Source organism: Paraburkholderia sp. BL27I4N3, from assembly GCF_003386115.1.
In the GTDB taxonomy this organism is placed as follows: domain Bacteria; phylum Pseudomonadota; class Gammaproteobacteria; order Burkholderiales; family Burkholderiaceae; genus Paraburkholderia.
This window is the reverse complement of record NZ_QREJ01000002.1, coordinates 170028-285370: the sequence shown is the minus strand read 5'-3', so window position 1 is coordinate 285370 and position 115343 is coordinate 170028. Positions and strand designations below refer to the sequence as shown.

The window sequence follows — 115343 nt, the reverse complement described above, 5'->3', positions numbered from 1 at the left end:
GCGGGCGTCAACGCGCCCGCCGGCCCACGGTCTCGTGCGTGAACAGCAGCGAGATCACCGTGATCATGCCCATCGCGGTCAGCAACAACGCCACCGGCCAGGCCGCGTGATAATGCGCGAGCAGCGCGGTCGCAAGCAGCGGCGACAGACCGCCCGCGAATACCGACGCAATTTCGTGTCCCAACGCCATGCCCGAATAACGGACTTCCGTACTGAACAGTTCGCCCATCAGGCTCGGCTGCGTGCCGATCATCGCGCCATGGCAAACCGCGTTACCCAGCAGGAACGCGAGCCAGATCAGCGCCGGCACCTTGCTGCCGATCAGCCAGAAGAACGGAAACGCGATCACCACGAAACCCACCGCGCCGATCATGTACACGGGCTTGCGGCCGATGCGGTCGGACAACCGCCCCCACAGCAGCATCGTGCCGAGTTCGAGGGTCATCGACACGATCACGCCAGCCAGCATGATCTGATTGGGCACGCCGATGAACTTGCCGTACACCAGCGAAAAGGCGAGCACGATGTATGAGCCGCCGTTCTCCGCAACGCGCAGGCCCATCGCCATCAGGATCTCCTTCGGGTGCTTGCGGATCACTTCGAGCACCGGCATGCGCGCTTTCTTGCCGGCCGCTTCGGCCTTCGCGAACTCGGCGCTCTCCGGCAGCTTCGAACGGACATACACGCCGACACCGAAAATGACGATCGACAACAGGAACGGGATGCGCCATCCCCAGATCATGAAAGCGTCCTTTGGCAGCATCTGCACGAGAAAGAACACCGCCGCCGACAACACGAAGCCGCCGCCCACGCCGATCTGGCTCCACGCCGCGTAATAGCCACGCTTCTCGGGCGGCGCCGACTCGCTGATCATCAGCACGCCTCCGCCCCATTCGCCGCCGGCGGCGACGCCTTGCAGCAGACGCAGAACCAGCAGCAACGCCGGCGCCCACAGGCCGACTTGCGCGTAGGTCGGCAGGAAGCCAATCAGGAACGTTGCGGCCCCCATGATCGACAGCGTCCATACCAGTGCGCCCTTGCGGCCGTAACGATCGCCGATATGGCCGAACAACACGCCGCCGAACGGCCGCGCCGCGAAGCCGACGGCGAAGCCAGCGAACGCGGCAAGGGTGCCGACGAGCGGATCCGTGCCCTTCGGGAAAAACAGTGCGCCGAACACGAGGGCTGCCGCCGTGCTGTAGAGAAAAAAGTCATACCACTCGAGCGCATTGCCCACGACCGATGCGAAGACAATGCGCCGCAGCGACTTGGGGTCGACCGAGCCGGCTGGCGCGGCCGCCGCGTCATCGTGGCGGGTGCTTGCGGCAGAAAACGTTCGCGTGCTTGCCATCTGTGCCTCCAGCTGTGCATCTGTCGACGCACTCGATGTTGTGGATGCTTCTGCCGTGCCGTACTCGCGCCGGGCGCGACCAGTAAGCGACGGGGTGTTTGATGTCGTCAGCGCCTGAGCCGGTATCCCGACGCATCGAGATCCCAGGTCGTCGCCGTGACACCGGTCTCGCGCAACTTGAATTTCTGGATCTTGCCGTTCTCGGTCTTCGGCAGGTCTCGCGCGAAGTCGAGATAACGCGGCACGGCGAAATACGGCAGGCGCGGTTCGCAGTAGCGAATCAGGTCGAGCGGTTCGAGCGTCTCGCCGTCACGCAGCACGACTGCGGCCATGACTTCATCTTCAGCGAGCGCCGACTTCACCGCGAAGACGGCCGCCGTCTCGACTGACGGATGGCTCAGCAGCACTTGCTCGACTTCAAAGGAGGAAACGTTCTCGCCGCGGCGGCGGATCGTGTCTTTCAGACGGTCGACGAAACGGTAATAACCATCGGCGTCGCGCACCACGCGATCGCCCGTATGAAACCAGAGGTTGCGCCATGCCTCCACCGTTTTCTCCGGCATTCCCAGATAGCCGCTCGCGAACGCAAACGGCGTGTCGGCGCGCAGGATCAGTTCGCCCGCTTCGCCATCCGGAAGCGGCCGGTCGTGTTCGTCGACGACGCGGGCATCGAAACCTGCCATGAGCTTGCCCATGTAGCCCGGACGCTGCGCGCCGCTCGCGCCGCTGATCACGCAATTGGTCTCCGTCGAGCCGTAGCCGTCGACCAGCGCAATGCCGCAGCGCGTCGTAAATTCGTGCTGGAAATGGCCCGGTACGCCCGGCGCCAGCGCCACGCGCACCCGATGCTCGCGCTCGCTCGCCGCGACCGGCCGGCTGAGCAGGATCGGCACCATCGCACCGAGCACGTAGGTCACCGTGGCGCGCGTTTCAACCAACGCATCGAAAAATCCGCTAGCAGAAAAACGCCGGTCGACGACGAGTTCGGCATCGTGAATCAACGCCTGAAAAAAGCTGTTGAGCGCATTCGTGTGAAACAGCGGCAGGCACGTGTAGAGCACATCTCCTGCCGCGACGCCGAGGTCACGCGCGGTGTAATGCCCCCACCAATAGAACTGCGCGTGCGGGCAGATCGCTCCCTTCGACAGCCCCGAAGTCCCGGATGTGTACAGCACCGCGAACGGATCGCCATCGGTGAGCGCGGCGGGTGCAATGGGCTCGTCTGCCGGCGGCATCGCGATCGTGGTGTACGTAGAGCTCGGTGCATCCACCGCAGGTTCGTCGATGAGCCAGATCGTTTCCAGCGGCAGATTCTGCGCGTCGAGTGCGTGAACGACGTCGACGAGATGCGCTTCCGCCACGAGCAACCGTGCGCCGCAGTTACGCAGAATATGTTCCAGCTGCAGCCCGCGCGATGCGGTATTGATCGGCACGACCACCGCGCCGAGCCAGCCGCAGCCGAGCACGATCTCCATGAATTCGACGCGGTTCCCGCACAGCAGCGCGACGCGGTCACCGCGCCCGACGCCTTGCGCGGCGAGTGCGCCGGCGCGGCGCGCAGCGCTTGCAAGAGCCTCGGAAGCCGTCCACGTAGTCGCACGATCCGAGAACAGCGGCGCAGTGCCGTTGCGAGCAGCGCGCGCCGCCAGCAGCGCCGGCAAGGTGCGCTGTGCAGCACGCCCTTGGTCCGGACTAGTACGCGGTTCGACGAGGGTTTCGATAAGTCCCATGTGCTCGTGCCTCTCCTATGTATGAGGCCGAGTCTAGGTTCGGGTAGTATATCCGTCAAATTAATCAATTATGGGTGGCCCATAAACATGACTGATTTTAATAAGGTCGACCTGAACCTGCTGCGCGTGTTCCAGGTGATCCTCGAGGAACGCAGCCTCACGCGTGCCGGGCAACAGCTCGGGCTGTCCCAGCCAGCGGTCAGTTATGCGTTGGGGCGCTTGCGTGCATTGTTCGACGATCCACTATTTGCACGAACACCGGAAGGCATGCTGCCGACGCCGAGGGCCGAACAACTGGCTGCGCCGCTCAGTCGCGCGATTGCATCGATCCGCGAGACATTGCGTCATGGGGAACGTTTCGATCCCGCGACGAGCTCACGGGAATTTCGTCTATCGATGTCCGATATCGGGGAGCAGGTATTTCTGCCACCCATCTGCGAGAAGTTGCAACGCGTGGCGCCGCTGGTGCGGATAGCGGCTGAGCAGGTGTCGTTTGCGGATATCGAGGAGAAGCTGCGCCTGGGACAACTGGATTTTGCGATAGGGAATCTATCTGCGCTCCAACCGGTGACAAAGTCGGCCCTTCTGTTTCATGAGCAGTATGCGTGCATGACGCGCAAGCGGCCCGGATTGCCTGCCCGTCAATTGTCGCGGCAGAAGTTTCTGGAGTTGGCACACGTGGCCGTCGCGTCGAGCGACAGCAGCCACCTGGAAATCGACGAGGCGCTGCGGGCACGCGGCCTGCATCGCCACATTGCGCTGCGCGTGCCGCATTTCACAGTCATTCCGCAGATCCTTCAACGCACTGACTGGATGGTTACGTTGCCTCGCGGCGTCGCACGCGTGTTCAATGAAACAGGTAAGTTCTCGATCTATCCGTTGCCGGTAGAATTTCCTGCTATCGAGTCCTCAGTGCTCTGGCATGCGACTTTCGACAACGACGAGGGGAACCGTTGGCTCCGCGAGCTGATCGTTGAGACACTGCGCAGATCTAGTGCTGCGACGCCCCTTCCAGAAGGCTCTTAAGTCGCGAAACCGCCGTGTCGGATTCCGCACGGGAACCTCGCGACACCTCTGCCTGAACACGATGCCCCACCTGCCAGTACTACAGCGTCAGTTCCGCGTTGATCGCGACGGCGGCCCGCTCGCGCGCCGAATCGATCAGTCGTCGGACTTCATCAAACAAGGCAGCAGGCGTCAGGTCGTTCATATCTCTGGTTCAGATGCGTGTAGCGGGTAAGACTGTCTGGTAGGCCGGCGCCTGCCGTCTTCAGGACCATCAGTCCCGGACAAGCGGCCGTTCCCCGTCATTGTCTCCGCAGTGCGGAGACAATGACGGATGCCCAGCCGACTGCTCGATGCCGCCATTTGCGGCCTTGCGTCGATCAGGGGTGTCGCACTCTCCGCGTTGCCATATAGACGCCAAACAGGCCTTCATGCAGCCGGCTGAGTTCCTGGCGCAGGCCCACCAGTTCATGCTGGTCGCCTTCGTGCTCCCGGCGCAAGGCCGTCGCACGTGAGAACATCACGTCACGCTGCACGCGCGCCTCGCCCAGTCTGCCTACCAGCGCCGGCTTGACCACCAGCAACCAGGCCGGGAACCACGCGTAGTCTTCCATCGCGCCCGTGCCGGGGAATTCTCCGTCAAAACGCCGCCGTAGCGCGTCAAGCGACGCGTCGCCCAATTCGGGCAGCAAGGCGGCGAACCGGCCAGGTGCCAGCCACGCCAGCTCGGTCAGCAATGGCCACGCGTCATCCAGTCCGCTTGTCCGGTAGCGCGCCTCCGTCATCCATGCGAGCGGGGCCGGAATGCGCCTCCACGACTCAATGCCGTCGACAGCTTTGCGTGCAGCCGCCCACTCGCCTGCCCGCAACCACAACGGTGCGGCGTGATTCCCGGCATCGGCGCCGCAAAACGCCAGGGCTGCGGCCCGCTGCGCCAGCGCCGACCAGCACGGCGTCAGCCATGCGCAAACGGTCTGCGCGGGTATCACCCGCCGCACGGCGGGCACCACTTCATTCTCGAGGTGACGGCGGGCAACGGCTAGTGCCGCGTGATCCGCAAACGGCGCCACCGGTGTACGCTCCAGTTCGCGGGCCAGCACGCTCATCGCGGGAAACGCGCCGTCGTCCGGATATTCAGCGGCCAGCCGGTCCAGAGACTCTCGCGCGGCCGCCCCATCACGCCTTAGCAACTGCCCGAGCACGTCGTTGCGCAACATCACGTCGCGGCTGTCAGCCAAGATATCGAGTTGCTGCATGATCGGCTGCATCGTCATCGCGCTCAGAAGAGTTGATCGTGAAGAGCACTCAGGCTAATCCATTTCACCGTGCTGCGGAAGGCACGGCCATCGTCGTTGACCGACTCGATGATCACTCGCTGGCCGCTCGCTTCGGCAATCACGCGCACGATCCGCTCGCCATAGCGCATCAGCGCGCCGATTGGCGGGCAGGCGGGCGCCTTGCCCCCGGCTCGCCCGGACCGCACTTTGCGCACGCCAGGTTTTTGTTTCATTGCGCCTACCCCCGTTTCTTCGGGCGCGCCGCGGTCTTGCCGGATGGCACGGAAGCTGGCGGGACCTCGCGTGCAGGGCCTGGTGTTCGTGCCGGGCGGGCCACGGACTGGCGGGCGGGCGCGCTTTTCGCGCGGGCTGCGGGGGTGTGCAGTCCGCCTCGCGTCGTGCCGCCGGCTGTACTTGCAGCGTCTCATTTGTAGCCTGCACCGCATCGAGTCGCCCCTGCAGCACGCCCGCATGGTGGCGTGCGTCGCCGAGCTGCGTCTGCTTCGCCTCGACCGCACGGCGTTGGTCAGCCTCGCGCCGGTCGGCTCGCCATGTCGCTTCATCGAGTTCCTTCCGTAGCTTCGCGATCGCGCCGCGATCCCTATCGATTTCGAGCAGCGCGCGCTTTTCCGTAGCGCGCAGGCGCTCGTCGGCGCGTTCCGCGGTCTCGCGCAGTTTTTTCGAGATCCCGTGAGAAGTTTTCGCGCACCTTGTCCAGTTCGCGGTCGCGCGCCGCCGCTTCGGCTTTTAACCGGCTCACTTACACCTCGAGCCACTGGCGCGACGCGTGGCCCTCGGCCTGCGCCTTTTCCAGTTCGCGGACTTCAACCTGCGCCGCCAGTAGCGCAGCGGTGCGCTGCTCGAGTGCAGTCTCGACGCGACCCAGTTCGCCGCGGGAAGCGATGACTAACTGCTGCGATTTGGCCCGCTGCGCCTCGACCTCGGCGCGCAGCGCATCCAGCGCCATTGCGGCTGACGCCGTAGCGCGCGTCCAGAGGGTCGCGACCAGTTCGCCGGCGGCGGCCCCGAGATCGGCGGGCAGGTCGGGATACTCGATACGCACGCGGCTCTTCTCGCGCAGTTCCGTCCAGAACTCGCCGAGCACGGCGGTCGGCGTGCTCATGCTGCCCCGCTTCACGAGCTGGTACAGCCGGTTCGCGGTCGGCGTGATGCCATGGCGGACGAACAGTAGTGCGCAAACCTCGCGGTACAGCTCGCGGGTCTTGGGGAATTCAGCCTTCAGGCGCTCGATATCGGCAGCCAGCGCCGCATCGGCTGATAGGGCGTCACTTATGAGGGTTCAGAATGAAAAATGTTGAACAATATTACTACGTACACCGCACTGTTTCCGACCATTCAACAATCACTTTTTGACATTACGGCTAATTTGTTGAAAATTACCACGCAAGTTCGTCTGCTATTGCGCCTCGACGCGCTTCCCGGAAAAGCTCACCCTCATGTCGAATTCGGCCGCCCGCAGCGGCGTCGCGCTGCAACCCGCTCCGCTCGAAACGCTCTCTATCCCTGCGGCGCTCGACGGTCGCACGGGATCGAACCGCGCGATCGGCGGCCACGCGCAGATTGCGGCGGCAAATGACCTGGAGGCAATACAGGCATGGCTCGCGCGCTTTGCCGACAAGCCGACGACCTTCGACAGCTACCGCAAGGAAGCCGAGCGGCTGCTGCTCCGGTCGCTCGTGCAGCCAGGCAAACCGCTGTCGTCACTCACCCACGAGGACTTTGTCCGCTATCAGCGTTTTCTCGCAGACCCGCGGCCCGCCGCAACATGGGTCTCGGGCAGGGGTCGCAAGCATCCGCGCGGCGACGCGCGCTGGAGACCTTTCTACGGCCCACTGTCCCCTGCCAGCGCCCGGCAGGCGATGGTCATCCTGAACGTGCTGTTTTCGTGGCTGGTGCAGGCCGGGTATCTGGCCGGTAACCCCCTGTCGCTGTCGCGCGAGCGCGCCCGCCGCTCGAAGCCTCGCATCACCGCTACCTCGACCGCGAGTTGTGGCACGACGTGAAGGCCTATATCGAGAGTCTGCCGAAGGACACGCCCGCGAGCGCGAGCGCTATCTGCGCGCGCGTTGGCTGTTCACACTGTTCTATCTCGGCGGCCTGCGGATCTCGGAGGTTGGCAGCAACACGATGGGCTGTTTCTTCTGCCGGCGTGATGCGGACGGTCACGACCGCTGGTGGCTCGAAGTCCTCGGCAAGGGCGACAAGGAGGGGCTGGTGCCGGCCTCTGCCGAAATGATGGTGGAACTCGGGCGCTACCGGCGCAAGCGAGGTCTGTCCACCCTGCCCTCACGGCACGAAGACACACCGCTCGTCCTGCCCCTGGGCAAATCCATGAAGCCGCTCACGCGCGCCGCGCTGCACACCATCGTCAAGGATATTTTTGCAGGTGCGGCCGGACGACCCCGGCTGCGTGGCGACAGTGACGCGACACAGGCGGATCTGCTCGAGCAGGCCTCCGGCTCACTAGCTACGACACACGGCCGGCTCACACATGGCAGACGGCGGCAATGATCTGCGGACCGTTCGCGACAACCTCCGCCATGCATCGTTGACGAGCACGACCCCCTACCTGCATACCCCCGACGACGAGCGTCATCGCGAAACGGAAGAAAAGCACCGGATCGACTGGTAAGCACCTACGGACAGCGCATGGAGAGTCGCGAAGGCTTCGTCAGCGTCGAACTGCTGTTCCTGCCGATGGTGTACGCGCCCTGCTCGACCTGCCACGGCACGCGCTACAGCGCGGAGACGCTCGAAATCGAATGGGGCGGCAGGAATATCGCGCAAGTGCTCAGCATGGCGGTCGATACCGCCTATGATTTCTTCGCCGCCGAACCGCAGATGATGCGCGCGCTCAAGGTACTGCAGGACATTGAGCTCGGTTATCTGCGGCTCGGCCAGCCCGCGACGGAACTGTCCGGCGGCGAAGCGCAGCGCATCAAGCTCGCAACCGAGTTCCAGCGCGCGCAACGGGGCGACTCGCTCTATCTCTATATCCTCGACGAGCCGACCACCGGCCTGCATCCCGCCGACGTCGACCGGCTGATGACGCAACTGCAGGGACTGGTCGATGCGGGCAACACGGTGATCGTGGTGGAACACGACATGCGCGTCGCGGCGACAACAGCGACTGGGTGCTCGAGATCGGCCCCGGCGCCGGCGACGAAGGCGACACGATGGTGGCCTGCGGCACGCCGCGCGAAGTCGCCAACGTCGCAGCGAGCCACACGGCGAAGTATTTGAAAGAGCGCCTGTAAACGCAAAAACAGCGGCCGAAGCCGCTGTTTTCGCTCAACCCGCTTATTCCGCCGTTTCTAGCATCGGATAGTCGGTATAGCCTTCCGGGCCCGGCGCGTCGAGCGCCGCGTCCACTTCGAAGCGGCGCACGAGATCCGGATTCGCGATGAACGGCTGGCCGCCGCCCCTTGTAATCGCCGATGTCCGGCACAGTAAACTCAGTCAAATGCACTTTTATTTCCCTCCCCGCTTCACTTTATAAGTTTCCCGCGTCATACGGCAGGTAGCGCATCTTTTCCAGGTCAAATCAGGTACCAGTGCAATTTCGAATTATTCGTCGCAGCAACGATACTCCTCATCGTCTCCGCGCTGTCGCGGTCAACACTATCCACAGACAACTTGAGTAACACAGCAAAAGTCGAGTTTTTAGGCCGGTGCCAAAGACGTATCTTCCTAATTTGTTCCTGATTCAATCCGGAAAAAGCATTCTCTCTTTTCGTTTTATAAAAGACGAGAGTTCCGGCGAATATGACCGCGGTACTGAAATTGCCGCGTCCGCTGACCGATTCGCAAACCGCGCGCGAACTACAGATCAGAACCGGAGATATATTGCCAACTTCTTTCAGTTATATCTTGATTGGCTTGATTGGTCCTACTATGAGCAAATAACTGAGCGCGCCTAACACTGCGTGAGCAGCGACGAAGTACATAGCCACGGTAAAAGAGTGGGTCTCCTGCAAGGTGTAGCCGATTACAATGGGAGTGACGATTCCAGCGAGGTTTCCAAAGATATTGAAAATTGCTCCAGCGATGCCAGATATTTCCTTCGGTGCAGTATCGGCGACCAGGGCCCAGCCGATCGCCCCAAAACCTTTTCCAAAAATTGCTATCGACATCAGCAAAGCGATGGCGACGATTGATGTTGTAAAGTTGCAGAGCACTAAAGTAGTGCCAAGCAACATTCCGAATATAAACGGTGTTTTACGAGCGGTCGTCAGCGAGAATCCGCGTCGCACGAGCGTGTCGGAAGTCAGTCCGCCGAGGATGCCGCCAGCGAGCCCGCATAGCCCGGGCAACACCGCGATAAAGCCGACCTCCATAATATTCACGCCCCTGCCCTTGACCAGATAAATTGGAAACCAGCTTATGAAAAAATATTGCAACGCTGCAATACAATATTGACCAAGATAGATACCCACCAACATCCGGTTCGCGAGCAACTTTCCGATGTGATGAAGCCCTCCACTCCCTTTTTTACTGCGGGAATCGTCAATGGAAGTCAGCGCACCGCCGTGTTCGATAAAGTCAATCTCCTCACGGTTTATCCAAGGATGATCTCGCGGCTCTCGCATAACGCAGAACCAGATCACACTCGTTATCATGCCTAGCGCACCCATAAACCAGAATACGTACTGCCATCCTGCCAAGTGGGTCAACGTTCCCATCAAAGGGGTGAAGAGAATAACCGCGAGGTATTGAGACGAGTTGTAAATAGAACTGGCGAGACCACGTTCATGCACAGGAAACCAGGCAGAGACGATTCGACTATTCGCAGGATAAACCGGTGCTTCGACGAGTCCCAGTAAGAACCGGAGCAAGGTCAAGCTAACAATGCCATACGCGGGTCCGGCAAAGCTGATAAATCCTTGTAAAAATGTGACAAGCGACCAGACGAAAAGACTAGTACCGTAGACCCGCAGAGACCCGAATCGGTCCAGCAACCAACCTCCGGGGAGCTGCCCTATGACATAGGACCACGCGAACGCCGAAAAGACGTAGCCGAGTTGAACTGGTCCGATACCTAGGTCCGAAGCGATAGCCGAGCCCGTGATCGAGAGACTTGCCCGATCACCCAGGTTAATTGCGGTGGCGAAGAAAATCATTCCAAGCGTGAAGTACCGTACCTTACTTCGTTTGGTTACCCCAATAGCTGCTTGCTCGACGTGCATGTCTCCTCATCTCCTGATTGCCTTATCCCGGACAATAAGTCCTATGCCGCATCCGTATTGCCGCGCGACACAGGCAAGTTCTCGCGCCGCTTAACGTTGCCAGGGTGCGCGGTCCGAAGGTTTGGCGATTCCATACCGGGCACGGGCCTGCTCGATTACGGATCTGTCAATTTCACCGTCGTCCACAAGAGCCCCGAGCGCAGCAATCACTATCGAGTTCCGATCTATTTCGAAGAACTCCCGCAACGCCTGTCGGGTGTCGCTACGGCCGAAGCCATCCGTGCCAAGCGTCACATAACGACGCGGCACATAGGCGCGAATCAACTCAGGCACTGCGCGCACATAGTCGGTCGCGGCTACCACGGGACCTTCCGATGCGTGCAATACCTTCGTGAGATAAGCTGCCTCCCTTGCCTCGCCAAGCCGCGTGAGCCGTTCCGCCGCCATGCCATCGCGTTGCAATTCGGTGAAGCTTGTCACGCTCCACACAGAGGCGTTGACTTGCCAGTCGTCCCTCAGAATATGTTGAGCCGCAATTACTTCGCTAAGAATCGCTCCAGAACCTAGCAGTTGTACCGACGCCTGGGTTGAGCCTAGCGAATGTGGTACGGCCAGCGGGTATATGCCTTTAAGAATTCCCTCACGCAGTACATTGAGATTCGCGTCCGGTACCGACGGCTGGGCATAATTTTCGTTCATCACGGTGACGTAGTAGAACACGTCGTTCTGAAGCTCGACCATCTCGCGCATTCCTTCGTCGACGATTGCGGCGACTTCGTAGGCAAATGCAGGATCATATGCGCGACAATTCGGAATGGTGGATGCAGCGAGGTGACTGGTGCCGTCCTGGTGCTGCAAGCCTTCTCCTCCGAGCGTCGTCTTGCCTGACGTCGCACCGATCAGGAAACCGCGCGCCCGTTGATCGGCAGCCGCCCAAATCAGATCACCAATTCGCTGAAAGCCAAACATCGAGTAATAGATGTAGAAGGGCAGCATCGGCAGATTGTGGACACTGTAGGAGGTTGCCGCCGCGACCCACGACGATACTGCGCCAGCCTCCGAAATACCTTCCTCGAGGATCTGTCCGTTCTTTTCCTCGCGGTAGTACAACATCGAGCCGAGATCTTCAGGCACGTAAAGCTGCCCGACCGGAGAATAGATTCCGACCTGACGGAACATGTTCGCCATACCAAACGTGCGTGCTTCGTCAGCGACGATAGGCACAACACGCTGACCGACCTCCGCGTCTTTCAGCAACGCGGTCAACATCCGTACAAGAGCCATTGTGGTGGACATTTCGCGGCCGCTCGCCTCGAGTGCGAACTGCGCCCACGAGGCAATCTCGGGCACCTTGACTGCTTTTGATGCCAATCGTCGACGCCTGGGCAGATATCCGCCCAGGTCTGCGCGCCGTGCGCGCAAGTATTTCATTTCCGCGCTATCTTCCGCAGGCTTGTAGAATCTGACGCCTTCGACGTCTGCGTCAGACAGGGGGAGACGGAAGCGGTCGCGGAACGCCTTCAGATCATCGAACTCCAGCTTCTTCTGTTGATGCGTCGTCATGCGCCCCTGGCCCGACGTCCCCATACCAAAACCCTTCATGGTCTTTGCGAGAATAACTGTCGGTTGTCCGTTCTGAGAAAGCGCTTTCGCATATGCGGCGTGGAGTTTGCGCACGTCGTGGCCGCCTCGTCTGAGGCGATCGATTTCCTCATCGCTCAACTGCGCGGCCAGCGCGGCGAGCTCCGCATTCTGTCCAAAGAAGTGCTCACGGTTATACGCTCCGTCGTTAGCAGAAAACGTCTGGAACTGCCCGTCGACAGTATGCGCAAAGGCGCGCAACAGTGCACCGGTCCTGTCACGCGCGAAGAGCCCGTCCCAGTCGGATCCCCAGACAACCTTAATGACATTCCAACCCGCTCCAATGAAGTGGGACTCCAGTTCGTCAATAATCCGTCCATTGCTTCGAACAGGACCATCGAGGCGCTGCAAATTGCAGTTAATCACGAACACCAGATTGTCCAGCCGCTCTCGTGCAGCGAGAGACAGGGCACCCAGTGATTCCGGCTCGTCCATCTCGCCGTCGCCGAAAAAGCCCCATACCATTCGGCCATCGGTCTTGGCGAGGCCACGGTCTTGCAGATACCGCATGAAGCGGGCCTGATAGATCGAGTTGATCGGTCCGATGCCCATTGACCCTGTTGGAAATTGCCAGAAATCCGGCATCAGCCATGGATGAGGATAAGAGCATAAGCCGGGGCCTGCAATCTCCCGGCGATAATGACAAAGATGCTCCTCACTCAAAAAGCCCTCGAGGTACGCGCGTGCGTAAACCCCGGGAGACGAATGCGGCTGAAAATAGACCAGATCTCCGCCCTCGCCCTCATCAGCATCCGGCGCTGTTGCCCTGAAAAAGTGGTTGAATCCCACTTCGAACAGATCTGCTGCTGACGCGTAGCTGGCGATATGCCCGCCAAGCTCACCGTACGCCCTGTTCGCCCGGACAACCATAGCGAGCGCGTTCCATCGAAGCGCCGCAGCCAGTCGTTCCTCAAGTTCGAGGTTGCCGGGATAGCGAGGCTGCTGCTCGTATGCAATCGTATTTCGGTAGGGCGTGACACGTTCTCGCGATGATTCGATGCCAAGCGATACGGCATATTCCGCCAGCCGGTCGAACAGAAATTGTGCGCGATCCTGTCCAACGTTGCGGATCACTCCATCAAGCGCCTCCAGCCATTCGGTAGTTTCTTGCGGGTCGGTATCTTGACAGGATGTGCCGCCCGATATCATTTGCTGCTTCCCGTTGGAAAGGTCAGTCATCGCATGGCTCCGCAAAGGATTCAGAAACAGGACAGCGGTCAACCTTCAATGCACTAGTAAGAATATCTATGGTCATCTGCATCATGGTGAGAACGTGGAAGCAAATTGCTTTTCAGCACTAAGACGATGTTTCAAAAAGAGCTACGACTACTGTTAAGGAAGGTCTGCACAACCCGCTTTTTGAAGCGTTATCTTTCACATCCTGCGCGGCCTCGGCGTTCAGATTTTTGTCGGTGAGTTGATTGCCGGAGTTTTTTCCGCGCACCGGAGCGCTCCAACCAGATATATGGCCTTCATCGGCCCGGTGTTTCAAGCTTTGCGCAAAGCTCTACGTGCCATCCATAGATTGCCCAAAGCAAACAGCGTGGTGATCTGGGCGGTGTTCTTCATCAAACCACGATAGCGGGTCTTCATGTAACCGAACTGCCGTTTGAGGATGCGAAACGGGTGTTCGACCTTGGCCCGGATACCCGCCTTCAGGCGTTCGATCTGATCGTATATCGCGTCCAGCGAATCACTCAGATCCAGTTTCCTTCGCTTTGCCGGTCGCATTGCAACATGCCAACGAACCGCGTCAGCCTCACATCGCTTTTCGATACCCAGATATCCGGCGTCCGCGTACACATCCGTTTCTTCACCATGCAGCAACGCCTGGGCTACCGTGATGTCGTGAACATTGGCCGCCGTTCCAATGACCGTATGGACCAGGCCCGAGTCGGCGTCCACGCCGATATGCATTTTCATCCCGAAGTACCAGTTACCACCTTTCTGCGTCGATTGCATTTCAGGATCGCGCGTGCCGGAGCCATTCTTTGTCGAACTGGGCGCGGCAATCAGGGTGGCGTCGACTGCCGAACCAGCCTTGGGCATCAGGCCTTTCTCCGTCAGGATTTCATTGACCAGCGCCAGCATTTGCACCGCCAGTCCGTGCGTTTCCAGCAGATGGCGGAACCGAAGAATCGTGCTTTCATCCGGCAAGCGAACCATCCCGCCGTCGAGACCCGCGAACTCGCGATACAGCGGCACGTCATAGAGTGCCTCTTCCATAGCAGGGTCTGACAAACCGAACCATTGCTGCATGAAATGAATCTGCAGCATCGTCGCAATCGGGAACGGCGGCCGACCGGTTTTGCCCGTGGGATAGTGCGGCTCGATCAGCGCAATCAGCTTCAACCAAGGCACAACGCGTCGCATCTCATCGAGAAATTCCCGCTTGCGCGTGCGCTTCGTTGACAGATCCAGACCAAGACCAAGTTGCGTCATCACACTGCTCCTCACCCAATTAGCTCTGTTTCCAGGATAGCTCAGCAGCAACACAATGCCAGGACTTCTGCAGACCTTCCTTAACTCAAACGCAAAGCTGTTAACCTCGAGCGTTGTGACGAGCGGAGCGAGGAGATGGTCAGGCAAATCATCGACGACGAATTGTGGGCATTGATCGAACCACTTCTACCGCCAGCAAGGCCGAGACGCTTCCGGTATCCAGGGCGCAAGCCCGTGGCCAATCGGGCCGCGCTGACCGGGATACTGTTCGTGCTCAAAAGCGGCATTCGCTGGAGCGATCTGCCCGCCGAAATGGGCTGCGGATCGGGTATCAGTTGCTGGCGGCGCTTGCGCGACTGGCAACAGGCCGGCGTCTGGGATCGGCTCCACGAGATCCTGCTCGCAAAGTTGCGTGCCGCCGACCGGATCGACTTTTCTCGCGTCGTCATCGATTCCACTTCTGTTCGAGCGGTTGGGGCGGGCGAAAAACTGGACCGAACCCCACCGATCGCGCGCGACCCGGTTCCAAACATCACGTCGCCACCGACGCCAACGGTACGCCGCTCGCGGTCATCCTGACTGGCGCGAATCGCAACGACATCACGCAACTGCTTCCACTGGTCGATGCGATCCCGCCGGTTCGTGGCTTGCGCGGTCGACCACTTTGCAAGCCGGGCCGAATCTATGCGGATCGCGCTTACGACCACGACAAGTATCGACGGCCCTTGCACGCTGCGGGCATCCCCACATCGATCGCCCGGCGTGGCGAACCTCATGGCAGCGGTCTGGGTAAAGTCCGTTGGGTCGTCGAGCGAACCAACGCGTGGCTGCATGGATTTCGCCGCCTTCGCACTCGATATGAGCGTCGTGCCGACATCCATGAAGGGCTCCTTAAACTCGCGTGCTGCCTGATCTGCTGGCGAACGCTTCAGCGCTCGGACGACTCTTTTTGAAACATTCTCTAAGAAGCGACCGTGCTGACCGAAGTCGAAGAAACGACGCGCAGACGTTTAGAAGTGGGTACAGCAAGCATCAGCACGCCCCCTATCGCAAGTGCAACCGCAATCGCAGTAATGCCTGACGCAGTGCTATGGGTCAGGTCGCGCGTGTATCCAATAAAGAATGGTCCAAAAAACCCGCCTAAATTGCCTAAGGCATTGATCATTGCTATTCCAGCTGCGGCAGCACGCCCGCGCAGGAATCCCGCAGGTACGCTCCAGAACGGGGGCATAGCAGACAAAATCCCCGTTGTGGCGACAGTGAGGCCGCCAAGCGCAATCAAGGTATTGTGGTCATATGCGACACTCACGCCAAGGCCGCCTGCACCGATGATCATCGGTAGCGCAACGTGCCAGCGCCGCTCCCCAGTACGGTCAGAATGTCGGCTCACGAGAATCATGGCCATTGTTGCGACCAGATACGGCACCGCGCTCAACAGCCCGACGTGAAAAACGTCGGAAACACCCGTGGCCTGAATGAGGGTGGGCAGCCACATCGCCACGCCGATCATGCTCACGCAGATCATAAAAAAGACCGTTGTCAACAGCCACATCAGTGGCGTTCCGAACACGCGCCACGCCCCCGCATCCGCGTCCTGCTCAGTTGAATCCAATTGGCTCGTTACAAACGCCCGCTGTGCCGGAGTAAGCCACGCAGCTCTATCAGGGTTGTCGTCGAGATAGCGGTAGACAGCGGCCGCCAACAGCACCGCCGGTACGCCCTCAAGGATGAAGAGCCATTGCCAACCTGCAAGTCCGTGGAACCCTGCGAAATGCGCCATGATCCACCCTGCCGCCGGTCCACCGACAATTCCGGACGCCGCCACAGCCGTGTAGAAGACCGCCACCATACGCGCGCGACGCGCTGAAGGAAACCAGTAGGTGAGGTAAAGAATCACACCAGGCACGAGACCCGCTTCGGCGATGCCCAGGAGGAAACGCAAAAGGTAGAAGGACGCGGGGCCACGCGTGAGAAACATTAGTACCGATACGACGCCCCAGGTGACCATAATCCGGGTAATCCATACGCGGGCGCCAAGCCGATGCAGCAGCAGATTGCTGGGGACTTCAAGAACGAAATAGCCGATGAAGAAGATTCCAGCTCCGATGCCGTACACGGAATTGCTAAATCCCAGATCGTTCTGCATCTGCAACTTCGCAAATCCAATGTTTGATCGGTCTATCGACGAGATCACAAAACCAAGAAACAGAATTGGCATGATGCGCCAGGCGATCTTCCGATATAGCAAACGAATCGACTCCTGACCTGCGGCATTCGCATCTGGTCGGGATAACACGCTGTCGTTATGCATTCAAGCCTCCGTAGCAGTTGCCATCAGTACGTCTTAGGATCCCGCTCAGAATTTACTACGCAAGCCTAGACGCAATGCCGCCTGCCGGCCATTGTCAGATGCGGACAAACCATTAATCGCAGCCACAGCAGAGTGGTTCGTCGAATCCGTACCAAGAGCACGCTGGTAGACCCCGATCAGATACAAATCCGTGCGTTTCGAAAGGAAATAATCGATGCCCAGTGCCCCTTGGTGATACGTGGCCGCTTCCTTTGAACCACCCACGAAATCTGCGCTGCCCCCGTGGGTATAGTTGTACGCCGCGCCCACAAGCAACGCCGGTGTAATCTGATACCTTAAGCTCACCTCGGCGCTATTGAAAACGGCGTTGCCGCGATAGCCCGTCGTGTTCGGTCCTGACGATGCGTCGCCCAGGCCGGAGAATCGGACGTTCGCGTAAGTGCCGCCGATGGTCGCCGCGCCAAACTGATAGGCAATTGCGGCCGCAATATTCTGGTATGTGTGCGCAGATGCAAAGCCGCTGTAGACGGGTGTACCCGCGGATACGTTTGAGGTCGCTGCGGTGAGCGTAGTCTGACTATTGGCGCCGAAATAGCCGACATTCGGGTTACGCACGTTGACGTACGCGACTCCGGTTGTCAGAGGCCCGTTCAGGTAACTCGCACCAGCAGAAAAATTCTGGTTCCGCGTGTAGTCACCAGCAACGCCACCAGGCGCATAGGTCGCCTCAACCCTGAAGCCCGCCCAACTCGGGCTGGTGTACTTGATGTCGTTGTTAGTGCGATATGAGTTGTTGAAGTTGTCGAGGTCGCCCGGGTGCGCGCCGATATAGCCGGCCCATTGGGAGCCCGCTGCGAGATAACCGACCATATCCGGCGACGCATCGTATTGGCGGCCCAGCGTGACCGACCCGAAAGTCTGCGAAGACAGGCCGACATATGCCTGGCGTCCAAACATTAAACCTCCCTGATTGAGCTTCCCGGTACTCGGATCGTATCCGTTCTCGATCACGAAAATCGCCTGAAGCTTGCCTCCGAGGTCTTCGGCCCCACGCAAGCCCCAGCGGCTGCCGGAAAGGACGCCGCTCGACAGTCCGATGATGCGGCCACTGTGGGTAGCGCCGTTGGATGTCACTCGCGCGTTGCTCACGTACATCAGGCCTTCGTCGATGATGCCGTACAGAGTTACGCTGCTTTGTGCGTAAGCCGGCGCCGCGACGCAAAGCGCCGCCAGCATGGGAAAGCTGGACTTTCTCACTGGATGATCTCCTGAATATCGGTTTGTAGTTATGAGCGACGACGCGAAAGCGTCGCCGCAGAGCCGCCGCCGGCTCGGGTTGGATAATGCGGACTAGCTGACGATGTCTTCGAGTTGCTTTCGAGCGGTTTCCGGCCCAAGGAAAATGACGGGTAACATCAACACACCGATCGACGTGGATAGCAAAAGCGCGGTCGTGATTGACGAATACTGGGCGACCCAACCAAGCACGGCGGGCACGAACAGCGCCGTCACCTTGCCTACTGCGACGGAGAAACCCAGCCCGTGTGTCCGTAGACGTGCCGGGAAGATCTCGCTTGTGTAAGCGATATAGATCCCCGAAACGCCGAGACTGGTCCCAATCAACGCGCCGGGCACAATCAGTTGCGAGAAGCTCACAACCGGTTGCTGATGAAGATAGTTGAGGTACGCGACCGCCGCCACACCGATTGCCGTGTAAATAGTCAGCGTGGGCTTGCGGCCGATCCGATCAGCGAGCGGTCCAGACAGAAGATAACCGAACGTGCCCACGCCCCACGACAACATGACGAATTGCGCTGTCTGCAACTTCGGGAAATGGAAGTCAATGGCGATCGCACTCGGCACCCAGACAACGAGGCCGTATGAGAAGATTGCGCCGAACACATGCAATCCGATTGAGATAACTGTGAGCCGGCGGTAGCGCGGCAAGAACAGATCTCGAAACTTCACCGCCTGAGTTGCGGGCCGTTCCGTTGTCGCCACGCCGGCCGCACGACGCGCGAGCCATGCAGGGCTTTCCTTGAGCCACATCACAATTGGGAGGCACATCACAGCCGGCAGCAGCAAGACGAGATAGCAGGCGCGCCATCCCCACCCAAGCCACGAGAACATGGCATAAATGCCGGCCGCGATGAAGAAGCCGATAGGATAGCCCGCCTGCATGAATCCCATCGCCGCACCGCGCCGCTTCGCCGGCACCATCTCGGAGAGGTACGCCGCACCAATCGGCCATTCAGCGCCGGTGCCGCAGCCAGTCAAGAAGCGGCCGATCGTCAGCACCCACGCGTGCTGCGCGATGCCTACGAGACCCGTGAACAACGAGAACAGGCTCACGCATACGACCATGCCGATGCGACGCCCTTTTTTCTCGGCAATGATCGGCAACAGCGCCGCGCCCAGTACCGTTCCCCCAAGAAAAACCGATGCGATCACACCCATTGTCGCGAGCGAAAGGCCAAACTCTTCCCGGATTTGCGGAATCGTGAGTGAATAGATAGTACTGTCAGCCGCATCGACAACCCACGCGAGAAAAACGAAAATCAGAACGTTGCGCGCATCACGTGACAGCCGTTCTGAACCACTCGCACCTACGACTTCTGGGTCAGTTGTGGGATTGTGAGCGGCCGCTGGCTTCGCGCCGCGTATGCTTGGGGCGACATTGGCAGTGGGTACGCTTTTTGAATCAGACATGTCTCCTCCGTTTCGCGACAAATGGGTTTTTATGGGTCGCGTATTTCAGATGCGGTTTATTCGCTCCGTTCTTGCGGCGTACCGCGCTCAATCGCGCGAATGAGTCCGGAATGATCCCAGGCTTCGCCACCGAGCCCCTTACACAGGTTGAACAACTGTTGCGTGCTTGCCGTGTTCGGTAACGCAAGCCCCAACTTGCGCGCTCCGTCGAGCGCAAGATTCAGATCTTTCTGGTGCAGAGCGATTCGAAACCCAGGGTCAAAATTTCGCTTCGTCATACGCTCGCCGTGGACTTCGAGCACCCGCGACGAAGCAAAACCTCCCATCAGGGCCTTCCGCACGCGCTCAGGATCAACCCCTGACGATGAGGCAAACACCAAAGCTTCAGCAACCGCCTCGATGTTCAACGCCACGATGATCTGGTTAGCGACCTTGCAGGTCTGTCCTGCGCCAACAGCGCCAATCAATGAGATATTCTTGCCCAACAACTCGAAAAGCGGTGCGGCACGCGCAAAAGCAGCGTCAGGGCCGCCGACCATGATGGTTAGCGTCGCTTCACGGGCGCCGACTTCGCCACCCGACACCGGGGCGTCAAGGTAGTCGCATCCGAGATCGGTGATCTGCTTGGCGAATAGACGCGTCTCGATGGGAGAGATCGAACTCATGTCGATCACCAGCTTTCCCGCCGAGAGGCCAGCCGCGACGCCCTGTGGCGCAAAGAGTGCCTTTTCTACGTCGGGGGTGTCTGGCACCATCAGAATCACGACTTCCGCAGCGCTCGCGACCTCGGTCGCGTTCGGCATCACGCGAGCGGCCTCACGTAAATCGCCTGGCACTGGCCATGCGCCATCGAGAAATAGCGAATGCCCTCCTTTGATGAGGTTGCGGGCCATGTGCGAGCCCATGATGCCCAATCCGATAAAACCAATGTTTGCCATCGTGGTTGCCTCTTGATATCGCCTGTCAGACGTTCGTTAATCACGTCTCGGCGGCCAGGTAGTTGATGTAGATTCCGGATCAGAACTCAGCGCGACGGTTTGAACATCGCTACCAGATCGTCGCAGCCGCGCGCAAGCAGCCCCTGATCGGTGCCAACTCCCACCATCGAGAAGCCGTTTTCGATGTATCGACGCGCGTCCACATGAGCCGACGCGAGGATCGCAGCGGCTTTGCCGACGCTCCGGGCCGCCCGCTGTACTTCCGAAATCGCAGCTTGCACTGCCTGGTCCGATGGATTGCCAAGACAGTCCATCGTCGCGGCCAGATCAGACGGACCAACGAAAAGCGCGTCAACTCCGTCTACGGATGCGATTTCGGCCGCCGCTTTCACGCCAGCCGGCGACTCAATCTGCATCACCAGCGCAATGTCCTCTGAGGCGTTGCGATGATAGCTGGGCACGCGTCCATAGCGGTTGGCTCGCTGCAGGCCTGCCACCCCCCGCTTACCCTTCATCGGATACCGGGTTTGTTCAACAATCGAGGCAGCTTCCGCCGCGCTCTCTATGCACGGGAAGATCAGCGAACGCGCGCCAGTATCCAGGAGTTGTCTGGTCAGGTAGGGATCAGAACTCGGCAGTCGCACCAATGCTTCGAGCGGATAGGCGGCCATAACCTGGAGCTGGATCAGTACGCTGGGCAGATCGTTTGGAGAGTGCTCCATATCGATGGCCAGCCAGTCGAACCCGGAGGCTGCGATGAGATCCGACGTTACGTTGCCAGCAAGAGAGCACCACAACCCGATCTGCAACTGGTCGCCATACAAAGCACGTTTGAATGTATTTGGTTTGAGCATTTTCCAACTCCCACGCTATAGAATCAGATTTCAGGCGGTCGCGGCCGTTTTCAGGGTTTCGGGGTTCGCAACGAAGCGTGGCGCCTCACCGGCCAGAATCGAAAGCATGTCGTCCGTCATCGATTTGAAGATCCGGGTCATCGCACCAAGCGTCGTTGCCATCGAGTGTGGTGACGTGATGCAATTCGCCATTTTAAAAAGGGGATGCTCAATGTCGGGCGGTGCCGGATCAAACACGTCCAGAGCAACGCCGGCGAGTTGACCGGAAGCGAGACCCTGATGCAGGACGTCCAGACTTTCGATTACCCCGCCCCGGGCAAGATTGATCAGGAACGCTCCACGGCGCATTTGCGCGATACGCGCGCCATTGATCAACCCGCGCGTTTCTGGCGTCTGAGGACAATGCAAAGACACAAAGTCCGAACGTTCAAGCAGTTCGTCGAGGTTCACGAGTTCGATGTCGTCTTGCGTGGCTTGTGCTGCGTCGGCGAACGGATCGTATGCGATCACCTTCATCTCGAACGGCTTTGTCATTTGCGCCAGCGCCTGTCCTATGCGCCCAAAGCCGACGATACCAAGGGTTTTGCCGTCCAGATCGCCGCCCTGCATCTGGTACCGGCTGTCCCAGTTGCCGCGCTTCAACTGGGCATCCCATTCGAGCGTTCGTTTGCACAGCGCGAGCATGAAAGTCATCCCTGCTTCGGCTACCGCGCGGGCGCCGACGCCTGGTGTGTAGACCAGCGGAATGCCGCGAGCGGTCGCAGCGTCCACGTCAATCGTGTCGTAACCGACGCCAGTCCGGCCCATCACGCGTAGGTTCGGTGCCGCATCCAGCACACGTGCAGTAATCGGTGCAGCGCCTCGCACAACCATCGCTGTGGCGTCTCCAATCTGCTCGATCAAGGCATCCTCGCTCGCATCCGAGGCCACGATGACTTCGCCCAATTTACTGAAGGCAGACTGCGCGTAATCGTTCAGCGGAGCGGTCGCAAGTGTGCGGATGCGGCTCCCAGCCGGAATTTTCGTAGTCTTCATTTTCAGTCCTTTATCATATTTAGGATACCAAATCACATGGCAATTAATTCCGTCCGCTTTGCGATCCGGCATCTCCCGTTCCGGAGCACCTTTGAAAGGTCGCAACTGTGCAGCGTAGTGGAGATTTCTACATTAAGTTCACTTCACACCGTCGCGACCGCGGTGACTGGCGACCCGATTGCCCCCGGCATTCTCAACGGCGGTGCAGTCAGTAGAAATCTGTTGCGTGCGTGCTTGCGCAGCCAGTCGGCCAGTGGCGAGAGCCACCATAGTTCGGCGAGATGGATGCCGTTCTTGAAGATGCAGTGCTCATGCAGCGGAATGCGTGAACTGCGCGAAGCCAGCGCGTCCTTATACTCGAACTCAACTGCGTTGTTATCGGAGATCAGGACCGCAAGTCCGGACTCGGTGATCCAGTTCAACAAACGCTCGTCGCGGCCGTCGAGCCCAACGCACGAGTGATGCAACAAGTCCGCGTCGGGTTGCTTGTCCATGCCGAGAATGACGTCATCGAAACCCGTGCGCAGACAGACCATGTCGCCGCGCCCGATCTTGACCCCGTCGATTTCGATGATCCGCTGCAGTTCGTCGAAACCCAATGGGCGGTATGCACGACCGACGTGAGCAAACAGATCGATCATGACCGCACGCCCCTGCACGCCATGTGCCGCCATATGCTCGATGCCGAGCGCGCGGGCGATAGGTACACCATGCTTATCTTCGCCGTCTGGAGCATGCGTTTTCGCGCCTGGCCCGACGTCCTCGCCAGCGCGGTAGCCGTTGTAGTACACCGGTTCCGAAATCCCATCGCCGTCGGCATCAAACATGCTGCCCACGTGGGCGAGTCCGTCCCATTGTGACGAGTATTGTGAATAAAGCGTCATCACATCGTCTGACATGACATCTGTACTGAGTCCGCCATCGTCTTTACCCATCTGATAGTTGATATTCGGCTGACCGTTGCGCTCGTTCGGATGATTGCACGGTGGGTGCCGGCGCGGATTCAGGACACTACCGCCGGGGCGATCAAGCGGCAGGCTCAGGCAGAAGGTCATCCCTTCGCGTACTTCCGCGATGCCTTGAAGTACCTTTTCCCGCGTGATCAGGTTCAGTCTTCCGCGCTGATCGTCAGGACCAAAATCGCCCCAGTTAGAGCCAGAGGGACGCTGACGCCAGCGCGGGTTGTCGCTGCGCGCTGCGTCGGCCGGTGAAATGGACTGTTGCATGTCTGTCTCCGCGTGTTCTGAGTTGTTGTACCTATGGTGACAGGTTGGAAGCACGGTGTAGTATTAAATTCGAAGTTACTATTTCGGTTTGGATAACACCATGGATCTCAGACAGCTACACCAGTTTGTCGTATTGGCTGACACGTTGAGCTTTCGCACAACGGCAGAGCGACTTTCAATGACAACCCCGCCCCTATCGGTGTCGATACGCAAGCTTGAAGACGAAGTCGGTGCACGTCTGTTCGAACGCACTACCCATACGGTCGAGTTGACACGGGCCGGTCGCGCCGCGCTGGAATCCGCGCGTCAAGCGCTATTTTACGCCGGAGAATTCTCCCGTCTCGCGCGGTCCGCCGGCCTCGGATTGACGGGGCAACTGCAGATTGGCTTCGTCGGATCGGCCAAGTACGCGTTTCTCCCAAGCATGTTGCCGCTCTTCAGCGAGCAGTATCCGGACGTGACGCTCAAACTCGTGCAGAACAGTAATTCGTGGATTCTCGAGGCGCTCGAACGCAGGGAGATCGACATAGGTATTGTGATAGCCGCTGCCCGGCAGGACAGGACCTGCGACAACCTGAGATTCGAACTCGTGGAACAGGACGAACTGAGTGTTGCATTGCCCGCAGGTCATCCCCTCGCCGCGCGGACGAGCCTGAGGCTCAAAGACATCGCTGACCAGCCATTCATCCGCTATTCGGCAAATAAGGCGCCCGGCATGCACGCGTTGACGATGCGTGCGTTCGAAACGGCAGGTGTTGTGCCGCGCGTGGTGCACGAAACGTTACAGGTTCAGACGGTGATTCTGCTAGTGGAGAACGGCCTCGGGGTCGCGCTCGTGCCGGCCTCGGCAGCGAGTGATACATCCTCGCGTGTTGTGTTTCGCCCATTGAAAGATAAAGGTCCACACACCACCGTGGGGCTAGAACTTGTATACGATGCCGGGCGCGAGAGTGCCCCCTGCAGAATGTTTCGTGAAGCCGCGAGTGAGCGGTTTCAGGTGTTAAATCAGGCACGAGCGACCCACTGATTGCCCCTGCAGCAGATTGCGGCCGTGTATGCACACCACAATCCTTGCCGACCATACCTGCGCTGAGCTCGGGCGATAAGAATCAAAGGCCAGCACTCCGTAGAATCGAGGAATGAATGCGCACACGAAGTCGGATCCAGAATGCGGCCTGCACCCAGGAAATTCTGCAAAGAGGCTTACCTGATTTATGCACAAGGGCTGACTAACGGGATTGTCTATGACTCACTGGAGGTAAGTACGTTACCAGCTGGACAACCCCGGCAGCTCAAGGCGCTCAATACAGCTACCGAAACCAATCGTTTCACTATTGTTGTTCCTTAGTAGCCCTATTTTCACTCGACTCAGCACGTTGAATCGATTGCTTGTGACACCTCTGTCGAGATTGTCTAGTCGCGCGCTTTCATCGTCGGGCATCTATCTCTCAACTTGCGCGGTTCACGGCACTAATGCCTGGAAACGCCCGTCGCGGCAATCCCTCAACGAGCCGAATGTAGATGCGTCTGTCTTTCCTGGAAGGGTTTGTGATGGCATTCCCGAGGGAGCCTTAAAGGCTCTGCGCCATGCGCAGCAGCGCTACCATGCCCGGATCATCCTGCCCCGCCGAGCGCTCCGCGAACATTCGCGCGCGTCCAATGCGGTTTGGACGGCCGCGAAACGCACTGAGTGTCTGTTCGATCGCGCTGCACGCGACGTTTCTCCAAACATCGGAGGCCGCTCCGGCTTCAAGTGCGTCGCCAACCGCATGCAGCGCGTCCAGCACCGTCTTGTCGCCCAAGCTGGCGCCGCCTCTTGCGAATAAAACATCCGTTACCCGTCGAATGATGGCAACCACATTCTCGCGCGTGAGTTCGGCAACCTGCTCGGTTTGATTCGCTGCGGTGAGCAGCGCTTGCGCGAGCAGCGTGCCGAAGCTCGATCCCGACGCGTTTGCGCAGCCGAGCGCCGCGCGGCGGAAGACGTCGGTCAACGTGTCGTTCATCTGAGCCAGAGTGGCCTCGACCTCGGTCGCGCACTTGTCGAGCGTGGCGCCGAGGTCGCCGTCGCCGAGTCGTCCGTCGAGGGCATTGAGTTCAGCCGCGGCGGCGTGTAGTCCGACGCACACGCGCGTGATTGCATCTTTCAGTTGTGCTGCATTGACCATCATCGTGCGTTCCAGAATGGGCAGTTCGTGGGAGCCGCGAGAAGACGCGCGGACTCATCGTCGAGTGGCAAGAGCGTCAACGACGCCCCCGTCATTTCCATCGACGTTGCATAACGTCCGACCAGCGGCATCTCGACATCGATGCCCTTCCCGGCGAGCGCCGCCCGCACGGACCGATACAGGATGTAGAGTTCTTCGAGCGGCGTCGCGCCCAAGCTATTCACCAGCACGGAGACCCGGTCGCCCCGCATGAGCGTCAAGTCGGCGAGCAGCCGTTCGAGCATCTCGTTGGCGAGTTCGTCCGCGCGCTTGAGTTTGCCGCGCCAGATGCCGGGCTCGCCGTGAATACCCATGCCGAACTCCATTTCATCGTCGGCGATCTCGAACGACGCACGCCCCGCCTCCGGGACGACACACGGAGCCAGCGCTATACCGATCGACCGGCAAGCGTCGGCGGCGCGCTCGGCGACGCGCGCGACGTCGGCAAGCGGCGCATCCTCTTCCGCTTTCGCGCCGGCTAGCTTGAACGCATAGACGAGACCGGCCACGCCGCGACGCTTCTCTTTTTCCTCTAACGAAGCGCTTGCGACATCATCCGCACCCCGCACCGAAGCCACCGTCATGCCCTCGAGTTCGGCGAGCTCCTTCGCCATCTCGAAGTTCATCCGGTCGCCGCCATAATTGCCGTAGAGTTGCAGCACGCCTGCGCCGCCGTCGGCAGCGCGCATCGCCGCGAGGCAATCATTGACCCGCGGCCCGGCGAAGACGTTGCCCACGGCTGCCGCATCGAGCAAGCCTAGCCCGATGTAGCCATGGAACACCGGCAGATGGCCCGAGCCGCCGCCCGTCACGATGCCCACCTTACCTTTTCTGGCGCCGCCCGCGCGCACGACCACGCGAGGTGCATCGTGAGCGCGCCGGTAGACATCGGGGTGCGCGGCACAGAGACCGTCGAGCATTTCATCGACGTAGTCATTCGGTTCGTTCAATATCTTCTTCACGTTTGCTCCGGCCGAAGAAGGAAGCCGCCGTCGTGCGCGACAGCGTCCTGTGTTAGGTATCTCGATCTATCGGAAACCGGGGCGAGGATGCCCTGGTATCAACGGCGTCCGGCAGCCGGCTTCGTTTCCGGCAGCGCCAGGGCGCACAACGCGGAAAGCACCGCGATCGCCGCCATATACGCCGCTATCGGCCAGTAGGCGTTGAAGTGCATCAGCAAGGCCGTCGCGACGAGCGGCGACAGACCACCGCCGAGAATTGGGCCGATCTGTTGCACGAGAGACAAGCCCGTGTAGCGGACACGCGCAGGGAACAGTTCCGAGAAGAAGGCGCCCTGCGCGCCGAACATCGCCCCATGCCCAAGTCCCAGACCGATCGACACCGCGAGCCATATGGACGGCGCCGTGGCTGCGTCCATCAACCAGAAGAACGGGGCCGCGAAGACGGCCTGCAACAGCGCGCCGAACACATACACCGGCTTGCGGCCGAACTTGTCCGCGCACAAGCCGAAGATGGGCAGCGTCACGCACTCAGCCAGACATCCGACCAGAATCCCGTTGAGCACCAGCGACTTCGGCAGGTGATGCACCGTCACCGCATACGTGATCGCAAAAACCGCGTAGATGTTGAACAGACCGCTCTCGGCAATCTTCGCTCCGATGCCCAGCAGGATGCGCAGCCAATGGTCGTGCAGCGCTTCGGCGATCGGCAGCTTCGGGGGCGCCTTCTCGCGCGCCGAGGCTTCGAAGTCCGGCGATTCGTCGATACGAAAGCGAATGAACAGCCCCAGACCGACCAGTACTATGCTGCCGATAAACGGCAGGCGCCATCCCCAACTCAGGAACTGCTCATCGGTCAATGCCGCGGACAGGCCACCCATCAGCGCGATGGGCAACAGGAAGCCCGCCGGCAAACCGATATGCACGACCGAACTGCAGAACGCCCGCATGCGTGGCGGCGCATGCTCGATGGCCATCACCATGCCGCCGCCATACTCGCCGCCAATGCCGATGCCTTGCAGCAACCGGAGCACGAGCAGCAGGATCGGCGCCCAGACGCCAATCTGCGCGTAGGTCGGCATCAGTCCGATCAGAAAGGTTCCAACACCCATGATCAGCACGGTCAGGAGCAGCATGTTCCTGCGCCCGACGCGATCGCCGAAATGACCGAAAAGAATGCCGCCGAGCGGTCGCGCGCAGTAGCCGATGAAGAATGTGGCGAACGCGGCGATCGTGCTGATCAGCGGGTCATGGGCCGGAAAGAAAATCTTGTTGAAAACGATCGCAGTGGCCGTCGCATACAAGGTGAAGTCGTAGTACTCCACCATGGTGCCAATTGCGCTGGCGAACGCGACCTTTGCGTATTCGCGGCGTGTACTGCGATTCGCGGCGCTAGCCGCGGTCCCGGAAGACCGCGAGTCCAACGACTCAGCCTGTTGTGTCATTTGTCTCCTCCACTTTATCTCGGGCGATGCCGCGGGCACGTCCGCCGCTCTGGCAGCATTCGCGCGCCCGCATCCGCGCGGCCAGGAACCTGGCGTGCGCACGGCAAACCTGTTCGGTTCGTTACGCGTCGAAGCGCAACACGGCATCGAGCTCGCGCTTGATGTTGGCCAACTGCGCTTCGGTGGTTCGCGGCATCGGCATGCGCGGCAGGCCGGCGTCGCAACCCTGCAACGTCAACGCGGTCTTGATGTTCGCGGGGAGATTGTCGGCGAAGATCGCGTTCCAGAAACGCAGCAACGCTTCATGGATGGTACGCGCGCGCTCATGGTCGCCGCTCTTCACTGCATTCCACAGCGACACGCAGACTCCAGGCACCGCGGCAGGGTTCGCCGCGATCGTGCCGTGCGCGCCGAGCGCGAACGACGGATACAGCAGCGCATCGACCGCCGTGTAGACGCGCGCATGTTTCGGCGCGCCGATGAGCAGATCGGCCATCAGCTTGAGGTCGCCGGCGCTCTGCTTGACGCCCTGCACGCCCGGCAACTCGTTCATGAGGCGGATGAGCAGTGCCGGCGACAGGTAGTTCCACGGCACCACGTTGTAGATCACCACGGGAATATCGACCGCGCTCGTCAGGGCCTTGAAGTGCTCGAAAGTAGCCTGCTCGTCCGGCTTGAAAACGTAGTGCACCGGCGTGACCTGCAATGCCTTGACGGGCAGATGCGCAATGGCTTTCGCGCGGGAAATCGCATCGCGCGTGCTGTTCGCGATGATGCCGACCATGACGGGAATGCGGCCGTCCGCTTCCTCGACACAGATCTGGGTGAGGCGCGCCAGTTCGTGCTGGCTCAGCGTGTGGCCTTCGCCGCTGCTGCCGCCCACGCACAGGCCGTGTACCCTCTTGCGAACGTTGAACTGAACGACGTTGCGAAAGGCCTGCTCGTCGATTTCGCCGTCTGAAGTGAAAGGTGTAACGACGGGAGGGATGATGCCGGTAAGTTCGAAGCTCATGAGTCGGTCTTGATCAAGGAGTTGAAAGGTTTTGGCCGGACAGCTCAACCATCATTATTGTGGCCAACCGGGGGGATGCGAGCAGGCTTCGCTTGTCACAGGTTAGAATGATATCTGTAACATGTTACTGCGCTATCAGTGGAAATACGTACGATGTAAGGTCGCGGTCAGACGACGCGAGAGCGCGCTAATCGTTTATGCTTGACCGAACAAAATAAATGGAGCATCCAACGCAATGGTAGCCATCGAGCCGCGCCCTCCCACTCTTGCGCTACGGGATATGGCCTATGAAGGGTTTAGCCAGCAGATCATGAACGCCGGACTGAAGCCGGGGCAGTTCGTGTCACAGCGCGAGTTGACGGAACTGCTAGGTCTGCCGCTCGCGGCGGTTCGGGAAATGATCCCGCGTCTGGAGGCCGCGCGACTGATTCGCACCGTGCCCAAGCGTGGTCTGCAGGTGGCGCATGTTGATCTGAAGCTGGTGCGCAATGCGTTCCAGATCCGAGCGATGATCGAACGAGAGGCCGTGCTCCACTTCGTGCGCAATGTAAGTGACGCCGATCTCACCCGCTTCGAACGCGAACATCAAGCGATTCTCAAGCGGGCGCGCGCGGCCACGCCCGACGCGGAACTCGATCGCGATGCCCAGGCAGTCGACTGGGGCCTGCACGATTTCATGGTCGATTCGATCGGCAACGAGATCCTTTCGGAACTCTATCGCGTGAACAGCCTGCACGTCCGGCTCATTCGCCTGGATGCGCACGTCATACGGCCCATGCGCATCCTGCCGGCCATGGAGGAGCATTTGCAATTCCTGAAGGTGGTGAAGACACGAGACGAGAACGCCGCGGTGACGCAGATGATGGGGCACATTGAACGATCGAAGCAGCGCGTGCTCCAGGCATTGCTGGACGACTGCAGTAGCTAGCGGCCAGGTTTCCGGATCACGGAGGCTCTGATGTGATGGACGACTCCCGCTAAGCGGCGAGAGATGCATGCCAAAGTGGAGAAGTCGGGACGTCCACGGCAAAGGAGCGTTCATCATGAATATAGCGACTGTTGGACTGGATCGGGCCAAGAGCGTGCTGCAGGTTCACGCAGTGGATTCGCAAGGCCACATTGTTGTACGCAAATAGCTGAGACGCGCGGATGTACTTGAGGGTGTAAAAAGTTTTGTGTAAACGGTCATTTGGCAGGAGACTGCCAGCAACAGGAGCATAGATGACCGTAGCGAAACGCAATAAAAGAGAGAAACCCAATGCTGAACTCGTCAAGCTGGCAGACAGCCTGCTGGCGAATTACCAGAAGCCGGAAGACCTGATAGGTGAGAACGGCCTGCTCAAGCAGCTTACCAAGATGCTGGTGGAGCGTGCGTTAGAGACGGAGATGTCCGAACACCTGGGCCATGGCAAAAGCGAAACGGTGACCAATGCCACGGGCAACACCCGTAATGGCCATAGCGCGAAGACGCTGCAGGGGGAGTTTGGCGAGTTGCCGCTCAATATCCCGCGCGACCGTCAGGGGGCGTTCGAGCCGAAGCTGGTGGAGCGCCATCAGACGCGCTGGACGGGCTTCGACGACAAGATCATTTCGCTGTATGCGCGTGGCCTGAGCGTGCGCGAGATCCAGGGGCACCTGGAAGAAATGTACGGCACGGAGGTCTCGCCGACGCTGATCTCGGCGGTCACCGACGCCGTCAATGATGAGGTGAAGGTCTGGCAGGCCCGTGCGCTCGACGCGCTTTATCCGATTGTCTATCTCGACTGCATTCACGTCAAAGTGCGCGACAGCGGCGCGGTGCGGACCAAGGCGGTGTACCTGGCCATCGGCGTGAACATGGCCGGCCACAAGGAAGTCCTGGGACTGTGGATCGCCCAGACCGAGGGGGCCAAGTTCTGGCTGCAGGTGGTCACTGAGCTGAAGACGCGCGGCGTGCAGGACATCTTTATCGCCAGCGTCGACGGGCTTAAAGGCTTTCCTGAAGCCATTGAAGCGGTCTACCCAAAAGCGGCCGTGCAACTGTGCATCGTGCATATGGTGCGCAACAGCCTGAACTTCGTGCCGTGGAAAATGCAGCAGGAAGTCGCCGCCGACCTGAAGACGATTTACACTTCATCGACCGTCGAACTGGCCGAACAGATGCTGGGCACCTTCGAGGCCAGGTGGGACAAGGACTATCCGTCCATCGGACAGAGCTGGCGACGCAACTGGGCACGTGTGATTCCGTTCTTCGATTACCCAGCGGAGATCAGGAAGGTGATCTACACCACGAATGCCATAGAATCGATCAACGTGAGCCTGCGCAAGGTGATCAAGACCCGCAGCTCGTTCCCGACCGATGAGGCCGTCACCAAGCTGTTTTACCTGGCCCTGAACAACATCAGCAAGAAGTGGACGATGCCGATCCGCGACTGGAAAGCCGCACTGAACCGATTCACGATCCAGTTCGAAGAGCGGCTGGTGCCGGGTTAAACCTCAACCCGTTTACACAAAATTCCGGACACCCCCATGTACTTCGGTATTTCGCCACGCTTGAACCGTGTGTGATTGGCATGGAAGCATGCGGCTCGTCGCACTACTGGGGCCGGGAGCTCACAAAGCTCGGACACACCGTCCGACTGATCGCCCCGCAGTTCGTCCGGCCTTACGTAAAGAGCAACAAGACCGACGCGGCTGACGCCGAGGCCATCTGCGAGGCGATACAACGACCGCACATGCGCTTCGTACCGGTCAAGACGCAGGTGCAACAGACAATGCTGTCGCTGCACCGGGCACGCGCCGGGCTGGTCAAGTCGCGCACAGCCCTGGCCAACCAGATTCGCGGGCTTCTGGGCGAATTCGGTATCGCACTGCCACAAGGTATCCGACTGCTGGGGCAGCGGGCCATAGAGGCTCTTTCCAGTCGCGACAATGAGCATTGCGAGCCGTTCCGGGCGTTAATCCAGATGCTCGTCGAGCACCTGCGCGAACTTGGCAACAAGGTGGCCGAACTGGAGGGACGTATCCGCGCGATCCATCGTACGGATTCTCGCTGCGTGGCTGGGTCTGGTCCCCGCGCCAGCATTCCTCCGGAGGCACGCCGCGCCTGCTGGGCATCAGCAAGTGTTGAAGTCCGTAGATTTTGCTAATGATGTCCGTTGAAGCGCTAATCGTGTCCGTTAAATACGCTAACGCAACCGGCGGATGTCTTTGAACTTACACATCTCGCGATAACGGCTGATCGCGCGCAATGCCGCATCAAAGTGACCCGAGAGACGAAATATGGAGGCGGGAACTGTTTCCAGAAGCGTGTGATGCACAGTGCAGAATTCAACCGTCGGTTCGAGCCATTCGCGTTTCCAGCGAGGTGCCGATACGTCCGCGTCATTCAGCACAAGGCATCTGAAGCAGTAAGGCATGCAGCGCCGATCGGAGAGCCACGCCGAAGGCGTCTGGATGCGCCTCAATCTTTGTTCTTCAAGACGGGCCAGCGCTGCGAATCGTTGGAGCGCTGAATTTGAAACAGGAGGGAAGAGAATCCATCCGGCAGTTCCCAACGTGGGCAGCGGCTCGCTTGAGCTCACTCAGTCGTTTTTTTCTTCGGTCGCACGATTTTAAACGGCTGTATGAGGAGGGGTCGACCTTTATTAGGGCGCGCTGCGCCCCGAGCTCTTGCGGACTGCCCTACTTCACTGTGTCGACGAAATTCTGCCATTGATATCGAGCGACTCGGTCATCGCGCGCTGCCCCCGCGCTTCGGCGATCACGCGCACGGTAGCCAGGTGGCGCGCCGATGCGCGGACACAGCACGTCCCATTGGCGTCGCGATCGTCTGTTTTCCATAAAAGCCTGTCTGTATGGCTGTCAAGGCCCATCGCGGTTTCGCGGCCCCCGATGCTACCTGGCCAAGCCGCCCGGGCTTACCATGCGCCGCGGACGCTGTCTGCGCGATCGGGGTAAAAAGACTCAGGCGCCGTTCACCGCGTCCTTGAACGCCTTGCCCGCGCTGAACTTGACCGTCTTCGCGGCCGGGATATTGATCTCGGCTCCAGTCGCCGGATTGCGGCCGACGCGCGCGGCGCGCTCCCCGGTCGAAAACGCCCCGAACCCGATCAGCTGCACGGCGTCGCCCTTCGTGACGGTCGCCATGATGGTGCCGATCAGCGCGTCGAGCGTTTCAGCGGCAAGTGCCTTGCTAGTGCCGGTTTTCGCGGCGACGGCGTCGACGAGTTCCTGCTTGTTCATGGTGGTTTCCTTTGGAGGTAGCTGGGTGCCGTCACCCTACCCGATCTGCGCGCCTGCGCGCAACCGCCTTCAGAGCGGCGCTGCGCTGACGGGCAATCAACGTTGCCACCCCGGGGAACGGGCGATCAAAGATCCACTTTATTGACCGGCACGCTTTCCTGACGACGCCTTGCGATGCCGCCCATCAGCCGGCTCGCGGCCGGCGCAAAGATCCACCGAGACGAGCGTCCATGACGCAGAGATCGCTGGGCTCGCGTCGGTATCTACTAACGCGACGGACAATGTCCACAAATGAAGGGTATGAAAGCTCCTACTTTCCGCCCCGGCACGTCGCGTGGCCGGTTTGTCCTGAAATGAAGGGGTACATAGCCACTAACCGACCCTTCATTGCGGACTGAAGCTACGATTTGCTTCATCTGAGCATCTGAGCGACGTGGGCGAGTTGCGTCCTCCCGCCGCCCGTCCCTCACGGATACGCGGTGCGACCGTGCTCACTGCTCGCAATTTGAATCCCGGAACAGATCCAGGGTTGTGGCACGCTGCTGCTCCGGCAGTGTCCCGCTGCGGACCTGGGCCACCACTTCCTGCGGCAGCCACGCGTGTTCCATCGCGCCGATGCCCTTCTCGATCAATTGCTTGAGAAAAAACGACTGGCTGCGCCCTGTGACTTCCGCCAGCAGTCTCAATCGCTGTTCGATCGCCGCCTCGACGCGGACCGCGATGACGTGCGAGCTGTTCCCTGACTTCCTTCTCAACCTCGGCTCCTGATTGCATCTGCGCGCCGCAGACCGGCGCATTCGCGCGCTGTTTTACCACAGTCGGACGGAGCGGCGTCGGGTAGCGCAGATCGCTGCACGAAGTCGCACCGCGTTGATGCGGAAATGATGATCCCCGCCCGGCCCATCCGGCGTCGGGCGGGGGTAAGGAAGTTATCGTCGATAAGGACACCGCGCCATCCCTCACAAGGGTGCCCACACCAATCCGTGAAAATACGGGTGCAAAAATCGCATTGCGAAACCGGTCTATATAGATAAGTTTTCTTATCTAAATGTGTCTGTTTTTACGCTAAACTCCAAGGTATGAAAACGCGCCTCACCCTGCCCTCCGCGCCCGCTGCTGACGCTGAATCTTCCGCATCCGGTTTTCCCGGCGCCGACGAGCTTGCCTTGCTGCGTGCGTGGTACGCCGGTGTATCCGTGCGGCAGGCCGTCGTGCGTTACCTGCCTTCTGCACTCGGTGACGGGAAGTCGGCGCGCGGCGTGCTCGGGCGCATCCGCAGCAGGCTGGTGGACGTTGCCCGCGCGGCCCATCGCGACGATCTCGTCGCACTCCTCACTCATCCGGTAGCGGGACGCGAGCAGCACGCAAAAGGCGTGGCGCAGGCGATCGATGCGCTGCGCACAGCACGCCCTCCGGAACCGCAGATCGCCGACGACATCGCGCAGTGGTTTTCCCCGCGCGCGGTGCGCGCACTGCACGTGTACGGCATCAGGACGCTCGCCGACCTCACCGTGCGCATTCCGCGCCGACGCCAGTGGTGGAAGGCCGTGCCGGGGCTCGGCATGGCGGGCGCCCGTTCGATCGAGGCGCTCTTCGCCGCCTGGCCCGCCCTCACGGACCGGGCGCGTGCGCTGGTGGTCGCGAGCCAGCACGGCGATATCGTGCCGTGGGAAACCCTCAAACTGCCGCATGAGGTCGACGGCTCCGCGGGCACCTTCCGCGCACCGCCCGCCACCTGCACGCTCGACGCGTCCAACGACTACCAGGCCCTGCAGACGTGGCTGTCCCTGCACGAGTCGCCCGCCACGCAGCGGACCTACCGCAAGGAAGCCGAGCGGCTGATCCTCTGGGCCATCGTCGAGCGCGGCCGCGCGCTGTCGTCGCTCACGACCGAAGACGCGATCGCCTACCGGACGTTCCTGCGTCATCCGTCGCCGCGGGGACGCTGGATCGGCCCGGTGCGCCCGCGCACGTCGCCGGACTGGCGGCCGTTTAACGGCACCCTGTCGGCGCGCTCGGTCGCGCACGCGCTGTCGATTCTCGGCGCCCTGTTCCGCTGGCTGGTGGAGCAGCGCTACGTGCTGGCCAATCCGTTTGCGGGCATCAAGGTGCGCGGCGGCAAGACGGCATCGGCGCTCGACGCGGCGCGCGCCTTTACCGACGGCGAATGGGCACTGGTTCGTACGATGGCCGACGGGCTTGAATGGTCTCACGGCTGGACGGTTCCGGCCGCGCAGCGCTTGCGGTTCCTGCTCGATTTCGGCTTTGCGACGGGTTTGCGCGCGAGTGAGCTGGTCGGCGCGACGCTCGGCCACATCGAGACGGACGCACGCGGCGAGCACTGGCTGCGGGTCACCGGCAAAGGCGGCAAGATGGCGCGGGTGGCGCTGCCGCCGCTCGCGTGGGACGCACTGCTCCGCTATCTGGCCGGGCGCCAGTTGCCGACTACTACGGCGCGCTGGCGGCCGGATACCCCGGTCATCGGCAGCCTCGAAGCGGACAGTGACGCGGCCATCAGCAGTGTGCGGCTGTGGAGCGTGCTCGAGCGCTTTCTCGTCCTTGCCGCCAATGCGATCGAGACCGATCACCCGCCGCTCGCGGAGAAGCTGCGCCGCGCGAGCCCCCACTGGTTGCGGCACACCCACGCCACCTACGCGCTGGGGCACGGCGCCGAACTCACCACGGTGCGCGACAACCTGCGGCACGCTTCCGTCTCCACGACGTCGATATACCTGCACAGCGACGAAGTGAAGCGCGCGCGGCAGATCGGCGAGGCTTTTACAAACCGCAGGTGAGAGCGCCCGCTCGCGTCACGGACGCGCCTGTCAGCAGCCCGTCCGTTATGCCCGCTTGCGCGCTTCGCGATGCCCCGCAGCCTGTACCCTGATGCTGGCGGCCATCGCCAGCCTCATCAGACCGATACGCATACCGCTTTACCCGCATAAACGACAGCGCCTTGAAAACCGTCATGGAAAAACCTGAATTCGAGCCGCAGATTCTGGCAAACCGGCAAGGCGTGTCATTCCGCCTCGTCAGAGGGCAAACCCTCATCGAATGCGTCATCACGACCACAGCGCTCGAGGCCCACTTCTGGCTCGAAGACAGGGCCGACGACCTCCGGATCCTCAGGACCTTCCGCGACGGATACAGCCGCATCCGCGCGATCGCTGAACGCAAGCTGCTCGCGCACCCGGGCGCACGCGTCGAACTGACACCTCACGATTTCAGGCGTCACTGATCAGACCGGACAACGCAGGTGACGCCACATCGTGGTCGGCAATGAAATCACGGGTTGCTCAACCCGGATGCCCTTTCCGAACCGACGAGGCCGTAGCCCTATCCCATCCTGCTGCCGGACGGGGTTGCGGCGAAGCCAGGCGGGAGGCCGCCAGTGCTTGACCGTTAGTTGCGTCGCGAGCGCCGGACGCCTTGAGTACACATGGGTTGCCGCCCTATCTCTGGCGTGTAGCTGAAACGGAGAAACCGACAGACGCCCCCTTTCTCGAGCATCTGTCGTTGTTGTTTGTCCCGGCCGGCGTAGGCATCGTCATGTATGTGGATAACGTCGAGAGCGATTTATTACCCATGGCCGCGACCATCTTGATCGGAACCGCTGTGACCGTTTGCATAACGGCAACCACCGCAGAAGCGTTGCACAGAATCATCGGCTCGCCTGTAGCAGGTCTGCCCCGGAACGCCATCCAGGCGGTCACGGCTGACGCTCGCAAGCCAGGAGAACTGTCATATGGACAACGCAAACCATCTCGCGCTGGAATGGGCGTACCTTGGACGCACTCCCTTGCTGTGGCTCACGGCAACGGTCGTGGTGTACGCGGCTGCTCGGTCTTTCTATGAAGGGCTCGACATGCGCCCGTTAGCGAACCCGGTCCTGCTTTCGGTCGTGACGGTCATCGTGCTCCTTCGCGTAACCCACACCGAGTACGGAGCTTACATGCTGTTAGCGGCGGTGTAAAAGCGCCATTAGATGGCGGCGCAAAGTTGAGTAGAAGCGTCAACAACAGAGGCGGTTATGGGCCGCTGTTGTTGGGTGATGGTCATCAGAATGGATCGTCGATGTCACGAGGGTGAGGATTGTCGGGAGGCGCGCGTTGTTCGTGCAGCAGGTCATTGAGCGGAATCTGATAGTGCGCGGCGATACGCTCGCGTAGATCGTCGATGAGTTCCACGACGGCGAGCGCCTGATCTGCGGACCAGTTGTCTGGGATCAGGAAGTCCAGCCCGTGAGTGATGCCCGAAGGCAGGTGAAGGCGCTTCATGATTTCTTCTTCTCCATACGTGCTGCGCTGCGTTTCTTTGCGCGCTGCTCCGCCCGTTCACGCGCCTCCTTCACCCGGTAGGACTCGCCTTCGATCGCGACGACTTCGGCGCGATGCACCAGCCGGTCAACCAGCGAGACGACGCAGGCGGCGTTCGGAAACACCTCCGACCATTCTGCGAACGGCCGGTTTGTGGTGACCACGGTGCTCGCTGCGCCATACCGGCGGCTGATCAGCTCGAACAGCAGGTCGGCGTGGCGATTCGAGTAGGACAGGTATCCGACCTCGTCAATTACGAGCACGTCAGGCGTGGCGTACCGGTGCAGCCGCCGGCGTAACGCTGAGTCACTGTCAAGCGCGGCGAGCTCGCCGAGCATCTGGCCAGCAGTTGTGAACAGCGCCGTGTGCCCGTTGACGAGCGCCTGGTAGGCGAGGTTCAGCGCCAGGGTCGACTTGCCCACGCCGTTCGGGCCGATCAGTACGACGTTGGCGGTGTCTCTGACGAACTCGAGCGACATCAGTTCTTCGACGGCGGCCCGGTCGCAGCGCGTGGGCCAGGTCCAGTCAAAGTCGCACAGCGGTTTGAAGCTGCCCAGATGGGCGTCCCGGATGCGTCGCTCAAGCGAACGGCGGGCACGCTCGTCTTCTTCCCACTGCAACAGCGGCGCAACCCAGCCGGCGTCAGTGAGTTCCGGCCAATGCGCCAGCAGCCCGTACAGGCGCAGGGCGTTCGCGCGTTCCTGCAGGTTCTCAGGCGAGCTCATCAGTACCTCCCGTTATCTGGTCGTAGATGTCGAGCCGGTGCGGGGTCACCAGCGTGTCCTTGCTACGCACGTGCTCGGGCAGGTTCACCGTCACTGGCGGCGGTACCTGACGCGACTCGCGCCGACGCTCCAGCGCCAGACGCACCGGATTCTGGTGAGGCGCGGCATCGCTGGCGAGCGTTTCCTCGATCGCTGCCTGCAGTTCGGCTGCACCATAACGGTCGAGCAGCCGCAGCAGGTGGGCGGTGATATTACCCAGATTGGCGCCGCGTTCAGCCGCGCGCAGCATGAGTGTGTGACTGGCCGGCGCTGCGCGGGCGAGATGGTCGAGGCCGCGATGGTGACGGGCTTCGCGTTTGCGTGCAACGAGGGCGTCGATGTGTGCGGGAATCTCGATTTGCGCGCCGCGATCGTAACTGCGCACATGAGTTGCAAGCAGATCGGCGCCGTCGAGAATGCGCACCTGCCGGGGATCAGCCCGGACCGTAAGTACGCGCCGCACGTGGGTATGCGGGATCGTGTAGTCGTTCAGATCGAAGCGCACATACGGCTGCTTGCCGACCTTCACGGCCAGTTGCAGTTCGCAGGGGTACGGATTCTCCGGCAACGCAAGCAGGCTGGGCTGCTCGCGGGCGAAGGCTTCGCGCACCGTGATCGTGGGTTCTTCCCGGCAGGGACGATCCGCCGCCATGCCCGCGCACCATTGCGCGGCCTGGATGTTCAGATCGTCGAGATCGGTGAACTTGCGCGCGGCAAAGAAATTCTCGCGTACATACCTGATAGCTCTTTCGACGCGTCCCTTCTCGTTTCCTCTGGCCACTGCCACGGGACGCGGCTCGAAGCGATGATGAGCGGCGAACGCGAGAAGCGTGGGGTTGAAGCGGATCGCATCACCCTGACGCTCGAGCACAGCGCTCCTGAGATTGTCGTAGAGGAGGATTCGTGGCAATCCGGACCACGCCGCGAACGCGCCGGCGTGGCCCGCCAGGAAGCTGTCCATGCGGGCATCGAGGAAGAAGCGCAGATAGATCTGCCGAGACCATGACAGCACCATGACGAAGGCCATGAGTGGCCGGCGCGCGCGCCCGATCTGCAGGTGATCGAAATGGGCCCAGTCAACCTGGCCCTGCTCTCCAGGCAAGGTGCGCAGCCGCAGATAAGCCTCTGGTGCAGGACGCGGACGGTGTACCGCGATCAGGTGCCGGAAATGATGAGGGTTGCCACGGTAGCCGCGCTCGGTGACCATCGCATACAGCCGGCTGGCCGTGAGCGACGGAAACCTCTTGAGCGTGTCATGGATAAACGGCAGGTAGGCATCGATCTGCGAAGGTCTGAGCATCCCGCCGATGCGGGGCAGACCGGCCTGCGCCAGCACGCGCTGGACCGTGCCACGGTGCACGTGCAACTGCCGTGCGATGGTGCCGCAGCGCCACTTCTCGACGTGGTAGTAGCGCAGGATCTGCGCCTCAAGTTCAACTCCAATGGTCATGGGTCACTTCCTGTGCAGTAGGTAGTAGTACGAACATCACGGAAGACCCGACGGCGTAGTGGCCCCAGGCGCACGAAGCCCGGGCAGACGCAGTGGCAGAAATGGCACTGCTCAGGCACAGCTGGGGCGGTGGCGGATACCGCCGCTGTTGCCGCCGACGTCGTCGAAGTCGGTGCCAGTAGAGCATCGGCGGCAGGCGCAGAGGAACCCTGATGCGTCACTTTATTCCGGCGGCTGCGATAGCGGCGCATCCGTTCGGCATGCGCGAAGCGGCCGTGACGACTGCGCTGATAGCGCTGGCCGGCCACGCGCATGCTGGCCTGACGTGCGACCTCCGAACAGTCGCCGTCGCAATAGATCTGGCCGCGGTCGCAACGGCGGCAAACGATGACCTGCGCCCGGCAGCGGGCGCACACAAACAGGCGGCCGGTGGCCGGCATCGGCAATCCCCGTCAATGCCGAAACGCTATCGACGGGACTGGTGGACCGTGCCATACTGGGCCGGCACCCGTGCCCATGCGCGTGTGGGGCTCGACATCGGAGTGAACTTGGCGGTTTGAGCCGGTGTCGGGCCTGTTTCTTCGGCGGTATTCCTTCTTCTACCGCATCTTGACCTGAGCGTCACCACTTCCTGAAATGAACCGCGTCGGGTGCGTCTGCACTCGCCCTACGGGCTCCTTCCGACGCACCGGGTAGCGCCTCTCGCTCTCCGCGCAAACCATTCCCAAACCGTTTAGCAGAGCATGACCATTCCGCATCTCTGATTGACGCCGCCGTTTAGTGTCGGATTCTCACAGCCGTTCACACATGCAGGGCGCACAATACATACACTTCCTTCCTGGGCCTGCGATTGGTGCCTTGGAGGTGCCCTTAAACAGGCAACTGCCGAAGCTGCTTTGGCGCAACGAAATGAATCTCGATTGCGGAAGTCCAGGCTCTCCGCTGGTTCTCGAATTCAAAGAAGCCCGAAACGATAGCAGTATCGAGGCGTCGCTCGGTCGACCGGCGGCTCAGAGTCGATAAGACTCATTCGCCATTCCCGAAAGCCTCCATCCATCGCCATCGAGTGACTAATGTCGGCAACGTGATCGGGAACATCCGCGCCTATGTCGACCGATGACTGACGGACGCGGCGGATCAGCAGCCGACGGTTATTCTTGCACTTGATCGCGTCAGGGCCGTCTTCACGCAGGATCGCAAGAACGCCGTCAAGATCGTCCGCGCAGAAACAATCTCACATTCGGACGCCGGGGGAACACCTCCATGCTGCGTTGCCTGGTGCCGGGCAAGCGCACATTCTTATCGCTGCACGGCCTGATGGCCGTTCAGCCATGAAAGTTTCACTTCGCTCTAAAATTCCTGCCCTACGCGACCGACAACCCCAATTATGGCTATGTGCCATATCCGACGACTCTTGTAGACTTGCGCCCTTATCGTTATACTTTTTATAACAATGAACCTGAGAGAACATGCTGGAATGGAACGCGCTGCCCGGATCAATCGGTTGGTCTCTGTGCGCCAGCCGATAGATCGCGTCCCTGGTCCATGGCTCGCCTGCTATCCAATTTTTCAGGATGCGCTGCGCAGCGGTGAAACAACATTTGGTGCGCTGCCTGATTACGCCAGGTCGGTGGCTCTCCGGCGCACGAGCATCGACATGGCGGAACGGGCGATCGCATCGGGAGCTCTTGATAAGGTCCACGTATCTTTCATTGAGCTTTGTACGCAATCGGTGAGTGAGGCTGTCGGGGATTACCTCCGTGGCGGGAACCATGATGCAAACGCTTTACTCGACGATTCCACTGCATCTCAGCACAGCGACGCCGAAGAGTTTGCGCCCGACAGTTATCGCTTTATAGCGAGACCTCCTTGCCTGCTCCGCCCGGGGCGTCATGTCTTTATAGATGGCTGGATGCGATTCTTCACGTACCGATCACGCGGCGATCTCAGCATTCCGTTGCTCGCTATCGACTGGCTGGACTTCCATGGCCGTCTGGAAGGCCTACTGCCCGCCCGACAATCCGGCAGGCTCTAAGCGCAATAACTGGTGTGGCTCGATGCGCTCGCTTTGCTATATTTTTATATCGGAAGGCCTGTCAGGCTCCGTCCGTTTCGAGCGAGCCCAGTGGCCGTTCGGCAGCTGCGTCAGTATTTCTTTGATCGCATACAGCACGGCCAGTGCACGGGCCCAAGTCGCCCGCGCAATGCATGGAAGAAGCTTTCGATAGCTGAAAAAAGACGTCGTTTTTCCACCATCATCCCTTCACCCGGCCGAGGGCGCGTCAATCACGTGCGCTTCGCACTCAACTGGTTGGCGTACGCGCTGTTTAAAGCCACCTGAATGCTGAACATGCGATTCGACATGTGGGAATTTCCCGGTTGCTTCGGCAACAAGGCCAATATTCCCTTCATGGCATACAGCATGATGAGCGCGCCCGTCAGGTCGCCTACGAACATGCTGAAGAAGCTCTCGAACCAGTTCTTCGTCACACCGGTCAGTGCGAACCACAAGTGATGAAACAGCGGATTCGCTACCGAATAGGCGACGGCCAGCACCAGGAGCCGCTTCGGCGTCAGGTTCGTCAGCGATGCGCGCAGATCGTAGTACTCGAGCGCAAGCCGGTAGACCAGATAGGGAGCCAGCGAACCCAGAATAGCTCCCGCGATTGCACGAACCGGGTCATGGGGAAACCAATAGAAAAAGTCCATAAGCAGACCGCCAACGAGCAAGCCCACGAACCCATCGAAGCCAACCAGCAACGTGCCGAGGAGCCGCACGCCCGACGGTAAAAAAATCCAGTTGATTCCTCGTACAAACGAAGTATCGGTGAAGACCACCTGATTAATCCACAGGGACGCCACAAATGCGACCAGGGTGCCTGTTATGGACCAGAAATGCAAACGTAAGCTACCCATCGCGATATAATCCTGCCACTCCTTCGATTGGCCGCATGATAGCTCACCGGAGCGCCGCCGAGCGTTCCCCGGCTTGGTCGGTGCGCAAACCATGAAACGTCCCGCTGATATCTACCTGCGATTCCTGCAACTGACTGAAGCGCTTCGCGGCTTGCCCGCGCTCCCTGCTCTCGATCCGCTCGAAGAGAAAATCCTCGAATTTGTCGCCCGCACAATGCAGAAAAGCGACCGCCTTTCGGTGCGGGACATGATGGCCCAAAGCCAGCTGGGTTCGCCCGCTACGCTGCATGCCCGTATCACCTCGATGCGAGAAAAAGGCTGGATTGCGTTGAGCGACACCGAAGACGCACGCCGCAAGCAGATTGAGCTTACGCCTGCGGCACTGCGGCACTTCGACAAGCTCGGGGAGGCTTTTGCCAAAGCCGCAAAGGGCACCTGAGGCCACCCGACTGTCGGTTTCCCGAAATTCTGGCCTACGGTCCGAAGAAGTTGCGCACGCCAATTGCGACACCTGTCTGCTAGCTGCAACCGGGTAAGCCCACTGCTCCCGCTCCGCTGACCTTGTTGAACGCCGACAACCGAGCGACAAATTCCCGGCCTTCTCAGACCAATTCGCCGATACTCCTTTAGGCGTATCGCCGCGAACCACCCTTCAACAGTCAGCTTACAATTCTTTGATCAGACGTCGGTGTATTCGATAGTTTGCGTGAGTTGGAGGGCGGAGATTCTGGCAATTTCAGCCTTCCCGAACCAAATGATGAACATACCAATATCTGCCGGGCTGCGTTGCACTTTGACCTTCTTGCCCGCCTTGTGCGTTCGCCCAACGTCGAAGCCGACGTATTTGCTCTCAACTGCGACAAGGAGCCTTGCAGAGCGCGGCAGTTCGTAGTTCATAACGTTTTCTCCAGGACGTTGCATGCTTGCCGGATAGTCAAGCTGATGCCGTTGTACTGGAGCGGACCGCATAGGCGGCCCCACCCACAAGCGATCTACTCGGCGACGAACGCCCCATAACGCTATAATTTCTATATCGATAAGTCAACGGATCACGGCGCCGGCCATGCAATTCCATGCGCTGATTACTAGCGGTGTCCATTGACGCTACCAGTTGAATCGCACGCGAATTGCACCAGAATCTGCAAGCCACCGATGACTGTTAAATTTGCTAGCGTAGCCGGGCGGTCGCGCCGCTCGGCAACGGGCCGTCCGTACGATTCTTGCAAGCGGCGCGACCTGCTGGATCCTGGACGTAATCTGCAGAAGCACTTCCGCGTAGCCGTATCCAGTAGGCGGGAGGTGTAGGCGCCAGACCGCTAGTTGCGTCCAGGCAGTCGATGTGGGTATGCAAGGTGAGCTCTTACGGGATAACTAGCTGGAAAAGCTAGCCGACAACCTGCGTACGGCGGGGCTCTCAATCCTGTTCAATCCCTAGACTCGGCGCCGATCGGGGGCGCTTTAGAAGTAACGCTGTCTTTTGCTTGCCTTAACGGGGCGGTTATCGGCCATTGTTGACGCTCGCCCTTCAGCCTCCGTGCGGCTGCAGTAAACCGCTTTGCTGTCATTCGCGATGAGATGCAGTCGAACGTCACCTCTAGGAACGGCAAACGGGTCTTGACGACCCATTACGGTCAACTTGGATTGAAAAGTGATTGACCGCTTTCCGAGCGGTTGCGGCCCATCACAGAACCTTTGTGTCTGCCCATCGATGTAAAGTGACTCGGCTTATGTGGTACGGTCCACGAAAAACGCGCCAAATTCTACGGTCTAATTGGCCAGTCAGTCGGAATAAGCTTCATGCCAGACGCTTTCGTCCACCGCCCCTTGACGGCGGCGACATATTCTGGATCCTCTTCGATATAAGCATGCTCGATAAGAATAACTTGCAAGCTGGCCTGCCTTGCGGTCTCTTCGAACAGGAACCGAACGATCTTTTGCATGGCAACCTGATCGTCGTCCTTGCCCATCTCTTGTAGCCGTTTCTCGTCCCCACCCTTTGGATAATAGGGCCGGCTGATTTGATCGATTACCAGCAGGCCTGGCACAGGCGCAGCAATATCTTCAAAGAATTTATGCAACGAGAACGCAAGCGCAAGATGGATGGCGAGATAGTTCTGGTCGGAACCGATTTCGGCCATCGCTAAGGCTGCACGGCGTGTTGGCTCGATCAGCGACACGTTCGGGGTTGCCGAGAAAACCACGCGCGAATTGGTTGCAGGCATCTCCGTAGGAAGCTCGCCGAGCATGTCGGTCGCATAGGAACTGATCAAGTTTTCGGCATCGCGAAGCCGCTCGCGGCGCGATTGTGGATCGACCAGATCCCTAAGGCTCTCGATCTCGAGAGTCAGTGCCGTCGTATCCGCGACGCTGGTCTGAAAATCCTTCGCCGTTGTTTCAAGAAACTGGTCAATGCGTCCGACAACCCGAGCCCGCTCCTGCAGGAGTGAGCCAGTTCCCACCGAATCCTCATCGACACGAACCAATCCACTGAGCTGAGATTCGATATCCTCAAGACGACCATATCTGGTTTTAATCTGAGCCTCGATCTGACGTGAATGATCGTCTAGGCCGGGCCGGATGGTATCGACGACGAGGACTTCCTTTTCAACGATGTTCAAAGACTCCCGAATCTGCTTCGCCATCGCCAAACCAGCCTCATTCTGCGCGTCGCATACCGGGCATCGTCCATCGCCAAGCTTGAGATGCTCGACAAGCCTAAGCTTGTGAGATTGACCGTAGACAGCAGTCTCATAACCAGTGGCTTCGCTCAGGGTTTGCTTGAGCAGCTGTCGCTTCCTTCTGAGAGTCTGGAGCTCGCTAACCACCCCACGTCGCTCTTCTTCTAGGATCGCGCGAGCGTCCGAATCCCTTGTGTCGGCGGAGGAAATCCCCTTTTTCGCAATCTCTCCGAGATAGCCGAGCAGGTCACCGTCGGACGCTTCAGGAGAGGGCAGATCGGGAAAAATGCCAACGTCGAAAGCCTGCGTCAGCAAAGCCATCGACCTTTCCGTGAGGAGAGTCTGACTTCTCCTCTTGGCTTTCTCCTCCCGCTCAATCTTTGCCAACGCCGCCTCGAGCTGACGAAGGCGTCGCGCTGCCAGAACAGTGGCTTGATCGAGGGCACCAAGAAAATAGGGGAGGGACCCCTTGATATCCCTGGCCTTCTCCGGACGGTTGAGGTCATGAAGCAAAGTTCCTCTGCTGATGATGACATCTCCCGACAGAAACAGGTATGGCGGAATGTCGCGGACACTGGCCCTCCCCTTCTCTCCTTTTATGACGGCATCTTCATCATCGAGACCTTGGATACCGAAAGCGGTCTCGATAAGCGCCCGCGCCGTCTCTCGGTTGGTATGCCCTTCAAGATCCTCTGCAGTCTCGGGAAGAGTCAAATTCTGCCCGGTCCTGACGTACATCTGGCTTGTGCCGCTTCCGGCCTTGGGGATATTTCGCCCTACAATGAGATCTGCATCTTCCCTCGCCCAATGGATCGCCACCGCAATGGCATGATTGCGGACGAAGAAGGGGAGTTTGCAATCGCTTGAACCAAGGCAGTAATCGATCGCATCAATGATCGCGGATTTTCCTGTTCCCGACGCACCCGTGATGACATTGACCTTTCCAATGTCGAAATCCAGTGTCCGCCGCTTACCGCCCAAACCATAGAATGCGATTTGCCGAACGTTCCAACGCTTCACGGGGTCACTCCGAATGCTGAGAAAATTGTCCCTGCCGTCCCTGCATTTCCCATCCATGTACCAAGACGCTCGGCACGCTTCAACGCTCGCTTCGCGTTATGGGGCAGGCTGTCGGCGGCTGCTTGAACAGGCCTTTGCGGGCCAGGCCTAAAAGTACCATCAGCCTCGAGCGATAAGGCCCTTGCGCTCAGGGCAAACCGCATTGCTGCCGAGACAACGTCTTTTGAGGCATCAAGTCGCGCTCCCAGATCGACACGGACATCCGGATAGCGGTTGAGCCACGTCAGTAAACCGGTAATAGCTGTGGTCTGCTCAAATGAAGCATCTAGATCATCGGACAGCGCAATCGGTAAGGCGATGTAGGAGAGGGCAAAGGCAGGCCGCTTGCCCGCCGCGGCCAAATACTTTCGGCAAAAGCCGAGCAAGCCATAAGCACCAAAGGCCGGGTTTGTCTCAGCGAACAGGTCGTAAGCAATCTTCATTTTTTGAAGCCCAGCAATACCTTGTAATCGGGGTGCCAGCCCACGCGCCCATCGATGGACAAAGTCTGGAAAGTTCCTCTGACATAGCTCGGCGATGTTACGCCCGGCGCGACGACCTCAATATCTCTCGGCGCGTCAAAGAAGCTCCAGGACAATAGAGCGCGCCCCTTCTCCTTCTTAATATCATCGGATAGGCCACTGCATGTCCCCGACATGTCCTCGTGTCTATAGCCCCATTCCTCAATCAGGCGGGTATCATACTGAGCGATCCTTTCGCGCCATGTCGGATTATCGGTCGCCCATCGTGAACGCGACTTTCGCGCCCTCCACTCGTTTGTCACGGCCCGCTCAAGCCATGCCAAGGCATCGACCAATTTAATCTGGTTGCCGACCATAGGGTGAGATGAATAAGTTCCGGGCGGAAGTTCCGAGGCAAAATGGTCAACAAGCGTGTCGTGTTCGAGGTCGGCTACAATCTGCGTGAACTGACTGATCAACTCGAAACGGGGTATCGCTTTGGGGCGTTTGCCACAGTGGGCGTGGACGATCTGCCGATTCCACCACTCAACCAGCAACTGGGCGATCGCCGCACGATGCTTTGAAAGAACGCTCGTGAGCTTCTTTGCCAGTTCGTCTTCAATATGCCGAATATTCTTCTGGCCGGGTTTTATACGCACTCTCGACAAAATCTCGGCTTGCTTGTTTTGGGGCAAATTGAGAAATGCCTCGCAAGCTTTTGCTCTTGGTTCGTGAGGAAGATTTTTTTCGTTCTTGTCCCTTGCCTCCTGCCTCTCATAGAGGACTCGCTGCGCTTCTTGTTGGAGATCAGTGAGAAGCTCAGTCCGATCCGCGCGATCATCGAGCAGGTCGATCAGCTTGCATGTTGGGGAAATGTCTGCAACGGTGACAAGATTTAGCACAGTTTTCGAAAGATCCAGTTCCGGCAGAACGTCGATCCAAGCTTTGAACGTTTTCCAGACACTGACGCTCGTCAGGGTGAGGTTGGTCGGCTTCGTCGAAAGAGAATGCTTGAGCTGTTCCAGAACGGTTTCGCCGTTGGACTCGAGCGTGACATCGTCAAGCGTCTCAAGATAGATCACTGCGTCATCGACAGTCTCGCTCCAGAGCCTGAGCAGCGCATACTGAGCCTGATATAGAAAACCCAATGCTGCGTCGTCGGCGCTGTGAGAGTTTGTACCGTCCAACTTGCCCCCTTATCGTTTGGAATTTCACCTGAACTGATCAAGCGCCTTTCGCATTTCTGACGCCATCTTATAATAGGATGACGTTGTATATTATCGGAATTTTCAGCACTACAGGCAGCACACCAGAATGGTAATGCAAGAATGGCTCATATGCGTGCGGAGAGAACATCGCTCGGCGCGACAGCTGGTCTGTCGGCCATCCAAAGTTTGGTCGGCCCGAAGATGGGAGGTGTGCATGACAGCTCATAAGGCGGCTGCCAACCTACAAGAGGCTTGCCGACGATACATATCCTTGAATCCACCGGTTGAATCCGCCGGGGCAAAGAGACGTTCGATCGATAGCGCGAGAATGTCCACCATGTTCCGCAGCCGATCGCCGGCAGTCATTCGCCAGTAAGACTTTTAAAAGGCAAACGCCCCTGCGGGGCGTCGCGCCACGTTTGACCCCGTGGCTGCAACGCGATCCCCGTCCCGACAGGCGTGCCGCTATCAGTGCGGCACGACCCCTAGATCTCAAGCCGCACAACGCAGGCGCAGCGTCCGCCACTCACGGAGCGTTTTATCGATCGCGGACCGGTCGCGCCCACTCAATGTCAGCGTGTCCTCGACAACGCTGTCGAAAAACTCCAGGGACTCGGGATTGTGTCGACGTACCAGTTCGAACGCTGTCGCAAGATTGGGTGGGGCGCTCGATAGTCGCTCTATTTTTGCGAGAGCATCTTCAGGCATCAATCTGCCTCCGACACCCGCGATAAACTCCTTAATCTCGCGCGTTTGCTCTTGGGAAACATGACCGTCCACGGCAACGCAGGCGAGGCCAATAGCATGGGCAGCTACGATGAGTTCGAAGAACTCTTCCACGCTCTTGGTCCTCTTAATCACCGCCGCCACCGCTGCCTCCACCTTTATCTGTCGCGCTCGCAATTCGGCTGCGGTATCGGGTGCGGGCCCCGGTTCCTTGGCGGCTTGGCGCCTAGGCAAGACCGCGTCGGCCGCAGAACCATAAGCGTTCCTGGCGATGGCCGCGCTCACCGCCGCCCAATAGCCAAATCGTCCACCCGGTGCTTGAGCCGGCCTCGAGCCAGACGCGGCTTTGGGTGTGGTATCCCCTTGATGCATGGCCCTGCGCATGTATGCGATCTGAATAACGGCGGGGATAGTGACTCGATACGCCGCTCCACTAATACTGGGCACCAAGAGGAACGCGGAGGCCGCCAGGCCGAACGGGCCGGCAATTGTACGCAAGACCGCGCCGCCGCCCGCGAGCAAGATCGTCTGACCGGTCAGCGTGTACCCGATTGACGCTGCAAGCGCCCTCACGATTGCAAACGCAGTGGCACCACCGCCTTGCAAAAGGATCTGAAGCGACAGGAGCCCACTGCCGCCCACCTTGCAAACGCCCCCGACTCCAGCTAGCACCGCATCCTGCTCAGCAGGCGACAGCTTGCTCCACGCATCGGAGATGACTTTGTCAACCACTACTGTTTCGATTTCCGAGACCGATCCCTTCTTTTCTACCTCGACGTCTAGCTTTGCGCATACATCCAGCAGAATTTCTCTGTAAAGGACCCCGGAGCGACGGACCAAGTTTGCGAGTGTGTCCCCGCCGAAGTGCTGAAGTTCACCTGCAATTGCGTCCCACGATTTCCGGTGACGGTCGGGTCGGCCCTCGGCCTTCTTGAAATCGGGATCACTCAGTAACTCGCTTGCGCGCCGCGGCTTGCCGTCCTTGTCGTGGGTTAGATAGCGCGCGAGTACTGCCAGGTCCTCCTCCGAACTGTATTTCAGAAACGTCAGGTCGTTGTCCGCTCGATACTTGATACCCATGGTTATCCTTAGTTTGTTCAGTTCTCGTCCTGTTGCTCACGAGCCAAATGCCCGCCGCGCACGCCGGCACCGGCTCGGAAATAATTCGGCGCTGGAAACCGCCTCAGCCGGCGCTTGTTGCCAGCTTCCGCAACAAGCGTTCGCACTCCGCCATGGATGCCTCAGTGTCTGCCATCAGCATTTTTCCCACTTGTTCGTCGCGCGTCGCTGTCTCGGCGCCGAACAGATCAAGGTGATCAAGCGTAAGAGCACACAGAAGTGTCGCGATAGCGACAAGGGAGCCTACAATTACCGCGCCGGCAATGTCGGCAATGAGGCCCAGTCCGAACGCCTGGAGCTGGCGCACCAGAATCTCTTCAACGGCAAAGCCGCCGATTACCAGCGCGCCCCCAAACGCGAGCTTGGACGCCTCGTGCATGGCTTGCGTGTAGGTCATGCCCTCCGGTCGCACGATGATCGTCTTGAACGCGCGGAACATCGAAAACACACCTTCTCGAATCATTCTCCCGACGCGCTTTTGCGTCGTGACGAACGCATTGATCACGACAGTAGCGAGGTTTGAGATGAACCCTGAGAGTGCTCCTTGAACGCCATGCGAAAGGAATTCCTTCCACTTGGACACGACACGGTCGCGGACTCGTCCGAATCGGTTCTTGAAGTTGAAGTCCTTGCGACCGTTACGATGCCAATCCTGGATTTCCTCGACGAGCCCGACGAGAAACTCCGCAATGGCCGCACCGATCATCTGCTGCGCCCCCATCTTGCCGCCTTCAATAAGGCCGCTACCAAACACGTTGAATGCGAATTTCTCGCTGGTGTAGTACTGGTGATTGACCTCGCTGTCCCTGTCCTTCCGCGCCTTCTCATCGAGTTCCCGGGCGTATGCTTCATCTACGCTCGCTTGCTGCGTGAGTTTGTCGAGTTCCTTGCGTTCCTTGTCGGAGCGCTCGGCTTTCGCGGTCAGTTCTTGAATTCGCGCGTTTCGGGATTCCTTCTGCTTGTCCAGCCACGCCAAATACTCCGACATGCTCATGGCCTTCTTCGAGGCGTTGATCGAATAGTGTATCGGCGCCAGATTATCGGGACGATTTGCCATGTCCGTGTGGTTCAAATCGGCAAGCGTAATGCCAGCGTCGTCGTGCGTTTCCTTCGCCGAGATCACGTGGTCGAGTTGCTTCTGCTTGTGCCGAAGAGTCTTGCCAGTGAGGGCGTCCGTTGCAGTGCCGGCCTTTACGTCTTCCGACGTTGCAGCGTTCTTGGCCTTGTAATTCTCATGGGCGTGGTATGGCGTCGGGTCATATTCACCCCGGCTCTCGTGCTTTTCCCGCTCGGCGTCTGTAGCCCAGACACCGTTACGCACGTTATGAATCGTGTCGACGTTTCCACCTCGCTTGTCATATGCGCTGACAAACTTGCCGAGCCCAAACGGGCCGACAATCGACTGAATCACGTCCGATTTGCACTTCTCCAACGTGGTTTCGAGTCGACCGCGGTTATAGGCATCCGTTACCTCTTTCAGGATTGCGTCTACTTCCGCTGGGCGCACGGAAAGGTCAGGCATGGCCATCGCATCCGCCCTAAGCGTCGCTAGAAGGGCTTCATCCACGTGACCGCCTGTCGATGATTCCGGAGCCAGCGTTTCGTTGGCAAGTTCGGGACACCGCTTCCGGCTCATCAGAGCCTTGCGTTGCTGGAATCTATCCACGCCAGTCGACATTCATTGTTCTCCGGGTACGCAAACGTGCATTACCAATATCGGCCACCACCAAAAAATCTTGAGCCCGCGATCACGCTATGCAGCAGGCCGGCGAGATCTTCGGCCTGTCGGCCACCGGACATGAGTTAAAGGAAGCGCTTCAAGGGGCCTTTCGGAATCGCCTTGTACGCAACCGTGATCGCACATGCGAAGGTCGCCACCACAAGCGCGCCGAACAGCGTGGAGGCAAGCCAGGCGCCAAACGCCGCCATGGCGGTATTGAGCAGCAGGGTAAAGTTGCCCAGAACGTGGTGAATATGATCATCTCGTAGACTCCTCAGGTTGCGCAGTTGCCCGCCCGTTTTATGCCGCGAGGCGGCGTTGCCACATCGTGCCGGACCGCCTGTGGCAGTGTGGTATGGCAACCGGACAGATTCTGTCCAGTCAGCGCGGGGGATTAGACAAAAGCGCTCGCGTCTCGTAGCATTTCGGCCCCAGACTCTGCAATAGACTCGTATGCTCGCGCCCGAACATGAGGCGGTATTGAATGCGATGGCGCCGTCATTGGGCCGCTGGTGGACTTCCGGTGAACTGAAGGAGGTCGTGCTTGGTCGTTTCCCGAATTTTCATGAGCGAAAGGCCAGACGGACGCTGAGCGCCCTGGAGCAGATGCGCTGGATCGAGCGCGACGGAATGGGCCCTGCGACTCGATGGCGCCTGGTCAGGCGGGTGCCTGCATCCATGAAGCGGCCATCCGTTGACCTTGCATTGGCTTTGCTGAAGTTGCAACAACTGGCGCAGCACCACCTTCCGCAACGAATGGGGGAGCTTGAAGCGTACTTCGACAGCGCGGCGGCGGTCCTTGCGGAAAGCTCTGCCGACAGCCGGCTACTCAGTGCACGGGCGTGGATGGGAAAGACGGTACGCCTGGATGCTGGCTATCCCTTGCTTGCGCCGGAGGTGTCGCCTGGCATTTTCGACGCCGTACTAACCGCGCTGTATCGTGATGAGACAGTGGCGATACGGTATTGCAAGGACGGCCAGCGGTCCGGCGGCGTGAGAGAGTACATTGTGCTTCCCTACGCAATCGTCGAGAAAGGACCTTGCTGGTATCTGGTCGTGCGAGGCAGACGCTCGAGCAGCATTCAGGGGGATGCCTTCCTGATCCGCTGCGACCGGATCATCGAGGTGCGCAATCTCGGCCACGTTCTCAAACGCGAAGACGATTTCGACCTAGAGGCCTTCATCCGCGATGACCGGGTGCTCGAATGGTTTCCCGAGCCGCCAGTGCTGTTGGAGTTGCGTATTCACGAACGCGAGGGCGTGGCGAGCCAGTTCCGCTCGGTGCGGCTGGCTTCCGATCAGCGTCTTGAAGATCAGGCCGATGGCTTCGTGTTATGGGCAACTGTTGTGCCTTCCGTGGCACTGCGCCATCTGCTGTTGCAGCATGCGCCCTCGGTTGAGGTGATATCGCCCGTTGAATTGCGCGAGGAAATCACTGAGTTGCTAGATATGGCGCTGCGGCGTTATAAGTCCGCGGTGAGCACCTCCGTACTTGGCAGCGATTGACGTTCGAGGAGTTCGGCCCAGGGGAACATACTTATACACCGCGGTGGCGCCGCCAGTGTCGGCTGTTGATTGCGGAGCCGACTTTCAATCGTCCCAGCCAGGCGATGTGCGAATGTCGCTTCATGGCCGAACCCGGTCCGCCGCTGGGTCGAGAAGCTTATCTGCCCTGGACGGGCTTCGTCCGGCAGAAGTCGACCCTCAAGAGTCAGCCAGGCGGGGCCTGCGAGCGTCTCATTCCTGGGCGACTCGAGACTTCTGGCAGCGCGGCAGGTTGTCACAGGTCGAGGCCTGCAAGTAACACATGGCATAATGCGCCGCACTCATCTTCACCAGATCAATATCGAATCGACGGCCTTATGCTGAGCTGTTTCTGCCGGAAACTGGGCTCCTATCTGGGATTGCTGGCAATCCTGATGGTGACGCTCGCGCCGACGGTTTCGCACGCACTGGCTGACCGCAACGAGGCTGGGCTTCCCTCAGCCTCACTCTGCTCCGCACATTCGACTCCCGGCAATCCGCCGGACAACGAGGACGCCTCCCACTCGTTGGCTGCTCACTGGCATGCTTGCGGCTACTGCAACCTGATTGCGCACATGCCCGTGCTGCCCAGTGTCCAGCCTGCCTTTGCGGTCACCGCCTGGGCCATCCAGCATCCCGTTGCGACACGGTTTGAGAGCTTGCGCCGGGTCGAACCGCTGACGTCCCCCCAGCCACGCGCGCCCCCCGTTTCATTCTGAGTTGACCCTTGCTGGCGATGTAATGCATGAACTCATCGCCAGGCGTCGCCGCCTCTGTTCGCAGAGCCGCGGTAGTGTGACGACGACCTCAATCGATGGATGAAACATGAACAGAACTTCCCGCCGCCATGGCAAACCCTTCTTCGCCGTGGCAACCATCTCATTCGCTGCAACTGCGCTCCTGCTCGCCTCATCGCCGGCTGCTGCCCACGCCATCGCTGGCGACCGCGTCTTTCCTTCAACGATGGCTGTCGATGATCCAGGTGTCGGCGATGAAGCTAACTTCGAATACGGGCATCAGCGTGTTCCTGGAGACAACGGCGATCAAAGCATCAATACGTTCAGCTTCGAGTACGACAAGCTGATCACGTCGAGGCTTGCCCTGTCCGTCGACGGCGCTTACGTGATGCAGAACAATCCGACTGCCCGCGGGTTCGACAATTTTGGGGTCGGCCTGAAGTATCTGCTGTATGTGAACGCCCCGCACGAATTCATGACCTCAGTTGGGGTGCATGCTGAACTTGGTGGAACGGGCAGCCACGCGATTGCGAACAGCTTTTCGACCATCTCGCCGACGATCTACGTGGGCAAGGGCATGGGCGATCTGCCCGACTCACTGGCCTATCTGCGACCCGTTGCCATTACCGCCGAAGCCGGGCCTTCCTTGACCACTGGGGCCGGTCAGCCCAATTCGTTCGATTACGGATTCACGGTCCAGTACAGTCTGCCTTATCTGCAGCAGCAGGTGCACGATTTCGGTCTGCCGCAGCCTTTGTCAAACATTGTTCCTATCGTCGAGGTTCCGCTGTCGAGGAGTCAGGGCCAAACCACCGGCACAATCAATCCGGGATTCATCTGGATCAACCGCTATGGCCAGTTCGGTGTCGAAGCCCAGATACCAATCAACAGCGCGAGCGGTTCGCATGTAGGCATCCTGGTACAGGCCCATATTTTCTTCGACGATATTGCGCCGAAAACGCTTGGCAAACCGCTGTTCTGACCTGAGAGGACCGTCCCATGAAACTGCACACGACTGCACGCGCGGCCGTCGCCGCGCTGATGATCACCGGCTGCAATCTGGCGCAAGCGCACGCATACCCAACCCACGAGGCGCCGGGGGCCGGCGCGACGGTGACGTCCTCGCAGAAGGACGTGGCGATCGACTTCGACGACGGGCTGGAGCCCGCGTTCAGCTCGATCGCCGTCACCAACGCGCAAGGCAAGTCCGTGACGAGCGGCAAGGCTGCAGTTGACTCGTCGAACAGGAAGCACATGTCAGTAGGGCTGAATCCCCTTGGGCCGGGCGCCTATACGGTCTCGTGGGTCGCCGTTGCCAACGACGGCCATCGCACCCAGGGGCATTACACGTTCACGGTGAAGTAACGGTGGATCCGCTCGTCGTCGCCCAGATTACGCTGGCCGCGATCTGCTAGTGTTTGCCGAGCGGAACGATCCGGATTACCCCGCCGCGCAACGCCGCTTCGACGGCGTTCTCTGAAGCGCTGGTCTGCTAATCGTACTTGCGCTGGCTGCGGTGCTGGGCCATACGTCGTCGACGGGCGGATAGCGGAGCGACCATATGGACACGCGACCGATATGACGATCGAGTGGCTTCCCGGTGCAGCGACGTACGTCCGCCAACCCATCACATTTTCGTTAAGGAAGGTCTGCAGAAGTCCTGGCATTGTGTTGCTGCTGAGCTATCCTGGAAACAGAGCTAATTGGGTGAGGAGCAGTGTGATGACGCAACTTGGTCTTGGTCTGGATCTGTCAACGAAGCGCACGCGCAAGCGGGAATTTCTCGATGAGATGCGACGCGTTGTGCCTTGGTTGAAGCTGATTGCGCTGATCGAGCCGCACTATCCCACGGGCAAAACCGGTCGGCCGCCGTTCCCGATTGCGACGATGCTGCAGATTCATTTCATGCAGCAATGGTTCGGTTTGTCAGACCCTGCTATGGAAGAGGCACTCTATGACGTGCCGCTGTATCGCGAGTTCGCGGGTCTCGACGGCGGGATGGTTCGCTTGCCGGATGAAAGCACGATTCTTCGGTTCCGCCATCTGCTGGAAACGCACGGACTGGCGGTGCAAATGCTGGCGCTGGTCAATGAAATCCTGACGGAGAAAGGCCTGATGCTCAAGGCTGGTTCGGCAGTCGACGCCACCCTGATTGCCGCGCCCAGTTCGACAAAGAATGGCTCCGGCACGCGCGATCCTGAAATGCAATCGACGCAGAAAGGTGGTAACTGGTACTTCGGGATGAAAATGCATATCGGCGTGGACGCCGACTCGGGCCTGGTCCATACGGTCATTGGAACGGCGGCCAATGTTCACGACATCACGGTAGCCCAGGCGTTGCTGCATGGTGAAGAAACGGATGTGTACGCGGACGCCGGATATCTGGGTATCGAAAAGCGATGTGAGGCTGACGCGGTTCGTTGGCATGTTGCAATGCGACCGGCAAAGCGAAGGAAACTGGATCTGAGTGATTCGCTGGACGCGATATACGATCAGATCGAACGCCTGAAGGCGGGTATCCGGGCCAAGGTCGAACACCCGTTTCGCATCCTCAAACGGCAGTTCGGTTACATGAAGACCCGCTATCGTGGTTTGATGAAGAACACCGCCCAGATCACCACGCTGTTTGCTTTGGGCAATCTATGGATGGCACGTAGAGCTTTGCGCAAAGCTTGAAACACCGGGCCGATGAAGGCCATATATCTGGTTGGAGCGCTCCGGTGCGCGGAAAAAACTCCGGCAATCAACTCACCGACAAAAATCTGAACGCCGAGGCCGCGCAGGATGTGAAAGATAACGCTTCAAAAAGCGGGTTGTGCAGACCTTCCTTAACGTAGAAAAGGAGGTTATGCCATGCACCACCCCTTATTCCGACTGGCTATCGCGCTGCCGCTCGCGGCTGCTTCGCTAACCGCTTTTGCCGCTTCGTCGGGCACCATGATGGTGTCCGACTGCTGGATCCGCTCGATGCCGGGCGACGTGCCGTCCGGGGGCTACTTCAAACTGATGAACATGGGCGACAAACCCGTCGATCTCGAAGGTGTCAGCACCGATGCGTTCGGCATGTCCATGCTGCATCAGACGCAGACTACCGGGAGCACGTCGAAGATGGTCATGGTCGACAAGGTGACCGTCCCGGCCAACGGGACAATCGCATTCGCGCCGGGCGGCTATCACGTAATGTTCGAGAAGGAAAAGAAGCCGCTGACGGTCGGTTCGACGGTTCCCGTCACGTTCAAGTTCAGTGACGGGGAGAGCATCGTGAGGCAATGCGCAGTGAAGAGCGCAGCAGGCAAGTAATGCCGCCTGCGCGGTAGCGACGAGCGATAAATGCGCGGGTTTCGCGCATCGTCGCGCACGGAAATCGAACGTCGCTGTCCGAGGCGGAAGCCGACCTTCGCGCGCTTTATGGGAAGGGCGGCTGTTGGCCGAGAGCACCAGTTCAATGAAGGTGCTGCGGACGTTCCGTTGAAATCTTCAGCGGCAGCCTTCGGGCAGCGTCTGTGAATGAGTAAAATCGGCCAACTGGCGCCATTCGCCGCCCCCGCAGATCGGTCATCCCGACGTCGGCTTCGCGCTCCGCAGCCGCCGTTCGCCGCTAAACGACAACCTCGGCTGATCTGCCTTTTTGCTACCGTTGCGTCGGTACCAACGCTCCATGCCTGCACCTGGGCCAATGTCGTCGTCGCCCCTCGTATCCAGCGCCCAGGGGTTTCCTGTCCCTTGGCCCTTGCGTTAGCGCAGGCTGGACTTTCTTGACGACAAGGCGTCATCTAATCAAAGCAAACCGACCGCGGGGACGCACATCCGTCCTTCCTCACGGCCCACGCGCTCATGCCGCGTCAGGTTGCTGGTCCGGCGCCGCATGCGCAAAAGCGGCGAGCGCAATTGCGTTCTCATTGATGCGTGTGAGTATCGGAAAGCGGCCGACGTCGACGGAGAAGCGCTGCGCATTGAAAATTTGTGGCACAAGGCAGAGGTCAGCCATTGTCGGTGCGTCGCCGACGCAGAACCTGCCGGTCCGCTTGTCGGCCACGAGCCGCGTCTCGAGTGACTCGAACCCGAGCTCAACCCAATGCCTGTACCAGGCGAGCTTCGCTTCCTCAGTCACGCCAAGATTCGCCGTTAAATACTTCAGCACGCGCAGGTTATTCAGGGGATGGATCTCGCATGCGATTTGCAGCGACAACGATCTGACATAGGCACGCTCCGCAGGATCTCCTGGCAGGAGCGGCGGATCCGGCTGGATTTCGTCAAGGTACTCGATTATTGCGAGCGATTGAGTAATCGGCGGTTGCGAGTCGTCAATAAGCGTTGGGACGAGTCGCTCAGGGTTTATATCCCTGTACGCGCTTGAAAACTGTTCTCCACCATTGCGTACCAGATGCACCGGCACGCATTCATACGGAAGGCGTTTCAGATTCAGCGCAATCCGCACGCGGTATGAAGCTGAGCTTCGGAAGTAACTGTAAAGCTTCACGCGATCCTCTATCTTTACAAGGTCATTCGATCGACATCGTCCACGCGGCCTCGCGGTTGTTGACCAAACATCGGCGGACTTAGGGAGCCGCGCGGACCGCGCTATGACGACTACTTGCTGACCGCTCGATCGGTCTCAAGCATCAGGGTTTTGTCGGGCCCAGCGAGACGCGAAACCATACAGGATCACCAGGACAGCGGCGACCAGTGCAAAGATTCGCGGATAGGCCAGTCCCGCGTACATGTTGCCGTTGGCAGCCACGATGGCGAATGCAGCCGCCGGAAGAAATCCTCCCGACCAGCCGAAGCCGATGTGGTAGCTCACGGACAGCGCGGTGAAGCGAATCCTGGCTGGAAACAGGTCAGTCATGGCCGCTGCTAAAGGTGCGTAGGTCATGGCTGCAAGAGTGGCAAGGGCGACCAGCAGCAGGAAGACCATTGGCCGATTCACACCGTGCGGCGGGGCCTTCTGCGGGTATCCGGCGGAGTCCAGAGCACCGCGTAGCGAGGCGGCGAAAGCTTTAGCCTTGACAGGGGCGTCCGGCCCGCTGCCGTCGTAAGAAGCGACGACCTTATCGCCCACTCTGATGATTGCACCGCCACCCGCGCTCGCTATCTCATTCGTGTAGCTGATGCCGGCGCGGACAAGCGCACTTTTCGCGAGATCACAGGACGTATGGAACTTCGACGTTCCAAGCGCATTGAACTGCGTCGAGCATTCATGCGGATCGGCCACGACCACGACCGGCGCTGTCTCGACGGCGCGTTCCAGCGCCGGATTGGCAAAATGCGTCAGGCCGCGGTAGATCGCCGGATAACAAAGGACAACCAGAATGAACCCTGTGCAGATTACTGTCTTACGCTCGATCTTGTCGGAAAGCACGCCGAAAGCGAGAAAAATCGGAACCGCCATGACGAGCGAGAACATTGAAAGCAGATTGGCCGTTGCGGGCTCAACGCGCAGCACCTCAGTCAGGAAAAATGGCGTGTAGAAAAATGCGCTGTAAAACGTCACCGCCGCGCCGGGTCCAAGAGCGAACAGCGAACAGATCATTGCGACGATGTTGCGACGACCGGTGAACGCTTCCCTGAGCGGCGCGCGTGAGACCTGATGTTCGTTGCGCAGGCGTTCGAATTCAGGTGATTCGCCCATGCGGGTACGCATCCACAACGACAGCGCCAGCAAAACCAGCGATAGCACGAACGGCACACGCCAGGCCCATTCAAGAAAAGCCGCCTCGCCGAATGTAGAACGCGTGCCCTGCACGACCAGCTGGGAGAGAATCAGACCTGCGATCGGTGCAATCTGCAGCCACGACGTATAGAAGGCGCGCCGGTTTGCCGGAACGTGTTCCGCGACGTACACCATCGCCCCTCCATTTTCCCCGCCCAACGCAAACCCCTGCACAAGCCGCAGCCCGATGAACATAACGGGCGCAAGGACGCCGATGGTTGCATATGTCGGCAGCAGACCGATTAGCACGGTCGCGAGTCCCATCAGGGCGACCGTCACGACGAAAACCCGTTTTCGACCGAGCCGGTCGCCTATGCCGCCGAAGACGATCGCGCCGAGCGGCCTGACGAGAAAGCCTGCCGCAAATCCGAGTAACGTAAAGATCAGCGACAGCGCGGGATTGACACCGGAAAAAAACTGCTTGCCAATCACGGCAGCCATAGTGCCGACGAGGAACAAATCGTACGCCTCGAAGCACGATCCAAGCGATGCAGCAACCACAATCTGGTAAAGACTCGCGCCCGAGCGCTTTGCTGCGGAGTGTTCGGGCAAAGCTGCGCCTGCCGCGAGGCTCGCGGCGGTTTGATCGGATTTCATTTTGTCTCCTCCATCCGGACGATGGTGGACCGGCTTTGGACAAACCCTTTGGGCATGTCACTGGGTTGCCTTGTCCTTCACCGATCCAGGTGATTCCTGGGTAGCCGCTTATCTCTTACGGACAATGCGGTTCATGTTTTCCTACCAGCTGCGGGCCAAGGCCACAGCCGCTCCTTACATCATCACGTCACCCGTCACGGCCGGCGCGCGGGAAGCACCGTCGCGCGGCACTCTCCGAACCCGATGCGACGATACCCGTCTCGTTCGCACCATGCGCGCATGATGACTGTGTCGCCGTCCTCCAGGAACGTGCGGATTTCTCCGCCCGGCAACGTGAACGGATGCTTGCCGCCTTCCGTGAGTTCAAGGAGACAAGCGCGCGAAGCCGGATCGGGGCCTGAGAGCGTCCCGCTGCCGAGCAGGTCGCCCGGGCACAGATTCGTCCCGTTCGATGTCTGATGTGCAACCAGTTGCGACATTGCCCAGTAAGCGTCCGGATAACGCGAGATGGACAAACTCGCCGGAGGTGCGCCGCTGGTTCGCATCTGTGCTGACTGCAACAGGGTCTCGACCCGAATGTCAATCGAACCGCGTGTCGCCAGCTCCGGACTCGAGAGGTGCGGCATTGGCGCCGGATCACCTTCAGGACGGGAGAAGCCGACGCGGTAGGGCTCGAGCGCCTCGAGTGTCACGATCCACGGCGACAGGCTGGTGAAAAAGCTTTTCGCAAGGAACGGCCCCAGCGGCTGGTATTCCCATGACTGAATGTCGCGCGCGGACCAGTCGTTCAACAGGCAAACGCCAAATACATGCGCGTCGGCATTCTGGATGTCAATGGCCGTGCCGAGTTCGTTTCCTTGTCCGATGAGTACACCGAGCTCGGCTTCGTAATCGAGTCGCCGGCTGGGCGCAAACTCCGGCTCGGCGCTGTTCGGGTCCTTCAGTTGACCGGTTGGCCGGCGGAAATCCTGTCCCGACACACGAATCGAGGACGTACGGCCGTGATAGCCAACCGGCAGCCAGCGATAGTTGGGCAAGATCGGATTGTCAGGACGGAACAGACGGCCGACGTTTGTCGCATGGCTGAGCGATGAATAAAAGTCCGAAAAGTTCTCGATGCGCGCCGGAAGAGCGTATTCAGCATCCGCCTGCGGAACGAGGCATTCGGAAACCTCCTTTTGCTGAGGACAGTCCTCAGATAGCAGGAACGACACAGCCGAGCGCACAGCGCTTCGCTTGTCGGGCGACAGCGCCATGTAATCGTTGAGCGGCGCACGTGCGGCCGCCTGCGCTGCCTCCCGCGCTTCTGCCGGAAAAAGATTGCTTGCCAGAGCAGCGCCTACATCGAGGATCTGATCGCCGATCGCGATGCCGCCGCGGAAATCTTCGCCTCGCGAAGCCCGCCGGAATACGCCGTGGGGCAGGTTCTGAACTGGAAAATCCGTCGCGCCGTCATTGGCTGATCGGACCCAGCTCTTCCGTGAAACGTCATGGGTGTGATTGGAACGGGTCATGTTCAATTATTTCCTTCCGCAGAGGTCTCGTAGCGCTTGCGCTTGATCTGTCCGATCAACTCAATCATGGCGGCGGAGACGTCCCGGCCTTCGGCTTGCGCCGCTGCTTTCGCGGCGAGCCATTGATCAAGATCTTCCTGCGCCTGGGTAGTGTGCTGGTTCCATGCAGGATCGATCGGCGTCGTCAACTCAAGCCGGTAACCGTTCGGGTCCCTGAAATAGATGCTCTGGATGATGCTCTTGTGATCGATGGGTCCGAGTACATCCACGCCCTGACTTACCAGCCATTCCTTCCAGCGCATGAGTTCGTCCGTGTCGCTCACTTCAAGCGCGATGTGGTCGAAGACGTCGTAGGCGGGATGGGAAGGAGACGAAGGCAAAGGCAAATCGGTGCATTCGAAGAATGCCATCGTTGACCCGTCCGCCATCCGGAAGAAGATATGGAAATAGGGAAAGGCATCACCCGTAGACGGCACGTGATCATCCATGATCGTGCTCGCGAGTTCCATTCCGAGGATGCGGCCGTAAAAGTCGGCAGTCGCACCCACGTCATGCGTAACGCGGGCATAGTGATTGAGCATATTCGGCCGCAGTCCCAGCTCGGAGGCCGAGCGGCGCGATGCTAATGTGGAAGTTTGCATATCGACTCCTATCTGTCGTAGTTAGACCGGCACGGGGGCGCGGTCGATGACTTGTGCCAGCACGTCCGTCAGGCACTGCGCGAGATCGATACCTACTGGAGCGGTTGCACAGCGCCACGCGACGTGCTGATCCGGGCGCAGCAGGATTGCGCCGTCATCCCCGATTTCGCGTACGTTGCGCCATTCGCCCGAAGGATCGCTTACCTGTGCGTCGTCGGCGATGACGACCACCTCGACGGGCATACCAAGCCTGTCAGTGGCCTCCTTTGCCGCCGTTTCCCAGACGTCCGGCCGCCCGGTAATCAGCACAAAGCGATCAGCCCGTGCGAGATCAAGGCTGGAAATTCTCTGCGAGCCGCGCGCGAGCCACGCGTGCGCGATGCGATGGCCGGGGCGCGTGGTCGGAACGAAGCGTTGGCCCAGCGGGTCGCGGGGCGGCGGCGACGTGTTGTCGCTGACGAGCGCACCCCGGTCGTACCGGATGCCGATTTCGAGGTCATGCGCCTGATATTCGGTTTGGTGAACCTTCATCAGTTCATTGAACCGGGCACGTCGTGCGTCTGCGTCGTCGCCTTCGGCGAGCAAGGCTTTGAAGTTTGCTTCGCTGCCCTGCGGATCGCCCGGCACGATTCCGATGGCCGCGTTCGTCACCTGATAATTTCCGAACGTGAACAGTGCCCAGTTGACGTTGCGCTCGGCGACCGGGCGACGTTCGCTCTCATAGCTATCAAGCAACCCGGCCCCGGCCCGGCCCCGAATCACGGCAGCCAGTTTCCATGCCAGATTCTGCGCGTCGTGCACGGCGGAGTTCAGGCCAAGCCCCGTCGTGGGCGTGTGTCTATGTGCGGCATCGCCTGCCAGAAAGACGCGGCCAAACCGATAGCGATCTGCCAGCACACCCTGCACGATCCACTTGCCGACGCTGAGCACGCTAACGTCGAGATCAGGAATCTTCAACAACGCGCGAATGCGAGGCACGAGCGTAGCCGCCTCGTAATTTTCGCTGCTGCCAGGCTTGAAACTGAAGTGGAACATCCATTCTTCTGAGCGACGGTCGAACCGCGTCGGGCCCAGCTTACCCAGCACGCCGCTACCCCATGCCTTGGTGTCGCCTTCGGGATTCGCAAACCAGAATGTGCTGACGTTGTCGTCGTCGATATAAGCCGACAGATCTGCCGCGAAATAGACGGTTACCATCTCCAGCAGTTCGGGCGTACCTTCAAGACGCGCACCGACGCACGGACCGACCGATTTTCCACCGTCGGCAGCGACGACGTATTGAGCGCGAACCTGATAGGTTTCGTCAGCGATACGGTCACGCACGGTCGCGATGACCTCGGTCTCGCTTTGCTCGATCGACAGCAACTCGTGACCGAAGCGCATCTGCGCCCCACCCATCTGTTCCGAATGCGCCTTGAGCAGCGGCTCAAGGCGCACTTGTGGCTAAACGGTGCTCTGACACGGACTATCTTTCTGATACGTAGACGCCAGGGAACCGCCGCCCCAGGCTTCGAGTTCGTAAAGCGTCTTGCGGTCCCAAGGGCGATCGCCGCCCAGACTCGTGCACCAGCGCATCTTGCTGACGTATTCGATCGGCAATGAGCGCGCGTAGATTGCGTCGGCAAGGCCGTATTGACGAAACACCTCCATCGTGCGCTGATTCAGGTACCGCGCCTTCGGCATCGGCGACTGCTGCGGGTGCCTCTCGATCAGCAGCGATTCAACGCCAAGGCTGGCCAAAAAAATAGCTGTGCTCAGCCCGCAACCGCCTCCACCGACGATCAGTACCGGTACATTGACTTGTTTCAAGATTGCTCTCCTCATCTTCAGAAGCTTGCGCAACGGCTACTGGCCGAGCCGGGCGCGCAACTCCGTTTTCAATACCTTGCCGTAACTGTTCTTTGGCAACTCACTGGTGAACCGGTAGTGTTTCGGGCGCTTGAAGCGTGCAATGTGCTGCACACACCAGGCGTCCAGTTCGTCGTGGGTCGTATGACGGCCCGCGTGAAGCACCACGAAAGCCACGGGCACCTCGCCCCATTCGTCGTCTCGCTGTCCCACTACCGACACTTCCGACACCGACGGATGAGCCAGCAACGTTTCCTCTACCTCCCGCGGATAGATGTTGGAGCCGCCCGAAATGATCAGATCCTTCGATCGGTCCTTCAGCGTGAGAAACCCGTCCTCGTCAAGGCTGCCGGTATCGCCCGTGTAGAGCCAGCCGTTGCGGACCGCGTCGCGCGTAGCGGACGCATTTTTCCAGTAGCCAGGCATTACTGTGGCGCCGCGAACAACGACCTCGCCTGTTTTTCCTTTCGGGGCGGAGCTTCCGTCTCGCGCCACGACGTCGACTTCGACGAGCGACTGTGCGACACCCACCGAAGCGGCACGGGCCAACCAGTGAGCATGGTTCCGATCTGAGAGATGGTGACGTCCGAGTGCGGTAATTGTCATCGGGCTTTCGCCCTGCCCATAGATCTGCACGAGGCGCGGACCCAACACTTCCAAAGCCTGCTGCAGGTCATTCACGTACATCGGTCCGCCGCCATAGACGATTGTCTTGAAGCCGGCGGGATCAGCATTGACCGCGCGGAAATGATCGGCAAGCCGTTTGACCATCGTCGGTGCCGCGAACATCGTGAGAGGTCCGACACGCGCAGCCAGAGCAGCAAGCTCCTCAGGCTCGAATCCGCCCGAGCGCGGCACCACGTGACGCGCGCCCCGCAAGATGTACGCATAGTGGTAAAGTCCGGCCCCGTGTGACATCGGCGCTGCGTAGACCATTGCGTCTTCGGGGCTCACATCGTCCACGTCAATGCAGTAGCACGCGGTCATCGCCATCAGGTTCCGGTGAGTCTGCATGACGCCTTTCGGTCGCCCAGTTGTTCCGGATGTGTAGAACAGCGACGCGAGATCATCGGGCTGACGGTGATGCAGGTCGGCCGGTGCATATTCGACCGCATGCAGGTATTCGGCCGAGCCGAATACGACGCACCGCCGTTTGCCGCGTTGCAGGTCGCCCAATGTCGACAGCAACTCGCTCGAAACGAACAGCACGTCGGCCCCGGCGTCATCCAGGATGTACTCCAGCTCTCTGGGATGCAGCTTGCAGTTAGCCGGCACGGAAACGGCACCTGCCCAATAGATGGCCTGAAGCACCTCCAGATACTCGGGACGGTTGGCGGAGTAGATGGCAACCCGGGCACCAGGCTGTACGCCGCATTGCCCGCTCAGGAAACCCGCTAGCGCCGCCACGCGTGCTGCAAGTTGCCCGTATTCGAGCCAGGGTTCGTCGCCGTGCAGAACCGCGAGCCGCTTGGGAAAGATCGCTGCCGTGCGCTGCAGCCACCGCGCGATGTTCATCGGCTGCGCTCCAGAATGCTGACATAGCTCGCCACCGCGGAGCCTCCCATGTTGAAGACGCCAGCGAGTGAGGCATCGGGGACCTGCATTGCGCCTGCCGTATTGGTCAGTTGCATCGCAGCAATCACGTGCATGGACACGCCTGTGGCGCCGATCGGGTGGCCTTTCGCTTTGAGCCCGCCAGAAGCGTTGACCGGAAGTCGCCCTCCACGGGCAACGACCCCTTCTTCGATTAGACGATGGCCCTGGCCAGCAGCGGCCAGGCCCATCGCTTCGTAGCTGAGCAACTCAGCGATCGTGAAGCAATCGTGAACCTCGGCGAACGACAGGTCGTCAACCGCGCAACCGGCACGCTCGAGTGCGCCGCGCCAGGCGCGCTTCGGACCTTCGAACGACGCAGCATGGCGGCGCCCCAGCGGCAGATAGTCGTTGACCTGCACACGGGAACGGATTGAGACCGCACGAGGAAAATCTGCGGCCGCATCGCTCGAGGCAAGCACCAGTGCCGCAGCGCCATCGGAGATTAGCGAGCAGTCTGTCTTGCGCAGCGGTGGCGCAATCATCGGATTTTTTTCGGATACGGTATTGCAGAACTCGAAGCCGAGATCGCGCCGCATATGCGCCCACGGATTGTTGACACCGTTCGCGTGATTTTTTGCGGCTATACGCGCGAGCGCCGACGAATGGTCTCCGTACTCCGCGAAATAGTCCTGCGCGATTGAGGCGAAGATTCCCGGGAAGCCCCCGGGTGGATTTCCCGCCTCGCCCGAGTATGCGCAGTTACCAAGAATGCGGGTAACATCTTCGCCGGATACATCAGTCATTTTTTCGGCGCCGATTACCAGCGCGATGCGAGCACGGCCCGCCTCAATCGCATCGCATGCCGAATAAATTGCGGCGGCGCCCGACGCGCAGGCGTTCTCAACACGCACCGCCGGCTTCCATCGCAGCCCATCGCTGCAATTCAGCGTCAGTGACGAAGCGAAGATGTCCGGGACCAGACCACCATTCAGATTGCCCAGCCAGGTGCCGTCGATTTCTTCGCCTTGCAGGCCCGCATCCTTCACGGCTTCGCGGCCGGCCCGCACGATCAGATCCTCAAGGCTTGCGCCGTCGAACCGGCCAAACGGCAAGTGCGCCCAGCCTACAATAGCCACTCCCATCGCGTTCTCCCATCAGTGTGCTTATGGGAAATTTACCCGCGTCATCACCGGGAGGGCAGTCGTCGAATTACATTAGGGTGAACACCGGTAAGATGCGTCTTAATTTCCTTTCATTAATCCGCGTTTCTCCGGGCGTAGGACCTGCAACGTGGCAATGTGGCGCAGAGGCAGTGGAGAAGGTCACCGATCGCGCCCGAGTAGCTTGCCGATCAGTTCTCCCGTCGTCATGGCTGCATACTTGCGCATAAGCCGGGCACGGTGTGCTTCAACCGTTCGATGACTAATTTGCAGCTCGCGCGCGATCCGCTTGCTGCTTTTTCCCGTCACCAGCAGTTGCGCGACCTCGCGCTCGCGCCGGGTCAGGTCGCGAGTCACCCGACGGGCCGACGAAATATCCTCGAATGCCCAGATCGCAGTTGCAAATGGATCGTCGCGGTTCATTGATCGCCCGGAAACGTGGCACCAGAACGGGCTGCCATCAAGCCTTTGCATGATGCGCTCATCGGAATAGAAGCCCGTCTCCTTCATTGCCAGCCATGCGCGCTCGCCGATGTGTCGAAACTCGTCCTCGGAGGGGTAGAGGTATTCCAGCGAGCGTCCAGCCAGTTCGTTGGGCGCACACCCAAAGATTTCACCGAACGTGTAGTTGCAGGACACGATGACTCGCTGCCTGGACAGGAGCAGGCCAACGGGTGCCATGCGAAACGCCTGCGCAAGATCGTCAGGCGGATACGGCGAACCCACGTCGGTAGCCAGTCTGTCATCACTGGAACCCTGTCCTTTCTGGTTGACGGTGGGCACGGCCTTTATAGAAACGATTTCGGATCGAGAAGGAGGCGCGGTACGGGATTGTCCGGGGGATCCGGATCGTTTTACCGGCCTGTCCATGTTCTGCCATATCCGGCCGACAGTGGAGGCGGAAACGTTAGACTCTCGTGCGACGTGGCGGGCACTGCTTACCGCCATGACACCGTCGGGCTTGCGAGATGCAATCTCGGCCACCGTCGCTTCGCCGATTTTTTGTGGAGCCCCGCTGCGAGGAAGATCCGTCAAGCCCTGCAGGCCATCCATGATGAACCTTCTGCGCCATTTGGAGACTGTGTGCGCGGTCGACTGAACGCGAGCGGCCACAACCGCATTGTCCAGTCCCTCTGCACAGGCCAGGACGATTCGGGCGCGAAAAGCCAGCGCTGGACTAGTGCCGCCGCGCTTCGCGAAGTCGTTGAGCGCGGCTCTGTCCTCCGGACTTAACGACAGATGCAGTTTCGGCCTTCCTTTCATCGCCTGGGCTTCAGCCGCCGGACAGGTCAATCGGCCAGACGACTTATGTAACGAACATACCAGGCATCATACCCGTTGAACTGATACATACGCTCCGTCCAGCCGTCGGACTTTCGCGGTCTCGGTTGCGTGCACCGTCGGCTTCGCCAAGGAAAGCAGGACAAGCAGAACAATGCCGCTGCCGCATGCCGCGTGGTTGGTCAGAACCGTTAGCTTGCATGGTAAGCACGACTTCAGGTCATGCTTACTGCGTCCCAGTGGGCCTTCGAGCCAAGCGGTGAAGTTGACCCGCAAAAATGGACACCTATCCTTTTGAACAGGAGGTGCCACCATGGCGAAGCATCGCACCCCGTACCCGGCGGAATTCCGGGCCCAGATGGTCGAACTGGTCAAGGCCGGGCGTACGCCCGAGGAGCTGGAGAAGGAGTTCGAGCCGACCGCGCAAACCATCTACAACTGGGTGGCGCAGGCCGATCGTGACGCAGGCAGACGGCACGACGGGCTGACCACCACGGAACGCGAGGAACTGACACGGCTGCGCCGCAAGGTTCGTCAGTTGGAGGTTGAGCGGGACATCTTGTCAAAAGCGGCGGCCTGGTTCGCCCGGGAGACCGGAACCGTGCCCGACAAGGGTTCGAGTTCATGAAAGCGAATCAGGCCACCTGGCCCATTACCACCATGGCGCGGCTGCTGAAGGTCTCCACCAGCGGCTTTTACGCATGGCTTGGACGCGGACCATCGAAACGGGCACTCAGTGATATGGATCTGCTGGCGCGCATTCGCGCGATACACGCGCGCTCGCGCGGCACCTATGGGATGCCCCGCATTCACGTCGAACTGGTCGACCAGGGCGTTCACGTGGGGCGCAAGCGGGTCGCCCGCCTGATGCGTATTGCGGGGCTGTGCGGCGTGAGCCGGCGGCGCTGGATCACCACCACGCGGCGCCAGCCCGACGCGCGGCCCGCGCCTGATCTGGTGCAGCGGCACTTCAGCGCCGACGCGCCCAACCGCCTGTGGGTGGCCGATGCAACCTACGTGCCGACCGGCGAGGGCTTCCTGTATCTCGCGGTGGTTCTCGATGTGTTCAGTCGCCGCATTGTCGGCTGGTCGATGTCAAATCATCTGTACACCGAATTGATGCTGCGGGCACTAGACATGGCACTGGCGCAACGCCGACCCGACGGGGGATCCACCACTCCGACCAGGGTTGCCAGTACACGTCGATCGCCTTCGGCCGGCGCTGCCGCGAGGCTGGCGTGCGTCTGTCGATGGGGACGGTAGCGGATTGCTTCGACAACGCCATGTGCGAAAGCTTCTTCGCCACCCTTGAATGCGAACTGCTGGCGCGCTCGCACTTCGCCACGCGTGAACAGGCGCGGCGCGAGATCTTCCACTTTCTGGAGGCGTGGTACAACCCGTTTCGCCTTCATAGCGGGCTCGGCTATTACTCGCCGATCATTTACGAACAGCTGCATGCGGCACAAAAACCGACTTCATCCACATGTGAGTCGCCCACCGCCGGCCGGCGTCGTGGTCGTGACAGGCGACCCGCCGACCGGCCGTGGACAACTCACAGCACCTCTTCAAACGGAGGTAATCTATCCACTCAAAATTCAACTATGTAACCGTCCACCGAAACGGGTCACCCCCACGGTACGTCGTGCAATTCAGCCGAGGATCTTTAAACCTTCAGGAGGCTCGCACGGTATTGTTCCCATCCTGGCCGGCACTGAAATTTCCAGGAACTCGAAATCTTCCGAGATTGCCGTTTCATTGTGTTTGAGACCAGGTGGAATATAAAGCGATTCGCCAGCGCCAACCCGAATAACTCGACCATCTTCGAACTGAAGATCTATCCAGCCTCGGAGGGTGAAAATAAACTGCGTTTCGCAAACATGGCAATGCCAACCGGTCTGCTGCATCACGCCTGTCGCCACGGTCACCTGCGCCCTCATTCGACCGTCCGTGGCGTCGGAAACACCGAGATCCCGATAATTGAAGAATGTTCGGCGGCCTGCTACTAGTGGGGCTGTTTCCTTCGTAGCGTATGCGAGTTTCTCTAAAAGATCAGCGGAGACGTTTGCGGCCTCGGGGGAAAGGGTACCGCTGTGGTGTTCCATTGAATGTTCCTTAATATAGCCGGTGGTTGCCGAGGTGTTCTCGTCAAAGCGAGGTCAAGCTTTCGCGACTCTAAAGCCAGCGCAAGAGTGTGAGAGGCTCACAGGGCAGCGCGTGTCCCTCATTGAGCCTCCATCGAATTTACCGGCCTGGGTGGAAGGCAAACAGTCGCAGAATTACATCAGGGAAAACCCTATTAATTCTTGCGTTATCCGCTCCAGGCAAATCGGTGAACTTCGTCGGAACGCCAAATGGATGTGTGCCTGAAGGGACTTGCTGTTGAGGAAGGGGCATAACATTGGATGCGTGAGCGCTCGTAGGTCGCCTGGGCGACGGCGTCCTCTAAGCGTTGACGAAGGGATTCGGGGATTCAACTCTTGGAGCATCGGTTCCGCCTTCGGGCATTTCTGCCGATTCCGTCGCTGCGTCTGGACACGCGATCGACTGCTTGACCTTGAAAAACGGGCGTCCGGATTGAGAGACGGTGGATGGCGGCTCAGGGTCGTAAGTACGCGTTCGCCGATGTGAGCGTCGCCGCTCAAGATCCGGCTCGGGCGAACGGCCGGTAAGCGCCGTGCAGCCGCCGGATGAGGGACGGTAGCTGAGCGTCTGCAATGGCCGATGGGACTAAACCGCTCGCGCGGTAGGGGGCTGCGGCCCGACTCTGGCGGCGAATGGGAGGCCAGTGGCGCCGGTGGTTATGTTGGTGGTTGAGGCAATCCGCCTCGCCCTCCAGCAGGAGCCCCATCATGACCTCCTCCGATCCGCGCGTCAGCCCGATGCGCCGCCATATGCTTGAGGACTTGCGCATGCGCAAGTTCGCACCCAAGACCCAGGCCGCCTATCTGCGTGCCGTACGTCAGTTCGCCCGATACCTCGGGCGTTCACCCGATACCGCCACCGTCGAGAACCTCCGCGACTACCAGCTGCATCTGGTCGATCACGGCGTGTCTCCGATATCGCTGAACGCCGCGATCAGCGGGCTGAAGTTCTTCTTCGAAGTCACGCTCGGCAAGCCTGAGCTGATGGCGCGCATGCAGCCGGTACGCGTGCCCCGCACGCTCCCGGTTGTGCTCAGCCCCGAGGAGGTGCGGCGGCTCATCGCGGCAGCTGGAAACCTCAAGCATCAGACCGCGCTGTCGGTCGCCTATGGTGCCGGGCTGCGTGCGAGCGAAGTGGTGGCGCTGAAGGTCGGCGACATCGACAGCCAGCGCATGACCCTGCGCATCGAGCAGGGCAAGGGCCGCCGCGACCGCTACGCGATGCTTTCGCCGGTCCTGCTCGAACGTCTGCGCGTCTGGTGGCGCGTGGCCCGTGCCCAGGGCTGCATGCTCGATGGCGGGTGGCTCTTTCCGGGCCTTGATCCGATCGACCCGCTCAGCACGCGGCAACTGACCCGCGCCATCCATGCGGCCGCCGAGGCCGCAAACATCAACAAGCGCGTCTCCATGCATACGCTGAGGCATTCGTTTGCCACGCACCTGCTGGAACAGAAGGAAGATATCCGCGTGATCCAGGTGCTCCTTGGACACAGGCAGATCGAGACCACCACGCTCTATACCCAGGTCGCCACTGATCTCCTGCGCAAGGTGATCAGTCCACTGGACCGCCTGCCCGCCGGCTAGCCCGGCCGCACGCGGAGCCCTCCGTGCTGGAGGTCGCGGATATCTTCCGCGCCTGCGGGCCAGCGTGGCGCCGTACGGTAGCGCTGAGCCTGGGGCAGCTGAAGGTCATGTCGGCCATCGAACAGTGCCGCAGCGCGGCGCTGGGGGGACATGTGCTGCGCTGTTCCGGCTGCGCAAAGGTTGAGATCGCCTATAACTCGTGTCGTAATAGACATTGCACAAAGTGCCAGGCGAGCGCCGCACACCGGTGGCTCGAGGCACGTCAGGCCGACCTGCTGCCTGTGGAGTATTACCACGTCGTCTTCACGCTACCTGCCGCGATCAGTGCGATCGCCTGGTACAACAAGGCGGTGCTCTATGGGCTGCTGTTCGATATCGCCGCCGAGACGCTGCGTACCATCGCGGCAGACCCCAGGCACCTCGGCGCGCAGATCGGCACCACGCTCGTGCTGCACACGTGGGGCTCGGCGCTTACGCATCACCCGCACGTGCATGGCATCGTCCCCGGCGGCGGCCTGTCGCCCGACGGGCAGCGGTGGATCGCCTGCCAGCCCGGCTTCTTCCTGCCGGTGCGCGTCCTGTCACGCCTGTTCCGGCGCCGCTTCCTGGAGGCACTCGAAGCGGCGCACCGGCAGGGCCAACTGCAGTTCTTCGGCGAATATGCCAGCCTCACCGATCCGGCCGTCTTCACCGCATGGCTCGCGCCGCTGCGTGCCTGCGAATGGGTCGTCTATGCCAAGCGTCCCTTTGCGGGACCCGAAGCGGTACTCGCGTATCTCTCACGCTATACGCACCGGGTGGCGATTTCCAACCAGCGTCTGCTCGCCTTCGACGAGCGCGGCGTCACGTTCCGCTGGAAAGACTATCGCGCGAAGGGGCGCACCCGCTACAAGACCATGACCCTCGAGGCCGGCGAGTTCATGCGCCGCTTCATGCTGCATGTCCTGCCTGGCGGCTTCCATCGCATCCGTCACTACGGACTGCTTGCCAACCCGGTGCGCCGCGCCAGACTCGCGAAGGTGCGCGAACTGCTGCACGTTGCCACCGGCGTCGCCACGTCTCCGCGCGAAGCCGTCAGGGAAACACGGCCCGCCTTCATCTGCCGCCACTGCGGCGCGCCGATGATGGTCATCGATATCCTCGCGCGCACCGCACCGATCCGCGCGCCCCCCACGCGCCGGGGCCCGACATGAATACAACGGTTTCCGGACGTGCTACCCGACCGTCGGCTTCGCGGCAACGCGGCCCACGAGCGGACGTTTGCGCCTGTCGCTTCACGCAGTCGCTCCCACGTCCACTTCGCCCTTCCGACTGCGCCACTGCGCCGCTTCGTCAACGCGTCAGTCCCGATCCGCCACCCCGCCTGACTGCGCATCCCGCAACACTGCCTGGCATCCCGGCTCATCAATCGCCATAGCCTCAAAGCTTCCCACCGCATCGCGGCATCCCGCGGTTTCCTCCCTTCAGGTTTATTCAACGCCTGCCCACACGTCCCGTCGTGCACCTCCAGGCCTGTGGACACGGGCAGGCATCGAACAAACCTTAAGATGCGCGAGCGTCCGTCCTCTACGATTGGATGGCCGGTTACAGTGGTGGAGCCGACGCCTGAACGTCCGGCAGGCGACGCATGCGAACGACACCTCTTGGCCCAGAGCGTGTCAAAACGCGTAGAAACCGGAAATTAACGAAACCTGTCTTGCCGCAGGTCGCGACTTTCCGATTGCGGTGACCGGCGTCAAATCAAAGCCGAAATTATCGCGACCGCGCACCTCCAACGGGCGTCACGCCCGCATCGCCGTCAGCACCGCTTCTGAACCGAGTAGCTTGATCACTCGCTTCATGTTGTACGCCAGCACGTGCAAGCTCATTTCCGTGCTCACTCGTTCGATGGTCCGCGTCAGGAAATGAGTGGCGCCCATCCATGCCTTGATCGTCCCGAACGGATGCTCGACAGTCTGTCGCCGGATGCGCATCATCTCAGGGGCGTGATCAAGTCGCGCTTGCATCTCGTCAAGAACGGCTTCGTGTTCCCAGCGTGCCACGCGACGTTGCGGGCCTGGCGTGCAGTCGCCTTTTAGCGAACATTGCTGGCAATTCGAACTCCAGTACTTGCTGATCTTCAGACCGCGCTCAACAATTGAAAATCGCCAGATGAGCCGCTCGCCTGCCGGGCACCGATATTGGTTCGCTTGTGCGTCGTAAATGAAGTCATCCTTGCCGAAGCGACCATTCGCCGTTGCGCTCGATGTCACCGACTTCGGAATGAACACGCTTATTCCGGCCTCATGGCATGCAAGTATCTCCTCGCTCTTGTAGTAGCCCCGATCAGCAACTGCAGTGAGCTTGTCGACGGCCATCTCTGTGCGGGCAAGCTTCGCCATCGACGTCAACTGATCACGATCGAGGCCATCATTGGTAACGACATGCGCGACAATCAAATGGTGCTTCGTGTCGACCGCAGTCTGGACGTTGTAGCCGACGACCCCCGTTCCTCGAGTCTTCATCGAACGGGCATCTGGGTCCGTGAGCGATACCTGTTTGTCGGGTGCTGCGTTGAGCTGGACCTCGATCTCCTTGAGGCCTCGCATCTGTTCCTTCAAGGCCGCAATCTTGTCCTGCAATCGCTCTGTCCTGACCTTTGCGATGGCAGGCTCCTGACGATCCGCTGTGTCCATCGCATCGAGATAGCGGGCGATACTTGACTCGATGTCGCGCATGCGTCGCTCAAGCTTCGCGCTTGTGAAGTTGCGGTCGCGGTGGTTCACGGCCTTGAACTTGCTGCCGTCAATCGCAACGATCGCTTCGGCAAAGAGGTCCAGACGCTGGCACAGCACGACGAACTGACGGCAGACGCTACGGATCGCTTTGCCGTTGTCCTTGCGGAACCGAGCAATGGTCTTGAAGTCCGGTGCCAGGCGGCCCGTGAGCCACATGAGTTCGACGTTGCGCTGGGCCTCGCGTTCAAGGCGACGGCTAGATTGAATACGGTTCAGGTAACCGTAGATGTAGATCTTGAGCATCACCTCGGGGTGATATGACGGCCGACCTGTCAACGCTGGTTCTACGCCTTCAAACCCAAGCTTATGAAGATCAAGCTCATCGACAAAGACATCAACTACGCGCACGGGATTGGTGTCCGTCACATAGTCATCGAGCGCTTCAGGGAGGAGAAAGCTTTGCGTACGATTGTCGCCTTGAACGAACCGTTTCATCTTGCTCATCCCTTGCTATCGGATGAAAGATTTTAACGCGTCAAAATGGCGTTTTGACACGCTCTGGGCCGACTGTACTCATCCACAGATGTTGCTTGCGAGCAGCCGTCGAAGATTTCAACGGCTGCTCTACACCACCTTCATTGAACTGGCGTTCACAGCCAGCTTCTGACGTTCATCGCGCCGTCACGCGGACATTCGAAGGTCAGTTTCACGGCTGGAAGCGGCCCTTCGTTTGTCTCTCTCCTCGGGGTCTACGAAGGGCGGTAGATGCTGGTAATTGACTTTTCAAGCTGTGACAGGCCGGTCACATAAAACCAGGGAGCTCGCCGCAGCCTTCAAACCACGCACGAGGCGCATGGCTGTTGGCACTTCGACGTGCGGTACAACAAGCATCAGGAGTGAATCAGGGCCTGCTGCCCACGTTCGAAGACAGACGTCAATGACCGTCACAGCGTGATCGGCCACCTGCCGCTCCTGGCCTCGAGCGGTGATGCTGCTGCCCATCACGAAATGCGGCCGCAGAGACAAACTGCGTATCGTACGGCCGCGGCCTGTTCTTAGATCTCTGTTTGCTCCGAGATCTCGAGCGCATCGTCGACCTCTATACCGAGATATCGAACAGTGCTTTCAAGTTTGCTATGACCAAGCAGGAGTTGAACAGCTCTGAGATTTTTCGTCCGCTTATAAATCAAGGTCGCTTTCGTCCGGCGCATCGTGTGCGTGCCGTAAGCGGTCGGATCAAGGCCGATCGCCGCCACCCACTGATGCACCATGCGGGCGTATTGTCGCGTTGATATATGTGGAAACCGAGAAAGGCGGCTCGGGAAAAGATACCCGTCAGACCTCAGCCCGGCCTTCTCGATCCATGCAGCGACTGCAGCGCGAGCCGGCTCTGTGACCTCAAACTGAACGGGTCGTTTGGTTTTTCGCTGCATTATCATCGCACGCGGCAAAATCTGATTGCCGTGGGTTACGTCGCGTACATGCAAGTTGACGAGATCGCACCCGCGCAGCTTGCTGTCGATCGCAAGATTGAATAACGCCAGATCGCGAATCGCGTGCGCGTTCTGGAGGTGAATCCGGATTGCCCAGACGTCTTTCGGTTTCAGCGGCGGCTTCTGACCGATCAACTTGTCTTTGTTCCAGGGCTCACGGCTTTGATTGCTTCCCATGACAGACTCCCCTTGAGTTGATGGGAGTTACATTGTCTCGCGGTGTCCGCTCAAGCAGTCTCTTGATCCGAATCGGCCATAACCGACGGTCGACAGTCGAGCAGCGTGCGACGGTGGAAGGCTGGCTATGCTGACATTCGCAGATAGGTGCCGCGGGTCTGTGGCGAAACTGCCGTTCACCGGCCCTGCGGCAGTCGGCAAGACGAATCTGCATGCCGGCGCCGATACGTTGCAACGCGTGACGCTATAAACTCGGCGGCAAGTCGCCGGTGGCCGTGCTCGACGATACGAACTTCGACCACGTGACGCCGCTTGCGATTCAGGCCGGCTTCATGAACAGCGGCCAGGCCTGAATCGCGGGCACGCGCATGCGTGCCTCAACAGCGGCTCGCGGAATTCGGGCGCGGGTGCGGGAAGTCGCGCGCACACAGTCCGGGCGATTCACGCGATTCGCAAACGAGCGTCGGCCTGATGCCGCCAGAAGCAGTGGGGCGCGTGCATCGCTACATCCGCATCGGAGTCGACGAATAAGCGCGCCTGATCGCGGGCGACGAAGGCCGGCCGGATGGCGTCGACACTGGATGGTTCATCTGCCCGTGTTCAGCGACGTGACGAACGACATGATGATCGCTCGCGAAGAGATTTTCGGCGCGCTGCTGTCGATCATCACGTACCGTGATGCTGACGATGCGATCACCATCGCCAGCGACATGAACTGCGGCTTGCAGGCGTACGCGTTCTCGGCGGATGAAAAGCGCGCACGCGAGGCCGCGCCGTTTGGCGGCTTCAAGCAATCCGGTATCGGCCGCGAATACGGTACGTTTTGGGCTGGAGGGCGTTTCTTGAGCCGAAGGCCGTTCTTGCTGCACTTTGATTGCGCAACCCTAGCGTTCGATCGCACGTCCCGCAGGCGGACGATCCGGGGCGACCTTTGTTGCGGGGCAAGCGGGCTTAAGCGGGGTCGCCAGACCAAGGATTCAACACTTGCACGCGTGCAGGGGCAGCCAATGCGGATCGCCGGACATTCCCTTGGGGAGGGTGTGGCGCATGCGCCAACTGGTGCTATCACACCTCCGTCGCACTCAGGCGTCGCTGTGCCGTTTATGCAACATGTGTCGCGCTGGCGTTTTTTGACAGACAGTCGTTCCAGACTTTGATAGCCTTTGTCGTGGCCGGGCACCCGACGACAGGAGGGCTTCACCATGCTGCGATGGCTTGCAAACTGGGCTTCACATCACGCGCCCACTCCCGAGAAACAGGCGGAACGTGCACTTAATGACCTGCGCATGGAACTGTTCCAGGCCGAGCAGCACGTGCTCGATGCACAGCTACGCGTTGATTACTATCGGGCCCGGCTGACCTTTCTGGAGGAGGTGGCCAGTAAAGGCATCGAGCAGGTCTCCGACGAGCGCAAAGGCCTGCAGGAACCGTCGCCGGCATTGAGGCCCGGACTGAAACTGACCGCGGCGCAATAGTGTCCCGGCTCGCACCGCTGCGCGTTGTGCTCAGGATGCGAAAACAAGCCTCTGTAGCAGACTGCATTGGCGGGGTCGTGGCGGCGCAGCGGTCAGCACGATCGATGCTCCCGACGGGAAGTGCGTTCACACGCGCGGTGGCGAAGAACGGTTCAACGCCATCGTCCAGCGCATTCAATGCGCATCCAATGCAGACGAACCCCATGCAGACTGAGCAGTGAGACCTGACCATCCGTCAATCGGCACCAGGTGGCACCCATCACCGCGGCGGCCAGTTGTCGCCGCACGTCCCGACCATGCGCCACCTGGTGGCCGGTTACAGATCCGAAACGTCGTTCGACATGTTACTCCCTGAGAAGCTCGATGATGAGGCACGCGCTGAACTCCTCTGCTACCTGGTGATTGGGGAGCTTGTCGCAATGGCGCGAACCGGCAGCTGGTTACGCACTGATCACCTGGTCGAGTCTTCGCGTATCTGGCTGAAAGCGAATGGAGCGACATGTCATTGGGAGGATCGGATTGCGCTGGCGGCCGCTGCCGCCGAACTGGCGCCGAGCGTCCTTCAGATATTCCCGCTAACTACGGAACGTTCGCTCGCGCCGCTCTTCGCCGACGGATGGAGGCTCGACTACCGGTCGCCGATCGTTTGCGATATTCACCAGATCTGCGCCAGCTTCGTTGCGCAAAAGTAGCGCACTGCACCGAGCAAGTTCCGGTTTTACCATGCAAGACGTGCTGTCCCGCGCCAGTCAACTTAGGGTCGGCTGCGGATAGCCATTGCTTACACCCCATGCGAGTTGAAAGTTTGCCCTCCAATTTCCCGGTGCGTCCACGGCCTGCCGTTCGGTGAGCAGAGAGGCCTGTCGTTGGACCGCCTGCAGCTTCCTGACCCGACGAACGAACTACCCGCACAATTCGGCCGGAGCCGACGTTCGTCCATTCACTTCGCTATGGCCGTTCACCGTGCTCGTTCGGCCGTTCGCATAGCAGAGTCGCCTGCTGCGCACGCACACCGACCCCTGGTCGGCCTCGAAGCCGGTCGCCTCGCGCTACTGCCGGAGAGCCGCTGTGCATCAACTCACGTTAAAGTGCACGCGAATGTCTTGCCGGGTTTCAACCGGGCGTCCGTCTTGCATTGCGGGAAAAAAACGCCAGCTTCGCAAGGTCTCGAGAACAATCTGATTGAGACGCGGGTACTGCGTAGGCTTGATAAGTTCGACCGCGACGGATCCGTCCGTATGGATGACGAGGCGGGCTGTGGCGACCGTCTGGTAGGCCTGCTCCCGCAATTCGTCGGGAACCGGGGGCAGCGGCTGCGCGATTGCCCGCGCGGGTGAGTTGCCGGTAGGCGAACCCGCAGATGTCTCCTGAGTGCCTGGCGCACCGATGGCAGGCGACGGCGATGATAGCGCCGCGGTCGCCGTCTGTCCCGGCGAACCGGTCTCGGGCTTCGCGACCGGCGCGGATTCCGGGGCGTGCATCGTCAGGGGTGCCTTCGCAGCAGGCATCGGCGTGCGAACTGGCAGCGTGGGGGTATGTGCTGGATTGAGTGACGGTTGTTTTGGTGGGGCGACCGTGTGCAGCTCAGTGCTCGCCTGTGATGAGCGTGTTCTGACCATGGGCGGCGTTGGACCGGGTTCTGGTACGTCAACGACGCTCACCTCCAACGGCTGCTGCAGCACCCGCTCGCGTGCCGGTCCAGGATCCAGGCCGCGTCCGAGCACTACAAGAAAAATTCCCCATGCAAATGCACCCAGCGCCGCGGCCATCGTGAGCCTGACTTTCCGGTTGTCACACGCCTCGATGCGGAGTCGCGAAAGTCTACTCACGATGAACTGCAACGAGAAAATGTTCCGCGCCGGCGCGTCGGGCCGCCAGCATTGCCCGCACGACAACGCCGTGCCCCGCTGCATCATCGGCGGCGACAATGACGTCATGGTCTGGGTGCAGTGCGCGCCTCATGGCAGGCTCCACCTGATCGAGCCGAACCGGTTCGCGGTTGACAAAAATCCCGTTGCCGCGGTCGACCGTCAAAGTGGGTGGCCCCTCCACCGCCATCTGTTGCGCATGACCCGATGGCAGGTTGACCTTCACGGCGTCCAGCCGTTGCATGGCGAGCGATGCCAGCATGAACGTAGCGAGCAGGAAAAACATCACATCGATCATCGGAATGATTTCGATGCGGCCGCGCTTCGCGGCACGGGAGCGACGAAACTTCACGGCGTATTACCGCCCGTTTCGGAAGCGAGGCGGATCCCGCTAAGGCGTTCATTTGCGAACGCTTCGAGTTCGTCCATCAGCCGCTCGAGGCGCCGGGAAAAGTAGTTGAAGGCGAACAGCGAGAACAATGCGACGACCAGGCCAACCGCTGTCGCCACCAGTGATTGGGCGACGCCGCCGGTGACGCCGCCCGGATTGACCAGACCGCTTGCGCCGAAGAGCTGGAACGAATGCATCATGCCCACGATCGTACCCAGCAACCCAAGCAGTGGCGCAGCGGTCACGATCGTTTCGAGTACCCAGAAGCCCCTGCTCATATCCCGCTCGATCGCTGAGGCGATCACTTCGGTCTTCGCCTCGCGATACCAGACAGGCACAGACGGCTGGCGCGCAAGCGGCTCGCTCAGGCGTCGGAAAACATGCTCCGCCGGCAGCGAATCAAATGCCTCAACGATTGCGCCGGGCGACGCGTCGGCGGTAACCGGGGCGCACAGACTTGCGCCGGGCCGGCGGGCGAAACGCGTAAAGACATATGATCGGTCAACCACAATCGCGATCGCCACGATCGCAAGCAGGCTGAGCGGGTAGATGACCCACCCGCCAAGCTGCACGGCGTCCATAAGATTCATCCAGTCTTTCATTCCGGCATCCTTTGGTCAGGCGTCAAAACTTTTTGGAAATACCCGCGTACAGCGCGATGTGAGGTCCGTATTGCGGAGCGCCCACTCCAATGCCAGAGCCGTCGCGCAGCTCGTACACGCGGTTGAACGCATTCACGAGAAGCAGTCGCGCGTCGAATTTGCCAATCAGGGGATTGTTGACGTTGAAGTGCTGGATCACGCCAAGGTTGACCTGTGCGTAAACCGGCAGACGATCGGTATTGGCAAAGCCGCTGCGCAGGCCACTTCCAACCAGTCCGTCAAACGTGAATGTGGTACGGCCGAGTTCGTACGTGCCGCCAAATGACGCGGTCACGCGTTGATCGTGATCGAGAAATACGTAGTGGTCACTGATGAACGCGAGTTCGTCGGCGCCGAAATTGAACTGCGCGGAATTGATATTCTTGCCCTGTGCGCGGCTGAACGCGAGATTCAGATAGGCGGAAACGTTATCCTGCTTGTAATTGGCCGTGAACTCGACACCATAGGTCCGGCCGTACTGATAGTTGAAGGGGGTAAAGATTAGCGCGGTGCCAAACTGGCCTTCGTCGAGCAGATTGGTCGACTTCTTGTAGTAGGCGTCAAGCCCGACGGTCAGCGACGGCGTCAGCCGCTGGATGACGCCCAGGTCGAAGTAGTGGCTGCGCTCGGGTTGAACCGGATCGTTCTGTCCGGACACCTGGGCTGTGGTCCCCGCAAACCGCGCGATGTCGGAGTCGGCTACGAGTTCGAACGCGGGCGGCGTGAAGTAGCGCGCGTAACCCGCGTGAACGGTGGTGGACGGCGTTAGCGCGTACACCAACCCGACGCGCGGGCTCACCTGGCTCGCGCTGACGTACTGGTCCATCTTGTCGTAGCGCAAGCCATAGTTAATGGTGAGCCTGTCGGTGAGCTTCCACTCATCCTGCACATAGGCGCTATACAGGTAGCCGGTTTTGCTGCTGGAGTCAGGAATGGTAACCGGCTGATCGGACGACTGGTTGCCCTCGGCGTCAACCGGAAAGACAGCGAGACTGTTGTCAAAGATTGCGTGTTCCTGCTGGAAAAAGATGCCCGCGCGGATCGTGTGCTTTTCGTTTAGCCGGTAGGTTGTGTCCAGTTGAACCCCATTCGCCCGATCGCTGTGAAAATCGCTTGCCGCGACACCGTTAAACAGCAGGTCGCCGACCGGGTCGGGGTTGAACTGGGTGCGTGAATAGCGGGTGAAAACGGCAAGTTGATAGTCCAGTGCCGCCCCGTTGGTTCCCTGCAGCGCTACTACGGCAAACTGGTTGAGTTCTGACTGGGTTTCATTGAGCTGGCTCGAATCGAAGCTCGTGTTGCCGTTCAGCGTAAATGCAGTGGGCAGGCCTGGCGTATTGGGAATTTCAAACTGATTGCTGGTCGTACCGAACATCACACTCACGCGCGTGAGCGGATTGATGATGTACGACATGTAACCGAAAGCGTCGCCCTGACGCGTGTGATCGTGTATCGCACTGGCGCTCGACGTCGGGTTTTCGATACCCAGATTGTTCTCGCCGAGCGAGCCGCTGAAATAGTAGCTGAAAGGCCCCTGACTGCCGAATACGTCACCGCTCGTCTTGATGGTCTGATGGCTGCCGCCAAATACATCAATGGAACCGCCATTACCGGTATCGCCCGATTTGGTCCTGATATCGACAATGCCCGCTGTGCGATAGCCATACTGGGCAGGAAGCGCGCCCGTCAGAAAATTCAGCTGGTCGATGATGCGGCTGTCGAGTGACTGCCCGAACCCGCTGATCGGCTCGGGAATGATGACACCATTGATCCGGTACTGCAGGTTTGCGTGATCGCCGCGCACGTGCAATTGGCCGTAGGAGTCGCTGGCAACCCCGGGCGCCTGCAAAAGGACCTGGTTGAGCGGCGTGTCCTGCCCTGCCGGCAGGTTGTTGATGTCGCTCTGGCTGAAGCGGTAGACGCTGCTGCCCGTTTCAGGCAACAGGTCGTTGCGTGCCCGGTTCAGCCGCTGCGCATTAACCTGCACATCGAGCGTATCGCTTTTTGAAAGTGCAATCGACACAGAGCTTTCCTGCCCCGGACTGGTAGTGGCAACGCTGCTTCCGCTGGTAAATCCGGGGGCGGAAACAACAACAGCATAAGTTCCAGGCGCGACGTGCCCGACTGTGAAATGCCCGATCGCGTCAGTGTGTCCCTCCCCGACAGACGCGCCCGCTGAATCCTGAAGAGTGACCGTGGCGTTGCCAACGGGTTGGCCTGCGCTGTCGGCGATGGTGCCGCCGACCGCAGCGTCGGCCGGGGCGGCGTGAGCGCGGGCGGCAAGCGCGAATGACCATAGCGCGGCGTGGGCGAGGCGGTGACGATGTCTCATCTTGTCAGGTATTTGTTAGGTATACGAATCAGAAACCTCACCGCAGCAGGTAGTTGCTGCTCGGGCGACGAACTCCAGGCGCGGGCAAAGGCGAGCGGGCCGTGCTGCCGTGATGGCAACTCATGCGGGTCGCGGCGATAAACCTTGCACATCGAATGCAATGTTATATTATTACGCAACAGATTGAAACATACCGTTACTTTTTGCCGACGGTACGATCCGTCGCGAGCGCCGCGCAGTCCTCGCAGACGCCCTTGATCTCGGTTTGCTGTCCGTCCACGCGGAAGTGAGCAGTCTGTGCGGCACCGAGCAGGACCAGCTCGAGCGTTGCGTCATGCAGTGCGCGCACGGAATGGCAGCGGGTGCAGACGGCGAGGATCTCGTGGCGGCCGCCGTTCTGTTCAGTCATGCGAAAGGTGCTTGTGGTTGAGACATGACTGACCAGACCTTCCCTGATCAGAAACTGCAATGCGCGATAAACGGTAGGTGGCGCGGCATGCGGACGCTGCCGGTGTAGATCTTCGAGTAGCTCATAGGCTGTTGCAGATCCTCCGCGGGCATTCAGAAGCCCCAGCACCAGCTGTCGCAGCGGCGTGAACCGCGAGGGCTTCGCTGCTGTGTGCCTGCCGACTCTCGATGGTCGCAAATGTCGCATTAGCGGTATGTGTGGAAGTAAAAAAACAACATGAGATATGTGCAATGTTATAACATAACTACAAAATCACTCGCGCGATCCGTTATGAACAAACTTCCTGTCACGGTCCTTTCGGGATTTCTCGGCGCCGGCAAGACAACCCTGCTCAATCACGTGCTCAATAACCGGGCGGGAAGACGCGTTGCCGTCATCGTCAACGACATGTCCGAGGTGAACATTGATGCTCGCCTGATACGCGAAGGTGGCGCGCAGCTCTCGCGCTCCGAGGAGCGGCTGGTGGAAATGAGCAACGGCTGCATCTGCTGCACCCTGCGGGAAGACCTGCTGGTCGACATAAGGAGCCTGGCAGCGGAAGGACGGTTCGACTATCTGTTGATTGAGTCGACGGGTATATCGGAACCGCTACCGGTTGCCGAGACGTTCACGTTCCGTGATGAGAGCGGCCTTAGCCTCTCCGACGTGGCGCAACTGGACACCATGGTCACCGTCGTCGACGCGTACAACTTTGTGCGCGACTACAGCTCACACGACCACTTGCGTGACCGGGGCGAAACGATGGGTGATGAGGACGGGCGCACCGTCGTGGATCTCATTACCGAGCAGATCGAATTTGCCGACGTGATCCTTCTCAACAAGGCGGATCTCGTCCAGCCGGAGAAGCTGACGCAACTGAAGGGCGTACTGCGCGGCCTCAATACTCGCGCGGAAATCGTCATCTCGTCGTTTGGTCAGGTACCGCTTGAAACCGTGATGGGGACCGGCTGCTTTGACTTCGGCGCTGCGTGGCAGGCACCCGGATGGCTCAGGGAGATGCGCGGCGAACGAATCCCCGAAAGTGATGAATACGGTATCACGAGCTTTGCATATCGGGCGCGCAGGCCTTTTCATCCAGCGCCGTTCTGGAACTGGATAAAGATGGAGTGGCCGGGTGTAGTACGTTCGAAAGGTTATTTCTGGCTCGCATCGCGCAACGACCTCGTCGGGACCTGGTCTCAGGCCGGAGCGATTTCCCGACACGGTCTAGCCGGCAGATGGTGGGCCGCGGTACGTCAAAGCCGTTGGCCTGAGGATGCTGAAAGCCGCGCGATGATCTCGGAGCGCTGGTCGGCGCCATTTGGCGACCGCCAGCAGGAACTGGTCGTCATCGGCACCGGCATCGACGAAGCTGCGCTGCGCGCAGGGTTCGATGCGTGTCTTTTGACGGATGCCGAGATGGGCGTGGGTCCGCACGCATGGGAACAATATGACGATCCGTTTCCTGCCTGGCCGACGCAAACCGCGACGGAAAGCGACCGCACGGACAGCGATGCAATCGAGGCATAGGTTCGCTCCGTCGAATGCAGCCTTAACGTGATTGATGCAGCGGTCGAACACCTTTTCCTGCTGCGCGCACTGCGCGGCTGACGTGACGGCAACGATCCGAGTCGGCCGCCGAAAAGTGATTCTGCCAAAAAGTCGGCATCCGTTTACATCTATGAGTAAGGAAATTCATGAACAGGCTTGTTAAGGTGCTGTACCCAGTCGCGCTTGCACTTGCGCTCGGCGTCTGCGGCCAAACGATGGCAGCGGCACCGTCGGTACCTGTCCCGGTCGTGGCGGCAGAGAATTTTTACGGTGACGTGGTGAGGCAGCTCGGCGGCGACCACGTGCAGGTCACCAGCATCCTGAGCAATCCAGACCAGGATCCGCATCTGTTTGAAGCCAGTCCGAAGACGGCGCGGGCGCTGCAGAATGCGGCGCTCGTTGTGTACAACGGCGCCGACTACGACCCATGGATGGAAAAGCTGCTGGCGGCCTCGAAAAGGTCGGACCGCGCGACAATTGTCGCGGCACAACTCACGGGACGAAAGTCCGGTGATAACCCGCATCTCTGGTACGACCCGAAGACGATGCCCGCCGTCGCGAAGGCGGTGAATGCATATTTGGCAGCCACCGATCCGGCGCATAAAGGTGACTACGATGCTCGCCTGGACCGCTTTCTCAGCTCGCTCAAACCGGTCGACGACAAGGTCGCTGCCCTTAAAGCGCACTATGAGCACGTGCCGGTGACAGCGACGGAGCCGGTTTTCGGTTACATGGCCAGTGCAATCGGCCTGGACATGCGCAACGAGCGCTTCCAGCTTGCAACGATGAACGATACAGAGCCGAGTGCGGCGGATATTGCGTCATTTGAGACGGATTTGACCGCTCGCCGTGTATACGTCCTGATCTACAACAGCCAGGCGAGCAGTGCAATGACCCGGCACATGCTGAAGCTCGCGAGCAACTCGCACGTACCAGCCATCAGCGTGACCGAGACTTTACCCCCTGGGAAAGATTTCCAGCACTGGATGGGTTCGCAACTCGACGCATTATCGGCCGCGCTGAAGCGCTAGCCTGTTGAAGGCTACAGGTCCGCTCACCTGATGCCCGGCCGCGCTCTTTCCCGTCCATCGTCGACGACGGTGGCTGCTGGCATGGCGTGCAGAGTCATCACGTTTGCTGCCCGGCAGTCGAGGCCGCGCACTTCTCCGCGCTGGACGTCACGATGCGCGAAGGCGGTCTGATCGTTATAACCCCGCAGGACCGAGCAACCTTATTTGACAGGGAATCAATCATGACCAGGCTTGCTTCAAATGATGGCCGTATCCCGACGACAATCCTTACCGGGTTCCTCGGCAGCGGCAAGACCACGCTGCTGAACCGCGTTCTGACGGAGCATCATGGCGGACGCGTCGCTGTGATCGAAAACGAATTCGGTGAAGCGGGTATCGACAATGAACTGCTCGTGCAGGACGGCCACGAGCAGATCGTTGAGATGAACAATGGCTGCATCTGCTGCACGGTGCGGGGCGACCTTGTGCGGATCCTGGGATCGCTTGCCGAACGTCGTCGCACAGGCGAGCTTGATTTCGACCGTGTGATCATCGAGACGACCGGACTCGCCGACCCCGCTCCCGTTGCCCAGACATTCTTCGTCGACGAGACAGTGCAGGAGAACTACCTGCTCGACGCGATCGTTACGGTCGTCGACGCCAGGCATGGTAATGCACAGCTCGACGAACATCACGAAGCGCAGGAACAGGTTGGTTTCGCTGACCGTATCCTTTTGTCGAAGGCCGATCTCGTCACGCCCGACGATGCAGAGGCCATTACCGCACGTCTTCGCCAGATGAACGCGCGTGCACCCATCAAGCATTCAGATTTCGGAAGGACTGATATCAGCAGGCTGCTTGATATCCGCAGTTTCGATCTCGATGCAATCCTCGAGATTGAGCCGGATTTCCTTGAAGACGTGTCCCACGAACATGATGATGACGTGTCGTCCTTTGTTTACCGCTCGACAGTCCCGCTCGATGCGGACCGGCTCGAGGAGTTCTTTGGCTCGATCGTGCAGATCTATGGCGCCGCCATGCTGCGCTACAAGGGCGTGTTGAATCTCGCTGGAGTGGAGTGCAGGATGATCTTTCAGGGCGTCCATATGATCTTTGGCGCCGACGTCGGCAAGCCGTGGCGATCCGACGAAACCCGGGAGACAAAGATTGTCTTTATTGGTCGGCAGTTGCCCCAGGACCTTCTCAGGCAGGGACTCGACGCGTGCATTAACACCGAACAGAAAAACAGATAGCCGGAAGGCGGCAGGAATCAATTCGCACTTGTGACCAGCGATGTTTGGTGATGCCGCCGCTCCTACGACAGGGACGGCGTCAGTACACCGCCGATCTGCAAAGCGATCTGAAGTGCGGCAAACGCGACGATAGCGATGCTGCCGAGCAGAGCCGCCCTTCGCTGCACGTCCGCGACGCGCGGGCCATAACGTAGTGCTAGGCGCCCAACGCCCCGGTTCAGCCCGGATGCGCCAAGACCGACAAGCGTGACGGTCACCGTGACGCCCAGCGCCATGGCCATTGTGGCTGAGATGCCTGCCTCCGGCACGTGCGCGCCCACCGAGACGACCAGCACAAAGATCGCTCCCGCACACGGCCGCATGCCCGCGCCCAGCCCGGTCAGGCAGATCTGCGATAGCATCCCGTTCGTCTTCGGGATGCGAGTTGCCTTCGCCTGCACGGGCAGACGAAGTGCGGGGCGCAAGTGCACCGGCAGCCGGTGGCCGAGATAACCGCGGTCGTGATCGCCCTGGTCATCCATGGTGCTCGAGCGTCGCGGAACCAGCACGACCTTGCGGCCGCCGGAGCAGCAGTCGCGCCGCGTGGCGATCGACCAGACGGCCCAGCTTCCGGCGACGCAAAGCATCACGTAGCTGACCAGTTCAAGCGAAACAGCGCGCGCGAGTATGCCCTGAGCGCCTTCCCGCGTTACCAGAATGCTTCCCATGACCACGGCGATCGCGCTGGCAGCCTGCACAGCGGCGGTCCAGCCGCTCAGGAGTATTGCCTCGCGAAGATGTGCGCCGCGCGATCCCAGGAAGGTGCCGACCACAAGCTTGCCATGACCTGGCCCGAGCGCATGTAGCACGCCGTACGCGAAAGACAGTCCGAGCAGTACCATCCACAAAGCCGGATCACGCTCTGTGCCGAGGCGCACCGTCATATCCTGGATACGGGCGTTCCAGCGTCCCTGAAGACGGACGGCGGCGAGGACTGCATGCCGCACAGGACCCGGAATCCAGTCCCGTTCCGGGTTGACATCGGTGTCTTGCGCTACGGATCCCTGTGGTGATACGGGTGACGCAGCAGCGGCCCTTGACGCTGCAATCGGCTGGCCGAAGACATCGATGCCTTGGGCCTGGGACGCAACCGGCACAGCGACGCAGAGAAAAATCACGGAGGCGATTGCGCCCCGGATTGGCAGCGCAACGCAAGTGGCCGCATAAATCCGACAGATAGCCTTCAACATGTGAGTGCCGTGGCCTGGGGAACGACAGTTCCATAAAAGACAGGGTGATGCTGGTCGGCGAAGTTCCGGGTCCTGCACGTCAAGGCAGCGCCGCTGTCGAGCGAAACGGCAGGATCCGACCCCGGGTCGTAGTCGACGTAAAACGATTCGTCCCAGACTCCGAATTGCACCCGCTTTCCTGCGACCGTAACCGGCTTCACAAGTGGCAGTGTAAAGGTGTATTCGATCCGTCCGTTTTCCACCGATACCCTGAAATCCGAAGGCTCCGCGAAATGCTGCGGTTCGCCGTCAACGAGCAGATGGCTGAAGTAGTCGGCTGGTCCCAGGGACGAGAACGCCTGCTTTTTGAAAATCGCCGTTTGCGCCGGCCCCAGCGGGCCGCTTGACGGCAGATGATCGATCCCGACCAGCATGACCGGAAAGCCCTCGGTAAAACGCCAGGTCTCCGTTATCGCGGTAATCGTCACGCCCCGCATGCGGATCTTTGCGTTGTACATGATCCAGACGTGGGGGTGCGCCACGGCAGCCGATGCGCTCAGAATGGCAAGCATCGCCAGCCAGTGCCTGATCGTCGATACAGGAAATCGTAAGGGTCGGGTCATGTGTCGCGCCAGGGAGCGTTGCAGACTTTGAAGAGCCTTTCGTGTGCCGATGCCACCCGGAGCGAAGCGGTGCACAGGAGCAGCCGCATTATCGCCTCGCCAGAACCGCGAATGAACACGCGGTGCCAATTGACAACATGTCTGTATCGATGGCGCGCACGAGGGTTGTCTGTGACGCGTCATTGACTGAGCCGCTCGAGCCACAGCGTTTCCGAGTAGATGGCGGGTAGCTGCAACTGTGCTTCCGGACGGTCATTGCCCTCACGTCGATCGATGTCGTATTGCAAAAGCGTCGCCTGGCCACCGGAAAAATGCGTATTGTCGAGTATCGCGTCTGTGCGCCGGTAGAAGGCCAGCGTCGTATGACTGCCGCTGTGAAGCAGGGCGGGACTCGAGTCCTGCCACGGCTCGTCGGGAAGGGAAACAAGCAGAACTGGCGCTGCTTCGATGTCGGACGATTCCCATACGTCGACACCGCCCGGTTCAGAAAAGCGGGGCACCGTCATGACAATTGCGTTGTTCGCGTCCCCCGGATGGTGGTCAGTAGAGAACTTCGTTGTGGCAGGCTGGAATACCGGCGGCAAAAGCGACGTGTTGCCGGCATGCCAGTGTCCATTGGAAAAGCCGAACGGGATGACGGCGATGCGCGCCCCCTCGCTGGCGGGCTGGACGGCGAGAAAGGATGCCGAATCCGTCCCTTGGGCGCGCACCGCGAGCAGACGCAGATCGAACCGGAACCGATCATCTTCCAGCACCCTTGCCTGTTGAATGTGGCCGGTCCCGTCGTCGCCTACCGCCCACAATTCGGCGCCTTTGTCGGACTTTTGCATCGCGAGCAGTATCCTCCGCCGCATTTGCGCATTGTTCGAGAACGCGATGTACTGCTGCGTGCGTCCAGTGGGTATCCGCTGGTCACTCTGAAACCACAGTGCCGGCGCTTCGAAATCGCGGCCCGTGCTTCGCAGCAACCAGAACGCAGTGCCGCCCAGGCGCGGCGTGATAACCATCAGGTCCGCGCGGCCGTCGCCGTCGAAATCTCCGAGCACGAACCGGGCGCTATCGAAGCACAGGGTGTCTTCGCCACAGGTTGCAGTGATCGCCCGGCTGTCGAACGGGACAGCATTGGCATACCAGCGTACAGGCCGCTCTCCGGCCTGCAATTTCTGCACGTAGACGTCGAAGCCCGGGCCGTCGGCTCGCCGCTGTACATACACGGCGGAGGGTGCGCCCTGCCCGGTCACGTCCTCATACATTGCGCCGGTGAGTCGCAGATCAGTGGGCCACGCTGGTCGCAACGCCGACCACCGGTATCGCGTCGTCAGCGATGCGCAGCCACGAAGGTTCAGCCGCCCGTCTTCTTCTCCGAGGCAGCGCCGCGAAGGCGTGAAGATCAGACCGAAGTCCCATGGCGTCCACCGTTGTGACGGTTCCCATTGCTCGCACCTCGCTTCGGCGAGCGTGCCGTCGTGCTCGGCAACACATTGTCCTGTCGCCGCCGAAACAAGGGCGGCGTCGTGCTCGTTGCCCGGATAGGTCGTTCTGGGTTCCCATGTCCATTGCTGCTGCATCGAACCATTACATGGTGCGAGAACCGGCTCGCGCCCGTTGCCTGCTGAGGCCAGACACCGGCTCGATGCGGCGTTGAAGAGTACTGACGGCGTGCCGACGAAATCCGGCCTGACATGCGCCGTCGAGTCGTCGTGCGCGTACTGGCGCTGCACCCAATCGCCATTCCACTCGTATTCGCCGAACACCTGCGCCACATCCCCACCGTCGACGGAGAAATAGGTCGCGGCCACATCACGTTTGCGTTGCGCATCTTCTCCCGACAGGTTGACCGGCCAGTTTCCCGTCGGATAGGTGACGAAATACGAGATAGGGACGGCGTGAGCAAGGGATTGGGCGACGTGCCGGGTAATGCGCGCGGCGTATATGTGATCCGGGTGTTCGATGAAGGGGACCGTATCAGGATTAAGCGTGTAGATGCGCGTGGCACCTTCGAGGATCGATCTGAGCGTCGCGGAAAGCGAGTCGCGCGTGTAGCGACCAGGCGCAATCTCGCCGTGTCCCATCGGATAGGTGGTAAGCGTTGCGCCCTGGTCCCACAGCAGCCCGAGCGGGACGCGGCCGCCCCGGACAGCACCGCCTGGCAGGCGTAGTTCAAGCAGCCGCACGCGCGGCTGCTGTTTCAGCCGGAGCTCGAATACCGGCTCGCCGGCAATCCGGATGGTCGACTCGTCCCAGTCGTTGACGACGCCCGCCAAACGGGCATAGGCAAGCCGCGTTCCCTCCTCGCGTTTCTGCACGTAGTCAAAGCTTGCGCCGTTCGCCCCACCGATCAGATGGACGACCGTAACGCACCATCCCGCGTGCAACCGCTCACTGATTGCTGGTTCGACAAAGAGCAGGTCGTCGTCGAGGTGTGCGACGACAGTAACGGCGGTTCCGGCGCTGCAATCGGGGGCTGCAGCCTGAGCGTTCGCCGGGAAGATGAAGAACGCAACGATGGAAAGAAGGAGAAAGCCAAGCTGGAGTAATCGCCGACGGTCAAAACGGTCATTGGAGCGCATGCATTGGTTCCCGCTGTCCTGATCCGGTGATGGATCCGATTGAGTGGCCACCCGGCCGCCGTGCCACGATACCCGTCGTATTCGCATCGTACCGATAAATAGCTGGCAACCCCGCTGGCACTAAAATCTGCGATAGTGATCGATACCCCTACCCCCTATGATAGACTTCCTGAAATTGTATACCCCAAGGGGTATATGGAGAACACTATGAGTCACACGGTTCAGGAAAAACAGAAACTGCTTAATAGGGTCCGCCGTATCAAGGGACAGGTCGAAGCCGTTGAGCGGGCGCTCGAGGAAGAGCACGGCTGCGCGGACGTGCTGCAACGGATCACGAGTTGTCGCGGGGCTATGAACGGTCTTCTCGCGGTTGTGCTGGAAGACCACATCAGGAACCACCTCATCGACGCGGAAAACGGCGAGGAGGATGGTGCCAGCGCGACGGAACAACTCATCGAAGTTGTTCACAGCTATTTCAAATAGTCAGAAATGGTTGATTTCAAAGACGCCGCATTCGGCGCAGGACATGACCACATCTTTCTGGGTGTTGGTCACGAAAAGAACGAGCGCAAGACGTGGGCCGTGATCGCATTGTGCAGCGCTATGATGCTTGTTGAGATCGTCGGCGGCAGTATGTTCGGTTCGCTGGCGCTTGTCGCCGACGGTCTGCACATGTCGACGCATGCCGGCGCAATGCTCATTGCAGCCCTTGCGTACAGCTATGCGCGCAAACACGCCACCGACTCCCGCTTCGTGTTCGGTACAGGTAAGCTCGGCGATCTTGCGGGCTTTACGAGTGCCATCGTGCTCGCGATGATTGCGCTTCTGATTGGCTACGAAGCGGCATCGCGTTTCCTGTCGCCGGTACCCATCCATTTTGGTGAGGCAATTCCCATCGCGGCGGTCGGCCTGTTTGTCAACCTGGCGAGCGTGTGGCTATTGAACGGCGGCGATCACGATCATGGTCATGATGACCACGCTCATGAGGAGGAAGTCCAGAAGATTTTCGCCCCATCCGGCGTGTTTGCCGTTTCCATCTTCGAGGACGGCGTGCCACCCGTTTTCCGCATTACGCCAGCGACGCAGACTTCACGACTGGACGCTACTGCGGTGTCCGTTACCACGGTGCAGCCCGATGGGACACAACAAGTGTTCGCGCTGGCGGACCGCGGAGACTATCTGGAATCGAAGGAAGACATTCCGGAGCCACACTCCTTCAAAGCCATCGTTCGGATGCCGGACGGCGAGTTCGGAGTCGAATTCGAAGAACATGAACACCACGACGACGCGGATGAAGCAGCGACTCGCGACCATAACATCGGGGCCGCGTACATCCATGTGATGGCGGATGCGGCGGTCTCCGTGCTGGCCATCATCGGCCTCGTATTGGCACGCGCATTTGGCTGGCTCTGGATGGACCCGCTCGCCGGCATCATCGGTGCGCTGGTGATTGCAAACTGGTCGTACGGCTTGATGCGGGACACCGGTGCAATCCTGCTAGACATGAACTGCGACCGGCGGATGGCAGAGAATGTTCGTCACGCGATCGAGGACCTCGGCGACAAGGTGGTTGACCTGCATGTATGGCGGGTGGGCCCCGGTCACATGAGCGCGGTGGTGTCAGTGGCAACAGATGAAACCCAGCGAGACTCTCGCTTCTATCATGCGGTGCTTGGGCGCTTCATGGGTTTGTCTCATGTCACCGTCGAGGTCCAACCGTTACAGACGGCCGCCTGACACAGGTGTTGACCAAGACCGTCAAAGGAAGCCACGCGGCCGCTTGCGGTGATGAATTGACGTCCGGATGTCCGAACTAGGGCGGTAGCGAACGACCCTTTGGCCGGAAAGCGACCGAACTCGAGAAACTCCTCCTCGGGCAGATCACATTCAGCCCCCGTCCCCACCACCGCGCGCGGGACGATCTTCGTCCCGCGGCCATCTCAGGGCGTTGCTTGCCATTCGACTTTGGTATGTATTGCCGCTGTCGAACAGACAACGCTTGGCACGCTCCATTGTGTAGGCGGCAATGATGCGGTCCTGCTGGTCACTGCCCACGCGCGCATACACCGCTTCGCCCAGCGTTTCAATGAAGTCGTCGCGGCTGCCGCCCATCAGGCAGTCCGCGCTGTTTTCGAGGTCGTCCCTGAACTGTTCTACATCGTCCATGCTGGCGCTCCCCGAAGTTGGTCCGGCGTGGCCGGATGGTACGCGCGATCGCCGGCCTGCGGGCAGTCGTGAAAGTACCTGTTCCAGGGCGACCCGTACATAGAGCGCCGTCTGGTGCGTCAAGTGTAAGCGCGATTTCTCGCACACGTAGTTTCTCGTAAGCCGAAAGCGCAGCATGTGTGTCCGCAACCAAATCAGTGGGCACACCCTCATGCAGGACAACCTGGACGATTTCCTGCCGCTGCGAGTAATAGGCGTCAACGCAGACGGCAAACGCAGATTCGATGAACGCGAGATGTTGATTTGCACGGAATCCTGACCCACGATTACTGCGTAGGGTGGGTCAGGATTCCGTGCAAATCAACACCGACCGCTTCAGACGTGGGTCGGGCCAAGATAAGCCTTTCGCATTATCAGCGCCAAAGTCCGATTCCGCGTCCATTCCAAATGTTCGAACAAACTTGCGCATCGTTTGCGTGGGCCGTGCGGAAACATCACGGTCGCTGATGAGTGCTGTCGTCAAGCGAGCAGCTCTGGCACGTGGCGACGCGCTTTCCCTCGTTTCCACCGCGCCTCCCGCGCCTCCCGCGCGGGCCGGGCAGGCTGACGCAGGCCACCAGGGCGATGTGCGCCGCCCGCCCGATGCGCGCCATTTTTTCCGCATACCGTCGACGCACGGTTAACGATTTCTTCATGTTCTGTCGATGGCACTGGCTCGCGCTTCTGACCACCATGAAACAGGTCAACGTGAGCGGCGCGGTGCGCCGCCGCTGGCCAGCCTCTGCCCGACGCTCTGTGCCCGTGCATGCGCCCCGACATCATGCGCACGCCAGCGAAGCGGCCACGGTCGATGACAAGGAGATGAACATGAAAAGCAAGCGTTTGACCTGTGCGGCGGCCGTTGCGGCCACCCTTCTGTCGTTGAGCGGTGCGGCGCATGCCAACGGCCCCACCTGTTCCAATGAAACGCTGAGAGGCCTGTATGGATTTAGCGCCCAAGGCGAAATACTCGGCATCATCGGCACGGATGGTGCGGTTCACTACGCGAAGTCGAGGCTGCTGCTCAACGACGTCGCTGTCGTCGTCTTCGACGGTAACGGCAATTTCACGCGCAACGATGCGGGCAATGTCGGCGGCTTGCCGAAAACGGGCGGCGCCTTCAATTCCGTGCAGTTCGGCACCTACAAGGTAAATAGCGATTGCACGGGAACGATGACGATCAACTACGGCACGAAAGCGAGTCCCGCTGGCGTGGTGCTCGTCGTGAATATCGTTATCTCGTCGGATGCGACACTGGTGATCGGCGAAATGACCAGTGAGACGGTCCCCTTCGCTGCTGCGCCTCCCACCGTCGATGGCACGTGTGGGAATCCGTGCTCCGAAGCGGTGCAAATCAGTTTCGAGGGCAAAAAGGTGCTCGCCTACGGATTCCGTTAGGCGGACGGACTGGACAAGTCGACGCTTGCCGCTGTGGTTTGCGCAGGCCGCCCGGCGCGCGGCTTGCGCTGGCGCAGCGGCGCGCTCGCCCGCTCGAGGTTGCGGCAGACGCGCCCCTCGAAACTGCCGATTTGATCGCACCTGCCCCCACGGTCCGTTGAGGGTCGGGCGCCGCTGGCCATCGACCGGCAAGGACCGGCCACAACCCGCCGCTCACATGCGTTTCGATCGGACGTCAGGTGTCACGTGCACCCTGTAACCGGCCATCCGGCTATCAAAGACGAACGCGCTTTCTCTTAAGGTTTGTTCGATGCCTGCCCGTGTCCACAGGCCTGGAGGTGCACGACGGGACGTGTGGGCAGGCGTTGAATAAACCTGAAGGGAGGAAACCGCGGGATGCCGCGATGCGGTGGGAAGCTTTGAGGCTATGGCGATTGATGAGCCGGGATGCCAGGCAGTGTTGCGGGATGCGCAGTCAGGCGGGGTGGCGGATCGGGACTGACGCGTTGACGAAGCGGCGCAGTGGCGCAGTCGGAAGGGCGAAGTGGACGTGGGAGCGACTGCGTGAAGCGACAGGCGCAAACGTCCGCTCGTGGGCCGCGTTGCCGCGAAGCCGACGGTCGGGTAGCACGTCCGGAAACCGTTGTATTCATGTCGGGCCCCGGCGCGTGGGGGGCGCGCGGATCGGTGCGGTGCGCGCGAGGATATCGATGACCATCATCGGCGCGCCGCAGTGGCGGCAGATGAAGGCGGGCCGTGTTTCCCTGACGGCTTCGCGCGGAGACGTGGCGACGCCGGTGGCAACGTGCAGCAGTTCGCGCACCTTCGCGAGTCTGGCGCGGCGCACCGGGTTGGCAAGCAGTCCGTAGTGACGGATGCGATGGAAGCCGCCAGGCAGGACATGCAGCATGAAGCGGCGCATGAACTCGCCGGCCTCGAGGGTCATGGTCTTGTAGCGGGTGCGCCCCTTCGCGCGATAGTCTTTCCAGCGGAACGTGACGCCGCGCTCGTCGAAGGCGAGCAGACGCTGGTTGGAAATCGCCACCCGGTGCGTATAGCGTGAGAGATACGCGAGTACCGCTTCGGGTCCCGCAAAGGGACGCTTGGCATAGACGACCCATTCGCAGGCACGCAGCGGCGCGAGCCATGCGGTGAAGACGGCCGGATCGGTGAGGCTGGCATATTCGCCGAAGAACTGCAGTTGGCCCTGCCGGTGCGCCGCTTCGAGTGCCTCCAGGAAGCGGCGCCGGAACAGGCGTGACAGGACGCGCACCGGCAGGAAGAAGCCGGGCTGGCAGGCGATCCACCGCTGCCCGTCGGGCGACAGGCCGCCGCCGGGGACGATGCCATGCACGTGCGGGTGATGCGTAAGCGCCGAGCCCCACGTGTGCAGCACGAGCGTGGTGCCGATCTGCGCGCCGAGGTGCCTGGGGTCTGCCGCGATGGTACGCAGCGTCTCGGCGGCGATATCGAACAGCAGCCCATAGAGCACCGCCTTGTTGTACCAGGCGATCGCACTGATCGCGGCAGGTAGCGTGAAGACGACGTGGTAATACTCCACAGGCAGCAGGTCGGCCTGACGTGCCTCGAGCCACCGGTGTGCGGCGCTCGCCTGGCACTTTGTGCAATGTCTATTACGACACGAGTTATAGGCGATCTCAACCTTTGCGCAGCCGGAACAGCGCAGCACATGTCCCCCCAGCGCCGCGCTGCGGCACTGTTCGATGGCCGACATGACCTTCAGCTGCCCCAGGCTCAGCGCTACCGTACGGCGCCACGCTGGCCCGCAGGCGCGGAAGATATCCGCGACCTCCAGCACGGAGGGCTCCGCGTGCGGCCGGGCTAGCCGGCGGGCAGGCGGTCCAGTGGACTGATCACCTTGCGCAGGAGATCAGTGGCGACCTGGGTATAGAGCGTGGTGGTCTCGATCTGCCTGTGTCCAAGGAGCACCTGGATCACGCGGATATCTTCCTTCTGTTCCAGCAGGTGCGTGGCAAACGAATGCCTCAGCGTATGCATGGAGACGCGCTTGTTGATGTTTGCGGCCTCGGCGGCCGCATGGATGGCGCGGGTCAGTTGCCGCGTGCTGAGCGGGTCGATCGGATCAAGGCCCGGAAAGAGCCACCCGCCATCGAGCATGCAGCCCTGGGCACGGGCCACGCGCCACCAGACGCGCAGACGTTCGAGCAGGACCGGCGAAAGCATCGCGTAGCGGTCGCGGCGGCCCTTGCCCTGCTCGATGCGCAGGGTCATGCGCTGGCTGTCGATGTCGCCGACCTTCAGCGCCACCACTTCGCTCGCACGCAGCCCGGCACCATAGGCGACCGACAGCGCGGTCTGATGCTTGAGGTTTCCAGCTGCCGCGATGAGCCGCCGCACCTCCTCGGGGCTGAGCACAACCGGGAGCGTGCGGGGCACGCGTACCGGCTGCATGCGCGCCATCAGCTCAGGCTTGCCGAGCGTGACTTCGAAGAAGAACTTCAGCCCGCTGATCGCGGCGTTCAGCGATATCGGAGACACGCCGTGATCGACCAGATGCAGCTGGTAGTCGCGGAGGTTCTCGACGGTGGCGGTATCGGGTGAACGCCCGAGGTATCGGGCGAACTGACGTACGGCACGCAGATAGGCGGCCTGGGTCTTGGGTGCGAACTTGCGCATGCGCAAGTCCTCAAGCATATGGCGGCGCATCGGGCTGACGCGCGGATCGGAGGAGGTCATGATGGGGCTCCTGCTGGAGGGCGAGGCGGATTGCCTCAACCACCAACATAACCACCGGCGCCACTGGCCTCCCATTCGCCGCCAGAGTCGGGCCGCAGCCCCCTACCGCGCGAGCGGTTTAGTCCCATCGGCCATTGCCGACATTCACGCGAGCTGGAGCCCACGTCAGCAATACGGCGGACTGCCGACGTTGTCGGCTTGAAGGAGGAGCGGCACCTTTCCACATCAGCGAACTCACACTTTTGTTAAGCGTTGTTCGACGCCTGCCCATGTCTGCCACCGCGTGAGTACACGACGACGCATGCGGGCAGGCGTTGGACAACGCTCGAGGGAGGAAACCGCGGAGTGGACCAGGACGGCAGAAATTTACGCAGCTATGGGGATTTAAGTGCTCTCATGAACTGCGGAGACTCACAACCTTCAGTCGAAGCGAGGGTTTGGTGGTCACGTAAATGTTCTGCTGCATCCATGCTGCACGTCTGTAGAGGTGTCGCGAGCGCGGCAAGGTCTGCTGGTAGCGACAGGCACAAGCGTCTCCTCCCGCTCGTTGCCGAAGAGCCGACGGTCGGTCTGGACAGCCAGGGTGATTCATCTTCATACGTTGCTTCGGCAAGTGGGCGGAGCGCGAATTGGGTGGCTGCGCAGGAGGATGTCGATGATGATCATCGGCGCGCTGCAATGCCGGCAGACGAACTTCGGGGCGGGAGTGCCCGGTGACGGACCTTCGCTCACAGTAATGGAAGCTGGCACGTCTAGCAGCGCCCGTATCGCAGCCAGATTCTGCCGACGCACGGGATTGGCCAGCAGACCATAGTGGCGAATCCGATGGAAGCCGACAGGCAGTACATGCAGCAGGAAACGCCGCATGAATTCCTGTGGCTCAAGCGTCATCGTCTTCTGGCGCGTGCGGCCGTTGGCCCGGTAGTCCTTCCACCGGAAGGTCACGCCCCGGTCGTCGAGCGCGATGAGCCGCTGGTTGGAGATGGCCACGCGATGCGTGTAGCGCGACAGATACGCAAGCACCGCTTTCGGTCCCGCGAACGGGCGCTTCGCATATACGACCCATTCGCACGTACGCAGCGGCGCGAGCCACCGTGCGAAGGCAGTGGGATCGGCAAGCCCGGCGTACTCGCCAAAGAAGCGCAACTGGCCCCGGCGATGTGCATGGGTGAGCTCTTCCAGGAAGCGCCGCCGGAACAGCCGGGAGAGCACACGGACTGGCAGGAAGAAGCCGGGGCGGCAGGCGACCCACCGCTCACCGTCTGGCGCAAGGCCTCCGCCGGGAACGATGCCGTGTACGTGAGGATGGTGCGTGAGCGCCGAGCCCCAGGTGTGCAGCACGAGTGTCGCGCCGATCTGTGCGCCCAGATGCTTTGTGTCGGCGGCGATGGTTCGGAGGGTTTCGGCGGCAACATCGAACAGCAGGCCGTAGAGCACCGCCTTGTTGTACCAGGCGATCGCGCTGATCGCAGCAGGTAGCGTGAAGACCACGTGGTAATACTCAACCGGCAGCAGATCGGCCTGGCGTGCCTCGAGCCACCGGTGTGCGGCGCTCGCCTGGCACTTCGGGCAATGGCGGTTACTGCAGGTAATGGAGTGAACTCCATTACCTGCCTTATGGGAAGTTCTGTCTAACGGGGAGTTGCAGATCAGGTTCGGCGCGAAACCCACCGGGCGTATCTGGTTTTGTATCTGGCCGGTCGCCATTTAACACCCCATAAAATCGCGGTCCTCCTTTGCTATGGTGGTTTGGCCTTCCCAGGCAACCCTCATAGGAGGATGTGATGCTGGACACCTACCTGGTAGCACCCAAAACCTTGAAACGCCTGCGCTCGGGACCCAGCGGAGTCTTCATTGACGACTTTGCTGACGCGCTTGAACGAGACGGATATTCCGCGGCCAGTGCCATACGTTACCTGCGAGCTGCCGACCATCTTGGTCGCTTCATGCTGGCACACGGCGGTACCCTGGCCGATACTGGTCCACAAACCCCGGAAACCTTCTTTCGTCATCTGCCAACTTGCACTTGCCCGGAAGTAAAAGGTGGCAGGACCGGCCACCACGTCTATTTCGGCGCCAAACGCTTTCGCGAATACCTGATCGAGATCGGCGTCTGCCCGGACGACAAGCCTTCGATTGCAGAGATTCGGGAGCCGGCAATCGTAGGTGGTTTCCGGCGATGGTTGCAAAAGCACCGGGGTGCGAAGGATCCAACCATTCGGCTCTACTGTCGTGATGCCGCAGTGATGCTGAAAGTGCTTGGCGATGACGCCAGCCAGTGGGATCCGAAGCAGATACGTACGTTCCTGCTGAACAGTGCTTGCAGTTGTGGTGCTGGTACCGCTGAAAAGCGGGTCACTAGCGCGCGAGCCTTCTTACGCTACCTCGGGGTTCACGATCTGTGTCGGCCGGGTCTCGATCAGGCGGTTCCGTCGTTGGCGCATTGGCGCCTGGCGTCACTGCCAAGGTGTCTGAGCGCTGACGAAGTTGACCGCCTGATCGCCGCATGCGATGACGATTCACGCAGGCGTCTTCGCGATCGTGCGATCGTCCTCCTGCTTGTGCGACTTGGGGTTCGCGCAGGTGACCTGGCGAACCTTCGCTTGAGCGATATCGAGTGGGACTCCGGGACGCTACGTGTCTTGGGAAAGGGGCGCTATGAAGTTCGCCTTCCGCTGCCGCAGGATGCTGGCGAGGCACTTCTGCGGTATCTCGAATCGCGACCTCGGGTTGCCGGCAGCGACCATGTCTTTGTTAGAAACATCGCACCCGTCAAGCCGCATATCTCAGGCGACGGCATATCTTCGATAGTGAAGCGCGCACTAAAACGGGCCGGGGTGAGTTCGCCCGCCAAAGGTGCACATCTACTGCGCCACACGGCGGCGACTGAGATGTTGCGCCACGGGCTTCCCCTCGACCAGGTTGGCCTGATCCTGAGGCATCGCGGCATTGATACCACGGCGTATTACGCCAAGGTCGACGTAGCGCTGCTCAGCCAAATCGCTCGGCCATGGCCGGAGGTGGCGAAATGATGCCGGCCGTGGAGTCCTATCTTGCCGCGCGGCGTGCCGCCGGATTCAAACTGCTGAACGCAGACTACCTGTTGCGCAGTTTCGCGTGCTTTGCTGTCAAACGCGGTGAAATGCACGTTTGCACGCAGACAGCAATCGACTGGGCCGGCGAGGCTGCGTCGGTGGCCCAGCGTGACGCAAGGCTAAAGACCGTGTGTCGGTTCGCCCGGTACATGCGTATGGAGGATCAAAACCATGAACTACCACCCGCCCGCCACTTTGGTTACCGAAAGACGCGTCGCGTTCCGTTCATCTACACCTGCGCTGACATTGAGCGCTTGATAAACACAGCCTTGCAATCGGGCCCTCGGGGCACGTTGCAACCACAAACGTATGCGACATTAATTGCCCTGCTGCTAGCCACGGGCATGCGGATCTCGGAGGCCCTGAACCTGCGCCTTGCCGACATGACTTCCGAAGGCCTGCTGATTCGAAAGAGCAAATTCCAGAAGACCCGTCTAGTTCCACTGCACGAGACAGCGGTGGCGGGTTTGCAGAGGTATTTAGCACTGCGGCGACGAGCCTGCCCGGGTGACGACCATGTGTTCGTTGATGACGACGGTCACGCGCTCAGATACACGGTTACTTACTGGATGTTCCAGAAACTGCTGAAGTTTGCCGGCATCGGCACCACCCACAACGGCCACCGTCCCCGCTTGCATGAGCTCAGACACACGTTCGCCGTCAGGGCACTGGAGGCAAGCCCGGAAGGCCGAGACCGGGTCGGGCGGCACATGTTGGCCCTTGCGACCTACATGGGACACGTCAACATCAACGCCACCTATTGGTATCTCGAGGCCACGCCCGCGCTCCTGCGCGACATTGCTGTCGCCGCAGAGGGGTTTCTCACCGGAGAACAGAAATGATGCCGATCGCACCGCACATTGTTGCATTCCTTCGTCAAAACCTTGCCCATGAGAGAGGCGCCAGCCAACACACCTGCGACTCCTATGCTTGCACCTTCCAGCTTCTGTTCGAGTTCGCCGCCAGGCGACTCAAGGTTACGCCCTCGTCGCTAGCACTGGAGCAGCTCGATGCGAGGCTGATCAGCGACTTCCTGGAATATCTCGAAGACGCGCGCCACAATTCGCCTGAGACGCGTAATGTCCGGCTGGCTGCAATCAGGTCATTCTTCCACTTCCTTGAGTATCGCGAGCCCGCGATTCTTGAGCAAGCGCGACGAATCCTGGGCATTCCCTATAAGAAAACCGATTCCCGTCTGGTGCCATATCTGCTCGAGGATGAGGTTCGGGCTTTGCTCGATGCGCCAGATCCGTCAACGCGCGAGGGTATTCGGGACCGGGCGATGCTGCATCTGGCCATCTGCGGCGGCCTGCGTGTATCGGAGCTGACGGGATTGCATACCGCCGATGTTGTGCTCCCGTCGTTGAGCATCCGTGTTCACGGCAAGGGCCGGCAGGAGCGCGCGTTGCCCCTGTGGAAAACGACCGCTAACGCGTTGCGTGCCTGGATGGTGATACGGGGAAGTGTCGCAGTACCGGAATTGTTCGTTAATGCACGGGGCGAAGCGATGAGCCGTTGGGGTTTCGCGTATGTCCTTAAATGCCACACTGCGACGGCTAGTCATAAGTGCCCCTCGCTGTCGAAGAAGCAGGTATCACCGCACGTCTTGAGGCATACCTGTGCAATGATAGTACTGCGAAGCACTCAGGACATCCGAAAGGTTTCTCTGTGGCTCGGGCACAGCGATCTGGCGACCACTGAAATCTACACTCGCGCTGATCCAACTGAGAAGCTCGAAGCCCTCAACGCGATCGTCCCACCGCATTTGCGCAGGGGTTCGTTCCGGCCGTCCGATAAGGTAATCGCCATGCTCAGGGCCAAGCTTTAATGGAGAGCTGAACGGGCGCGGAGTTCACTCCGTGCTCGCTCAGGGGGTGCCTTCTCCCCATAGGAAAACACTTCCCATAAGGCAGGAGTTGTAGGCAACCTCGATCTGTTCGCAACCGGAACACCGCAACACATGTCCACCCAGCGCCGCGCTGCGGCACTGTTCGATCGCCGACATGACCTTCAGCTGTCCCAGACTCAGCTGTACGGTCCGTCGCCACAAGGGCCCATGCGCGCGGAAGACGTCCGCGACTTCGGGCACGGCTGTGTGCCGTGTTCAGCCGTTGTTCTGAAGTTTCTCCAGCGGACTGATCACCTCGCGCAGCAGGTCGGTGGCGACCTGCGCATAGAGTGCTGTCGTCTCCAGCTTCTTGTGCCCCAGCAGGACCTGGATCACGCGGATGTCGACCTTCTGCTCCAGCAGGTGGGTCGCAAAGCTGTGACGTAGCGTATGCATCGAGACACGCTTGTCGATGTTGGCGGCCTCGGCGGCGGCATGGATGGCGCGATTGAGCTGCCGCGTGCTGAGCGGATCGACCGGATCGAGGCCCGGAAACAGCCAGCCGCGCTCCAGCATCCGGCCCTGCGCGTGCGCCACTCGCCACCAGACACGCAGGCGTTCAAGCAGCACCGGCGAGAGCATGGCGTAACGATCCTTGCGGCCCTTGCCCTGTTCAATGCGCAGGGTCATGCGCTGGCCGTCGACGTCGCCGACCTTTAACGCCACCACCTCACTGGCGCGCAAGCCGGCACCGTAGGCGACCGATAGTGCGGTCTGATGCTTCAGATTGCCGGTGGCGGCAATCAGGCGGCCCACTTCGTCCGGGCTGAGCACGACCGGCAGGACGCGAGGCACGCGCACGGGTTGCATGCGTGCCATCAGGTCGGGCTCGTGGAGCGTGATCTCGAAGAAGAACTTCAGTCCGGTGATCGCCGCGTTGAGCGACACGGGTGACACGCCGTGGTCGACCAGATGCAACTGGTAGCGCCGCAGGTCCTCGACGGTGGCGGTGTCAGGAGAGCGTCCGAGAAAGCGCGTGAACTCGCGTACGACACGCAGATAACCGGCCTGCGTCTTCGGTGCGAGCTGACGCATGCGCATGTCGTCGGTCATGCGCTGGCGCAGGGGACTGATGGGCTGAGGTCTGTGGGTCATGACTCTGCTCCCGTTGAACGACGAGGCGGATTGCCTCGCCCTTCAACATGAAAACAGAGTCGGCTTCCTCTCCAGAACCACTAGCATTGGACCGAAGCCCCATACCGCGCGAGCGGTTTAGTCCTACGACCCAACCCGGACGCTCAGGTCCTTTGCCGAGAACGACCGGAAACGCGCCAACTGCAGTCGTTTGGCGCCCAAATATCACCTTGTCAGAGTGCCCTCAGTGCCGCGTCCAGCATCGTCAAGCCTTCCACGGCCCCTCGTGCCAATCCCACGCCCCGGCTCAACGGGATGCCACAGTCTCGTGGGTTGATCCGGATGACGCGAGTGCCATTGCGCTCGCTGAACGCCCGAACAGTGGGGATCGTTTTCCCAGCACCGATCTCCACCACAACCGGTCTCTCGACCACAGACAACCATGCATGTAACCGGGCTTCCTGGTACTCCGTGCGCAGAGCAATCCAATCGTAGTCACCGAACATTACAATGTTCGGGCGCGCGAGCGCTCCACAGCGGGGGCAGCGCGGAAGTTCGCTGATAAGTTCGCACTTCATTTCATCGACGATCGGCTGCACGCCATCAGCGGTCCACAGCAGATCACAGCAAACCTCCGCGCATTGCAGAATATGAATCGAGCCGTGACACTCTGCTATGAAGTGTTCATCAAAGCCCGCTTTCTGAAACTGACCATCAACATTGCTGGTAAACACAGCCAGCCCGTGTGGCAACCTGGCAGCCCACTCGCGAAGTATCTGAAATCCCCGATGCGGAGTAGTTTGACGATAAAGGTTGAGTCGATGCCCGTAAAATCCCCAGCAAAGCGTGGGGTGAGTAAATAGTAATCGTGGGTTTGCCATGTCCTGAAAGGTGAGCAGATGATTCTTCAGCGCGGGATAGGCGCGCCAAAACCCGTCTGCGCCACGAAAATCAGGCAGGCCTGAATCGACACCCATGCCGGCACCTGCCGTAACAAGCAGGCCATCTGCTTCGCGTAACCATGTCGCGGCTAGCTTCAGTTTTTCGCGTTCTTCCATTCTATCAACCAATGGGTTCGAATCGTGGATAAGAGATTGAGTTAGACGGCCTCATCTCGTCAAGGACCCGCTGGCAGATCGCTGCGGCCGCTCAGATCGCTGGCGGTTACTCCGTCTGTGCCCAAAACGGACTCGGCAAGTCGCGTCTACGGGCCATCGAGGGCGAAGCAAAGCCACGTGCCGACGCCAGCATCCGGCTGCTCGCAACGACCGCCCAAGGCTTATTGAAGGGGTACAGCTTTCAGGCGATCCAGCGAACTGATGTACTGGACGACGTCCGCAACACCGCACAGTTCGCGCGACTCTGTCCGTCTAACTGAGTGTGCATGAGAAAGCACATCGTCTGAATCCTGACCCACGCGCAACTATTGCTGCCGGTCTAGTCGCTCGGCGCGTGGAGCGTCTGCTGGTGGCTTCAAGAGAGACACGGACAAGACTCGGCGGGTGACTGCAATTGGCCGAGAGCACCAGTTCGATGAAGGTTCTGTGGAGCCGCCGTTCAAATTTCCGACGGCAGCTTTCGGGGGGCTTCCGTAGATGAGTACAGTCGGCCATGAGCGGCCGTTCGAGGTGGCCGTCCAATTTCTATGCCGCTGTCTCAGATGCGCTTCGCGAACGACCGCTTTGCGGCAAGCAAATTGCGGGTGGCACTGCCTCGAGCCGGCCAAAAGCGGCCGGTCGACACCAGTTCCCAGATCGCCGACAATCACTCAAGCTGTTCATCTCGTTGGCTTGCACCGAGCCAAAAAAATTAACAATCACCCAGGATGGCGCCATGTCCGAGGCTCCGCTTCGCTTATATGCCGATGCACAGTTCGCAAGCCCATACGCGATGTCTGTGTTCGTCGCTCTTCAGGAGAAGCAACTGAAATTTGAGCTGTTCGCGGTTGATCTTGGAACCGGCGCTAACCACGAAGAGCGCTACGCTGTCGAATCGTTGACTCGGCGCGTACCTACATTGGCACACGGCGATTTCTCGCTATCCGAGTCAACGGCAATCACCGAGTACCTGGACGAGACATTCCCTGACGCGCCGATTTATCCCCGTGACCGAAATCTTCGTGCGAGAGCGCGCCAACTTCAGGCGTGGCTTAGGAGCGACCTGATGCCGATTCGTCAGGAGCGCTCTACGGAGGTAGTGTTTTATAAGAAGGAGGCTCCGGCGCTTTCAGCCGCAGCGGAGCTGGCAGTGCAAAAGCTGTACTTCGCAGTCGACCAGCTTCTCTCACAAGATGCATCGAATCTCTTTGGTGAGTGGTGTATTGCCGACACGGATCTCGCGGTCATGCTGAATCGCCTTGTCATGAATGGCGACAACGTTCCTGCGAAATTTGCGTCGTACGCGACGCGCCAATGGGAACGAGAGTCCGTGCAGCAGTGGGCCAAGCTAAGCAGACCGCCGCTCTGACCACCGATACAAGCGGCGTTGCTCGGCGCGGGACGGGAGTCGGCCAATTTCGGCCGCTCGACGCTTCGGCGTAGATCGCTAACAATATCTAGTCTGTTTCACAGCAACTTTGAAGACGGGGAGCCTCTATGAAATTTGACTGGCACCGAGACCCGATCAATCGGGCCACCAAAATTGACGAGACTTACAAGAACACGCAAAACGTGCGTCGATTTCTGACGAGCGAATGTGGGGAGACGTTCGGGTTCGATCGTTCCTTCATGGCCTGGATTAAAAGCGGAGTACCCAAGAACATGGGGGAGGTGGCAGACGAATGGATCAGGTTGCGCAAGGTGGGTGTCGAAACTTAACTGCCCTATGCTGAACGCATCAGGCAGTGCGCGGCCAGTTTGAGACATTCGACGACCGCGACGAGATTGCCAACAATCGTTCGCATATCGGCACGGCCGAACATCAGCGTAAGCCAGCTGCCGCTATGACTGCGCGAGCATGAGGTTCAGGTTCTGAACCGCTGCGCCGGCTGCGCCTTTGCCGAGATTATCAAAAACCGCGGATAGCAGAACGTGTCCGTGTTCCGCGTTAGGAAACACGCTTAAGCGCATATCGTCCGTACCGTTCAGTACCTGCGGATCCAGCTGCTTTAAATCGCGCGATTCGTGCAGCGGCAGAACATGTATGTGGGCCGCCTCGGCGTAGTGGCGTGCGAGGCACGCATGCAACGCGGCGCCGTCTGCGTGGCGCTCCAGCAGACGCACATTCAGGGATATCGTCAGCACAATGCCCTGGCGATACGCACCGTACGCAGGGACAAAGATCGGACGATGCGTGAGTCCGGCGTACTGCTGGATCTCCGGGGCGTGCTTGTGCGCGAGCTCCAGACCATATATCTGGTACGACGGTGCGTTGACCGCTCCCGGCCCCTCGTATTCTTCGACGCCCGCACGCCCGCGTCCGGAATAACCAGACACCGCGTAAATGGTGACCGGATGGTTGCCGGGAATGAGTCCGGTGTGCAGCAGAGGACGCAGCAGGCCAACTGCACCGGTCGGATAGCAACCTGGATTGGTGACCCGACGCGCGGTCGCAATGCGTTCAGCCTGTCCCGGCGTCATTTCCGGAAAGCCGTATGTCCAGTCCGGGTGTGTGCGATGGGCGGAACTTGCGTCGATGACTCTGACGGCGGGGTTGACAATGGCGCCCACTGCCTCGCGCGCGGCGCCATCGGGCAGACAGAGGATGGCAATGTCGCAGGCGTTGATGGCTTGCGCGCGACGCCTGGAATCTTTGCGCTCCGCCGCGGGAAGTGTGACCAATTTCAGATCGGTCCGGCTGCGAAGCCGTTCGTGAATTTGCAACCCGGTGGTGCCCTGGTCGCCGTCGATGAAAACAAGGGGAGAGCTCATGCGCGCGATACTCCGGTGACCGGTAAGCGGAACGAGCTCATATCTTCCGCGCACCGCTAGAATAGAGAAAGTTGAATTTCATAACTTCGATATTCAGTTTTTCTGAATCTGGACACCGACATGCGAGAGATCAGCCTGGACCGCTTGCGCACCCTGGTCGCTATTGCCGACCGTGGCTCATTCGCCGACGCGGCGCGTGCTTTACATCTGGCGCCACCAACGGTCAGCCTCCACATCGCTGAACTGGAAGAGCGCATCGGGGCTCCGCTCCTGTCGCGCAAACGGGGACACGTCCGACCGTCGGCAACAGGCGAGTTGTTGGTCGAGCGCGCGCGTCGACTGCTGGCCGACGCGGAGCAGGCGTTAGACGATGTTCACCGCCAGGTTCAAGGTCTTGTCGGACGCGCTCGGCTCGGAGCATCGACTGGCGCGATTGCGCATCTTTTGCCGCAAGCGCTTGAAGTGCTGCGCCAGCACCATCCCGCTATCGATATTCAGATCGCCGTGCTCACCTCGCATGAAACGCTAAGCCGATTGGTGGATGGGACATTGGATGTAGGGCTGGTCGCACTGCCTCAGCCTCCGGTGGCTGGGCTCGTGATAAAGCCTTGGCGCCGTGACCCTGTGATGGCCTTTGTGCCGGCGCATTGGCGGTGTCCGGCTCGCATCACGCCGGAATGGCTCGCCGCTCAACCGCTCATACTTAACGACGCGACCACGCATCTCTCGCGTCTGACTGCGGAATGGTTTGCGACCGGAGGGCACCATCCCGCAGCGCGCATTCAGCTCAATTACAACGATGCGATCAAGAGTCTGGTAGCGGCAGGTTATGGCGCGGCGCTGCTGCCTCATGAGGCCACTACGCCATTCGCCGACGCGCGGATTGTAATGCGTCCGCTGCGCCCCGCGTTGTGGCGTCGGCTCGGCATTGCGCATCGTGCGGGGCAGGTCGATCGTTCCACGCAACATGTACTCGATGCGTTGTGGGATCTGCGATTGGCATAAAAGTTTGCCATCTCCCGCCTCGGTTCGTTCTTGAGTGGGACGGCAGCCTGTTGCACGCCACGACGAACGAACGGCCGCTTCGTAGATATTTGACAGACCGCAACGGGTCGATGAAGGTCCGACGCCACTTCGATCTCACGTAAGCATGCTATGCAATCAGCATCGGACGGCGATCGGCCAAGTGCGGACATTGGACTAAGTCCGCGAGATCGTTGACAATCTAGCGGCTTTCCTTCCTGTTTCGTCGCCCGTCGAACCGCCTAACCTGTCCAACGAGGATACATGCGACTTAACGATGTCGTTGCAGACCGCACCGCCCAATATCAAAGCATTGCTTTTATACTCGCATCCACGTTCTGTTTTGCGGTCGTCGATGCACTTGGCAAAGCCGTGGCGCTCAGCTACCCCGCGAACGAAGTCACATTTTTTCGCATGTTATTTGGGATGGTCCCTGCTGTCGCAGTCAGTATGCGTGGACCCTCGATAACGACTCGAATTCGTAACCTTGACATTCGAGGGCAGACTATCCGCGCCCTGACCTTGCTCGGCGCCTCGACATTGTTTTTCGCAGGACTGCCTTATCTGCCGTTGAGCGAGGCCGTCGCAATTGTCTATTCGGAAGCGATTTTCGTCATTCTTCTCGCGCCATTCCTGCTCGGCGAGCGTTTGTTAGCCCGAAACGCCATTGCTGCTTGCATCGGCTTCGTTGGTGTTCTTTTGGTGGTGCGACCTCAAGGTAGCTTATCGAATCTTATCGGGCCCATCCTTCTGCTATCAAGCGCCCTATGCGGCGCGCTTTCCATGATTCAAATCCGAAAACTCAAAACCAGCGACGACTCCGGCATCACTGTTCTGTACTTCACAGCTTTCGGGACTGTGGTAACCGGCTTGTCTCTTGTTTTTGCCTGGCGCACTCCGACACTCAGAGATCTGGCAATCATGGCATTGCTGGCTGTTTTCGCGACAGTGGGCCAGCTCCTCTTTACAGTCGCGGTAAGGCGGGAGAGTGCAGCAGCGTTAGCACCGTACACCTATACCAGTATCATTTGGGCCACGTTATTCGGCTTCATCGTATGGGGCGAGACGCTGAGTTTCTTATCCATCGTTGGAATAGCATCAATTATTGGATGTTCCATCGCTGTGGCGATCCGCGAACAACCTCCTGAGGGACCAGAGGTTTAATGTCGAAGCGAGTTCGAGCGTAGAGACCGCTTAGGTCCCGGCCAAGTTCTGCCCCGACTGCCGAGCGGCCGTTATCGAGAAAGCTGAAGGTCCCTACTGGGTCGGTGTGAGCCCCTCGGCGGTCAGTGTTGCCCCATGCTCGGCGTCGGAGCACCTCGCCAGGGCCGTCGCGGCCCGGCGCGGTTAATCCATACCCACCGCCCGCCGCATTGTCGCGGTTACGCCCTGCCGGGTCTGCCAGTAGCCATGCCACGGGTCATCTCTCAGCGACCGTTGACGCTCAACGGCCTTGCGCATCGACCATTCATCGCCGCGCGTCACCTGCTTTAGTTCGTCCCACGAGAACGGCATCGATACGCCCATCCCTGAGCGGGCCCGCACTGAGAAGGCGGCAACCGTGCTCGCCCCGCGACTGTTGCGCAGGTAGTCGATAAAGATTTTGCCCACGCGGTTTTTCGGCCCGAGCACTGCCGAGAATCTTTGCGGCACGACCTTAGCCATGTGCTTTGCAACCGCGTGTGCGAAGGCCTTGGTCTCGCTCCATCCCTGCCGGCGCGTCAGAGGAACAACAACGTGAATGCCTTTACCGCCGCTCGTCTTCGGAAAGGAGCGCAGGCCGATCTCGTCAAGCACAACCTTCAGAAGCTCGGCAGCTTCCAGCATTGCGGTCCATGGCAGCGCCGGGTCCGGGTCAAGATCGAAGACGATGCGATCGGGGTGTTCGAGATCCGGCGCCACGGCGTTCCACGTGTGTAACTCAACGACGGACATCTGCGCGAGGCCCACCAGCGCCTGGGGCGTGTTAGCAACGAGCAGCGGCGGATGACGCGGATGCAGTTCGGTCGGCAGCTCTTCAATGCCGGGAATGCCCGATCGCTCGCTGTGTTTCTGGAAGAACAGTTCGCCCTGTATGCCGTCTGGCGCCCGCACCAGTGCAAGGGGACGGTTGTGTAGATACGGCAGCGCCCACTCCGCGATTGCCGCATAGTACTCGACCAGCTGCCGCTTGGTGTGCCCTGTCACCTCGTCCAGTACCCGTTGCGGGTTCGTTATGCGGACATTGCTGATTTTGAGGCCGCCCTTAGCCCCCGGCACTTCGCCCGTCGACCCTGTGTCCGCTTCTACGGGTTCATCGCACTCCACGGCTACCATCGGCTCTTCGCTGACCTCGGACGCCGGCTTGTCATCCCGCACGGCATGGAAGACCGGATGACGCACCTCGCCGCCCGGCGTCCACTCCAGAAAAGAGCATTCAACGACGATAGATGGGTCAAGCCAGACGGAGTTGCGCTCCTTGTCCGGCTTCGGCGGGTTGTAAAAAGCGGTGGCCTTGCGGCGCACCGACTCTACTCCGCTCAGAAAGGCGGACGCAGCGCGAGATGAGAAATACGGCCTGACGCTGCCTGCATAGCGTAAAGAGCCGTCCTTCTCGTACACACCGAGCAGCAGCGAATGTACGCCCGAGCGCGCGCCCTTCGCGCGCGTGAATCCGCCGACGACAAATTCCTGGCGAAGGTAGCACTTGATTTTCACCCAGGCTGCTGACCGCCCGGAACGGTACGGCGCGTCTCCGCGCTTGCCAATGATGCCTTCAAGTTTCATCTTGCACGCCGACGCGACGAGCGACACGGGGTCCTGCGGAAAATCCTGGGAGAATCGGATTGCGCCGGACGTGTGTTCCGCCATCAGATCTCTCAACAGCGCTCTGCGCGTTCGCAGCGGCTGCTCGCGAAGATCGGTTCCGTTGAGCCAAAGCAGGTCGAACACGAACATGACGATCTCTGCGGTGCTGCGCCGGTCGACGGCGTTCTGCAACGCGTTGAAGTCGGGCTGACCGCTTGAATCGAGCACGACGGCCTCGCCGTCGAGCCACGCGTCATCGACCTGCAGCCCATTGCAGGCATCCGCGAGACGCGGCATCCGCTCGGTCCAGTCATGACCGTTGCGGGTGAAGATCGTAGCGACGCCCCCGTCGATACGGGTCATCACGCGATAACCGTCGAACTTGATTTCGTAGGACCAGTCGCCTCCCTTCGGTGGCCGGTCCACCAGTGTCGCCAGTTGCGGCTGCATCAACGCTGGCGGGCCCGACCCGCCCCGCGCTCCCGGTGGAACGACGGCGGTTCTCGCCCGCCCCCGGCTCCAGCGTCCCATCTCACACACCGGCCTCGTGCGGCGGCGCATCCATCAGCCACTGCTTCATTTCCGGACGGCTGCTGAATACCGGGTCCGCCACCCAGCTTTCAAAGGCCGGTCGCCAGTCTTCTCAGACGTAATCGTCCATGTCGAACTCCTCATCGATGGTGCCTGTCCCCCGCTCACATAGGAACGCGAAGACCACCGAATAGCCGTTCCAATACGCGGCCATGCAGTCGCTCAAATCGGCAGTTGTGCCCCGTGGCAGATCGCGGAGCATCATTGCAAGCTGGCGTACGAAATCGTGACGAGTCATAAGGCTCCTCCCCTTCGCCCGTTCCCGGGCAGAAACTCACGCGTTGCGGTGCGACCATCGTGGCCACAGCAGTTTCCATGCCGGTGCCGCCTGGGCGCTCGACAGGATTCAGTTTTCTGATAGTGCGCCGATAACCAGTGAGCCGCATCCGCCCCCTGACACCAGATAATGGTCTAGTTGTGATCGAAGAGGCGAACTTGACAACCCATTCTCGCCAGTACGATGGAATGACACCCATCGGGAAATTTATGACGCGACGCGCCCCCAATCAATCTCGAAGCATGAGCACGCATCTGAAAATCGCAGCAGTCAAAGCCCTAACGGGTGCCTTTTTCGTGTCTGCCCTCAGTCTGCAAGGCGCAGCGGCCGCCTCTGCGGGAGAACGCGGCGCGCACATCGGCTGGCATGTCCGTCAGCCAGCAAGGTTCATAGTCTCAGGCGTATTGCGACAGGACGGAACGACGGACGTCATCAAGCCGATCCATGCCATCGTTGCCGCCGACGACGGAGAGGCTGCCGTTGCGATGTTCTCCGGGACTGCGCGGAAACAATATCCGGGCTACACGCTGATCGCAACGCTTGCTTCGCCGGTGCCCGCCGCAGGCACGTGCGAAAACAGCATTTAAGTCTCGACGCAACACATCAATGAGCGGCCGCCCAATGGCCAGCGAGTCGCTGGCAAGTTTTTTACCTTAACCACACAAGGATCAAAATGCGTTTGTTGCTCGCTCTCGTTTTCCCGTGGCTGCAGTTCTTCACTATCGGCCGCCCCTTTGCGGGAATCATCTGCCTGCTGCTGCAGATCACCCTGATAGGCTGGATTCCGGCAGCAATCTGGTCGGTCTATGCGCTGAGCCAGTACAAAACGGACCAGAAGATCGAACGCGCGCTGGGAAGTCGCGGATGATCGGTGCCATTCGCGGCCCCATGCGCCGGGTCGCGAGGTGATTGTCGATGGCCAGGCGCAGCCGCCTGGTATGGAAACGGAAGCAGGAATGTCTACGGTTTTGGTATTGGATCAGACCGGCGTGGCGGCGTCGAACTGCTCGCCTGAACGTGCAATGGCTCTAATCGGGAAGGGTGCGGCCGAACTGGTCCATATGACACCGATGACGATCAGGCTCACGCGGCCACTGGGAAACGGAGCTCCATCTTCTTCACGCAGACCGCGAGACGTCACTAATCCCAGTCAGAAGAAGCGGTCATCGCGTCTAAGGAGCTTACGTGCCCGGGACGGGAGTAACTGCTTTTACTGTGGTGCCGCGCTGGAAAATGAAGACGTCACTCTTGAACACCTGCTATCAGAGAAAGACGGAGGCTCGTCGCGGCTCGCCAATCTGGCGCTGGCCCACAAGAAATGCAACGAGCTCGCCGCGGATCTGCCGGTCGTCGAGAAGGTCCTGCTTCGTGAACGTCTGCGTGCCGCGAGAACCGCGGCGCCACCAGACCGCGCCGGGTAAGCCCGGATGGGCGGTGGCGGCGCTTGACGACCGAACCGTCTTGCCCGCGGAAGAAGAAATGTGAGCAATGGGTGGGATCCGCCCACGTCGCTAGGTCGAGCGTCTGTTAGAGGCTAGCATCGTCCCGCGACATCGATGGTGACCGCAGCGGCAGTCGTATTGCGCGCGCACGGCTGCCGACAGGCGGCCCTCTACCGAGAGTCCATAGGTGATGAAAAGCTCCTCGCCCGGTCCGATATCCGAGACCGCATGAATGTGCACCCTTCCATCGGACTCAACAGCTTCGCAATTGGCGACGCAGGAGTGGTTGAGCCAGCGCGCGCTGTTGCCGCCAAGTGAACCGTCGATGACCCGCCCATCGGATAGTCCGAAAAGGAAGGTGTGCCCCTCCTTGCCGAAACGTCGATGGCGGGTTATCGCCTGCTTCCAGCTCATAACGGTGCCGGCGTACTCAAGGATGAGTTCGCCCTCCCTGATGGGGCGTAGCACAAAGACGCCGCGACCGTGAACGCCGGAGCGGCGGACAGCAATTCTTTTCATCAGTACCTGTTGCAGTGAATGTCGAGCGTGCGCTCATTGGTGTGGCCCGGCTGCGGACTTGACGGCAGCTGGAGCCTGGTAGAATCGTCCATCATAACCAACGAAAATTCAACGAAATGGAACGTTATAAGGACCTGCTTGCGCAGAAGGAGCAGCTGGAGAAGCTGATCGCCGAAGCGCATAAGAAAGAGGCCGGTGCGGCGCTCGAACGGGTGCGCGAGGCCGTCGCGGAGTTCGGCTTCACGCCGGAAGACGTCTTTGGGAAGCGTAGCGGGAAGGCCCGTCGGGCGGCGGCACCGAAGTATCGCAATCCCGGCACCGGCGAGACCTGGAGCGGGCGCGGCCGCGCACCGCGCTGGCTCAAGGATCAGGACCTCGAACGCTTCCTCATCACCGAATGAGCGGCGCGCAGTACGGCCTTGCAAAGGCCCGAA

At 60.2% G+C, this 115343-nt stretch carries 102 protein-coding genes and 8 pseudogenes (1 of these 110 only partly in view); 47 read left to right on the top strand and 63 right to left on the bottom strand.

The features are described from left to right. Window positions 1–7 precede the first annotated feature (7 nt). Window positions 8–1363, bottom strand: coding sequence for an MFS transporter (locus tag B0G71_RS38555; protein WP_258875863.1), 1356 nt, complete (start codon window positions 1361–1363; stop codon window positions 8–10). A 95-nt stretch (window positions 1364–1458) separates the two neighbouring features. Beyond that, on the bottom strand, window positions 1459–3081 hold the full coding sequence (locus B0G71_RS38550) for an ATP-dependent acyl-CoA ligase (RefSeq protein WP_181916965.1): 1623 nt from the start codon (window positions 3079–3081) through the stop codon (window positions 1459–1461). Window positions 3082–3168: 87 nt separating this feature from the next. Between B0G71_RS38550 and B0G71_RS38545 the strand changes: the two genes are divergently transcribed. Then, window positions 3169–4107 carry a LysR family transcriptional regulator gene (locus B0G71_RS38545; protein ID WP_116149636.1) on the top strand — a complete coding sequence of 313 codons (939 nt, stop codon included), beginning with the start codon at window positions 3169–3171 and terminating at the stop codon, window positions 4105–4107. 359 nt (window positions 4108–4466) lie between these two features. On the opposite strand, the gene B0G71_RS38540 is transcribed toward B0G71_RS38545, so the two are convergent. The 3 genes from B0G71_RS38540 to B0G71_RS42805 all read right to left on the bottom strand — a co-directional run bounded on the left by B0G71_RS38540 (window position 4467) and on the right by B0G71_RS42805 (window position 6513). Next, on the bottom strand, window positions 4467–5342 hold the full coding sequence (locus tag B0G71_RS38540) for a hypothetical protein (protein ID WP_258875834.1): 876 nt from the start codon (window positions 5340–5342) through the stop codon (window positions 4467–4469). A gap of 23 nt (window positions 5343–5365) precedes the next feature. Further along, entirely contained in the window at window positions 5366–5596 is a 231-nt protein-coding gene (locus B0G71_RS38535) for a hypothetical protein (RefSeq protein ID WP_116149632.1), read from the bottom strand. Window positions 5597–6123: 527 nt separating this feature from the next. Beyond that, window positions 6124–6513, bottom strand: a complete 390-nt coding sequence (locus B0G71_RS42805; RefSeq protein WP_404935503.1) for a DNA-binding protein — start codon at window positions 6511–6513, stop codon at window positions 6124–6126. A 307-nt stretch (window positions 6514–6820) separates the two neighbouring features. Here B0G71_RS42805 and B0G71_RS38525 point away from each other — a divergent pair. Next, window positions 6821–8016: pseudogene (locus B0G71_RS38525) on the top strand (tyrosine-type recombinase/integrase). Window positions 8017–8045: 29 nt separating this feature from the next. Further along, a pseudogene (locus B0G71_RS38520) lies at window positions 8046–8641 on the top strand (excinuclease ABC subunit A); the annotation flags it as partial. A gap of 43 nt (window positions 8642–8684) precedes the next feature. Here the strand turns inward: B0G71_RS38520 and B0G71_RS42800 are convergent. The 4 genes and pseudogenes from B0G71_RS42800 to B0G71_RS38500 form a co-directional block, all read right to left on the bottom strand. Continuing rightward, window positions 8685–8801 (bottom strand): annotated as a pseudogene (locus B0G71_RS42800) (alkene reductase); the annotation flags it as partial. A gap of 446 nt (window positions 8802–9247) precedes the next feature. Continuing rightward, window positions 9248–10570 carry an MFS transporter gene (locus B0G71_RS38510; RefSeq protein ID WP_116149630.1) on the bottom strand — a complete coding sequence of 441 codons (1323 nt, stop codon included), beginning with the start codon at window positions 10568–10570 and terminating at the stop codon, window positions 9248–9250. 90 nt (window positions 10571–10660) lie between these two features. Next, window positions 10661–13390: an alpha-ketoglutarate dehydrogenase gene (gene mdeB / locus B0G71_RS38505; RefSeq protein ID WP_116149629.1), complete on the bottom strand. Its 2730-nt coding sequence runs from the start codon at window positions 13388–13390 to the stop codon at window positions 10661–10663. Window positions 13391–13699: 309 nt separating this feature from the next. Further along, on the bottom strand, window positions 13700–14653 hold the full coding sequence (locus B0G71_RS38500) for an IS5 family transposase (RefSeq protein ID WP_116149627.1): 954 nt from the start codon (window positions 14651–14653) through the stop codon (window positions 13700–13702). Window positions 14654–14788: 135 nt separating this feature from the next. Between B0G71_RS38500 and B0G71_RS38495 the strand changes: the two genes are divergently transcribed. Beyond that, window positions 14789–15606 (top strand): IS5 family transposase gene (locus B0G71_RS38495; protein ID WP_258875832.1). Its coding sequence is split into 2 segments (ribosomal slippage): window positions 14789–15137 and window positions 15137–15606, totalling 819 coding nucleotides; the frame shifts between segments, so codons are not numbered across the junction. 8 nt (window positions 15607–15614) lie between these two features. Here B0G71_RS38495 and B0G71_RS38490 read toward each other — a convergent pair. The 7 genes from B0G71_RS38490 to B0G71_RS38460 all read right to left on the bottom strand — a co-directional run bounded on the left by B0G71_RS38490 (window position 15615) and on the right by B0G71_RS38460 (window position 23726). Next, window positions 15615–16964 (bottom strand): MFS transporter, encoded by a 1350-nt coding sequence (locus B0G71_RS38490; RefSeq protein ID WP_116149626.1) that lies wholly within the window; start codon window positions 16962–16964, stop codon window positions 15615–15617. A gap of 45 nt (window positions 16965–17009) precedes the next feature. Next, a complete protein-coding gene (locus B0G71_RS38485; protein ID WP_116149624.1) occupies window positions 17010–18200 on the bottom strand; it encodes a porin in 1191 nt (396 codons plus the stop codon). Between the two features lie 114 nt (window positions 18201–18314). Then, on the bottom strand, window positions 18315–19673 hold the full coding sequence (locus B0G71_RS38480) for an MFS transporter (RefSeq protein WP_116149622.1): 1359 nt from the start codon (window positions 19671–19673) through the stop codon (window positions 18315–18317). 56 nt (window positions 19674–19729) lie between these two features. Then, window positions 19730–20611 carry a 2-hydroxy-3-oxopropionate reductase gene (locus tag B0G71_RS38475; protein ID WP_116149620.1) on the bottom strand — a complete coding sequence of 294 codons (882 nt, stop codon included), beginning with the start codon at window positions 20609–20611 and terminating at the stop codon, window positions 19730–19732. 86 nt (window positions 20612–20697) lie between these two features. Further along, window positions 20698–21465 (bottom strand): HpcH/HpaI aldolase/citrate lyase family protein, encoded by a 768-nt coding sequence (locus B0G71_RS38470; RefSeq protein ID WP_116149618.1) that lies wholly within the window; start codon window positions 21463–21465, stop codon window positions 20698–20700. Window positions 21466–21495: 30 nt separating this feature from the next. Next, on the bottom strand, window positions 21496–22572 hold the full coding sequence (locus tag B0G71_RS38465) for a hydroxyacid dehydrogenase (protein WP_116149616.1): 1077 nt from the start codon (window positions 22570–22572) through the stop codon (window positions 21496–21498). A 71-nt stretch (window positions 22573–22643) separates the two neighbouring features. Then, complete coding sequence (locus B0G71_RS38460; RefSeq protein WP_116149614.1) at window positions 22644–23726, bottom strand: cyclase family protein; 1083 nt, start codon at window positions 23724–23726, stop codon at window positions 22644–22646. A 100-nt stretch (window positions 23727–23826) separates the two neighbouring features. On the opposite strand from B0G71_RS38460, the gene B0G71_RS38455 reads away from it, so the two are divergent. Next, window positions 23827–24753 (top strand): LysR family transcriptional regulator, encoded by a 927-nt coding sequence (locus tag B0G71_RS38455; RefSeq protein WP_116149612.1) that lies wholly within the window; start codon window positions 23827–23829, stop codon window positions 24751–24753. A 544-nt stretch (window positions 24754–25297) separates the two neighbouring features. Here the strand turns inward: B0G71_RS38455 and B0G71_RS38450 are convergent. From B0G71_RS38450 to B0G71_RS38435, 4 genes are all read right to left on the bottom strand, one after another. Next, window positions 25298–25897 carry a DAK2 domain-containing protein gene (locus B0G71_RS38450; RefSeq protein ID WP_116149610.1) on the bottom strand — a complete coding sequence of 200 codons (600 nt, stop codon included), beginning with the start codon at window positions 25895–25897 and terminating at the stop codon, window positions 25298–25300. Next, window positions 25894–26895, bottom strand: coding sequence for a dihydroxyacetone kinase subunit DhaK (locus B0G71_RS38445; RefSeq protein ID WP_116149608.1), 1002 nt, complete (start codon window positions 26893–26895; stop codon window positions 25894–25896). The genes B0G71_RS38450 and B0G71_RS38445 overlap by 4 nt, the downstream gene beginning before the upstream one ends. 98 nt (window positions 26896–26993) lie before the next feature. Continuing rightward, complete coding sequence (locus tag B0G71_RS38440) at window positions 26994–28337, bottom strand: MFS transporter (RefSeq protein ID WP_181916964.1); 1344 nt, start codon at window positions 28335–28337, stop codon at window positions 26994–26996. 121 nt (window positions 28338–28458) lie between these two features. Beyond that, a complete protein-coding gene (locus B0G71_RS38435; RefSeq protein ID WP_116149604.1) occupies window positions 28459–29349 on the bottom strand; it encodes a dihydrodipicolinate synthase family protein in 891 nt (296 codons plus the stop codon). Window positions 29350–29584: 235 nt separating this feature from the next. Here B0G71_RS38435 and B0G71_RS38430 point away from each other — a divergent pair, with 235 nt between their 5' ends. From B0G71_RS38430 to B0G71_RS38420, 3 genes and pseudogenes are all read left to right on the top strand, one after another. Next, window positions 29585–30277 carry a GntR family transcriptional regulator gene (locus B0G71_RS38430; protein WP_116149602.1) on the top strand — a complete coding sequence of 231 codons (693 nt, stop codon included), beginning with the start codon at window positions 29585–29587 and terminating at the stop codon, window positions 30275–30277. Window positions 30278–30570: 293 nt separating this feature from the next. Continuing rightward, a complete protein-coding gene (locus B0G71_RS38425; RefSeq protein ID WP_116149600.1) occupies window positions 30571–31821 on the top strand; it encodes an IS256 family transposase in 1251 nt (416 codons plus the stop codon). Window positions 31822–31895: 74 nt separating this feature from the next. Beyond that, a pseudogene (locus tag B0G71_RS38420) lies at window positions 31896–32452 on the top strand (IS110 family transposase); the annotation flags it as partial. Between the two features lie 842 nt (window positions 32453–33294). Here B0G71_RS38420 and B0G71_RS38405 read toward each other — a convergent pair. Both B0G71_RS38405 and B0G71_RS38400 read right to left on the bottom strand, forming a co-directional pair. After that, window positions 33295–33573 (bottom strand): HU family DNA-binding protein, encoded by a 279-nt coding sequence (locus B0G71_RS38405; protein WP_116149594.1) that lies wholly within the window; start codon window positions 33571–33573, stop codon window positions 33295–33297. 491 nt (window positions 33574–34064) lie between these two features. After that, entirely contained in the window at window positions 34065–34259 is a 195-nt protein-coding gene (locus B0G71_RS38400; RefSeq protein ID WP_309546292.1) for a hypothetical protein, read from the bottom strand. Between the two features lie 411 nt (window positions 34260–34670). Here B0G71_RS38400 and B0G71_RS38395 point away from each other — a divergent pair, with 411 nt between their 5' ends. The 4 genes from B0G71_RS38395 to B0G71_RS38380 all read left to right on the top strand — a co-directional run bounded on the left by B0G71_RS38395 (window position 34671) and on the right by B0G71_RS38380 (window position 37546). Next, window positions 34671–36368 (top strand): phage integrase family protein, encoded by a 1698-nt coding sequence (locus tag B0G71_RS38395; protein WP_404935502.1) that lies wholly within the window; start codon window positions 34671–34673, stop codon window positions 36366–36368. A 173-nt stretch (window positions 36369–36541) separates the two neighbouring features. Further along, window positions 36542–36811, top strand: a complete 270-nt coding sequence (locus B0G71_RS38390; RefSeq protein WP_116149590.1) for a DUF1488 family protein — start codon at window positions 36542–36544, stop codon at window positions 36809–36811. Window positions 36812–37002: 191 nt separating this feature from the next. Further along, window positions 37003–37428 carry a CidA/LrgA family protein gene (locus tag B0G71_RS42795; RefSeq protein ID WP_116149588.1) on the top strand — a complete coding sequence of 142 codons (426 nt, stop codon included), beginning with the start codon at window positions 37003–37005 and terminating at the stop codon, window positions 37426–37428. Then, window positions 37319–37546: an LrgB family protein gene (locus B0G71_RS38380; protein ID WP_116149586.1), complete on the top strand. Its 228-nt coding sequence runs from the start codon at window positions 37319–37321 to the stop codon at window positions 37544–37546. The genes B0G71_RS42795 and B0G71_RS38380 overlap by 110 nt, the downstream gene beginning before the upstream one ends. A gap of 85 nt (window positions 37547–37631) precedes the next feature. Here B0G71_RS38380 and B0G71_RS38375 read toward each other — a convergent pair whose 3' ends face one another. From B0G71_RS38375 to istA, 3 genes are read right to left on the bottom strand one after another with little or no spacing between them, the layout of a single operon-like run. Continuing rightward, on the bottom strand, window positions 37632–37850 hold the full coding sequence (locus B0G71_RS38375) for a hypothetical protein (protein WP_116138983.1): 219 nt from the start codon (window positions 37848–37850) through the stop codon (window positions 37632–37634). After that, window positions 37847–38614: an IS21-like element helper ATPase IstB gene (istB, locus tag B0G71_RS38370; protein WP_116138981.1), complete on the bottom strand. Its 768-nt coding sequence runs from the start codon at window positions 38612–38614 to the stop codon at window positions 37847–37849. The genes B0G71_RS38375 and istB overlap by 4 nt, the downstream gene beginning before the upstream one ends. Further along, complete coding sequence (gene istA, locus B0G71_RS38365) at window positions 38601–40103, bottom strand: IS21 family transposase (RefSeq protein WP_116138979.1); 1503 nt, start codon at window positions 40101–40103, stop codon at window positions 38601–38603. Before istA ends, istB begins: the two co-directional genes overlap by 14 nt. A 212-nt stretch (window positions 40104–40315) precedes the next feature. On the opposite strand from istA, the gene B0G71_RS38360 reads away from it, so the two are divergent. Then, complete coding sequence (locus B0G71_RS38360; protein ID WP_116138977.1) at window positions 40316–40663, top strand: hypothetical protein; 348 nt, start codon at window positions 40316–40318, stop codon at window positions 40661–40663. A gap of 917 nt (window positions 40664–41580) precedes the next feature. After that, a complete protein-coding gene (locus B0G71_RS38355; protein ID WP_147308754.1) occupies window positions 41581–42138 on the top strand; it encodes a hypothetical protein in 558 nt (185 codons plus the stop codon). A gap of 251 nt (window positions 42139–42389) precedes the next feature. Here B0G71_RS38355 and B0G71_RS38350 read toward each other — a convergent pair whose 3' ends face one another. Further along, window positions 42390–43019: a hypothetical protein gene (locus B0G71_RS38350; RefSeq protein ID WP_116149582.1), complete on the bottom strand. Its 630-nt coding sequence runs from the start codon at window positions 43017–43019 to the stop codon at window positions 42390–42392. Between the two features lie 91 nt (window positions 43020–43110). On the opposite strand from B0G71_RS38350, the gene B0G71_RS38345 reads away from it, so the two are divergent. Then, window positions 43111–43458, top strand: coding sequence for a winged helix-turn-helix domain-containing protein (locus tag B0G71_RS38345; protein ID WP_116149580.1), 348 nt, complete (start codon window positions 43111–43113; stop codon window positions 43456–43458). Window positions 43459–43697: 239 nt separating this feature from the next. Here B0G71_RS38345 and B0G71_RS38340 read toward each other — a convergent pair whose 3' ends face one another. The 6 genes from B0G71_RS38340 to B0G71_RS38320 all read right to left on the bottom strand — a co-directional run bounded on the left by B0G71_RS38340 (window position 43698) and on the right by B0G71_RS38320 (window position 51948). After that, window positions 43698–43916 carry a hypothetical protein gene (locus B0G71_RS38340; RefSeq protein WP_116149578.1) on the bottom strand — a complete coding sequence of 73 codons (219 nt, stop codon included), beginning with the start codon at window positions 43914–43916 and terminating at the stop codon, window positions 43698–43700. 863 nt (window positions 43917–44779) lie between these two features. After that, window positions 44780–46717 carry a DUF3732 domain-containing protein gene (locus tag B0G71_RS38335; RefSeq protein WP_181916960.1) on the bottom strand — a complete coding sequence of 646 codons (1938 nt, stop codon included), beginning with the start codon at window positions 46715–46717 and terminating at the stop codon, window positions 44780–44782. Next, window positions 46714–47199, bottom strand: a complete 486-nt coding sequence (locus B0G71_RS41135) for a three component ABC system middle component (protein WP_147308753.1) — start codon at window positions 47197–47199, stop codon at window positions 46714–46716. The genes B0G71_RS38335 and B0G71_RS41135 overlap by 4 nt, the downstream gene beginning before the upstream one ends. Next, window positions 47196–48404: an ABC-three component system protein gene (locus B0G71_RS38330; RefSeq protein WP_116149574.1), complete on the bottom strand. Its 1209-nt coding sequence runs from the start codon at window positions 48402–48404 to the stop codon at window positions 47196–47198. Before B0G71_RS38330 ends, B0G71_RS41135 begins: the two co-directional genes overlap by 4 nt. A gap of 513 nt (window positions 48405–48917) precedes the next feature. Continuing rightward, a complete protein-coding gene (locus tag B0G71_RS38325) occupies window positions 48918–50231 on the bottom strand; it encodes a DUF3944 domain-containing protein (RefSeq protein ID WP_116149572.1) in 1314 nt (437 codons plus the stop codon). Between the two features lie 103 nt (window positions 50232–50334). Continuing rightward, on the bottom strand, window positions 50335–51948 hold the full coding sequence (locus B0G71_RS38320; RefSeq protein WP_116149570.1) for a hypothetical protein: 1614 nt from the start codon (window positions 51946–51948) through the stop codon (window positions 50335–50337). Between the two features lie 77 nt (window positions 51949–52025). Here B0G71_RS38320 and B0G71_RS41130 point away from each other — a divergent pair, with 77 nt between their 5' ends. The 7 genes from B0G71_RS41130 (at window position 52026) to B0G71_RS38290 (ending at window position 57551) form a co-directional block, all read left to right on the top strand. Continuing rightward, window positions 52026–52259, top strand: coding sequence for a hypothetical protein (locus tag B0G71_RS41130; protein ID WP_147308752.1), 234 nt, complete (start codon window positions 52026–52028; stop codon window positions 52257–52259). A 184-nt stretch (window positions 52260–52443) separates the two neighbouring features. Then, the gene (locus B0G71_RS38315) at window positions 52444–53496 is read left to right on the top strand and encodes a YafY family protein (protein WP_116149568.1); all 1053 of its coding nucleotides are present in this window, start codon (window positions 52444–52446) and stop codon (window positions 53494–53496) included. 356 nt (window positions 53497–53852) lie between these two features. Then, entirely contained in the window at window positions 53853–54233 is a 381-nt protein-coding gene (locus B0G71_RS38310) for a DUF2946 domain-containing protein (protein WP_116149566.1), read from the top strand. A gap of 106 nt (window positions 54234–54339) precedes the next feature. Next, window positions 54340–55233, top strand: a complete 894-nt coding sequence (locus tag B0G71_RS38305; protein ID WP_116149564.1) for a hypothetical protein — start codon at window positions 54340–54342, stop codon at window positions 55231–55233. A gap of 17 nt (window positions 55234–55250) precedes the next feature. After that, complete coding sequence (locus B0G71_RS38300; protein ID WP_116149562.1) at window positions 55251–55616, top strand: copper resistance protein CopC; 366 nt, start codon at window positions 55251–55253, stop codon at window positions 55614–55616. A 357-nt stretch (window positions 55617–55973) separates the two neighbouring features. Beyond that, entirely contained in the window at window positions 55974–56927 is a 954-nt protein-coding gene (locus tag B0G71_RS38295) for an IS5 family transposase (protein ID WP_116149560.1), read from the top strand. 177 nt (window positions 56928–57104) lie between these two features. Continuing rightward, window positions 57105–57551 carry a copper chaperone PCu(A)C gene (locus B0G71_RS38290; protein WP_258875830.1) on the top strand — a complete coding sequence of 149 codons (447 nt, stop codon included), beginning with the start codon at window positions 57105–57107 and terminating at the stop codon, window positions 57549–57551. A gap of 532 nt (window positions 57552–58083) precedes the next feature. Here the strand turns inward: B0G71_RS38290 and maiA are convergent. The 9 genes and pseudogenes from maiA to B0G71_RS38250 all read right to left on the bottom strand — a co-directional run bounded on the left by maiA (window position 58084) and on the right by B0G71_RS38250 (window position 68523). Further along, complete coding sequence (gene maiA / locus B0G71_RS38285) at window positions 58084–58731, bottom strand: maleylacetoacetate isomerase (protein WP_116149558.1); 648 nt, start codon at window positions 58729–58731, stop codon at window positions 58084–58086. Between the two features lie 135 nt (window positions 58732–58866). Further along, window positions 58867–60561 carry an MFS transporter gene (locus B0G71_RS38280; RefSeq protein ID WP_116149556.1) on the bottom strand — a complete coding sequence of 565 codons (1695 nt, stop codon included), beginning with the start codon at window positions 60559–60561 and terminating at the stop codon, window positions 58867–58869. A 194-nt stretch (window positions 60562–60755) separates the two neighbouring features. After that, complete coding sequence (gene fahA, locus B0G71_RS38275) at window positions 60756–62075, bottom strand: fumarylacetoacetase (protein WP_116149554.1); 1320 nt, start codon at window positions 62073–62075, stop codon at window positions 60756–60758. Window positions 62076–62077: 2 nt separating this feature from the next. After that, entirely contained in the window at window positions 62078–62716 is a 639-nt protein-coding gene (locus B0G71_RS38270; RefSeq protein ID WP_181916959.1) for a VOC family protein, read from the bottom strand. Between the two features lie 21 nt (window positions 62717–62737). After that, window positions 62738–63247 carry a hypothetical protein gene (locus B0G71_RS42790; RefSeq protein ID WP_404935501.1) on the bottom strand — a complete coding sequence of 170 codons (510 nt, stop codon included), beginning with the start codon at window positions 63245–63247 and terminating at the stop codon, window positions 62738–62740. A gap of 159 nt (window positions 63248–63406) precedes the next feature. Next, a pseudogene (locus tag B0G71_RS42785) lies at window positions 63407–64525 on the bottom strand (FAD-dependent monooxygenase); the annotation flags it as partial. A 36-nt stretch (window positions 64526–64561) separates the two neighbouring features. Continuing rightward, entirely contained in the window at window positions 64562–66079 is a 1518-nt protein-coding gene (locus B0G71_RS38260) for an AMP-binding protein (protein WP_116149551.1), read from the bottom strand. Then, window positions 66076–67242 (bottom strand): acetyl-CoA acetyltransferase, encoded by a 1167-nt coding sequence (locus B0G71_RS38255; protein ID WP_116149549.1) that lies wholly within the window; start codon window positions 67240–67242, stop codon window positions 66076–66078. The genes B0G71_RS38260 and B0G71_RS38255 overlap by 4 nt, the downstream gene beginning before the upstream one ends. A gap of 180 nt (window positions 67243–67422) precedes the next feature. After that, window positions 67423–68523 carry a LuxR C-terminal-related transcriptional regulator gene (locus B0G71_RS38250; RefSeq protein ID WP_116149547.1) on the bottom strand — a complete coding sequence of 367 codons (1101 nt, stop codon included), beginning with the start codon at window positions 68521–68523 and terminating at the stop codon, window positions 67423–67425. Between the two features lie 331 nt (window positions 68524–68854). On the opposite strand from B0G71_RS38250, the pseudogene B0G71_RS38245 reads away from it, so the two are divergent. Next, window positions 68855–70004: pseudogene (locus B0G71_RS38245) on the top strand (IS3 family transposase); the annotation flags it as partial. Between the two features lie 186 nt (window positions 70005–70190). On the opposite strand, the gene B0G71_RS38240 reads toward B0G71_RS38245, so the two are convergent. Next, window positions 70191–70643 carry a cupin domain-containing protein gene (locus B0G71_RS38240; protein ID WP_116149545.1) on the bottom strand — a complete coding sequence of 151 codons (453 nt, stop codon included), beginning with the start codon at window positions 70641–70643 and terminating at the stop codon, window positions 70191–70193. 747 nt (window positions 70644–71390) lie between these two features. On the opposite strand from B0G71_RS38240, the gene B0G71_RS38235 reads away from it, so the two are divergent. Both B0G71_RS38235 and B0G71_RS38230 read left to right on the top strand, forming a co-directional pair. Continuing rightward, window positions 71391–72266 carry a site-specific integrase gene (locus B0G71_RS38235; RefSeq protein WP_116149523.1) on the top strand — a complete coding sequence of 292 codons (876 nt, stop codon included), beginning with the start codon at window positions 71391–71393 and terminating at the stop codon, window positions 72264–72266. 23 nt (window positions 72267–72289) lie between these two features. Continuing rightward, window positions 72290–73459, top strand: a complete 1170-nt coding sequence (locus B0G71_RS38230; protein WP_116120096.1) for an IS91 family transposase — start codon at window positions 72290–72292, stop codon at window positions 73457–73459. A 588-nt stretch (window positions 73460–74047) separates the two neighbouring features. Here B0G71_RS38230 and B0G71_RS38225 read toward each other — a convergent pair. Next, a complete protein-coding gene (locus B0G71_RS38225; RefSeq protein WP_116149990.1) occupies window positions 74048–75478 on the bottom strand; it encodes an IS1182 family transposase in 1431 nt (476 codons plus the stop codon). Window positions 75479–76038: 560 nt separating this feature from the next. Then, window positions 76039–76653 (bottom strand): tyrosine-type recombinase/integrase, encoded by a 615-nt coding sequence (locus B0G71_RS38220; protein ID WP_116149543.1) that lies wholly within the window; start codon window positions 76651–76653, stop codon window positions 76039–76041. Between the two features lie 269 nt (window positions 76654–76922). Here B0G71_RS38220 and B0G71_RS42780 point away from each other — a divergent pair, with 269 nt between their 5' ends. The 4 genes from B0G71_RS42780 (at window position 76923) to B0G71_RS38205 (ending at window position 78820) form a co-directional block, all read left to right on the top strand. Then, window positions 76923–77006 carry a hypothetical protein gene (locus B0G71_RS42780; protein ID WP_404935500.1) on the top strand — a complete coding sequence of 28 codons (84 nt, stop codon included), beginning with the start codon at window positions 76923–76925 and terminating at the stop codon, window positions 77004–77006. Between the two features lie 228 nt (window positions 77007–77234). Continuing rightward, window positions 77235–77810: an aldehyde dehydrogenase family protein gene (locus B0G71_RS42775; RefSeq protein WP_404935497.1), complete on the top strand. Its 576-nt coding sequence runs from the start codon at window positions 77235–77237 to the stop codon at window positions 77808–77810. A 45-nt stretch (window positions 77811–77855) separates the two neighbouring features. Next, window positions 77856–78128: a hypothetical protein gene (locus B0G71_RS38210; RefSeq protein ID WP_106307971.1), complete on the top strand. Its 273-nt coding sequence runs from the start codon at window positions 77856–77858 to the stop codon at window positions 78126–78128. Window positions 78129–78424: 296 nt separating this feature from the next. Next, window positions 78425–78820, top strand: coding sequence for a hypothetical protein (locus B0G71_RS38205; RefSeq protein ID WP_116149541.1), 396 nt, complete (start codon window positions 78425–78427; stop codon window positions 78818–78820). A 381-nt stretch (window positions 78821–79201) separates the two neighbouring features. Here B0G71_RS38205 and B0G71_RS38200 read toward each other — a convergent pair whose 3' ends face one another. The 5 genes from B0G71_RS38200 to B0G71_RS38180 all read right to left on the bottom strand — a co-directional run bounded on the left by B0G71_RS38200 (window position 79202) and on the right by B0G71_RS38180 (window position 84015). Continuing rightward, the gene (locus B0G71_RS38200; protein WP_258875829.1) at window positions 79202–79969 is read right to left on the bottom strand and encodes an energy transducer TonB; all 768 of its coding nucleotides are present in this window, start codon (window positions 79967–79969) and stop codon (window positions 79202–79204) included. Further along, entirely contained in the window at window positions 79950–80348 is a 399-nt protein-coding gene (locus tag B0G71_RS38195) for a biopolymer transporter ExbD (RefSeq protein ID WP_116149539.1), read from the bottom strand. The genes B0G71_RS38200 and B0G71_RS38195 overlap by 20 nt, the downstream gene beginning before the upstream one ends. Next, window positions 80345–80989 (bottom strand): MotA/TolQ/ExbB proton channel family protein, encoded by a 645-nt coding sequence (locus B0G71_RS38190; RefSeq protein WP_116120350.1) that lies wholly within the window; start codon window positions 80987–80989, stop codon window positions 80345–80347. Before B0G71_RS38190 ends, B0G71_RS38195 begins: the two co-directional genes overlap by 4 nt. A gap of 22 nt (window positions 80990–81011) precedes the next feature. Next, window positions 81012–83360, bottom strand: a complete 2349-nt coding sequence (locus B0G71_RS38185; RefSeq protein ID WP_116149537.1) for a TonB-dependent receptor — start codon at window positions 83358–83360, stop codon at window positions 81012–81014. A 196-nt stretch (window positions 83361–83556) separates the two neighbouring features. Beyond that, entirely contained in the window at window positions 83557–84015 is a 459-nt protein-coding gene (locus B0G71_RS38180; protein ID WP_116149535.1) for a Fur family transcriptional regulator, read from the bottom strand. 84 nt (window positions 84016–84099) lie between these two features. Here B0G71_RS38180 and zigA point away from each other — a divergent pair, with 84 nt between their 5' ends. From zigA to B0G71_RS38165, 3 genes are all read left to right on the top strand, one after another. Further along, on the top strand, window positions 84100–85338 hold the full coding sequence (gene zigA / locus B0G71_RS38175; RefSeq protein WP_116149533.1) for a zinc metallochaperone GTPase ZigA: 1239 nt from the start codon (window positions 84100–84102) through the stop codon (window positions 85336–85338). A gap of 167 nt (window positions 85339–85505) precedes the next feature. Beyond that, window positions 85506–86390, top strand: a complete 885-nt coding sequence (locus tag B0G71_RS38170; RefSeq protein ID WP_106314947.1) for a metal ABC transporter solute-binding protein — start codon at window positions 85506–85508, stop codon at window positions 86388–86390. A 221-nt stretch (window positions 86391–86611) separates the two neighbouring features. Continuing rightward, window positions 86612–87622, top strand: coding sequence for a GTP-binding protein (locus B0G71_RS38165; protein ID WP_116120342.1), 1011 nt, complete (start codon window positions 86612–86614; stop codon window positions 87620–87622). 62 nt (window positions 87623–87684) lie between these two features. Here B0G71_RS38165 and B0G71_RS38160 read toward each other — a convergent pair whose 3' ends face one another. The 3 genes from B0G71_RS38160 to B0G71_RS38150 form a co-directional block, all read right to left on the bottom strand. Continuing rightward, complete coding sequence (locus B0G71_RS38160; RefSeq protein ID WP_181916957.1) at window positions 87685–88608, bottom strand: high frequency lysogenization protein HflD; 924 nt, start codon at window positions 88606–88608, stop codon at window positions 87685–87687. 236 nt (window positions 88609–88844) lie between these two features. Then, the gene (locus B0G71_RS38155; RefSeq protein ID WP_106314951.1) at window positions 88845–89402 is read right to left on the bottom strand and encodes a DUF1007 family protein; all 558 of its coding nucleotides are present in this window, start codon (window positions 89400–89402) and stop codon (window positions 88845–88847) included. Between the two features lie 230 nt (window positions 89403–89632). Next, window positions 89633–92023 carry a PIG-L family deacetylase gene (locus B0G71_RS38150; RefSeq protein WP_116149529.1) on the bottom strand — a complete coding sequence of 797 codons (2391 nt, stop codon included), beginning with the start codon at window positions 92021–92023 and terminating at the stop codon, window positions 89633–89635. A gap of 207 nt (window positions 92024–92230) precedes the next feature. Between B0G71_RS38150 and B0G71_RS38145 the strand changes: the two genes are divergently transcribed. Both B0G71_RS38145 and dmeF read left to right on the top strand, forming a co-directional pair. Beyond that, window positions 92231–92506, top strand: coding sequence for a metal/formaldehyde-sensitive transcriptional repressor (locus B0G71_RS38145; RefSeq protein ID WP_106314954.1), 276 nt, complete (start codon window positions 92231–92233; stop codon window positions 92504–92506). A 6-nt stretch (window positions 92507–92512) separates the two neighbouring features. Further along, a complete protein-coding gene (dmeF, locus tag B0G71_RS38140; protein WP_116149527.1) occupies window positions 92513–93760 on the top strand; it encodes a CDF family Co(II)/Ni(II) efflux transporter DmeF in 1248 nt (415 codons plus the stop codon). A gap of 150 nt (window positions 93761–93910) precedes the next feature. Here the strand turns inward: dmeF and B0G71_RS38135 are convergent, their stop codons facing one another. Then, window positions 93911–94189 carry a hypothetical protein gene (locus B0G71_RS38135; protein WP_116149525.1) on the bottom strand — a complete coding sequence of 93 codons (279 nt, stop codon included), beginning with the start codon at window positions 94187–94189 and terminating at the stop codon, window positions 93911–93913. Window positions 94190–94729: 540 nt separating this feature from the next. On the opposite strand from B0G71_RS38135, the gene B0G71_RS42335 reads away from it, so the two are divergent. Further along, a complete protein-coding gene (locus B0G71_RS42335) occupies window positions 94730–95626 on the top strand; it encodes a hypothetical protein (RefSeq protein ID WP_258875828.1) in 897 nt (298 codons plus the stop codon). Window positions 95627–96275: 649 nt separating this feature from the next. Here the strand turns inward: B0G71_RS42335 and B0G71_RS38120 are convergent. The 3 genes and pseudogenes from B0G71_RS38120 to B0G71_RS38110 all read right to left on the bottom strand — a co-directional run. Continuing rightward, window positions 96276–97445 (bottom strand): IS91 family transposase, encoded by a 1170-nt coding sequence (locus B0G71_RS38120; RefSeq protein ID WP_116120096.1) that lies wholly within the window; start codon window positions 97443–97445, stop codon window positions 96276–96278. 23 nt (window positions 97446–97468) lie between these two features. After that, window positions 97469–98344 carry a site-specific integrase gene (locus tag B0G71_RS38115; protein WP_116149523.1) on the bottom strand — a complete coding sequence of 292 codons (876 nt, stop codon included), beginning with the start codon at window positions 98342–98344 and terminating at the stop codon, window positions 97469–97471. A 594-nt stretch (window positions 98345–98938) separates the two neighbouring features. After that, window positions 98939–99934, bottom strand: a pseudogene (locus tag B0G71_RS38110) (IS91 family transposase); the annotation flags it as partial. 194 nt (window positions 99935–100128) lie between these two features. Here B0G71_RS38110 and B0G71_RS38105 point away from each other — a divergent pair. From B0G71_RS38105 to B0G71_RS38095, 3 genes are read left to right on the top strand one after another with little or no spacing between them, the layout of a single operon-like run. After that, window positions 100129–101376, top strand: coding sequence for a tyrosine-type recombinase/integrase (locus B0G71_RS38105; protein ID WP_199730276.1), 1248 nt, complete (start codon window positions 100129–100131; stop codon window positions 101374–101376). Then, window positions 101373–102281, top strand: a complete 909-nt coding sequence (locus tag B0G71_RS38100) for a tyrosine-type recombinase/integrase (RefSeq protein WP_116120079.1) — start codon at window positions 101373–101375, stop codon at window positions 102279–102281. Before B0G71_RS38105 ends, B0G71_RS38100 begins: the two co-directional genes overlap by 4 nt. After that, window positions 102278–103267: a tyrosine-type recombinase/integrase gene (locus B0G71_RS38095; protein WP_116149521.1), complete on the top strand. Its 990-nt coding sequence runs from the start codon at window positions 102278–102280 to the stop codon at window positions 103265–103267. Before B0G71_RS38100 ends, B0G71_RS38095 begins: the two co-directional genes overlap by 4 nt. Before the next feature lie 81 nt (window positions 103268–103348). On the opposite strand, the pseudogene B0G71_RS38090 reads toward B0G71_RS38095, so the two are convergent. The 3 genes and pseudogenes from B0G71_RS38090 to B0G71_RS38080 all read right to left on the bottom strand — a co-directional run. Continuing rightward, window positions 103349–103528 (bottom strand): annotated as a pseudogene (locus B0G71_RS38090) (transposase zinc-binding domain-containing protein); the annotation flags it as partial. A 15-nt stretch (window positions 103529–103543) separates the two neighbouring features. Next, window positions 103544–104422, bottom strand: a complete 879-nt coding sequence (locus B0G71_RS38085) for a site-specific integrase (RefSeq protein WP_116149519.1) — start codon at window positions 104420–104422, stop codon at window positions 103544–103546. Window positions 104423–104634: 212 nt separating this feature from the next. Continuing rightward, window positions 104635–105459: a Sir2 family NAD-dependent protein deacetylase gene (locus B0G71_RS38080; protein ID WP_116149517.1), complete on the bottom strand. Its 825-nt coding sequence runs from the start codon at window positions 105457–105459 to the stop codon at window positions 104635–104637. Between the two features lie 775 nt (window positions 105460–106234). Between B0G71_RS38080 and yfcF the strand changes: the two genes are divergently transcribed. After that, on the top strand, window positions 106235–106867 hold the full coding sequence (gene yfcF, locus B0G71_RS38075) for a glutathione transferase (RefSeq protein ID WP_116149516.1): 633 nt from the start codon (window positions 106235–106237) through the stop codon (window positions 106865–106867). Window positions 106868–106995: 128 nt separating this feature from the next. Beyond that, window positions 106996–107217: a DUF6434 domain-containing protein gene (locus tag B0G71_RS38070; protein ID WP_116149514.1), complete on the top strand. Its 222-nt coding sequence runs from the start codon at window positions 106996–106998 to the stop codon at window positions 107215–107217. Window positions 107218–107340: 123 nt separating this feature from the next. Here the strand turns inward: B0G71_RS38070 and argC are convergent, their stop codons facing one another. Next, complete coding sequence (argC, locus tag B0G71_RS38065; protein WP_116149512.1) at window positions 107341–108270, bottom strand: N-acetyl-gamma-glutamyl-phosphate reductase; 930 nt, start codon at window positions 108268–108270, stop codon at window positions 107341–107343. Window positions 108271–108390: 120 nt separating this feature from the next. Here argC and B0G71_RS38060 point away from each other — a divergent pair, with 120 nt between their 5' ends. Both B0G71_RS38060 and B0G71_RS38055 read left to right on the top strand, forming a co-directional pair. After that, a complete protein-coding gene (locus B0G71_RS38060; RefSeq protein ID WP_116149510.1) occupies window positions 108391–109275 on the top strand; it encodes a LysR family transcriptional regulator in 885 nt (294 codons plus the stop codon). Between the two features lie 282 nt (window positions 109276–109557). Continuing rightward, window positions 109558–110457: a DMT family transporter gene (locus tag B0G71_RS38055; protein WP_116149508.1), complete on the top strand. Its 900-nt coding sequence runs from the start codon at window positions 109558–109560 to the stop codon at window positions 110455–110457. A gap of 183 nt (window positions 110458–110640) precedes the next feature. Here the strand turns inward: B0G71_RS38055 and ligD are convergent, their stop codons facing one another. Both ligD and B0G71_RS38045 read right to left on the bottom strand, forming a co-directional pair. Then, entirely contained in the window at window positions 110641–112611 is a 1971-nt protein-coding gene (ligD, locus tag B0G71_RS38050) for a DNA ligase D (protein WP_116149506.1), read from the bottom strand. A gap of 112 nt (window positions 112612–112723) precedes the next feature. After that, the gene (locus B0G71_RS38045) at window positions 112724–112909 is read right to left on the bottom strand and encodes a hypothetical protein (protein WP_116149504.1); all 186 of its coding nucleotides are present in this window, start codon (window positions 112907–112909) and stop codon (window positions 112724–112726) included. A 281-nt stretch (window positions 112910–113190) separates the two neighbouring features. Between B0G71_RS38045 and B0G71_RS38040 the strand changes: the two genes are divergently transcribed. The 3 genes from B0G71_RS38040 (at window position 113191) to B0G71_RS38030 (ending at window position 114369) form a co-directional block, all read left to right on the top strand. Then, a complete protein-coding gene (locus B0G71_RS38040) occupies window positions 113191–113535 on the top strand; it encodes a hypothetical protein (protein WP_116149502.1) in 345 nt (114 codons plus the stop codon). A gap of 86 nt (window positions 113536–113621) precedes the next feature. Next, a complete protein-coding gene (locus tag B0G71_RS38035) occupies window positions 113622–113816 on the top strand; it encodes a YqaE/Pmp3 family membrane protein (protein ID WP_114158394.1) in 195 nt (64 codons plus the stop codon). A 70-nt stretch (window positions 113817–113886) separates the two neighbouring features. Further along, entirely contained in the window at window positions 113887–114369 is a 483-nt protein-coding gene (locus B0G71_RS38030) for an HNH endonuclease (protein WP_116149500.1), read from the top strand. 90 nt (window positions 114370–114459) lie between these two features. Here B0G71_RS38030 and B0G71_RS38025 read toward each other — a convergent pair whose 3' ends face one another. Beyond that, window positions 114460–114909 (bottom strand): SET domain-containing protein, encoded by a 450-nt coding sequence (locus B0G71_RS38025; protein ID WP_116149498.1) that lies wholly within the window; start codon window positions 114907–114909, stop codon window positions 114460–114462. Between the two features lie 116 nt (window positions 114910–115025). Between B0G71_RS38025 and B0G71_RS38020 the strand changes: the two genes are divergently transcribed. Together B0G71_RS38020 and B0G71_RS38015 are read left to right on the top strand one after the other, a co-directional pair. Continuing rightward, window positions 115026–115310, top strand: coding sequence for an H-NS family nucleoid-associated regulatory protein (locus B0G71_RS38020; protein WP_116149496.1), 285 nt, complete (start codon window positions 115026–115028; stop codon window positions 115308–115310). Further along, window positions 115307–115343, top strand: the start of a protein-coding gene (locus tag B0G71_RS38015; RefSeq protein WP_116149494.1) for a nucleoside 2-deoxyribosyltransferase. It continues 557 nt past the right edge of the window; the window shows 37 of its 594 coding nt (coding positions 1–37); its start codon is at window positions 115307–115309; its stop codon lies beyond the right edge, outside the window. The genes B0G71_RS38020 and B0G71_RS38015 overlap by 4 nt, the downstream gene beginning before the upstream one ends.

Coding starts and splice junctions, on each gene's coding strand:
- B0G71_RS38550 (WP_181916965.1), bottom strand. CDS start 3,081: ATGGGACTTATCGAAACCCTCGTCGAACCGCGTACTAGTCCGGACCAA.
- B0G71_RS38545 (WP_116149636.1), top strand. CDS start 3,169: ATGACTGATTTTAATAAGGTCGACCTGAACCTGCTGCGCGTGTTCCAG.
- B0G71_RS38540 (WP_258875834.1), bottom strand. CDS start 5,342: ATGCAGCAACTCGATATCTTGGCTGACAGCCGCGACGTGATGTTGCGC.
- B0G71_RS38535 (WP_116149632.1), bottom strand. CDS start 5,596: ATGAAACAAAAACCTGGCGTGCGCAAAGTGCGGTCCGGGCGAGCCGGG.
- B0G71_RS38510 (WP_116149630.1), bottom strand. CDS start 10,570: ATGCACGTCGAGCAAGCAGCTATTGGGGTAACCAAACGAAGTAAGGTA.
- mdeB (WP_116149629.1), bottom strand. CDS start 13,390: ATGACTGACCTTTCCAACGGGAAGCAGCAAATGATATCGGGCGGCACA.
- B0G71_RS38500 (WP_116149627.1), bottom strand. CDS start 14,653: ATGACGCAACTTGGTCTTGGTCTGGATCTGTCAACGAAGCGCACGCGC.
- B0G71_RS38490 (WP_116149626.1), bottom strand. CDS start 16,964: ATGCATAACGACAGCGTGTTATCCCGACCAGATGCGAATGCCGCAGGT.
- B0G71_RS38485 (WP_116149624.1), bottom strand. CDS start 18,200: ATGCTGGCGGCGCTTTGCGTCGCGGCGCCGGCTTACGCACAAAGCAGC.
- B0G71_RS38480 (WP_116149622.1), bottom strand. CDS start 19,673: ATGTCTGATTCAAAAAGCGTACCCACTGCCAATGTCGCCCCAAGCATA.
- B0G71_RS38475 (WP_116149620.1), bottom strand. CDS start 20,611: ATGGCAAACATTGGTTTTATCGGATTGGGCATCATGGGCTCGCACATG.
- B0G71_RS38470 (WP_116149618.1), bottom strand. CDS start 21,465: ATGCTCAAACCAAATACATTCAAACGTGCTTTGTATGGCGACCAGTTG.
- B0G71_RS38465 (WP_116149616.1), bottom strand. CDS start 22,572: ATGCCGGATCGCAAAGCGGACGGAATTAATTGCCATGTGATTTGGTAT.
- B0G71_RS38460 (WP_116149614.1), bottom strand. CDS start 23,726: ATGCAACAGTCCATTTCACCGGCCGACGCAGCGCGCAGCGACAACCCG.
- B0G71_RS38455 (WP_116149612.1), top strand. CDS start 23,827: ATGGATCTCAGACAGCTACACCAGTTTGTCGTATTGGCTGACACGTTG.
- B0G71_RS38450 (WP_116149610.1), bottom strand. CDS start 25,897: ATGATGGTCAATGCAGCACAACTGAAAGATGCAATCACGCGCGTGTGC.
- B0G71_RS38440 (WP_181916964.1), bottom strand. CDS start 28,337: ATGACACAACAGGCTGAGTCGTTGGACTCGCGGTCTTCCGGGACCGCG.
- B0G71_RS38435 (WP_116149604.1), bottom strand. CDS start 29,349: ATGAGCTTCGAACTTACCGGCATCATCCCTCCCGTCGTTACACCTTTC.
- B0G71_RS38430 (WP_116149602.1), top strand. CDS start 29,585: ATGGTAGCCATCGAGCCGCGCCCTCCCACTCTTGCGCTACGGGATATG.
- B0G71_RS38425 (WP_116149600.1), top strand. CDS start 30,571: ATGACCGTAGCGAAACGCAATAAAAGAGAGAAACCCAATGCTGAACTC.
- B0G71_RS38405 (WP_116149594.1), bottom strand. CDS start 33,573: ATGAACAAGCAGGAACTCGTCGACGCCGTCGCCGCGAAAACCGGCACT.
- B0G71_RS38390 (WP_116149590.1), top strand. CDS start 36,542: ATGGAAAAACCTGAATTCGAGCCGCAGATTCTGGCAAACCGGCAAGGC.
- B0G71_RS38380 (WP_116149586.1), top strand. CDS start 37,319: ATGGACAACGCAAACCATCTCGCGCTGGAATGGGCGTACCTTGGACGC.
- B0G71_RS38375 (WP_116138983.1), bottom strand. CDS start 37,850: ATGAAGCGCCTTCACCTGCCTTCGGGCATCACTCACGGGCTGGACTTC.
- istB (WP_116138981.1), bottom strand. CDS start 38,614: ATGAGCTCGCCTGAGAACCTGCAGGAACGCGCGAACGCCCTGCGCCTG.
- istA (WP_116138979.1), bottom strand. CDS start 40,103: ATGACCATTGGAGTTGAACTTGAGGCGCAGATCCTGCGCTACTACCAC.
- B0G71_RS38360 (WP_116138977.1), top strand. CDS start 40,316: ATGCGTCACTTTATTCCGGCGGCTGCGATAGCGGCGCATCCGTTCGGC.
- B0G71_RS38355 (WP_147308754.1), top strand. CDS start 41,581: ATGGAACGCGCTGCCCGGATCAATCGGTTGGTCTCTGTGCGCCAGCCG.
- B0G71_RS38350 (WP_116149582.1), bottom strand. CDS start 43,019: ATGGGTAGCTTACGTTTGCATTTCTGGTCCATAACAGGCACCCTGGTC.
- B0G71_RS38345 (WP_116149580.1), top strand. CDS start 43,111: ATGAAACGTCCCGCTGATATCTACCTGCGATTCCTGCAACTGACTGAA.
- B0G71_RS38340 (WP_116149578.1), bottom strand. CDS start 43,916: ATGAACTACGAACTGCCGCGCTCTGCAAGGCTCCTTGTCGCAGTTGAG.
- B0G71_RS41135 (WP_147308753.1), bottom strand. CDS start 47,199: ATGAAGATTGCTTACGACCTGTTCGCTGAGACAAACCCGGCCTTTGGT.
- B0G71_RS38325 (WP_116149572.1), bottom strand. CDS start 50,231: ATGGGTATCAAGTATCGAGCGGACAACGACCTGACGTTTCTGAAATAC.
- B0G71_RS38320 (WP_116149570.1), bottom strand. CDS start 51,948: ATGTCGACTGGCGTGGATAGATTCCAGCAACGCAAGGCTCTGATGAGC.
- B0G71_RS41130 (WP_147308752.1), top strand. CDS start 52,026: ATGCAGCAGGCCGGCGAGATCTTCGGCCTGTCGGCCACCGGACATGAG.
- B0G71_RS38315 (WP_116149568.1), top strand. CDS start 52,444: ATGCTCGCGCCCGAACATGAGGCGGTATTGAATGCGATGGCGCCGTCA.
- B0G71_RS38310 (WP_116149566.1), top strand. CDS start 53,853: ATGCTGAGCTGTTTCTGCCGGAAACTGGGCTCCTATCTGGGATTGCTG.
- B0G71_RS38305 (WP_116149564.1), top strand. CDS start 54,340: ATGAACAGAACTTCCCGCCGCCATGGCAAACCCTTCTTCGCCGTGGCA.
- B0G71_RS38300 (WP_116149562.1), top strand. CDS start 55,251: ATGAAACTGCACACGACTGCACGCGCGGCCGTCGCCGCGCTGATGATC.
- B0G71_RS38295 (WP_116149560.1), top strand. CDS start 55,974: ATGACGCAACTTGGTCTTGGTCTGGATCTGTCAACGAAGCGCACGCGC.
- B0G71_RS38290 (WP_258875830.1), top strand. CDS start 57,105: ATGCACCACCCCTTATTCCGACTGGCTATCGCGCTGCCGCTCGCGGCT.
- B0G71_RS38280 (WP_116149556.1), bottom strand. CDS start 60,561: ATGAAATCCGATCAAACCGCCGCGAGCCTCGCGGCAGGCGCAGCTTTG.
- fahA (WP_116149554.1), bottom strand. CDS start 62,075: ATGACCCGTTCCAATCACACCCATGACGTTTCACGGAAGAGCTGGGTC.
- B0G71_RS38270 (WP_181916959.1), bottom strand. CDS start 62,716: ATGCAAACTTCCACATTAGCATCGCGCCGCTCGGCCTCCGAGCTGGGA.
- B0G71_RS42790 (WP_404935501.1), bottom strand. CDS start 63,247: ATGAAGGTTCACCAAACCGAATATCAGGCGCATGACCTCGAAATCGGC.
- B0G71_RS38260 (WP_116149551.1), bottom strand. CDS start 66,079: ATGAACATCGCGCGGTGGCTGCAGCGCACGGCAGCGATCTTTCCCAAG.
- B0G71_RS38255 (WP_116149549.1), bottom strand. CDS start 67,242: ATGGGAGTGGCTATTGTAGGCTGGGCGCACTTGCCGTTTGGCCGGTTC.
- B0G71_RS38250 (WP_116149547.1), bottom strand. CDS start 68,523: ATGAAAGGAAGGCCGAAACTGCATCTGTCGTTAAGTCCGGAGGACAGA.
- B0G71_RS38240 (WP_116149545.1), bottom strand. CDS start 70,643: ATGGAACACCACAGCGGTACCCTTTCCCCCGAGGCCGCAAACGTCTCC.
- B0G71_RS38235 (WP_116149523.1), top strand. CDS start 71,391: ATGACCTCCTCCGATCCGCGCGTCAGCCCGATGCGCCGCCATATGCTT.
- B0G71_RS38225 (WP_116149990.1), bottom strand. CDS start 75,478: ATGAAACGGTTCGTTCAAGGCGACAATCGTACGCAAAGCTTTCTCCTC.
- B0G71_RS38220 (WP_116149543.1), bottom strand. CDS start 76,653: ATGGGAAGCAATCAAAGCCGTGAGCCCTGGAACAAAGACAAGTTGATC.
- B0G71_RS42775 (WP_404935497.1), top strand. CDS start 77,235: ATGGTTCATCTGCCCGTGTTCAGCGACGTGACGAACGACATGATGATC.
- B0G71_RS38210 (WP_106307971.1), top strand. CDS start 77,856: ATGCTGCGATGGCTTGCAAACTGGGCTTCACATCACGCGCCCACTCCC.
- B0G71_RS38205 (WP_116149541.1), top strand. CDS start 78,425: ATGCGCCACCTGGTGGCCGGTTACAGATCCGAAACGTCGTTCGACATG.
- B0G71_RS38190 (WP_116120350.1), bottom strand. CDS start 80,989: ATGAAAGACTGGATGAATCTTATGGACGCCGTGCAGCTTGGCGGGTGG.
- B0G71_RS38185 (WP_116149537.1), bottom strand. CDS start 83,360: ATGAGACATCGTCACCGCCTCGCCCACGCCGCGCTATGGTCATTCGCG.
- B0G71_RS38180 (WP_116149535.1), bottom strand. CDS start 84,015: ATGCGACATTTGCGACCATCGAGAGTCGGCAGGCACACAGCAGCGAAG.
- zigA (WP_116149533.1), top strand. CDS start 84,100: ATGAACAAACTTCCTGTCACGGTCCTTTCGGGATTTCTCGGCGCCGGC.
- B0G71_RS38170 (WP_106314947.1), top strand. CDS start 85,506: ATGAACAGGCTTGTTAAGGTGCTGTACCCAGTCGCGCTTGCACTTGCG.
- B0G71_RS38165 (WP_116120342.1), top strand. CDS start 86,612: ATGACCAGGCTTGCTTCAAATGATGGCCGTATCCCGACGACAATCCTT.
- B0G71_RS38155 (WP_106314951.1), bottom strand. CDS start 89,402: ATGCTTGCCATTCTGAGCGCATCGGCTGCCGTGGCGCACCCCCACGTC.
- B0G71_RS38150 (WP_116149529.1), bottom strand. CDS start 92,023: ATGCGCTCCAATGACCGTTTTGACCGTCGGCGATTACTCCAGCTTGGC.
- B0G71_RS38145 (WP_106314954.1), top strand. CDS start 92,231: ATGAGTCACACGGTTCAGGAAAAACAGAAACTGCTTAATAGGGTCCGC.
- dmeF (WP_116149527.1), top strand. CDS start 92,513: ATGGTTGATTTCAAAGACGCCGCATTCGGCGCAGGACATGACCACATC.
- B0G71_RS38135 (WP_116149525.1), bottom strand. CDS start 94,189: ATGGACGATGTAGAACAGTTCAGGGACGACCTCGAAAACAGCGCGGAC.
- B0G71_RS38115 (WP_116149523.1), bottom strand. CDS start 98,344: ATGACCTCCTCCGATCCGCGCGTCAGCCCGATGCGCCGCCATATGCTT.
- B0G71_RS38105 (WP_199730276.1), top strand. CDS start 100,129: ATGCTGGACACCTACCTGGTAGCACCCAAAACCTTGAAACGCCTGCGC.
- B0G71_RS38100 (WP_116120079.1), top strand. CDS start 101,373: ATGATGCCGGCCGTGGAGTCCTATCTTGCCGCGCGGCGTGCCGCCGGA.
- B0G71_RS38095 (WP_116149521.1), top strand. CDS start 102,278: ATGATGCCGATCGCACCGCACATTGTTGCATTCCTTCGTCAAAACCTT.
- B0G71_RS38085 (WP_116149519.1), bottom strand. CDS start 104,422: ATGACCCACAGACCTCAGCCCATCAGTCCCCTGCGCCAGCGCATGACC.
- B0G71_RS38080 (WP_116149517.1), bottom strand. CDS start 105,459: ATGGAAGAACGCGAAAAACTGAAGCTAGCCGCGACATGGTTACGCGAA.
- yfcF (WP_116149516.1), top strand. CDS start 106,235: ATGTCCGAGGCTCCGCTTCGCTTATATGCCGATGCACAGTTCGCAAGC.
- B0G71_RS38070 (WP_116149514.1), top strand. CDS start 106,996: ATGAAATTTGACTGGCACCGAGACCCGATCAATCGGGCCACCAAAATT.
- argC (WP_116149512.1), bottom strand. CDS start 108,270: ATGAGCTCTCCCCTTGTTTTCATCGACGGCGACCAGGGCACCACCGGG.
- B0G71_RS38060 (WP_116149510.1), top strand. CDS start 108,391: ATGCGAGAGATCAGCCTGGACCGCTTGCGCACCCTGGTCGCTATTGCC.
- B0G71_RS38055 (WP_116149508.1), top strand. CDS start 109,558: ATGCGACTTAACGATGTCGTTGCAGACCGCACCGCCCAATATCAAAGC.
- ligD (WP_116149506.1), bottom strand. CDS start 112,611: ATGGGACGCTGGAGCCGGGGGCGGGCGAGAACCGCCGTCGTTCCACCG.
- B0G71_RS38045 (WP_116149504.1), bottom strand. CDS start 112,909: ATGACTCGTCACGATTTCGTACGCCAGCTTGCAATGATGCTCCGCGAT.
- B0G71_RS38040 (WP_116149502.1), top strand. CDS start 113,191: ATGAGCACGCATCTGAAAATCGCAGCAGTCAAAGCCCTAACGGGTGCC.
- B0G71_RS38035 (WP_114158394.1), top strand. CDS start 113,622: ATGCGTTTGTTGCTCGCTCTCGTTTTCCCGTGGCTGCAGTTCTTCACT.
- B0G71_RS38030 (WP_116149500.1), top strand. CDS start 113,887: ATGGAAACGGAAGCAGGAATGTCTACGGTTTTGGTATTGGATCAGACC.
- B0G71_RS38025 (WP_116149498.1), bottom strand. CDS start 114,909: ATGAAAAGAATTGCTGTCCGCCGCTCCGGCGTTCACGGTCGCGGCGTC.
- B0G71_RS38020 (WP_116149496.1), top strand. CDS start 115,026: ATGGAACGTTATAAGGACCTGCTTGCGCAGAAGGAGCAGCTGGAGAAG.